This is a genomic window from Oerskovia sp. Root918 (assembly GCF_001428945.1).
Taxonomy (GTDB): domain Bacteria; phylum Actinomycetota; class Actinomycetes; order Actinomycetales; family Cellulomonadaceae; genus Oerskovia; species Oerskovia enterophila.
This window is the reverse complement of record NZ_LMJG01000014.1, coordinates 112,885-226,712: the sequence shown is the minus strand read 5'-3', so window position 1 is coordinate 226,712 and position 113,828 is coordinate 112,885. Positions and strand designations below refer to the sequence as shown.

105 protein-coding genes and 1 riboswitch (2 of these 106 only partly in view) are annotated in these 113,828 nt (G+C 73.3%); of the genes, 61 read left to right on the top strand and 44 right to left on the bottom strand.

Annotated elements, in window-relative coordinates; translation table 11 throughout:
• The 20 genes from carA to hisG all read left to right on the top strand — a co-directional run.
• Positions 1-583: the 3' portion of a glutamine-hydrolyzing carbamoyl-phosphate synthase small subunit gene (gene carA / locus ASE27_RS14815; RefSeq protein WP_056651997.1), read on the top strand. It extends 677 nt beyond the left edge of the window; the window shows 583 of its 1,260 coding nt (coding positions 678-1,260); its start codon lies beyond the left edge, outside the window; the stop codon is at positions 581-583.
• 3 nt (positions 584-586) lie between these two features.
• The gene (gene carB, locus ASE27_RS14810; protein WP_056651994.1) at positions 587-3,934 is read left to right on the top strand and encodes a carbamoyl-phosphate synthase large subunit; all 3,348 of its coding nucleotides are present in this window, start codon (positions 587-589) and stop codon (positions 3,932-3,934) included.
• Positions 3,931-4,818 (top strand): orotidine-5'-phosphate decarboxylase, encoded by an 888-nt coding sequence (pyrF, locus tag ASE27_RS14805; protein ID WP_056651991.1) that lies wholly within the window; start codon positions 3,931-3,933, stop codon positions 4,816-4,818. The genes carB and pyrF overlap by 4 nt, the downstream gene beginning before the upstream one ends.
• Before the next feature lie 105 nt (positions 4,819-4,923).
• Complete coding sequence (locus tag ASE27_RS14800) at positions 4,924-5,802, top strand: tyrosine-protein phosphatase (RefSeq protein WP_056651989.1); 879 nt, start codon at positions 4,924-4,926, stop codon at positions 5,800-5,802.
• Between the two features lie 127 nt (positions 5,803-5,929).
• Entirely contained in the window at positions 5,930-6,241 is a 312-nt protein-coding gene (gene mihF, locus ASE27_RS14795; RefSeq protein ID WP_056651986.1) for an integration host factor, actinobacterial type, read from the top strand.
• A 1-nt stretch (position 6,242) separates the two neighbouring features.
• A complete protein-coding gene (gmk, locus tag ASE27_RS14790) occupies positions 6,243-6,857 on the top strand; it encodes a guanylate kinase (protein ID WP_139107725.1) in 615 nt (204 codons plus the stop codon).
• A 228-nt stretch (positions 6,858-7,085) separates the two neighbouring features.
• Positions 7,086-7,358 carry a DNA-directed RNA polymerase subunit omega gene (gene rpoZ / locus ASE27_RS14785; RefSeq protein WP_056651983.1) on the top strand — a complete coding sequence of 91 codons (273 nt, stop codon included), beginning with the start codon at positions 7,086-7,088 and terminating at the stop codon, positions 7,356-7,358.
• A 67-nt stretch (positions 7,359-7,425) separates the two neighbouring features.
• Positions 7,426-8,661, top strand: coding sequence for a bifunctional phosphopantothenoylcysteine decarboxylase/phosphopantothenate--cysteine ligase CoaBC (gene coaBC / locus ASE27_RS14780; RefSeq protein ID WP_056651980.1), 1,236 nt, complete (start codon positions 7,426-7,428; stop codon positions 8,659-8,661).
• Positions 8,662-8,726: 65 nt separating this feature from the next.
• Positions 8,727-9,935: a methionine adenosyltransferase gene (metK, locus tag ASE27_RS14775; protein ID WP_056651977.1), complete on the top strand. Its 1,209-nt coding sequence runs from the start codon at positions 8,727-8,729 to the stop codon at positions 9,933-9,935.
• A 51-nt stretch (positions 9,936-9,986) separates the two neighbouring features.
• Positions 9,987-12,335: a primosomal protein N' gene (locus ASE27_RS14770; RefSeq protein WP_056651972.1), complete on the top strand. Its 2,349-nt coding sequence runs from the start codon at positions 9,987-9,989 to the stop codon at positions 12,333-12,335.
• A complete protein-coding gene (locus ASE27_RS14765; protein WP_082608959.1) occupies positions 12,332-13,003 on the top strand; it encodes an HAD family phosphatase in 672 nt (223 codons plus the stop codon). Before ASE27_RS14770 ends, ASE27_RS14765 begins: the two co-directional genes overlap by 4 nt.
• A 110-nt stretch (positions 13,004-13,113) precedes the next feature.
• Positions 13,114-14,067, top strand: a complete 954-nt coding sequence (gene fmt, locus ASE27_RS14760) for a methionyl-tRNA formyltransferase (protein WP_056651970.1) — start codon at positions 13,114-13,116, stop codon at positions 14,065-14,067.
• Entirely contained in the window at positions 14,064-15,704 is a 1,641-nt protein-coding gene (locus ASE27_RS14755; RefSeq protein WP_056651967.1) for an RsmB/NOP family class I SAM-dependent RNA methyltransferase, read from the top strand. The genes fmt and ASE27_RS14755 overlap by 4 nt, the downstream gene beginning before the upstream one ends.
• A 97-nt stretch (positions 15,705-15,801) precedes the next feature.
• Positions 15,802-16,464 carry a ribulose-phosphate 3-epimerase gene (rpe, locus tag ASE27_RS14750; protein ID WP_056651964.1) on the top strand — a complete coding sequence of 221 codons (663 nt, stop codon included), beginning with the start codon at positions 15,802-15,804 and terminating at the stop codon, positions 16,462-16,464.
• 152 nt (positions 16,465-16,616) lie between these two features.
• Positions 16,617-16,742: riboswitch (FMN riboswitch) on the top strand.
• Positions 16,743-16,854: 112 nt separating this feature from the next.
• A complete protein-coding gene (ribD, locus tag ASE27_RS14745) occupies positions 16,855-18,132 on the top strand; it encodes a bifunctional diaminohydroxyphosphoribosylaminopyrimidine deaminase/5-amino-6-(5-phosphoribosylamino)uracil reductase RibD (RefSeq protein WP_056651960.1) in 1,278 nt (425 codons plus the stop codon).
• Positions 18,132-18,827 (top strand): riboflavin synthase, encoded by a 696-nt coding sequence (locus ASE27_RS14740; protein WP_056651957.1) that lies wholly within the window; start codon positions 18,132-18,134, stop codon positions 18,825-18,827. Before ribD ends, ASE27_RS14740 begins: the two co-directional genes overlap by 1 nt.
• Positions 18,824-20,254, top strand: a complete 1,431-nt coding sequence (gene ribB, locus ASE27_RS14735; RefSeq protein WP_082608958.1) for a 3,4-dihydroxy-2-butanone-4-phosphate synthase — start codon at positions 18,824-18,826, stop codon at positions 20,252-20,254. Before ASE27_RS14740 ends, ribB begins: the two co-directional genes overlap by 4 nt.
• Entirely contained in the window at positions 20,251-20,718 is a 468-nt protein-coding gene (gene ribH, locus ASE27_RS14730; RefSeq protein ID WP_056651954.1) for a 6,7-dimethyl-8-ribityllumazine synthase, read from the top strand. Before ribB ends, ribH begins: the two co-directional genes overlap by 4 nt.
• A gap of 111 nt (positions 20,719-20,829) precedes the next feature.
• Positions 20,830-21,093, top strand: coding sequence for a phosphoribosyl-ATP diphosphatase (locus ASE27_RS14725; RefSeq protein WP_056651951.1), 264 nt, complete (start codon positions 20,830-20,832; stop codon positions 21,091-21,093).
• Between the two features lie 193 nt (positions 21,094-21,286).
• Entirely contained in the window at positions 21,287-22,141 is an 855-nt protein-coding gene (gene hisG / locus ASE27_RS14720; RefSeq protein ID WP_056651948.1) for an ATP phosphoribosyltransferase, read from the top strand.
• Between the two features lie 186 nt (positions 22,142-22,327).
• Here hisG and ASE27_RS14715 read toward each other — a convergent pair whose 3' ends face one another.
• The gene (locus ASE27_RS14715) at positions 22,328-22,861 is read right to left on the bottom strand and encodes a GNAT family N-acetyltransferase (RefSeq protein WP_056651944.1); all 534 of its coding nucleotides are present in this window, start codon (positions 22,859-22,861) and stop codon (positions 22,328-22,330) included.
• 112 nt (positions 22,862-22,973) lie between these two features.
• On the opposite strand from ASE27_RS14715, the gene ASE27_RS14710 reads away from it, so the two are divergent.
• Positions 22,974-23,453 (top strand): PH domain-containing protein, encoded by a 480-nt coding sequence (locus ASE27_RS14710; RefSeq protein WP_056652307.1) that lies wholly within the window; start codon positions 22,974-22,976, stop codon positions 23,451-23,453.
• 148 nt (positions 23,454-23,601) lie between these two features.
• Here the strand turns inward: ASE27_RS14710 and ASE27_RS14705 are convergent, their stop codons facing one another.
• On the bottom strand, positions 23,602-25,512 hold the full coding sequence (locus ASE27_RS14705; RefSeq protein WP_056651941.1) for a DEAD/DEAH box helicase: 1,911 nt from the start codon (positions 25,510-25,512) through the stop codon (positions 23,602-23,604).
• Positions 25,513-25,984: 472 nt separating this feature from the next.
• Between ASE27_RS14705 and ASE27_RS14700 the strand changes: the two genes are divergently transcribed.
• From ASE27_RS14700 to ASE27_RS20310, 11 genes are all read left to right on the top strand, one after another.
• Positions 25,985-26,590, top strand: coding sequence for a CDP-alcohol phosphatidyltransferase family protein (locus ASE27_RS14700; protein ID WP_056651938.1), 606 nt, complete (start codon positions 25,985-25,987; stop codon positions 26,588-26,590).
• Positions 26,587-27,519 (top strand): DUF881 domain-containing protein, encoded by a 933-nt coding sequence (locus ASE27_RS14695; protein ID WP_082608956.1) that lies wholly within the window; start codon positions 26,587-26,589, stop codon positions 27,517-27,519. The genes ASE27_RS14700 and ASE27_RS14695 overlap by 4 nt, the downstream gene beginning before the upstream one ends.
• Positions 27,516-27,848, top strand: a complete 333-nt coding sequence (locus tag ASE27_RS14690) for a small basic family protein (RefSeq protein ID WP_056651935.1) — start codon at positions 27,516-27,518, stop codon at positions 27,846-27,848. The genes ASE27_RS14695 and ASE27_RS14690 overlap by 4 nt, the downstream gene beginning before the upstream one ends.
• Positions 27,849-27,856: 8 nt before the next feature.
• Positions 27,857-29,233 carry a DUF881 domain-containing protein gene (locus ASE27_RS14685; RefSeq protein ID WP_056651932.1) on the top strand — a complete coding sequence of 459 codons (1,377 nt, stop codon included), beginning with the start codon at positions 27,857-27,859 and terminating at the stop codon, positions 29,231-29,233.
• A gap of 183 nt (positions 29,234-29,416) precedes the next feature.
• Positions 29,417-29,908: an FHA domain-containing protein gene (locus tag ASE27_RS14680; RefSeq protein ID WP_056651929.1), complete on the top strand. Its 492-nt coding sequence runs from the start codon at positions 29,417-29,419 to the stop codon at positions 29,906-29,908.
• A 137-nt stretch (positions 29,909-30,045) separates the two neighbouring features.
• Positions 30,046-30,714, top strand: a complete 669-nt coding sequence (locus tag ASE27_RS14675) for a MerR family transcriptional regulator (protein WP_082608955.1) — start codon at positions 30,046-30,048, stop codon at positions 30,712-30,714.
• A gap of 114 nt (positions 30,715-30,828) precedes the next feature.
• Positions 30,829-31,359 (top strand): bifunctional nuclease family protein, encoded by a 531-nt coding sequence (locus tag ASE27_RS14670; RefSeq protein WP_369819020.1) that lies wholly within the window; start codon positions 30,829-30,831, stop codon positions 31,357-31,359.
• A 207-nt stretch (positions 31,360-31,566) separates the two neighbouring features.
• On the top strand, positions 31,567-32,160 hold the full coding sequence (locus tag ASE27_RS14665; RefSeq protein ID WP_056651927.1) for a MerR family transcriptional regulator: 594 nt from the start codon (positions 31,567-31,569) through the stop codon (positions 32,158-32,160).
• 244 nt (positions 32,161-32,404) lie between these two features.
• Positions 32,405-35,803 carry a pyruvate carboxylase gene (locus ASE27_RS14660; RefSeq protein WP_056652298.1) on the top strand — a complete coding sequence of 1,133 codons (3,399 nt, stop codon included), beginning with the start codon at positions 32,405-32,407 and terminating at the stop codon, positions 35,801-35,803.
• 206 nt (positions 35,804-36,009) lie between these two features.
• Positions 36,010-36,690 (top strand): MBL fold metallo-hydrolase, encoded by a 681-nt coding sequence (locus ASE27_RS14655; RefSeq protein ID WP_056651924.1) that lies wholly within the window; start codon positions 36,010-36,012, stop codon positions 36,688-36,690.
• Positions 36,687-36,839 carry a hypothetical protein gene (locus tag ASE27_RS20310; RefSeq protein WP_157257649.1) on the top strand — a complete coding sequence of 51 codons (153 nt, stop codon included), beginning with the start codon at positions 36,687-36,689 and terminating at the stop codon, positions 36,837-36,839. Before ASE27_RS14655 ends, ASE27_RS20310 begins: the two co-directional genes overlap by 4 nt.
• A 304-nt stretch (positions 36,840-37,143) precedes the next feature.
• On the opposite strand, the gene ASE27_RS14650 is transcribed toward ASE27_RS20310, so the two are convergent.
• From ASE27_RS14650 to ASE27_RS14630, 5 genes are all read right to left on the bottom strand, one after another.
• Entirely contained in the window at positions 37,144-38,352 is a 1,209-nt protein-coding gene (locus tag ASE27_RS14650) for a phosphatidylserine/phosphatidylglycerophosphate/cardiolipin synthase family protein (protein WP_056652296.1), read from the bottom strand.
• A gap of 127 nt (positions 38,353-38,479) precedes the next feature.
• Positions 38,480-39,628: a tyrosine-type recombinase/integrase gene (locus ASE27_RS14645; RefSeq protein ID WP_082608954.1), complete on the bottom strand. Its 1,149-nt coding sequence runs from the start codon at positions 39,626-39,628 to the stop codon at positions 38,480-38,482.
• 200 nt (positions 39,629-39,828) lie between these two features.
• Positions 39,829-40,167 carry a hypothetical protein gene (locus ASE27_RS14640; protein WP_056651921.1) on the bottom strand — a complete coding sequence of 113 codons (339 nt, stop codon included), beginning with the start codon at positions 40,165-40,167 and terminating at the stop codon, positions 39,829-39,831.
• A gap of 278 nt (positions 40,168-40,445) precedes the next feature.
• On the bottom strand, positions 40,446-40,772 hold the full coding sequence (locus ASE27_RS14635) for a hypothetical protein (RefSeq protein WP_157257648.1): 327 nt from the start codon (positions 40,770-40,772) through the stop codon (positions 40,446-40,448).
• Positions 40,773-40,931: 159 nt separating this feature from the next.
• The gene (locus tag ASE27_RS14630; RefSeq protein WP_369800602.1) at positions 40,932-41,381 is read right to left on the bottom strand and encodes an iron chaperone; all 450 of its coding nucleotides are present in this window, start codon (positions 41,379-41,381) and stop codon (positions 40,932-40,934) included.
• Positions 41,382-41,861: 480 nt separating this feature from the next.
• Between ASE27_RS14630 and ASE27_RS14625 the strand changes: the two genes are divergently transcribed.
• Positions 41,862-42,815, top strand: coding sequence for a patatin-like phospholipase family protein (locus ASE27_RS14625; protein ID WP_056651915.1), 954 nt, complete (start codon positions 41,862-41,864; stop codon positions 42,813-42,815).
• A 92-nt stretch (positions 42,816-42,907) separates the two neighbouring features.
• Here the strand turns inward: ASE27_RS14625 and ASE27_RS14620 are convergent, their stop codons facing one another.
• Both ASE27_RS14620 and ASE27_RS14615 read right to left on the bottom strand, forming a co-directional pair.
• Entirely contained in the window at positions 42,908-43,174 is a 267-nt protein-coding gene (locus ASE27_RS14620; RefSeq protein WP_056651912.1) for a DUF1905 domain-containing protein, read from the bottom strand.
• A gap of 438 nt (positions 43,175-43,612) precedes the next feature.
• Positions 43,613-44,698 (bottom strand): tyrosine-type recombinase/integrase, encoded by a 1,086-nt coding sequence (locus ASE27_RS14615; RefSeq protein WP_056651909.1) that lies wholly within the window; start codon positions 44,696-44,698, stop codon positions 43,613-43,615.
• A 469-nt stretch (positions 44,699-45,167) separates the two neighbouring features.
• On the opposite strand from ASE27_RS14615, the gene ASE27_RS14610 reads away from it, so the two are divergent.
• On the top strand, positions 45,168-45,512 hold the full coding sequence (locus ASE27_RS14610; protein ID WP_030151331.1) for an RNA polymerase-binding protein RbpA: 345 nt from the start codon (positions 45,168-45,170) through the stop codon (positions 45,510-45,512).
• A 307-nt stretch (positions 45,513-45,819) separates the two neighbouring features.
• On the opposite strand, the gene lnt is transcribed toward ASE27_RS14610, so the two are convergent.
• From lnt to ASE27_RS14565, 9 genes are all read right to left on the bottom strand, one after another.
• The gene (gene lnt / locus ASE27_RS14605; protein ID WP_056651906.1) at positions 45,820-47,418 is read right to left on the bottom strand and encodes an apolipoprotein N-acyltransferase; all 1,599 of its coding nucleotides are present in this window, start codon (positions 47,416-47,418) and stop codon (positions 45,820-45,822) included.
• A 295-nt stretch (positions 47,419-47,713) separates the two neighbouring features.
• A complete protein-coding gene (locus tag ASE27_RS14600) occupies positions 47,714-49,378 on the bottom strand; it encodes an amidohydrolase (protein ID WP_056651902.1) in 1,665 nt (554 codons plus the stop codon).
• Between the two features lie 74 nt (positions 49,379-49,452).
• Complete coding sequence (locus ASE27_RS14595; protein WP_056651900.1) at positions 49,453-52,482, bottom strand: RNA helicase; 3,030 nt, start codon at positions 52,480-52,482, stop codon at positions 49,453-49,455.
• Positions 52,483-52,589: 107 nt separating this feature from the next.
• Positions 52,590-53,744 (bottom strand): diacylglycerol kinase family protein, encoded by a 1,155-nt coding sequence (locus tag ASE27_RS14590; protein ID WP_056651896.1) that lies wholly within the window; start codon positions 53,742-53,744, stop codon positions 52,590-52,592.
• Positions 53,737-54,483: a twin-arginine translocase subunit TatC gene (gene tatC / locus ASE27_RS14585; RefSeq protein WP_056652289.1), complete on the bottom strand. Its 747-nt coding sequence runs from the start codon at positions 54,481-54,483 to the stop codon at positions 53,737-53,739. The genes ASE27_RS14590 and tatC overlap by 8 nt, the downstream gene beginning before the upstream one ends.
• Positions 54,484-54,519: 36 nt before the next feature.
• Positions 54,520-54,717, bottom strand: coding sequence for a Sec-independent protein translocase subunit TatA (tatA, locus tag ASE27_RS14580; RefSeq protein WP_036571710.1), 198 nt, complete (start codon positions 54,715-54,717; stop codon positions 54,520-54,522).
• A 46-nt stretch (positions 54,718-54,763) separates the two neighbouring features.
• Positions 54,764-55,090 (bottom strand): hypothetical protein, encoded by a 327-nt coding sequence (locus ASE27_RS14575; protein WP_056651892.1) that lies wholly within the window; start codon positions 55,088-55,090, stop codon positions 54,764-54,766.
• A gap of 10 nt (positions 55,091-55,100) precedes the next feature.
• Positions 55,101-56,120: a YafY family protein gene (locus tag ASE27_RS14570; protein WP_056651890.1), complete on the bottom strand. Its 1,020-nt coding sequence runs from the start codon at positions 56,118-56,120 to the stop codon at positions 55,101-55,103.
• Complete coding sequence (locus tag ASE27_RS14565; RefSeq protein ID WP_082608953.1) at positions 56,113-57,243, bottom strand: YafY family protein; 1,131 nt, start codon at positions 57,241-57,243, stop codon at positions 56,113-56,115. The genes ASE27_RS14570 and ASE27_RS14565 overlap by 8 nt, the downstream gene beginning before the upstream one ends.
• Positions 57,244-57,278: 35 nt before the next feature.
• Between ASE27_RS14565 and ASE27_RS14560 the strand changes: the two genes are divergently transcribed.
• The 8 genes from ASE27_RS14560 to ASE27_RS14525 all read left to right on the top strand — a co-directional run bounded on the left by ASE27_RS14560 (position 57,279) and on the right by ASE27_RS14525 (position 64,064).
• Positions 57,279-58,451, top strand: coding sequence for a DUF3866 family protein (locus tag ASE27_RS14560; protein WP_056651886.1), 1,173 nt, complete (start codon positions 57,279-57,281; stop codon positions 58,449-58,451).
• Positions 58,448-59,230 carry a DUF4129 domain-containing protein gene (locus ASE27_RS14555; RefSeq protein WP_056651883.1) on the top strand — a complete coding sequence of 261 codons (783 nt, stop codon included), beginning with the start codon at positions 58,448-58,450 and terminating at the stop codon, positions 59,228-59,230. Before ASE27_RS14560 ends, ASE27_RS14555 begins: the two co-directional genes overlap by 4 nt.
• A complete protein-coding gene (locus ASE27_RS14550) occupies positions 59,227-59,829 on the top strand; it encodes a hypothetical protein (protein WP_056651880.1) in 603 nt (200 codons plus the stop codon). Before ASE27_RS14555 ends, ASE27_RS14550 begins: the two co-directional genes overlap by 4 nt.
• Positions 59,826-60,815 carry a MoxR family ATPase gene (locus ASE27_RS14545; protein WP_056651877.1) on the top strand — a complete coding sequence of 330 codons (990 nt, stop codon included), beginning with the start codon at positions 59,826-59,828 and terminating at the stop codon, positions 60,813-60,815. Before ASE27_RS14550 ends, ASE27_RS14545 begins: the two co-directional genes overlap by 4 nt.
• Entirely contained in the window at positions 60,812-62,176 is a 1,365-nt protein-coding gene (locus ASE27_RS14540; protein ID WP_056651874.1) for a DUF58 domain-containing protein, read from the top strand. The genes ASE27_RS14545 and ASE27_RS14540 overlap by 4 nt, the downstream gene beginning before the upstream one ends.
• Positions 62,173-62,736 (top strand): hypothetical protein, encoded by a 564-nt coding sequence (locus tag ASE27_RS14535; RefSeq protein WP_157257647.1) that lies wholly within the window; start codon positions 62,173-62,175, stop codon positions 62,734-62,736. Before ASE27_RS14540 ends, ASE27_RS14535 begins: the two co-directional genes overlap by 4 nt.
• Before the next feature lie 88 nt (positions 62,737-62,824).
• Positions 62,825-63,403 (top strand): Dps family protein, encoded by a 579-nt coding sequence (locus ASE27_RS14530; RefSeq protein ID WP_056651868.1) that lies wholly within the window; start codon positions 62,825-62,827, stop codon positions 63,401-63,403.
• 205 nt (positions 63,404-63,608) lie between these two features.
• Positions 63,609-64,064 carry a VOC family protein gene (locus ASE27_RS14525; protein ID WP_056651866.1) on the top strand — a complete coding sequence of 152 codons (456 nt, stop codon included), beginning with the start codon at positions 63,609-63,611 and terminating at the stop codon, positions 64,062-64,064.
• A gap of 35 nt (positions 64,065-64,099) precedes the next feature.
• Here the strand turns inward: ASE27_RS14525 and ASE27_RS14520 are convergent, their stop codons facing one another.
• Together ASE27_RS14520 and ASE27_RS14515 are read right to left on the bottom strand one after the other, a co-directional pair.
• Entirely contained in the window at positions 64,100-64,795 is a 696-nt protein-coding gene (locus tag ASE27_RS14520; RefSeq protein WP_157257646.1) for a tyrosine-type recombinase/integrase, read from the bottom strand.
• A 74-nt stretch (positions 64,796-64,869) separates the two neighbouring features.
• The gene (locus ASE27_RS14515) at positions 64,870-66,084 is read right to left on the bottom strand and encodes a Fic family protein (protein ID WP_056651862.1); all 1,215 of its coding nucleotides are present in this window, start codon (positions 66,082-66,084) and stop codon (positions 64,870-64,872) included.
• A gap of 94 nt (positions 66,085-66,178) precedes the next feature.
• Here ASE27_RS14515 and ASE27_RS14510 point away from each other — a divergent pair, with 94 nt between their 5' ends.
• On the top strand, positions 66,179-66,862 hold the full coding sequence (locus ASE27_RS14510; RefSeq protein WP_056651859.1) for a YigZ family protein: 684 nt from the start codon (positions 66,179-66,181) through the stop codon (positions 66,860-66,862).
• 196 nt (positions 66,863-67,058) lie between these two features.
• On the opposite strand, the gene ASE27_RS14505 is transcribed toward ASE27_RS14510, so the two are convergent.
• Positions 67,059-67,835, bottom strand: a complete 777-nt coding sequence (locus ASE27_RS14505) for a MerR family transcriptional regulator (protein ID WP_056652284.1) — start codon at positions 67,833-67,835, stop codon at positions 67,059-67,061.
• 176 nt (positions 67,836-68,011) lie between these two features.
• Here ASE27_RS14505 and ASE27_RS14500 point away from each other — a divergent pair, with 176 nt between their 5' ends.
• A complete protein-coding gene (locus tag ASE27_RS14500) occupies positions 68,012-69,346 on the top strand; it encodes a serine hydrolase (protein ID WP_200955955.1) in 1,335 nt (444 codons plus the stop codon).
• A 169-nt stretch (positions 69,347-69,515) separates the two neighbouring features.
• Here the strand turns inward: ASE27_RS14500 and ASE27_RS14495 are convergent, their stop codons facing one another.
• A complete protein-coding gene (locus ASE27_RS14495) occupies positions 69,516-70,946 on the bottom strand; it encodes a UTP--glucose-1-phosphate uridylyltransferase (RefSeq protein ID WP_056651853.1) in 1,431 nt (476 codons plus the stop codon).
• Between the two features lie 84 nt (positions 70,947-71,030).
• Positions 71,031-71,651 (bottom strand): L-threonylcarbamoyladenylate synthase, encoded by a 621-nt coding sequence (locus tag ASE27_RS14490; RefSeq protein ID WP_056651850.1) that lies wholly within the window; start codon positions 71,649-71,651, stop codon positions 71,031-71,033.
• A gap of 64 nt (positions 71,652-71,715) precedes the next feature.
• On the opposite strand from ASE27_RS14490, the gene ASE27_RS14485 reads away from it, so the two are divergent.
• A complete protein-coding gene (locus ASE27_RS14485; RefSeq protein WP_056651846.1) occupies positions 71,716-72,462 on the top strand; it encodes an endonuclease/exonuclease/phosphatase family protein in 747 nt (248 codons plus the stop codon).
• 174 nt (positions 72,463-72,636) lie between these two features.
• On the opposite strand, the gene ASE27_RS14480 is transcribed toward ASE27_RS14485, so the two are convergent.
• Complete coding sequence (locus tag ASE27_RS14480) at positions 72,637-74,451, bottom strand: FAD-dependent oxidoreductase (protein ID WP_056652282.1); 1,815 nt, start codon at positions 74,449-74,451, stop codon at positions 72,637-72,639.
• A gap of 172 nt (positions 74,452-74,623) precedes the next feature.
• Here ASE27_RS14480 and ASE27_RS14475 point away from each other — a divergent pair, with 172 nt between their 5' ends.
• The 3 genes from ASE27_RS14475 (at position 74,624) to ASE27_RS14465 (ending at position 76,925) form a co-directional block, all read left to right on the top strand.
• A complete protein-coding gene (locus ASE27_RS14475) occupies positions 74,624-75,487 on the top strand; it encodes an SDR family oxidoreductase (protein ID WP_056651844.1) in 864 nt (287 codons plus the stop codon).
• Positions 75,488-75,593: 106 nt separating this feature from the next.
• Positions 75,594-76,016, top strand: coding sequence for a cyclic nucleotide-binding/CBS domain-containing protein (locus tag ASE27_RS14470; RefSeq protein WP_056651841.1), 423 nt, complete (start codon positions 75,594-75,596; stop codon positions 76,014-76,016).
• A 141-nt stretch (positions 76,017-76,157) separates the two neighbouring features.
• The gene (locus ASE27_RS14465; protein ID WP_082608952.1) at positions 76,158-76,925 is read left to right on the top strand and encodes a GAF and ANTAR domain-containing protein; all 768 of its coding nucleotides are present in this window, start codon (positions 76,158-76,160) and stop codon (positions 76,923-76,925) included.
• 73 nt (positions 76,926-76,998) lie between these two features.
• Here the strand turns inward: ASE27_RS14465 and ASE27_RS14460 are convergent, their stop codons facing one another.
• The 3 genes from ASE27_RS14460 to ASE27_RS14450 all read right to left on the bottom strand — a co-directional run bounded on the left by ASE27_RS14460 (position 76,999) and on the right by ASE27_RS14450 (position 79,518).
• On the bottom strand, positions 76,999-77,727 hold the full coding sequence (locus ASE27_RS14460) for a PAS and ANTAR domain-containing protein (protein ID WP_056651838.1): 729 nt from the start codon (positions 77,725-77,727) through the stop codon (positions 76,999-77,001).
• 145 nt (positions 77,728-77,872) lie between these two features.
• Positions 77,873-78,229 carry a helix-turn-helix transcriptional regulator gene (locus ASE27_RS14455; RefSeq protein ID WP_139107896.1) on the bottom strand — a complete coding sequence of 119 codons (357 nt, stop codon included), beginning with the start codon at positions 78,227-78,229 and terminating at the stop codon, positions 77,873-77,875.
• A gap of 5 nt (positions 78,230-78,234) precedes the next feature.
• A complete protein-coding gene (locus tag ASE27_RS14450) occupies positions 78,235-79,518 on the bottom strand; it encodes an MFS transporter (RefSeq protein ID WP_056651834.1) in 1,284 nt (427 codons plus the stop codon).
• Between the two features lie 85 nt (positions 79,519-79,603).
• Here ASE27_RS14450 and ASE27_RS14445 point away from each other — a divergent pair, with 85 nt between their 5' ends.
• The gene (locus tag ASE27_RS14445; protein WP_056651831.1) at positions 79,604-79,804 is read left to right on the top strand and encodes a hypothetical protein; all 201 of its coding nucleotides are present in this window, start codon (positions 79,604-79,606) and stop codon (positions 79,802-79,804) included.
• 3 nt (positions 79,805-79,807) lie between these two features.
• On the opposite strand, the gene ASE27_RS14440 is transcribed toward ASE27_RS14445, so the two are convergent.
• The 3 genes from ASE27_RS14440 to ASE27_RS14430 form a co-directional block, all read right to left on the bottom strand.
• Complete coding sequence (locus tag ASE27_RS14440) at positions 79,808-80,269, bottom strand: HNH endonuclease (protein WP_056651827.1); 462 nt, start codon at positions 80,267-80,269, stop codon at positions 79,808-79,810.
• A gap of 500 nt (positions 80,270-80,769) precedes the next feature.
• Positions 80,770-81,258 (bottom strand): Fur family transcriptional regulator, encoded by a 489-nt coding sequence (locus ASE27_RS14435; protein WP_200955954.1) that lies wholly within the window; start codon positions 81,256-81,258, stop codon positions 80,770-80,772.
• Positions 81,255-81,923 (bottom strand): GAP family protein, encoded by a 669-nt coding sequence (locus ASE27_RS14430; RefSeq protein ID WP_056651824.1) that lies wholly within the window; start codon positions 81,921-81,923, stop codon positions 81,255-81,257. The genes ASE27_RS14435 and ASE27_RS14430 overlap by 4 nt, the downstream gene beginning before the upstream one ends.
• On the opposite strand from ASE27_RS14430, the gene ASE27_RS21080 reads away from it, so the two are divergent.
• The gene (locus ASE27_RS21080) at positions 81,910-82,035 is read left to right on the top strand and encodes a hypothetical protein (protein WP_255354309.1); all 126 of its coding nucleotides are present in this window, start codon (positions 81,910-81,912) and stop codon (positions 82,033-82,035) included. The two genes, ASE27_RS14430 and ASE27_RS21080, sit on opposite strands and share 14 nt — an antisense overlap.
• Before the next feature lie 120 nt (positions 82,036-82,155).
• Here the strand turns inward: ASE27_RS21080 and ASE27_RS14425 are convergent, their stop codons facing one another.
• The 6 genes from ASE27_RS14425 to ASE27_RS14400 all read right to left on the bottom strand — a co-directional run bounded on the left by ASE27_RS14425 (position 82,156) and on the right by ASE27_RS14400 (position 90,820).
• Entirely contained in the window at positions 82,156-83,946 is a 1,791-nt protein-coding gene (locus ASE27_RS14425; RefSeq protein ID WP_056651821.1) for a SulP family inorganic anion transporter, read from the bottom strand.
• Positions 83,947-84,091: 145 nt separating this feature from the next.
• Positions 84,092-85,420, bottom strand: a complete 1,329-nt coding sequence (gene mgtE, locus ASE27_RS14420) for a magnesium transporter (RefSeq protein ID WP_056651818.1) — start codon at positions 85,418-85,420, stop codon at positions 84,092-84,094.
• Between the two features lie 167 nt (positions 85,421-85,587).
• Positions 85,588-86,148 (bottom strand): dihydrofolate reductase family protein, encoded by a 561-nt coding sequence (locus ASE27_RS14415; RefSeq protein ID WP_056651816.1) that lies wholly within the window; start codon positions 86,146-86,148, stop codon positions 85,588-85,590.
• A gap of 23 nt (positions 86,149-86,171) precedes the next feature.
• Positions 86,172-86,399 (bottom strand): hypothetical protein, encoded by a 228-nt coding sequence (locus ASE27_RS14410; RefSeq protein WP_056651814.1) that lies wholly within the window; start codon positions 86,397-86,399, stop codon positions 86,172-86,174.
• Positions 86,400-86,516: 117 nt separating this feature from the next.
• On the bottom strand, positions 86,517-89,081 hold the full coding sequence (gene hrpB / locus ASE27_RS14405; RefSeq protein ID WP_200955953.1) for an ATP-dependent helicase HrpB: 2,565 nt from the start codon (positions 89,079-89,081) through the stop codon (positions 86,517-86,519).
• Between the two features lie 68 nt (positions 89,082-89,149).
• The gene (locus ASE27_RS14400; RefSeq protein WP_056651811.1) at positions 89,150-90,820 is read right to left on the bottom strand and encodes an ammonium transporter; all 1,671 of its coding nucleotides are present in this window, start codon (positions 90,818-90,820) and stop codon (positions 89,150-89,152) included.
• 307 nt (positions 90,821-91,127) lie between these two features.
• Between ASE27_RS14400 and ASE27_RS14395 the strand changes: the two genes are divergently transcribed.
• On the top strand, positions 91,128-91,487 hold the full coding sequence (locus tag ASE27_RS14395) for a hypothetical protein (protein ID WP_056651809.1): 360 nt from the start codon (positions 91,128-91,130) through the stop codon (positions 91,485-91,487).
• A gap of 96 nt (positions 91,488-91,583) precedes the next feature.
• Positions 91,584-92,567, top strand: coding sequence for a membrane protein insertase YidC (yidC, locus tag ASE27_RS14390; RefSeq protein ID WP_056651808.1), 984 nt, complete (start codon positions 91,584-91,586; stop codon positions 92,565-92,567).
• A 45-nt stretch (positions 92,568-92,612) separates the two neighbouring features.
• Here the strand turns inward: yidC and ASE27_RS14385 are convergent, their stop codons facing one another.
• The 3 genes from ASE27_RS14385 to ASE27_RS14375 all read right to left on the bottom strand — a co-directional run bounded on the left by ASE27_RS14385 (position 92,613) and on the right by ASE27_RS14375 (position 95,272).
• Positions 92,613-93,212, bottom strand: coding sequence for a dihydrofolate reductase family protein (locus tag ASE27_RS14385; RefSeq protein ID WP_056651806.1), 600 nt, complete (start codon positions 93,210-93,212; stop codon positions 92,613-92,615).
• A gap of 112 nt (positions 93,213-93,324) precedes the next feature.
• On the bottom strand, positions 93,325-94,533 hold the full coding sequence (locus ASE27_RS14380; RefSeq protein ID WP_056651804.1) for a beta-ketoacyl synthase: 1,209 nt from the start codon (positions 94,531-94,533) through the stop codon (positions 93,325-93,327).
• Between the two features lie 178 nt (positions 94,534-94,711).
• On the bottom strand, positions 94,712-95,272 hold the full coding sequence (locus ASE27_RS14375; protein WP_056651801.1) for a GNAT family N-acetyltransferase: 561 nt from the start codon (positions 95,270-95,272) through the stop codon (positions 94,712-94,714).
• A gap of 74 nt (positions 95,273-95,346) precedes the next feature.
• Between ASE27_RS14375 and ASE27_RS14370 the strand changes: the two genes are divergently transcribed.
• The 4 genes from ASE27_RS14370 to ASE27_RS14355 all read left to right on the top strand — a co-directional run bounded on the left by ASE27_RS14370 (position 95,347) and on the right by ASE27_RS14355 (position 100,860).
• The gene (locus tag ASE27_RS14370; RefSeq protein ID WP_056651798.1) at positions 95,347-96,210 is read left to right on the top strand and encodes a tryptophan 2,3-dioxygenase; all 864 of its coding nucleotides are present in this window, start codon (positions 95,347-95,349) and stop codon (positions 96,208-96,210) included.
• The gene (locus tag ASE27_RS14365; RefSeq protein WP_056651797.1) at positions 96,207-97,307 is read left to right on the top strand and encodes an amidohydrolase family protein; all 1,101 of its coding nucleotides are present in this window, start codon (positions 96,207-96,209) and stop codon (positions 97,305-97,307) included. Before ASE27_RS14370 ends, ASE27_RS14365 begins: the two co-directional genes overlap by 4 nt.
• Positions 97,304-98,569 carry a kynureninase gene (gene kynU, locus ASE27_RS14360; RefSeq protein WP_056651794.1) on the top strand — a complete coding sequence of 422 codons (1,266 nt, stop codon included), beginning with the start codon at positions 97,304-97,306 and terminating at the stop codon, positions 98,567-98,569. Before ASE27_RS14365 ends, kynU begins: the two co-directional genes overlap by 4 nt.
• A gap of 119 nt (positions 98,570-98,688) precedes the next feature.
• The gene (locus ASE27_RS14355) at positions 98,689-100,860 is read left to right on the top strand and encodes an MMPL family transporter (protein ID WP_056651792.1); all 2,172 of its coding nucleotides are present in this window, start codon (positions 98,689-98,691) and stop codon (positions 100,858-100,860) included.
• 167 nt (positions 100,861-101,027) lie between these two features.
• Here the strand turns inward: ASE27_RS14355 and ASE27_RS14350 are convergent, their stop codons facing one another.
• A complete protein-coding gene (locus ASE27_RS14350; protein WP_056651789.1) occupies positions 101,028-105,227 on the bottom strand; it encodes a beta-L-arabinofuranosidase domain-containing protein in 4,200 nt (1,399 codons plus the stop codon).
• 381 nt (positions 105,228-105,608) lie between these two features.
• Here ASE27_RS14350 and ASE27_RS14345 point away from each other — a divergent pair, with 381 nt between their 5' ends.
• Genes ASE27_RS14345 through ASE27_RS14335 form a run of 3 tightly spaced genes read left to right on the top strand, consistent with a single transcriptional unit; the run spans position 105,609 to position 108,828 of the window.
• Positions 105,609-106,691 carry an acyl-CoA dehydrogenase gene (locus ASE27_RS14345; protein WP_157257644.1) on the top strand — a complete coding sequence of 361 codons (1,083 nt, stop codon included), beginning with the start codon at positions 105,609-105,611 and terminating at the stop codon, positions 106,689-106,691.
• Positions 106,685-108,112 (top strand): bifunctional PIG-L family deacetylase/class I SAM-dependent methyltransferase, encoded by a 1,428-nt coding sequence (locus tag ASE27_RS14340; RefSeq protein WP_056651786.1) that lies wholly within the window; start codon positions 106,685-106,687, stop codon positions 108,110-108,112. Before ASE27_RS14345 ends, ASE27_RS14340 begins: the two co-directional genes overlap by 7 nt.
• Positions 108,109-108,828 carry a glycosyltransferase family 2 protein gene (locus ASE27_RS14335; protein WP_056651783.1) on the top strand — a complete coding sequence of 240 codons (720 nt, stop codon included), beginning with the start codon at positions 108,109-108,111 and terminating at the stop codon, positions 108,826-108,828. The genes ASE27_RS14340 and ASE27_RS14335 overlap by 4 nt, the downstream gene beginning before the upstream one ends.
• Positions 108,829-108,950: 122 nt before the next feature.
• Here ASE27_RS14335 and ASE27_RS14330 read toward each other — a convergent pair whose 3' ends face one another.
• The 4 genes from ASE27_RS14330 to ASE27_RS14315 form a co-directional block, all read right to left on the bottom strand.
• On the bottom strand, positions 108,951-109,529 hold the full coding sequence (locus tag ASE27_RS14330) for a Dps family protein (protein WP_056651778.1): 579 nt from the start codon (positions 109,527-109,529) through the stop codon (positions 108,951-108,953).
• A 122-nt stretch (positions 109,530-109,651) separates the two neighbouring features.
• The gene (locus ASE27_RS14325; protein WP_056651775.1) at positions 109,652-110,611 is read right to left on the bottom strand and encodes a manganese catalase family protein; all 960 of its coding nucleotides are present in this window, start codon (positions 110,609-110,611) and stop codon (positions 109,652-109,654) included.
• A 249-nt stretch (positions 110,612-110,860) separates the two neighbouring features.
• Entirely contained in the window at positions 110,861-111,496 is a 636-nt protein-coding gene (locus ASE27_RS14320) for a hypothetical protein (protein ID WP_056651772.1), read from the bottom strand.
• Positions 111,493-111,900, bottom strand: a complete 408-nt coding sequence (locus ASE27_RS14315; protein ID WP_056651770.1) for a hypothetical protein — start codon at positions 111,898-111,900, stop codon at positions 111,493-111,495. Before ASE27_RS14315 ends, ASE27_RS14320 begins: the two co-directional genes overlap by 4 nt.
• 57 nt (positions 111,901-111,957) lie before the next feature.
• Between ASE27_RS14315 and ASE27_RS14310 the strand changes: the two genes are divergently transcribed.
• Complete coding sequence (locus ASE27_RS14310) at positions 111,958-113,226, top strand: PEP/pyruvate-binding domain-containing protein (RefSeq protein ID WP_056651767.1); 1,269 nt, start codon at positions 111,958-111,960, stop codon at positions 113,224-113,226.
• Between the two features lie 11 nt (positions 113,227-113,237).
• Positions 113,238-113,828, top strand: partial view of a histidine phosphatase family protein gene (locus ASE27_RS14305; protein WP_056651761.1) — the 5' portion only. Its footprint extends 21 nt past the window's final position; only the first 591 of its 612 coding nucleotides appear in the window; its start codon is at positions 113,238-113,240; its stop codon lies off the right edge, out of view.

Sequence of the window (113,828 nt, the reverse complement as noted above, 5' to 3'; positions counted from 1 at the left end):
GCACGTCGTGCCGAGCACGACCACGATCGACCAGATCGTCGCGCTCGCGCCCGACGGCGTGTTCTTCTCCAACGGCCCGGGCGACCCGGGCGCGGCGACGACCGAGGTCGAGCTGCTGCGCGCGGTCCTCGACCGCGGCATCCCGTACTTCGGCATCTGCTTCGGCAACCAGATCCTGGGCCGCGCGCTCGGGTACGGCACCTACAAGCTCGGCTACGGCCACCGCGGCATCAACCAGCCGGTGCTCGACCGCACCACGGGCAAGGTCGAGGTCACCGCGCACAACCACGGCTTCGCCGTCGACGCCCCGCGCGACGGGGAGTCGGTCGCCCCGCACGACGGCGGGCGCTACGGCCGCGTCGTCGTCTCGCACATCGGTCTCAACGACCAGGTCGTCGAGGGGCTCGCGTGCCTCGACCGCCCGGCCTTCTCGGTGCAGTACCACCCCGAGGCCGCAGCGGGCCCGCACGACGCCGCCTACCTCTTCGACCGCTTCCTCGACCTGATGCGCGACTCCGCAGGGGCCTCCGGCTCCGCGACGAACGCCGCCCCGGTCACCCCGTCCTCCGAAAGTGAGATCTGAGCCGTGCCTCGCAGAACTGACATCTCCAGCGTCCTGGTGATCGGCTCCGGGCCGATCGTCATCGGCCAGGCGTGCGAGTTCGACTACTCGGGCACGCAGGCCTGCCGCGTCCTGAAGGAGGAGGGCCTGCGGGTCATCCTCGTCAACTCGAACCCCGCCACGATCATGACGGACCCCGAGTTCGCCGACGCGACCTACGTCGAGCCCATCACGACCGAGGTCCTGACGACCATCATCGCCAAGGAGCGCCCCGACGCGCTGCTCGCGACCCTCGGCGGCCAGACGGCCCTCAACGCCGCGATCGCGCTCGACGAGGCCGGGGTCCTCGCGCAGTACGACGTCGAGCTCATCGGGGCGAACATCGCCGCGATCGAGAAGGGCGAGGACCGCCAGCAGTTCAAGGAGGTCGTCGAGAAGTGCGGCGGCGAGAGCGCCCGCTCGGAGATCATCCACACGATCGACGAGGCCATCGCGGCCGCCGACTCGCTCGGCTACCCCATGGTCGTGCGCCCCTCCTTCACCATGGGCGGTCTCGGCTCGGGCATCGCCTACGACGAGCAGGACCTGCGCCGCATCGTGGGCCAGGGCCTGCACTACTCGCCCACGACCGAGGTGCTCCTCGAGGAGTCGATCCTCGGCTGGAAGGAGTACGAGCTCGAGCTCATGCGCGACACCGCGGACAACGTGGTCGTCGTGTGCTCGATCGAGAACGTGGACCCGGTCGGCGTGCACACGGGCGACTCGGTCACGGTCGCCCCGGCGCTCACGCTCACGGACCGCGAGTTCCAGAAGCTGCGCGACATCGGCATCGCGGTCATCCGCGAGGTCGGCGTCGACACGGGCGGCTGCAACATCCAGTACGCGGTGCACCCCGACACGGGCCGCATCATCGTCATCGAGATGAACCCGCGCGTCTCGCGCTCGTCGGCGCTGGCGTCCAAGGCCACGGGGTTCCCGATCGCGAAGATCGCCGCGAAGCTCGCGGTGGGCTACACGCTCGACGAGATCCCCAACGACATCACGCAGGTCACGCCCGCGTCGTTCGAGCCCACGCTCGACTACGTCGTGGTCAAGGTCCCGCGCTTCGCGTTCGAGAAGTTCCCGGCCGCGGACCCGACGCTCTCGACGACCATGAAGTCGGTCGGCGAGGCCATGGCCATGGGCCGCAACTTCACCGAGGCGCTCGGCAAGGCCATGCGGTCGATCGACAAGGCCGGCTCGGTCTTCCACTGGGACGGCGAGCCCGTCTCGGGCGAGGCGCTCGACGAGCTCCTGGCGGAGATCGCCCGCCCGACCGAGGGCCGCCTGGTCGCGACCCAGCAGGCGCTGCGCGCCGGCGCGAGCCTCGAGCAGGTCTTCGAGGCCACCAAGATCGACCCGTGGTTCCTGGACCAGATCCAGCTCATCAACGAGGTCGCCGAGTCGGTCGCCTCGGCCGACGCGCTCACGCGCGACGTGCTGCTCGAGGCCAAGCGCCACGGTCTGTCGGACCCGCAGATCGCGAAGCTGCGCGGCATGGGTGCGGCGGGGGAGTCCACGGTCCGAGAGGTCCGCTACGCGCTCGACGTGCGCCCGGTCTACAAGACGGTCGACACGTGCGCGGCCGAGTTCGCCGCCAAGACGCCGTACCACTACTCGTCGTACGACCTCGAGTCCGAGGTCGCACCGCGCGAGCGTCCCGCGGTCCTGATCCTGGGCTCGGGCCCCAACCGCATCGGTCAGGGCATCGAGTTCGACTACTCGTGCGTGCACGCGACCCTCGCGCTCAAGGACGAGTACGAGACCGTCATGGTCAACTGCAACCCGGAGACCGTCTCGACGGACTACGACACCTCGGACCGCCTCTACTTCGAGCCGCTCACGTTCGAGGACGTCCTCGAGGTCTACCAGGCCGAGCTCGCCGCGGGACCCGTCGCGGGCATCATCGTGCAGCTCGGCGGCCAGACCCCGCTGAGCCTCGCGCAGCGACTGGCCGACGCGGGCCTGCCCATCCTCGGCACCTCGCCCGAGGCCATCGACGCGGCCGAGGACCGTGGCGTGTTCGGTCGCGTCCTGGCCGAGGCGGGCCTGCCCGCCCCGGCGTTCGGCACGGCGACGTCCCTGGCCGAGGCCCAGGAGATCGCCGAGGGCATCGGCTACCCGGTGCTCGTGCGTCCCTCCTACGTGCTCGGTGGGCGCGGCATGGAGATCGTCTACTCGGCCGAGCAGCTCACGGGCTACGTCGAGCGTGCGCTGCACGCCGCCGCGACCGACGACCGCACCACGACGGGCTCGCTGCCCGCGCCGCTGCTCATCGACCGCTTCCTCGACGACGCGATGGAGATCGACGTCGACGCGCTCTACGACGGCACCGAGATGTACCTCGGCGGCGTCATGGAGCACATCGAGGAGGCCGGCATCCACTCGGGCGACTCGGCCTGCGTGCTGCCCCCCGTCTCGCTGAGCGAGGCCGAGATCGAGCGCATCCGCCGCTCGACCGAGGCCATCGCCAAGGGCGTGGGCGTGCGCGGCCTGCTCAACGTGCAGTACGCGCTGGTCTCGGACGTCCTGTACGTCCTGGAGGCCAACCCGCGCGCCTCGCGCACGGTCCCGTTCGTCTCCAAGGCCACGGGAGTCTCCCTGGCCAAGGCCGCTGCCCGTGTCATGGTGGGCGAGTCGATCGCCGACCTGCGCGCGAGCGGCATCCTGCCCGCCGAGGGCGACGGCGGGACGCTCGACCTCGACGCCCCCATCGCGGTCAAGGAGGCCGTGCTGCCGTTCAAGCGGTTCCGCACGACCGACGGCATCGTGGTCGACACGGTCCTGGGCCCGGAGATGCGCTCGACGGGTGAGGTCATGGGCTTCGACCGCGACTTCCCGCGCGCGTTCGCCAAGTCCCAGGCGGCGGCGTTCGGCGGCCTGCCGACCAAGGGCTCGGTCTTCGTGTCGGTCGCGGACCGCGACAAGCGTTCGATCGTCTTCCCGATCAAGCGCCTCACCGAGCTGGGCTTCGAGATCCTCGCGACCCAGGGCACCGCGGGCGTCCTGCGCCGCAACGGCATCCCTGCCACGATCGTGCGCAAGTTCTCCTCGGGCCGCGGCGCGGACGGTGAGCCGACGATCGTCGACCTCATCACCGAGGGCAAGGTCGACATGGTCATCAACACACCCTCGGGCCAGGGCGCGCGCGCCGACGGCTACGAGATCCGCGCAGCCACGACCGCCGCGGACAAGCCGATCGTCACGACGACCCAGCAGCTCGCTGCCGCCGTCCAGGGCATCGAGGCGGTGCTCGCGGGTCCGTTCGACGTGTGGAGCCTGCAGGAGCACATGACGGCCACGGCCGCGCGTCACGCCGCGGCGGACGCGTGAGCGCCGCCGTGACCCCGGCCCGTCGCCCCTTCGGGGAGCGGCTCGCCGCGGCCATGGACTCCCTCGGGCCGCTGTGCGTGGGCATCGACCCGCACCCGGGCCTGCTCGCGGCGTGGGGCTTGCCCGACGACGCCACGGGGGTCCGTGAGTTCGGCCTGCGGGTCGTGGAGGCCGTGGGTGGGCACGTCGCTGCGCTCAAGCCGCAGTCGGCGCTGTTCGAGCGCCACGGCTCGCGCGGGGTCGCGGCGCTCGAGGAGGTCCTGGCCGCTGCGGCGGCCGCGGGGCCGTCCGGGACGCTGACGATCGTCGACGCCAAGCGCGGCGACATCGGGTCGACCATGGCGGGGTACGCGGACGCCTACCTGCGCGACGGCTCGCCGCTCGCGGGTGACGCGCTGACGGTCTCGCCGTACCTGGGCTTCGGGTCGCTGACCCCGGCCGTGGAGGCCGCGCTCGAGACGGGGCGCGGGCTGTTCGTGCTGTGCCTGACGTCCAACCCGGAGGGCGCTTCGGTCCAGCACGCCCGCACGGGCGCCGGGGCCGACGTCCGCTCGGTCGCCGCGCGCATCGCGGCGGAGGCCGCGGCCCTCAACGAGGGTGTGGACCCGCTCGGGTCGATCGGGCTGGTCGTGGGCGCGACCATCGGTGACGCGGCGCGCAACACCGGGGTGGACCTGCCGGCCGTCAACGGGCCGCTGCTGGCTCCCGGGGTCGGTGCGCAGGGCGCTGGCGCGGCCGAGCTCGCCGCGGTGTTCGGCGACGCTCGTCGCCAGGTGCTCGCGTCGACCTCGCGCGGTGTGCTCGCGGCCGGGCCCGACGCGGCCTCGCTCCTCGAGGCGGCACGGACGGCCTCGCGCGAGGCGGCTGACGCGCTGCGCGGCTGAGAACCAGCAGCACGCTCGCAGACGTCCGAGGGGGCGCCCACCGATTCCGGTGGGCGCCCCCTCGGACGTGGGGCGGCTCTTGACGCGACCTGACAGACTCGCCCCATGACCTCCTCCCTCGCTGCTCACGCCCGGACGAACGACCCCGGAGCCCTCGACATCCCCGGGACCTGGAACGCACGCGACGTGGGTGGTCGCGCCGTGCCGGTCGGCGCCACCGAGCCGTTGCGTACCGGCGTCCTGCTGCGCACCGCCGGCCTGTCCAGGCTGACGCCCGAGGGCGTGGCCGCGCTCGAGGCGCTCGGCGTGACCGTCGACCTCGACCTGCGTGGCGAGGACGAGGTCGAGCGCGACGGGCAGGACGTCGTCCCGGCGACCACGCGGGTGGTGCCCCGGCGGATGGACCCGGGCGCCGGCGTCGGGCACGCGCTGCGCGCCTCGAGCGACGGGGCAGACGGCGTCGACGCCGAGGACTCCGAGGAACGGTCGGCCGACACCGCCGCGATGATCGGTCAGCTGATCGGTTCGAAGGACCCGCAGGCGCTGGCCCGTGCCATGATGCACGGCGTCTATGCGACGTTCGTCACGGACCCGGGGATCCGCAGGACGGTCGGAGCGGCGCTGCAGGACGTCGCAGACGCCGACGGCGCGGTCGTCGTGCACTGCTCGGCGGGCAAGGACCGCACGGGGTGGATCGTCGCCCTGGTCCAGCACGTCTGTGGCGTGAGCGACGAGGACCGGCTCGCCGAGTACCTCGCGAGCGCCGCCGCGGTCGAGGGCATGGCCGCCGTGATCCCCCCGATCCCCGGGCTCGACAAGGAGGCGCTGACGCCGCTGCTGGGCGTCGAGCCCGAGTACCTGCAGGGAGCGTGGACGCTCGCCGAGCAGGAGTTCGGGAGCATCGACGGATACCTCGACGCGTGCGGCGTCGAGCCTGCGACCAGGGAGAAGATCGTCAGGAAGTTCGCTGCTCAGGGCGTGTGAACGTTGCCTGACCTGCCAGGTGTGACTAGTTTCGAAGGTGTCGAGGTCGCCACCGGGGCTCGTGATCCGGTCGGCGGCCCCGGTGCACGTGTGGGCCCATCCGTCTGAGGACAAGTAGGTGACTTGCGTGGCACTACCATCCCTGACCCCCGAGCAGCGCGCGGCCAATCTCGAGAAGGCGGCCGAGGCGCGTCGAGCTCGCGCCGAGGTCAAGAACCGGCTGAAGTACTCCCAGGGCTCTCTCGCCGAGGTGATCGAGCAGGGCCGCACCGACGACGTGATCGGCAAGCTGCGCGTCGTCGCGCTGCTGGAGTCGCTCCCCGGCGTAGGTAAGGTGAAGGCCCGGGCGATCATGGAAGAGATCGGGATCGCCGAGACGCGTCGCGTCCGCGGGCTGGGACCCCACCAGTCCGCGGCGCTCATCGAGAGGTTTGGCTGACATTTCCGCTTCACCTGCTGCGCCGGTTGCCTCGTCACCCGCCGCACCACAGCATCCTGCCCGCCTGACCGTCCTGGCGGGCCCGACCGCCGTCGGGAAGGGGACCGTGTCCGCGGACATCCGCGCCCGCTACCCGCAGGTGTGGCTGTCCGTGTCCGCGACGACCCGTGAGGCACGCCCCGGCGAGGTGGACGGTGTCCACTACCACTTCATCTCGACCGAGGAGTTCGACCGCATGGTCGCCCAGGGCGAGATGCTCGAGTGGGCCGTGGTGCACGGACGCAACCGGTACGGCACCCCGCGTCGACCGGTCGAGGAGAAGCTCGCGGCGGGCGTGCCCGCGCTGCTGGAGATCGACCTCCAGGGGGCGCGTCAGGTCCGCGCCTCGATGCCGGAGGCGCGGTTCGTGTTCCTCGCCCCGCCCAGCTGGGAGGAGCTCGAGCGGCGCCTCGTGGGGCGCGGCACGGAGGGACCTGAGGAGCGTGAGCGCCGCCTGGCGACCGCACGCGTCGAGCTGGCCGCCGAGCCGGAGTTCGACGTCGTGATCGTCAACGACGAGGTGCACCGCGCGACCGACGCGCTCGTCGAGGCCATGGGGCTGACGCCCGTCGCCTGAGAGGGTGCCGCAGAACCGTGCACGGGGAGGGCCGTCGAGCAGGACGGACCGGTCCTCCCGAGGATTTGTGCCTGCCCAGTAGACTGGTCGTCAGGCGCGTGCGTGCTGAGCGCGCGCAACCTCGTGATCCACCAGGCTGTACCCGATCCGCACGTCGTACCTGAACCATCCATCCTGCACCGGCTCTGACAGGCCGTCGCAGGTCCCCCTGACTCACGGAGTGAGACTGTGTCCGGAACCATCGCCGCCCCCGAGGGCATCACCGACCCGCCCATCGACAAGCTGCTGGAGCGCGCCGACTCCAAGTACGCGCTCGTGATCTACGCCGCCAAGCGCGCGCGCCAGATCAACGCGTACTACTCGCAGCTCAACGAGGGCCTGCTGGAGAACGTGGGCCCGCTCGTCGAGACCCGCAACCAGGAGAAGCCGCTGTCGATCGCGATGCGCGAGATCAACCAGGGCCTGCTCACCATCGAGACCGTGGACGTCCCGGCTCCCTGATCGTCGACCGCCTCCGGGCGGGCGGACGTTCCGTGCGAGGCGTGGGCGCGAGGGAGGGCTCGTACCGATGAGGATCCTGCTGGGTGTCAGCGGGGGAGTGGCGGCCTACAAGGCCGTCCTCCTGCTGCGTCTCCTGCGTGAGCAGGGGCACCGGGTGCGAGTCGTCCCCACCGCCTCCGCGCTGCGCTTCGTGGGCGCGCCCACGTTCGAGGCGCTCTCGGGCGAGAAGGTCAGCACCGAGGTGTTCGACGACGTCCCGCAGGTCGCGCACGTCGCGCTCGGCCAGGGCGCGGACCTGGTGATCGTCGCCCCCGCCACGGCGGACCTCCTCGCGCGCGCTGCCGCCGGCCGCGCGGACGACCTGCTGACCTCGACCCTCCTGACGGTGCACTGCCCCGTGGTCATGGCCCCGGCCATGCACACCGAGATGTGGCAGCACCCGGCGACCGTGGCCAACGTCGCGACGCTGCGCTCGCGCGGCGTCCACGTGATCGAGCCGGCCAGCGGCCGGCTCACGGGCAAGGACACGGGCCCCGGGCGCCTGCCCGAGCCCGAGGACATCGCTCGCCTCGCGCTCGAGGTCGCCGGCCGGGCAGGAGCCCGCGGGGCTCCCCAGGACCTGGCCGGCCTGCACGTGGTCGTCTCGGCCGGAGGCACGCGCGAGCCCATCGACCCGGTGCGCTTCATCGGGAACCTGTCGAGCGGACGCCAGGGCGTCGCGCTCGCCCGCGCGGCCCAGGACCGGGGCGCACGCGTGACCCTCGTCGGGGCGAACCTCACCGAGCCCCTCGACGGGATCGAGGACGTCGTGCGCGTCGGGTCGACCGCCGAGCTGCGGGACGCGGTCCGCGCGGCCGCGCCGAGCGCCGACGTGGTGGTCATGACGGCCGCGGTCGCGGACTTCCGCCCCGCACGCACCCCGGGCGCCAAGATCAAGAAGGTGCCGGGCCAGGGGCCCGCGCCCATCGAGCTCGTCGAGAACCCGGACATCCTGGCCGAGCTGGCGCGCGAGCGCCTGCGACCCGGGCAGGTCGTGGTCGGGTTCGCGGCCGAGACGGGCGACGAGACCGGGGACGTCCTGCACCACGGCCGCGCCAAGGCGCGCCGCAAGGGCGCCGACCTGCTGGTGATCAACCCGGTCGGCGGCGGCCGAGGGTTCGGCACGGACAGCAACGAGGTCACGATCGTCGACGCGCAGGGCGAGACCGTCGCCCAGGCCGCCGGGTCCAAGCGCGAGGTCGCGGACGCGGTGTGGGACGCGGTCCTCAAGCTCTCGCCGCCGCTCGCAGCGACCACGGACTGAGATCTCCTTCACGTCTCAGTGGTCGGATGCCGCGTATCACCTAGCGGGACAGTACGCTGGATCCCATGAGTTCTGACGACCTGCGCCTGTTCACGTCCGAGTCCGTGACGGAAGGCCACCCGGACAAGGTCTGTGATCAGATCTCCGACGCGATCCTCGATGCGCTCCTCGAGCAGGACCCCACCTCGCGTGTCGCGGTCGAGACCATGGTGACCACGGGTCTGGTCCACGTCGCGGGCGAGGTGACGACCAACGCGTACGTCGAGATCCCGCAGATCATCCGCGACGTCGTCCGGGGGATCGGCTACACGTCGTCAGCGATCGGCTTCGACGGCGACTCGTGCGGCGTCTCGGTCTCGATCGGCCAGCAGTCCCCGGACATCGCCCAGGGCGTCGACAAGAGCCTGGAAGAGCGAGATGACTCCTCGGGCCCGAGCATCTCGCGTGACCCGCTCGACGCCCAGGGCGCCGGCGACCAGGGCCTGATGTTCGGTTACGCGAGCGACGAGACCCCCACGCTCCTGCCGTTGCCGATCTTCCTCGCGCACCGCCTGGCCGAGCGTCTCGCCCGGGTCCGCAAGGACGGGTCGCTGCCGGGCCTGCGCCCCGACGGCAAGACGCAGGTGACCATCGGCTACGACGGCGACCGCGCGGTCCGCCTCGACACCGTGGTGCTCTCGACCCAGCACGACGAGGACGTCCTGCAGGAGACGCTGCGCGCACAGGTCGCCGAGCTCGTCGTGGCCCCGGTCCTCGAAGGGCTCGACCTGGACGTCGCAGACTTCCGCCTGCTCGTGAACCCGACGGGCAAGTTCGTGATCGGCGGCCCCCAGGGTGATGCCGGGCTCACGGGCCGCAAGATCATCGTCGACACCTACGGCGGCATGGCCCGGCACGGCGGCGGCGCGTTCTCGGGCAAGGACCCGTCGAAGGTCGACCGTTCGGCCGCCTACGCCACGCGCTGGGTCGCCAAGAACGTCGTCGCGGCCGGGCTCGCGCGCCGTTGTGAGGTCCAGGTCGCGTACGCGATCGGCAAGGCCCACCCCGTGGGCCTGTACGTCGAGACGTTCGGCACCGAGACGGTCCCGGTCGAGCGCATCCGTGCCGCGATCGACCAGGTCTTCGACCTGCGCCCGGCCGCGATCATCGCGGACCTGGACCTGCTGCGCCCCATCTACTCCCAGACCGCGGCCTACGGGCACTTCGGTCGCGAGCTGCCCGACTTCACGTGGGAGCGCACGGACCGCGTCGCCGCGCTCCAGGCCGCGGTCTGACCCGCGTCGCGCGGTTCGCCCGGTGTGGGTGGCGCGTGCTGAGATAGGGCGATGACCAGCCAGGACACCGCTAGCGAGGACGCGGGCGAGCAGCTCACGCTGCTCCCCGCTCCCGAGGCGGCTCCGCGGGCTGCGCGGTCCCCGGGCAAAGGGGCACGCCCGGTGGGGGCGCTCGAGCTCTCGAGCGACCTGCCCGTCGCACGCGTGGTCCTCGACCTGTCGCCTCACCACCTGGACCGCACGTTCGACTACCTGGTCCCGGCCGCGATGGCCGCGGGCGTCCAGCCCGGGGTCCGCGTCAAGGCGCGGTTCGGGCCGCAGGAGGTGGACGGGTTCGTCCTGGCCCGGGCCGAGCACAGCGACCACGACGGCCGTCTCGTGCCGCTCAAGCGCCTCGTCTCTCCCGAGCAGGTGCTCACCCCGCAGGTCGCGCAGCTGTGCCGCACGGTCGCGGACCACTACGCGGGCACCCTCTCCGACGTCCTGCGCCTCGCGATCCCACCGCGTCACGCGCGGGCGGAAGCGGCGCCGTCGAGCAACGAGCCGGTCGTCCCGGACGCCCCGGCTGACCCGAGCGCCGGCGCCCCGGGCCCTGCGAGCGCCCCGGAGCCCGCAGCGCCCGGCGCCCGTGCGGGTGCACGTAACCTCGCGGCGCCCGTGGAGGCAGTGGACGCGCCTGCGGGCCCGGCGCGCCCCTCCGAGTGGGCCCCCTACCGCGGCGGCGCCGCGTTCCTGAACCACCTGGTCGGCGGGTCGGGCCCGCGCGCGGTCTGGACGGCCCTGCCGGGCCGCGTGGCCGACGGCGTGCCCGTCCAGGGCGCCCGGGCCGCGGGCGGGCGCGGGGCAGGCGACGAGGACCCGGCGCAGGCCGTCCAGCACTGGGCACTGGCCCTGGCCGAGGCCGTGCGCGCGACCGTGACGGGCGGGCGCGGGGCGCTCGTCGTGCTGCCGGACGCGCGGGACGTCGACCAGATGGCGCGCGCGCTCGAGCTCGCCGGCTACACGGCCCGCACGGCGCGCCAGGACGGGCAGTTCGTGCGGCTCACCGCGGACGAGGGCCCCTCGCCGCGCTACCGCAGCTTCCTCGCGGCGCTGCGGGGCGAGGTACCGATCGTGATCGGCACGCGGGCCGCGGCGTTCGCGCCCGTCCAGGACCTGGGCCTCGTGGCGTGCTGGAACGACGGCGAGGAGACCCTCGCCGAGCCCCGCTCGCCCTACCCGCACGCGCGTGAGGTCCTCGCGCTGCGCAGCGAGCTGGAGGGGGCCGCGTTCCTGCTCGGCTCGGTCAGCCGCACGGTGCAGGCCCAGGCGCTGCTCGAGTCGGGCTGGGCCCGGGAGGTCGCGGCGCCGCGCGAGGTGCTGCGCGCGCGGGCCCCGCGGGTGCGGGCGCTGACGTCGGTCGAGCTCGCGTCGGAGGGGGCTGGGGCCGCCGCGCGCCTGCCGAGCGCGGCGTGGCGTGCCGTGCGGGACGCGCTGGGCGCCGGGCCGGTGCTGGTCCAGGTCCCGCGCGCCGGGTACATGCCCGTGGTGGCGTGCGCCCGCTGCCGCACGGCCGCGCACTGCGGCACGTGCCACGGGCCGCTCATGCTGCCCGGGCCCGGGGCCCCGCCGCAGTGCGCGTGGTGCGGGGCCCTGGCCGGGGCGTGGTCGTGCGACGAGTGCCACTGGACGGGCCTGCGCTCGGTGCGCGTCGGGTCGGGTCGCACGGCCGAGGAGCTCGGCCGCGCCTTCCCGGGCGTGGCGGTGCGCGTCTCGGGGGCGAGCGCCCCGGGCGGGGTGATCGCCGCCGTCGGGCCGCGCCCCGCCGTGGTCGTGGCGACCCCGGGTGCCGAGCCCGTGGCCGAGGGCGGCTACGCGGCCGCGCTGCTGCTCGACGCGGCGCTGAGCACCGCGCACGTGGGGCTCGCGGTCGCCCAGGACGCCCTGCACCGCTGGCTCGCGGCCGCGGGCCTGGTGCGCTCGGCGCGCGAGGGCGGCCAGGTGCTGCTCGTGGGCGACGCGGCCCCGGGGCCCACCAACGCCCTGGTGCGCTGGGACCCGGCGGGGTTCGCGGACCGCGAGCTGGCCGAGCGCCGCGAGCTCGACCTGCCGCCCGCGGTGCGGGTCGCCGCGGTCACGGGGGACCGGCAGGCCGTGGACGCGGTCGTCGCCCGGGTGGGCCTGGCGGACGCCTCGACGACGCTCGGGCCCGTGGAGGTCGCCGAGGCCGCGGGACGCCCCGCGCGCGGCGGCCCGGCGCGCGACCCGTCGCTGCAGCCGCCCGTGCGCACGATCGTGCGTGTGCCGCTGCGCGAGGGGCGCCGGCTCGCGCGCGAGCTCTCGGCCTCCCTCGCGGTGCGCTCGGCGAAGCGAGAGGGTGGGACCGTCCGCGTCCAGCTCGACCCCAAGGAGATGTTGTGAACCCCGCCACGCCCCCGACCCCGAGCACCGACCCCGGGGGGAGCGCACCCGCCCCCGTGATCGACACCGTGCTCTTCGACTTCGGCAACGTCCTGGTGACGTGGGACCCGTACGCGGCCTACGAGGGACGCATGGCCCGCGCCGACGTCGAGGCCTTCTTCGAGGCCGTCGACTTCCCCACGTTCAACGCGCGTCAGGACGCGGGCCGGTCCTGGGCCGACGCGCGCCGCGAGCTCGCCGAGCACCACCCCGAGCACGTGAGCACGCTCGACGTGTACACCGAGAACTTCGCGGCGAGCCTCGTGGGGCCCGTGCCCGGCACCGAGGAGGTCGTGCGCGAGCTGCGCGCGCTCGGCGTCCGGCTGTACGGGCTCACGAACTGGTCCGCGGAGATGTTCCACGAGGCCGAGCCCGCCGCCCCGGCGGTCGGGCTCATGGAGGACGTCCTGGTCTCGGGGCGCGTGGGGCTCGTCAAGCCGGACCCGCGCATCTTCGAGGTCGCGGCCGAGCGCTTCGCCCTGGACCCCGCGCGCACGCTCTTCGTCGACGACTCCGTGGCGAACGTCACGGCCGCCCGGGCGCTGGGCTTCCGGACGCTGCGCTTCGAGCACGTCGAGGGGCTGCGCGCGAGGCTGCGAGAGCTCGGCGTCCAGGTCGCCGCGGCCTGATCCGCGCCCTGACCCGGCCCGGGCGCCGACGCCGCACCGGGCCCCGCGCACCGCCCGGTCCGGGCCAGCGCCGTCCCTGCCCGCAGGGGTGCACCGCCTAGACTCGCCCCATGCGTGTGCTCTTCGCCGGAACCCCGGAAGCGGCCGTCCCGGCCCTCGATGCCCTGATCGACTCCCGGCACGAGGTGGTCGCCGTCCTCACCCGCGCCGACGCGCCCTCGGGCCGCGGCCGCAAGCTGACCCCGAGCCCCGTGCGGGTCCGGGCCGAGGAGGCCGGGATCCCGGTCCTCACCGACTGGCCCCGCGGCGCGGAGTTCGTCGCCCGGCTCGAGGCCCTCGAGATCGACTGCGCACCCGTCGTGGCGTACGGGCAGATCCTGCGCCGCGAGGTGCTCGACGTGCCCCGCTACGGCTGGGTCAACCTGCACTTCTCGGTGCTGCCCGCCTGGCGCGGCGCAGCCCCCGTGCAGCGCGCGATCATCGCGGGCGACGAGGTCACCGGCGCCACGACCTTCCTCCTCGAGGAGGGCCTGGACACCGGCCCCGTGCTGGGCACCGCGACCGAGACCATCCGCCCCCGCGACACCGCGGGCGACCTCCTGGGACGCCTGGCGACCTCGGGGGCCGGCCTGCTCGTGGCCACGCTCGACGCGATCGAGGACGGCGTGGCCTCCCCGGTCGCCCAGCCCGCCGAGGGCGTCAGCACCGCCGCCAAGCTCCTCCCGGAGGACGCGCACGTGCACTGGGCCCACCCGGCGCTCGCGATCGACCGTCAGGTGCGCGGCTGTACGCCCGCACCCGGCGCCTGGACCACGCTGCCCGACGGCGCCCGCCTGGGCCTGGGACCCGTCGCGCCGCGCCCCGACGTGCAGGACCTGGCCCCCGGCGAGCTGCGCGCCGGCAAGCGCGAGGTCCTCGTGGGCACCGGCACGCACGCGGTCGCGCTCGGCGAGGTCGCCCCCGTGGGCAAGAAGCACATGGCCGCGACCGACTGGGCCCGCGGCGCCCGCCTGGGCGACCACGTCGTCCTGGGGACCCCCGACGACACGAAGGACCACGCATGAGCGGCGAGGCACGCACCCCCGGAAGCCCCCAGCGCGGCGGGGGCACCGGACCCGACCGGCCCGGCGGCGACCGCCGCGACGCCCAGGGCCGCGAGCGCGGCGCGGCCCGCGCCCGGGGCGCGGGCCAGCGGTCGGAGTCGGCGCCCTCCCAGCGGGCCAAGGTGACCGACCCCGCGCGCAACGTCGCGTTCGACGTCCTGCAGGAGGTCGCGTCCTCCGACGCCTACGCGAACCTCGTCCTGCCGCCCCTGCTGCGCGTGCGCGGCATCCGCGGGCGCGACGCGGCCTTCGCGACCGAGCTCGCCTACGGCACCCTGCGCCTGCGCGGGCGCTACGACGCGATCGTCTCCCGGTGCGTGGACCGCCCGCTCGACCAGGTCGACCCGAACGTGCTCGACCTGCTGCGCCTGGGCGCCCACCAGCTCCTGGGCATGCGCGTGGCCCAGCACGCGGCCGTCTCGGAGACCGTGGGCCTGGCCCGCGCCCGCGCCGGGGCGGGCAGCGCCCAGTTCGTCAACGCGGTCCTGCGCAAGATCTCGCGCTCGACCCTCGAGGAGTGGCTCGAGGTCATCTCCGCCGACGCGCCCGACGACGTCACGCGCCTCGCGATCACCCAGTCCCACCCCGTGTGGATCGCCCGCGCCATGCGCGAGGCACTGGTCGGCACGGGACGCTCGGCCGACGACCTGGCCGAGCTCCTCGAGGCCGACAACACCGCACCCCGGGTGACCCTCGTCGCGCGCCCCGGACTGGTCAGCCGCGAGCGCCTCGCGGGCGAGGTCACGCACGACGTGCGCGGGGACGCCACCACGGCCCCCGGGCGCTGGGCGCCCACGGCCCTGGTCCTGTCCGGCTCGGACCCGGCCGCGATCCCCGCGGTCCGCCACGGGGCCGCGGGCGTCCAGGACGAGGGCAGCCAGCTCGTGACCCTCGCGTTCGCCGCGGTGCCCACGCTGCCCAGCGTGCCCGAGCACACCACTGCAGGCGCCGGCACCGGTGGGACGGCGGGCGACCTGCCCGACGGCGCAGCCAACCCCGACGAGCGCTGGCTCGACCTGTGCGCGGGCCCCGGCGGCAAGGCCGCGCTCCTGGCGTCCCTCGCGGGCGAGCAGGGCGCACGCATCGTCGCGAACGAGGTCGCCCCGCACCGGGCCCGCCTGGTCGAGCAGGCGCTCGCGGCCGTGCCGGCGGACGCGGTCGAGCGCGTGCAGGTGGGCGACGGCCGCCGGGTGGGGGTCGAGGAGCCCGGCGCGTACGACCGCGTCCTGGTCGACGCGCCCTGCACCGGTCTGGGGGCGCTGCGCCGGCGCCCCGAGTCGCGCTGGCGCCGCACCCCCGGCGACATCGCGACCCTCACGACGCTGCAGCGCGAGCTCCTCGGCTCGGCCCTGGACGCCGTGCGCCCCGGCGGCGTCGTCGGGTACGTCACGTGCTCCCCGCACCTCGCGGAGACCCAGCTCGTGGTCAAGGACGTCCTGGCCGGGCGCGACGACGTCGAGGTCCTCGACGCGGCCGCGGCCGTGCGGCAGGTCGCGGGGGACGACATCCCCCTCGCGGACCGCACCGACGTGCAGCTGTGGCCGCACGTGCACGGGACCGACGCGATGCACCTGACGCTGCTGCGCCGTCGGGCCTGAGCGCTGCCGTCCGCGGCCGGGCCGGGTGGTGAAGGCCACCCGGCCCGGCCCTTCCGCGTTCCCGCACGCGGAGCGGGTGCACTCTAGGCTGGTGCCCATGTCCGCACTCATCGCCCCCAGCATCCTGTCCGCCGACTTCGCGAACCTCGAGCGCGACCTGGGCGCGATCGCGACCGCCGACTACGCGCACGTCGACGTGATGGACAACCACTTCGTGCCCAACCTGACCCTGGGCCTGCCGATCTTCGAGCGCCTGGCCCAGGTGTCCCCGGTGCCGATCGACGCGCACCTGATGATCGCCGACCCGGACCGCTGGGCTCCCGGCTACGCCGAGGCCGGCGCCGCGTCCGTCACCTTCCACGCCGAGGCCGCCACGGCCCCCGTGCGCCTGGCGCGCGAGCTGCGCCGCCTGGGCTCGCGCGCGGGCCTCGCGCTGCGCCCCGCGACGTCGGTCGAGCCGTTCCTGGACCTGCTGCCCGAGTTCGACATGCTCCTGGTCATGACGGTCGAGCCGGGCTTCGGCGGCCAGTCCTTCATCGACGGCACGCTGCCCAAGATCCGCCGTATCCGCGACGCCGTGTCCGAGGCCGGCCTCGACGTGTGGATCCAGGTCGACGGCGGCGTCTCGCGCGCCACGATCGAGCGCGCAGCCGAGGCCGGGGCCAACGTGTTCGTCGCGGGCTCGGCGGTCTACGGGGCGGAGAACATCCCCGAGGAGATCGCGGCCCTGCGGGCGCTCGCGGAGGGCCACGCGCACTGACGTCGTTCACATCGGTCCAGCCCGCGGGACGGGCAGGTCCGCGTGCCCGCCGTCGAACGCCGGTGTGGCATGCTGGGTGGAGACGAGAAGCCGGGCCCGGCGCGCACCTTCGGTGGGCGGGGTCCGGGCTCGACAGCATGAGCAGTACGCACACACGTGCTCCGGGGTCGGTGTAATTCCGAGCCGGCGGTGACAGTCCGCGACCCACGCCTCGGCGTGGTTGACCTGGTGGAACTCCAGGACCGACGGTGAAAGTCCGGATGGGAGGAAGTACGTGGCGGCGCGGGGCGGAGCCCTGTGCCGTGGTGTCGTGACGTCCGTGGACCCTCGGGTCCCGTGGCGTCCGCCACCCCTCACCCCGGAGCGTCGTGCTCACCGGGAGGAGGACGTATGGGCGCCAGGCCCACCCTGACGATCGACGCCGCGATGGTGCGCGCGCTCGAGCTGGCCGCGCGCGGTCCGGCGCACGGCCCCAACCCGCGCGTGGGCTGTGTCCTGCTGGGGGCCGTGCCCCGCCCGTTGGACTCCCTGCCCGACGGCGCCGCTCCCGGACCCGTGGACGACGCACCCCGGGCGGTGCTCGCCGAGGGCTTCCACCGGGGCGCGGGCACCGCGCACGCCGAGGCCGCTGCCCTGGCCGACGCCCGCGCGCGCGGCGTGGACGTGCGCGGCGCGACGGCCGTGGTGACGCTCGAGCCCTGCAACCACACCGGACGCACCGGGCCCTGCGCCCAGGCGCTGCTGGACGCGGGCGTGGCCGAGGTCGTCTACGCCGTGGGCGACCCGAACCCCGTCGCCACCGGGGGCGCCGAGCGCCTGCGCGCGGCCGGGGTGCGCGTCGCCGCGGGGTTGCGCGAGGCCGAGGGCGAACGGCTGCTCGGCCCGTGGCTGGTCGCGGTGCGCCGCGGGAGCCCGTACGTGACCCTCAAGCTCGCCTCGACCCTGGACGGGCGCGTGGCGGCCCCCGACGGCACCTCGCGGTGGATCACCGGTCCGGTCGCGCGCGCGCACGCCCACCGGGTGCGCGCGCAGGTCGACGCGATCCTCGTGGGCACCGGCACGGTCCTGGCCGACGACCCGTCGCTCACGGCGCGCACACCGGTCGCCTCGCCCGCGAGCGCCGCTCACGGTGACGAGCGTGCGGCCGGGCCCGAGCACGAGCTCGCGGAGGATCGGCCGGTGACGGCAGGTGGTGGGGTGGTCGGGCCCGAGCCCGGGCTTGCCGACCATCAGCCGGTGAGGGTCGTCGTCGGGCTCCGTGACCTTCCGGCGCACGTGCGGCTCGCTCCGGGCGGGGCCTGGAGGGCCGACGGCGGCGGGCCCGTGCTGCACCTGCGCACGCGCGACGTGCGGGCCGTGCTGGCCGACCTGGGCGCTCGCGAGGTGCGTCACGTCCTGGTCGAGGGCGGGCCCGGCCTGGCGACCGCGTTCCTCGCGGCCGGGGTGGTCGACGAGATCCACGCCTACCTCGCCCCCGTGCTGCTGGGGGCGGGCCTGGGTGCGGTGGGCGACCTGGGCGTGAGCACGCTCGCGGGCGCTCCCCGCTTCACCACGCACGACGTGCGCCGCCTGGGCGAGGACGTCCTGGTCGTGGCCCGCGCCTCACCCGCTGCCCCCGCACACCATCCGAGCACCGTCCCCAGCACCACCCCCGAACAGGAGAGCTGATGTTCACCGGAATCGTCGAAGAGATCGGTACGGTCCGCGAGATCGCGTTCCCGGGCGGTCAGGAGTCCGACGCGGTCCTGACCGTGCACGGCCCCCTGGCCACCTCGGACGCGCACCTGGGCGACTCGATCGCGGTCAACGGCGTGTGCCTGACAGTGACGGGTGTGGGTCAGGACGGCACGTTCACGGCCGACGTGATGCCCGAGTCGCTGCGCCGCACCGCGCTCGGCGACCTGGCCGCCGGGTCGCCGGTGAACCTCGAGCGGGCCGTGCGGGCCGACACGCGCCTGGGCGGGCACATCGTCCAGGGCCACGTCGACGGCGTCGGCGAGCTCGTGAGCCGCACGCCGGGCGACCGGTGGGAGGATCTGGTCCTGTCCGCGCCCGCGGGCCTGACCCGCTACGTCGCGGAGAAGGGCTCGATCACGGTCAGCGGCGTCTCCCTGACCGTGACGCACGTGGGCGAGACGACGTTCGGCGTCTCGCTGATCCCCACCACGCTCGAGGCCACGATCCTGGGCTCGCTCGTGCCGGGCGACCGGGTCAACCTCGAGGTCGACGTGATCGCGAAGTACGTCGAGCGCCTGCTCGGCGCCCGCGAGCCCCACCGGGACGGCGCCTCGGGCGCGAGGACCCCCTCGACCGCCACCGACCTGCTCGGCACGAGCGCAGCACAGGAACGGGCACCGCGATGAGCACCCTCCCGGGCAGTGAAGAACCCGCCGTCCCCGCCTCGGCCCCGCACGTCGACCCCGTGCGCACCGGCACCATCGAGGAGGCCCTGGACGCGATCCGCGCGGGGCGCCCCGTCCTGGTCGCCGACTCCCCGGACCGTGAGAACGAGGCCGACGTGATCTTCGCGGCCCGCACCGTGACCCCCGAGTGGGTCGCGTGGACGATCCGTCACTCCTCGGGCTACCTGTGCGCGCCCATGCCGGCCGCGCGCGCCGACGCCCTGGACCTGCCGCTCATGGTCCCGCACAGCCAGGACCCGCGGCGCACGGCGTACACGGTCACGGTCGACGCGGCCACGGGCGTGACCACGGGCATCTCCGCGGCCGACCGGGCCCGGACCCTGCACGTCCTGGCCGACCCCGCCTCGGGCTCGGGCGACCTCATCCGCCCGGGGCACGTCCTGCCCCTGCGGGCCGTGCCGGGCGGGGTGCTGCACCGTGCCGGGCACACCGAGGCCGCGGTCGACCTGGTGCGCCTGGCCGGGGCGGGCGAGGTCGGGGGGATCGCCGAGCTCGTCAACGACGACGGCACCATGATGCGGCTCGACGACGCCGCGCACGCCGCCGCGGAGGCGGGCCTGGTCCTCATCACCATCGCGGACCTCATCGCCTGGCGCCGCGAGCACGACCCCGTCGTGCCCGAGCACGAGGCCGCACCGAGGGCCACGCCCCGCGTGCAGGCCACGAGCGTCGCCGACCTGCCCACCGCGCACGGGCACTTCCGCGTCCATGGCTACCGCGACCTGCGCACGGGGGCCGAGCACGTGGCCCTGGTGCCCGTGGCGGTGCCCGCCGGGGGAGGGGGCGCCGTCGACCCGGGTCCGGGTGGCGCGGGCGCGTCACCGCTCGTGCGCGTGCACTCCGAGTGCCTGACCGGGGACGCGTTCGGGTCGCTGCGCTGCGACTGCGGCCCCCAGCTGCAGGCCTCCATGGAGCGCGTGGCCGCCCAGGGCGGGGCCGTGGTGTACCTGCGCGGGCACGAGGGCCGCGGGATCGGCCTGCTCGCCAAGATCGGCGCCTACGAGCTCCAGGACGCGGGCTTCGACACCGTGCAGGCCAACCTCGAGCTCGGCTGGCCCGTGGACCGGCGCGAGTACGGGGCCGCGGCCGCGATCCTCACCGACCTGGGCCTGGACCACGTCACGCTGCTGACGAACAACCCGGCCAAGGTCACGGGCCTGGCCGCGCACGGCATCGACGTCGTGGACGCCCACCGGCTCGAGGTCGGGCACGGCGAGCACAACCACGGGTACCTCATGACCAAGAAGGTCGCGATGGGCCACCTCCTGGACACCCTCGAGATCACGCCCGAGCCGACCACCGTCCCCGGGCCCGTACCGACCGACCCCACCAGCACACCCACCACCACCGAGGAGAGCGACCGATGAGCGGCGCAGGAGCACCCCAGATCACCGTCGACGGCACCGGGCTACGGGTCACCGTGGTCGCCGCCAGCTGGCACACCGAGGTCATGGACGGCCTCCTCGCGGGGGCCCGCCGGGCGCTCGCGGCCGCGCACGTCACGCACGTCAAGGAGATCCGGGTCCCGGGCTCGTTCGAGCTGCCCGTGGCCGCGGCGCGGGCGGCCGAGCACGGCGCGGACGCGGTGATCGCGCTCGGCGTCGTGATCCGCGGGGGGACCCCGCACTTCGAGTACGTGTGCTCGGCCGCGACCACGGGCCTGACGGACGTCTCGGTGCGCACGGGGGTCCCGGTGGGCTTCGGGGTCCTCACGTGCGACGACGAGCAGCAGGCGCTGGACCGTGCGGGGCTGCCCGGATCGCGCGAGGACAAGGGGGCCGAGGCCGTCGAGGCGGCGATCGCGACCGTCGTGGCGCTGCGCGACCTCTGAGGTCTCGTCCGGCGGGTCGTCGGCGGGCCCGTCGGCCGGGCGCGGGACCGATGGGTGACCGGTGGGCGGGACGGTTGGGCCCGCCGGTCACGGGGCGACTACCCTGGTCGGGTGAAGACGTTCGAAGGGCTGTTCGCCGAGCTCACCGAGAAGGCCACCACCCGACCCGCCGGTTCCGGCACGGTTGCGGAGCTGGATGCCGGTGTCCATGCGATCGGGAAGAAGATCGTCGAGGAGGCCGCCGAGGTATGGATGGCGGCCGAGTACGAGGGTGACGACAAGACGGCCGAGGAGGTCTCCCAGCTCCTGTACCACGTGCAGGTGCTGCTGCTGGCTAAGGGCCTGACCCTGCAGGACGTGTACAAGCATCTGTGAGCCCGGCCAGGTCCGGGTCCAGGGGGAGGCGCACGGGGGCTCAGGCACCCGGGTCGCTTCCCTCACGCATGTCCGTCGTCCGCAGTCGTCCACCGTCCGTCCCTGCGTGCCGGCCGTCGCCGGCGCACCGACCGGGTGATCGGTCGTCCTGACCGCCCCGTTCCCCGAACTCCCCAAGAAACGCGAGGATCTCGTGCTCCGCATCGCCGTTCCCAACAAGGGCTCCCTGTCCGAGCCCGCCGTCGACATGCTCCGCGAGGCCGGCTACCGCCAGCGCCGCGACACCCGTGAGCTCGTGCTCGCGGACCCGGACAACGACGTCGAGTTCTTCTTCCTGCGCCCGCGCGACATCGCGGTGTACGTGGGCACCGGCACGGTCGACGCCGGCATCACGGGCCGCGACCTGCTGCTCGACTCGGGGGCCGCGGCCGTCGAGCACATGCAGCTGGGCTTCGCGGGCTCCACGTTCCGCTACGCGGCCCCCGTGGGCACCATCAAATCCCTCGACCAGGTCGAGGGCCTGCGCGTGGCCACCTCCTACGAGGTCCTGGTGGAGAACCACCTGCGCGCCAACGGCGTCACGGCCTCGGTCGTGCACCTGGACGGCGCGGTCGAGTCCGCGGTCCAGCTCGGCATCGCCGACGTCGTCGCGGACGTCGTGTCCACGGGCACGACCCTGCGCGGGGCGGGCCTGGAGGTCTTCGGCGACCCGATCCTGAAGTCCGAGGCCGTCCTGATCCGCCCGGCCTCGGTGAGCGACGACGCGGTCTCCGCGGGCCTGGAGACGCTCACGCGCCGCCTGCTGGGCGTCCTCACGGCCCGTCAGTACGTCCTGATGGACTACGACGTGCCCGCACACCTCGTCGAGGCCGCGGTGGCCCTCACGCCCGGCCTGGAGTCCCCGACGGTCTCCCCGCTGCACGACCGCGACTGGGCGGCCGTGCGCGCCATGGTGCGCCGCGACCAGACGAACAAGCTCATGGACGCCCTCTACGAGGTCGGGGCACGCGCGATCCTCGTGACCTCGATCCACGCCTGCCGCCTCTGAGGCCACGGGCCACCCTGCCCGGCGACCGTTGCCCGGTGCCTCGACGCGTCGTCCTCGCGCGGGGGTCACCGGGCATCGTCGTTCCCGGATACCCCCGCAGCCCCGGCCGGGCCTGGTGAGCGCCCGGGGCGCCCTGCGCACGAGCCGGTGAGAGCGCACGAGCGCGGGGTCCGCCCCCCGCGGCGCTCAGCGCCCCGGGCGCTCGTCGCTCGCCAGCACCTGGTACATGGCGTGGTCCTGCCAGCGGCCCGCGATCTGCAGGTAGCCCGGGGCCAGGCCGTACCGGGTGAACCCGTTGCGTTCGAGCACACGCTGCGAGGCGGTGTTGTGCACGAGGGTCTCGGCCTGCACACGGTGCAGACCCAGCGGCCCGAACGCGTGGTCGACCATCTCTCCCACGGCCGCGGTCGCCAGGCCCCGCCCGTTGTGCGCCTCGTCGACCCAGTAGCCCAGCGCGCACGAGCGCAGGGCCCCCCGCACGATCCCCGAGGCGATGATCCAGCCGACGACCCGCCCGTCCTCGGTCACCACGACCCGGGCCGCGACGTTCCCGGCACGTTCCTGCGCGAGCGCCGCGGCGACGCTCGCGTGCTGGCCCGCGAGCGTGAACCACTCCTCGGGGCGCTCGGGCTCGAACGGGGCGAGGAACTCCCGGTTGGTGCGCAGGAGGTCGGCCAGGGCCGAGGCGTCGTCGGGGTGCAGGGCACGGGTGGTGGGCACGCCCCATGGTCCCTCACCCGGCGGCCGCGTCCCGCGACGAGGTCACGGGGTGGACCGAGGCACCCGCGCGCCGGGCGTCGACCCGGCCTCGAGCACGGGGGAGGATGGAGGCGTGAGCAGCCACGTCGCACCGGCCGCCGGAGACCTGCCCGGCGACCCCTACGCCCCCTTCCGGCCCCGCTGGGGCACCGCGGTCGCCTACACGGCCGCGGTCGTGATCCTGGCCGGGTGCACGTTCGTCGCCCTGGTCGCCACCGGGCCAGGAACCGACTCGGGGTGGAACAAGGCCGCCACCATCGGCGTCGGGGCGTTCTGCGCGCTGATCCTGTGGCGCCTGGGACAGGTCCGGGCCACCGTGACCCCCGAACAGCTCACGGTCCACAACATCCTCTTCACCCGCCGCCTGGAATGGGCCGAGGTCCTCTCCGTGCGCTTCGGCCCCGGCGACCCCTGGGTGCGCCTGGACCTCTCCGACGGCAAGGCGCTCGCGGTCATGGGCATCCAGCGTGCGGACGGGGCGCGGCGCAGCGAGGAGCAGGCCGCCCGCCTCGCGGCCCTCGTCCAGGCCCTGGGCGAGGCGCCCGAGGACTGACGCGGCGCCGTCGGGCGTCCCGCAGCCCGGCCCCCGCTCCCGTGCGCACCGCCCCGGGTCCCGGGAACGCGTGAGGGCCCCCGGAACCTGACGGTTCCGGGGGCCCTCACGTCGTGCTCAGCGGCCCGAGGTCAGGCCGAGCGAGAGATCAGCGCTCACCCGTGCGGTAACGGGGAGCCTTGCGCTCGCCGCCACGCTCGGGACGCTCGTCGTAGCGACCGGCCGGGCCGTGGCCCGAGTAGCCGCCCGAACGGGGAGCGGAGCCACCGGCACGGGGGGCACGGCCACCCTGGGGCGCGCCCTGGTCGACCTGGATGCGCAGCGACTTGCCGGCGACTCGCGCCCGCGAGATGCGGTCGATCGTGGCCGAGTCGAGCGGCGTCGCGATGTCCACCAGCGAGAAGCTCGGGAAGATGTCGATCTTGCCGAGGTCCTTGCCGTTGAGGCCACCCTCGTTCGTCAGGGCCCCCACGATGCCCGACGGCTGGGCGCCGTGCGTGTGCCCGACGGCCAGGCGGTACCGGGTGCCCACGGCGTCGCGGCGGATGCCACGCTCGCCGCCACGGCCACCCTCACGCGGACCGCGGGAGTCACGGTCACCGTAGGGACGCGACTCGCGCTCACGGCGAGCGTTCTTGGCCTCGGCGCGCTGCGCCTCGAAGAGCTCCTGCTCCTCGCGGGCCTTGGGGCCGTCGTCGCCGACCGACAGGGCGACCAGCACGGCCGCCAGGTCGATGGGGTCCACGTCCGACTCGGCGACGTACGCCGCGACCAGGTCGCGGTACATCGACAGGCGACCGGCAGCCTGACGCTCGGCCACCTGACCCAGGATGCGGCGCGCCTTGTGCGCGGACACGTCCGCGGGGGAGGGCACGTCGACCTCCTCGAGCGTCGCGCGGATCGTCTTCTCGATGAACTTCAGACGGTTGCGCTCGCCCGGGGTCACGAAGCTCAGGGCCTCGCCCGTGCGCCCGGCACGGCCCGTACGACCGATGCGGTGCACGTACGCCTCGGGCTCGCCCGGCAGGTCGAAGTTCACGACCAGGCCGATGCGGTCCACGTCCAGGCCGCGCGCCGCGACGTCCGTCGCGACCAGCACGTCCAGGGCGCCCGAGCGCAGGCGCTCGACGATCTTCTCGCGGTCCTTCTGCGCCACGTCACCCGAGATCGTGGCCGCCGAGATGCCGCGCTCGACGAGAGCCGAACCGACCTCCTCGGCCGCACCACGGGTACGGGTGAAGACGATCGCCGCGTCGGCGTCCGAGGTCGCGAGCACCCGCACCAGGGCACCGGTCTTGTGACGGAACGGCACCACCGAGTACGTCTGACGCACCGACGTGACCGTCGAGGACTGACGCGTGACCGCGATCTCGACCGGGTCGTTCAGGTGCTGGGCGGCCACGCGACGGATCGGGGCCGGCATCGTCGCGGAGAACAGGGCGACCTGACGCTCACGCGGAGCCTGGCCGAAGATCTTCTCGACGTCCTCGGCGAAGCCCATGCGCAGCATCTCGTCGGCCTCGTCCAGGACCAGGTAACGGATGTCGTCCAGCACCAGGCTGCGACGCTCGAGGTGGTCCATCACGCGGCCAGGGGTCCCGACGACGATCTGGGCGCCACGCTGCAGCGCACGCTGCTGAGGCTGGTAGGGGGAGCCGCCGTAGACCGCGACGACCTCGATGCCCGGCACGTGCTTGGCGAACGACTCGATCGCCTCGGCGACCTGCATCGCGAGCTCACGCGTCGGAGCCAGGACCAGGCCCTGGACACGACCCAGGTTCGGGTCGATCGCAGCCAGCATCGGCAGACCGAACGCGGCCGTCTTGCCCGTACCGGTCTGGGCGACGCCCGTGATGTCACGCCCCGAGAGCAGTGCAGGGATCGCCCGCTCCTGGATGGCGGAAGGAACGGTGAAGCCCAGGTCCGTCACGGCCTGGAGGATGTTCGTGGGCAGACCGAGGTCCGCGAACGTGGGGCCCGACTGCTCGGCAGGAGCCGGCGTCTGGGCCGCCTCGACCTGGTCCTGGGCGTACGAGGGCGCAGAGGTGTCAAGAGACATAGAGATGTGTTCAACCGTTTCGCTGAGGGTGGGAGTTACGCGTGGTTGCCAAGTCGGCTCTCCACTGGCCGCACTCCCGAACACACACCGGTGACTCGCCCGCGCTAAGAAGCGGCGGGCCACACTCACACGAACACGCGGGAACAGCGACGAACTCCAGATTGTGCTGCCAGTCTACGCGACGCCCGTCCCCAGCAGGGGCCCGAGCCCGGTGACCTCCACCACAAGCCCCCGGAACGCCAACGGACGCAGACGAAACCAGCACACGCACAACGCCCCGTGCCCGCGCCGAGTTCCACATCGCCGTTGTCACACACACCACGTCCCACACAAAACATGCCAAACCCGGAAGAACACCCCGAGCAACACCGTAAATGCCCCACCACACCGCCCCCACGCCCCTAGGATGACCACCCGTAGGATGAAGGCGGACAAGCGATGCGCAAGACGCAGTGAGCAACGGACGGTGGGCGTGGCAGCAGGGCAAGAGGTCAGCTCGCGCATCCTCACCATCCCCAACGCCATCAGCTTCCTCCGGCTCGCCCTCGTCCCCCTCTTCGCCGTCCTCATCGTCCGCGGCGACGACGCCTGGGCGCTCGCGGTCCTGGCCATCTCCGGGGCGTCGGACTGGCTCGACGGCGTCCTCGCACGCCGCCTGAACCAGGTCACCAAGCTCGGGCAGATGCTCGACCCGGCAGCCGACCGGCTCTTCATCTTCGTGACCCTCCTCGGCCTCGCCTGGCGCGACGTCGTGCCGCTGTGGCTCGTGCTCGTCATCGTGGCCAGGGACCTGACGCTGCTGGCTCTGCTGCCGGCGCTCACACGCCGCGGCTACGGCCCGCTGCCCGTGAGCTTCGTCGGCAAGGCTGCGACGTTCGCGCTGCTCTACGCCTTCCCTCTGCTCCTGCTCGCCGAGAGTCCCGGTGCCCTGGGGGCCACGGCCTCGATCATCGGCTGGGCGTTCACCTGGTGGGGAGTCGGTCTCTACTGGCTCGCCGGGTTCCAGTACGTCCGCCAGACCCGGCAGCTCCTCGCTCCCAGCCACCGCCCCGACCCTCAGGACACGGCCGCAGGATGACCCACGCACCTCGCAACGACGCGCCCGCTCCCCGCCGCCCCCCGCGGGTCGACGCCTCGATGACCTTGCTGACCGAGGTCATGGACCGCCCGCTCGACCCCGGCTACGCCGAGGCCGCCGCGCGCCGCGCGACCGGGCAGGAGCAGTCGAAGGGCCCTCGCACCTGGCTCCTGGTCGTGACGCTGGGCGTCCTGCTCGGCTTCGTCACGACGACGGCCACGGTCGACCTCAGGGCTCCCCAGGGGTCCGCGATCGCCGCCCGACAGGTCCTCGAGGACGAGATCACCGACCGCCGGGAGGCCGTCGACGACCTCGCCGCACGCGCCACGGCCCTCAGCGAGGAGACCGAGGCCCTCCAGACCCAGGCGCTCTCCGACATCGACCCCGCCCTCCTGGAGTCGCTCAAGGTCGACGGCGTGACGAACGGTTCGATCGCCGTGACGGGACCGGGGATCGTCGTGACGCTCAAGGACGCACCGGCGGGGCTCGGGGCGTCCGACGAGGACTCGTTCCAGAAGAAGGTCCAGGACATGGACCTCCAGCACGTCGTCAACGGCCTCTGGGCCTCGGGAGCAGAAGCGATCGCGATCAACGGGCAGCGTCTGACCCCGCTCAGCGCCGTGCGCAGCGCGGGCGAGGCGATCCTCGTGGACCTCCAGCCCCTGATCGGCCCGTACCGCGTCGAGGCGATCGGAGATCCCGACACCCTCGAGACCACGTTCGCCCGGTCGGCCGCGCAGGACTACCTGATGACCATCAGCCAGGCCTGGGGCATCCAGCAGAGCCGCGTCGCGCAGAGCAAGCTCTCGCTCCCCGGGAACGGGGTGCAACGCCTGTACTACGCGCACGCCGTAGACTCCACCGCAACCGGGGGCGACGAGCCCGCGGGCACCGACAGTTCACCCGCAGAGCAGGAGAGCACGGAATGATCGCAGTCGTCGGACTGGTCCTGGGCGTCGTGGCGGGGCTCGTGCTCCAGCCCACCGTGCCCGTAGCGCTCCAGCCCTACCTGCCCATCGCGGTGGTCGCCGCGCTCGACGCTCTCTTCGGCGGCCTGCGCGCCATGCTCGACGGTCTGTTCGACGACAAGGTCTTCCTCGTCTCGTTCCTGTCCAACGTCGTCGTCGCGGCGCTCATCGTCTTCCTCGGCGACCAGCTCGGCGTGGGCACGCAGCTCTCGACGGGCGTCGTGGTCGTCCTCGGCATCCGCATCTTCTCCAACGCCGCTGCCATCCGCCGGCACCTGTTCAAGGCGTAGGCCCAGCGATGGCGAAGAACCCGACACCCGACGACGCGGCACTGCCCGAGGAGTCCCCGGTCGAGGAGACGACCCCGCAGGACGGCAGCGTGGCAGAGCCCGCCGAGCCCTTGCCCGCCACGGGCGAGGCCACGGCCGCGGACGCCGCAGACGCGGACGCGGACTCCGCAGACGAGATCGAGCCCGACATCCCCGCGGCCCCGGACGACGTGCCCGCGGCCCCGGACGAGGTGCCCGTGCCCGTCGAGGCGTCCGAGCCGGGCGAGCCTGAGACGCCCGTCGCGGTCGGCGCGTCCGACGTGCCGCAGGACGATGCTCGCGCAGACGCCGCGACCGACGACCCCGGCACGATCGGCCACCTGCCGGACCCCGCTCCGGCGACCCCGGCACCGGAGACGGCCGCCGAGGTCGTCGCGCAGGCCCCCGCAGGGCCGTCTGCCGACTCGGACCGCGGTGCCGACGAGGCGCTGGCGACCACCGGTGCCACCGAGGTGATCTCCGTCGCGCCCAGGACGACCAGTGCGCTCGCCGAGGCCGCAGCGCCGGGCGGGGGAGACGTCGTCGGGCAGGACGGCCCGGTCGAGCCGCAGCCCGCCCCGCGACCACGCCCGACGGCGCACGGTCGCCACGAGGCGGCCGCGTCGCCCTCTGCTGCCGCTCCGGGAGGGTGGTCCAAGCTCGGGCACGCGATGCGTCCCCAGCTCACGCGCTCCAAGCTGCTCGCAGGTCTGCTGTGCGCGCTGCTCGGGTTCGCGCTCGCCGTCCAGGTGAGCCAGACGCAGGAGCAGCAGCTCTCGTCGTTGCGGCAGAGCGACCTGGTGCGCCTCCTCGACGAGGTCACGCAGCGTGCGAACGAGCTCGAGGAGCGGGTCGCGACGCTCCAGTCGACGCGTGACGAGCTCAAGTCGGGGTCGGGGCAGCAGCAGGCGGCCCTCGAGCTGGCGCAGAAGCAGTCCGAGTCCCAGGGGATCCTCTCGGGCCGACTGCCCGCCGAGGGCCCGGGGATCGAGCTGTCGATCGTCGAGCCCGGCCAGCCGCTCACGGCTCCCAAGATGTTCAACATCCTCGAGGAGCTGCGCAACGCGGGAGCCGAGGTCGTCGAGGTCAACGGCGTCCGCCTCGTCACGAGCAGCTACTTCGAGGACAGGGACGGCGGGATCGTCGTCGACGGCCAGAAGATCACCTCGCCCTACCGGTGGACCGTGATCGGCGACCCGTCGACGCTCGAGACGGCCCTCGAGATCCCTGGCGGGGCCATGGCCACGGTCCGGACCGCCGGCGCAGTGCCGACGATCACCCAGGAGGAGCTCGTGACGGTCGACGCGACGCGTGAGCCGCAGGCTCCGCGGTTCGCGACCCCGGTCCCCGCCGAGGACGGCAGCTGACCCTCGTCATGCCTCCTGACGTGCACGGATTCTTCTCTCGGACCCGTCGGTCGGGGTAGGTTGGTCGCGTTGGTGGGCATTCTCCGCCTCACCGCGTTCCCTGTACCCGGGGGACCGGTAGGTGTAGTAACTTCCCCCCAAGGTATTTTGCTCTGAATGCGTAAAAACTCCCGAGGAGGCGAGATGACCACTCCAGGTGAATCTGCGGAGCCGCGCCGGGGAGGCAGCGATACGACCGTCACGTTCGGACGAATCGAGCTTCCGATCGACGACGGCCTGCAGCCGGGCAGCCTCACTGCTGAGGAACAGACCGCCATCTCAGCCCTGCCGCGCCATTCTGCGTTGCTCGTCATGCAGCGGGGACCTGCCGTCGGCTCGCGCTTCCTGCTGGACGCCGACCGCGTCGTCGCAGGCCGCAGCGAGCACGCGGACATCTTCCTCGACGACGTCACGGTCTCGCGCAAGCACGCCGAGTTCGTGCGCGAGGGCGGACAGTTCGTCGTGCGTGACATCGGCTCCCTCAACGGGACCTACGTGAACCGCAACCGGGTGGACGCCGTGGGCCTGGTGACCGGTGACGAGGTCCAGATCGGCAAGTACCGCCTGACCTTCTACGCCAGCCCCGTCCTGGACGAGCCCGCGGGCCCGGTGGAAGGCGCGGCAGAGCACCCGTGAACCAACCGGCACGTTCCCCCTGGGGACACGAAGACCGGTTCGGCGGGGCCGATGCGCACGCCGCGCGGGCCCTGGCGGACCACGAGGTCGAGGACTCCACCGAGAGATGGCCTCACGGGATCTCTCGGCGCGCGACCATGCGCATCTCCGACGTGCTGCGAGCTCTTCGCGCGGAGTTCCCGGGAGTCAGCCATTCCAAGCTGCGCTTCCTCGAGGAGCAGGGACTGATCGATCCCGAGCGCACCCCGTCCGGCTACCGGCAGTACAGCCCGGCCGACGTCGAGCGTCTGCGGTACGTGCTGCTCGAGCAGCGCGACCGCTACCTCCCGCTCAAGGTCATCAAGGAGAACCTGGCCGCCCTCGACGAAGGCGAGGTCGTGGAGAATCCCGCGCCGCGTCTGGCGACGAGCGGGGGCGAGCCCGAGCGCGCGGTGACGCGGCAGAAGTACACCGTCGCGACGCTGGCCTCGACCGCAGAGGTCGACGTCTCGCTCGTCGAGGGGCTCATCTCCGCGGGAGTGCTTCGCCAGGCGCCCGGTGGGCAGCTGGACGCGTGGTCGCTCGAGGTCGTCCAGCTCGCGGCCGCGTTGTCCGAGTACGGGATCGAGCCGCGCCACCTGCGCCTCCTGCGCACGTCGGCCGATCGGCACGTCGGTCTGGTCGAGCAGGTCGTCGCACCGTGGCGCAGCCAGCAGAGCGCCTCGGCCCGCGCCCATGCGAGCACCCTGGCCGGTGAGGTCGGCGAGCTCTTCGCCAAGCTGCACACCGTCTGGGTCCGTCAGGGAGTGGGCGACCTCACGAACTGATCCACCGTTCACCAGCGCCCCCGGTACGTCCACACGTACCGGGGGCGCAGTGCGTCCGGGACGCAGCACGGTCCTGCTCCTGACGGAGCGGGCCGCGCGTCGTACGGTGGAGACGTGAGCGACAAGGTGCCGATGGTCCCCGTGGAGGTCCTCGGCGTGCGCCAGCAGCAGGGAGCAGGGCAGGAGATCGTCGTCCTCCTCCTCGACCCGGCGGCAGAGCTCGTGGTGCCGATCATCATCGGGCCGCGAGAGGCGAGCGCGATCGCGATGGCTCAGGCGCACCTCACGGCCCCGCGGCCCATGACCCACGACCTCCTGAGGAGCGTCCTCGACGCGCTGCGTGTCGAGCTCACGCGCGTCGAGATCGTGGCGCTCGACGACGGGATCTTCTACGCCGAGATGGTCTTGGGGACCGGGGTGCGCGTCGACGCACGGGCGTCGGACGCGATCGCCGTCGCGGTGCGGACGGGGAGCCCCGTCCTGTGCTCGGCAGAGATCGTGGCGCTGGCCGGTGTCGAGCTCGTCGACGGCGAGCAACAGCGGGAGATGGAGCGTTTCCGCGACTTCTTGGATCACGTGACGCCGGAGGACTTCGGCCCTCCCGAGGAAGGGGAAACACCCGAAAGCCCTGAAAGGGACGCATGACTTTCAGGTACCACCTGAGACAATAGCCTCACAAACGTATATTCTGGACATTCAATCATGACGTGAGGTCGGGGGAAGCGGCCCCGGCGCAGGGGAGTCCTCGAGGCCTCGAGGTCACCCGCGACACGCCCCGGCTTCAGGGGGTCAGTCGTTGACGGCCCACGGTCACGGGCCTAGCGTGGAGTCCACATCACCCTTGGAGGCACAGTGAACAGCAGCGGTGGAGCCAGCGCGGAGCCGGGTGCTCCCGTTCCCCATGCGGCACAGGGCCTGCTGTTCGGTGAGGACATCACCGAGCACGACACGAACACCGGGTACCGCGGGCCCACGGCCTGCCGGGTCGCCGGCATCACCTACCGACAGCTCGACTACTGGGCGCGCACCGGACTGGTCGAGCCGACCGTCCGCCCCGCCAGCGGCTCGGGGACGCACCGCCTCTACGGCTTCCGCGACATCCTCGTCCTCAAGATCGTCAAGCGACTCCTGGACACGGGTGTCTCCCTGCAGCAGATCCGCACGGCGGTCGACCACCTGCGCGAGCGCGGCGTCGAGGACCTCGCGCAGATCACGCTCATGAGCGACGGGGCGAGCGTCTACGAGTGCACGTCCCCGGACGAGGTCGTCGACCTCGTCCAAGGCGGGCAGGGCGTCTTCGGCATCGCTGTCGGCCGGGTCTGGCGCGAGGTCGAGGGCACGCTCAGCGAGATGCCCACCGAGTCGCTCGCGGACACCGACGACGCGCCCAGCGGTCCCACGCAGGACGAGCTGGCGCTGCGCCGTCGGGCACGGACCGCGGGCTGAACCCCGCTCCCGCACACCTTCCGCCGAGCCCCGCCCTGCCTCCGCAGGGCGGGGCTCGGCGCGTGTCGCAGGCCACATTCGCGGCCGCTCGCGGGGTTCTGTTGCCCGAACCGTGAAGAACCCGTGCGAAGATCGCCTGTGGGCGTCCCGGCTCGTGCCGGAGCGACGCCCGTGACGAGCGGGTGCGTGGACCTCTTCTCGCGACGGTCCCGGACCCGACCCACGATGACGGATGGGGTACTTGGTGTTCTCGAAAGTTCTGGTCGCCAACCGCGCGGAGATCGCGGTCCGGGCGTTTCGCGCAGCGTACGAGCTCGGCTCCCGGACGGTGGCCGTCTTCCCCTACGAGGACCGGAACTCCGAGCACCGGCTGAAGGCCGACGAGGCGTACCGGATCGGGGAGGAGGGCCACCCCGTCCGGGCGTACCTCGACATCGAGGAGATCGTGCGCGTCGCCAAGGACGCGGGCGCCGACGCGATCTACCCGGGCTACGGGTTCCTCTCGGAGAACCCCGACCTGGCACGCGCCTGCAAGGACGCGGGCATCGCGTTCGTGGGACCGCCCGCCGAGGTCCTCGAGCTCGCGGGCAACAAGGTCCGCGCGCTCAAGGCTGCCCGTGAGGCCGGGATCCCGGTCCTGGCGTCGAGCGAGCCCTCGTCGGACATCGACGAGCTCATCGCGGCCGCCGACGAGATCGGCTTCCCCATCTTCGCCAAGGCCGTCGCGGGTGGCGGCGGGCGCGGCATGCGCCGCGTCGACCGCCGCGAGGACCTGCCCGAGGCGCTGGCCGCCGCGATGCGTGAGGCGGACGGCGCGTTCGGTGACCCGACCATGTTCCTCGAGCAGGCAGTCCTGCGCCCGCGTCACATCGAGGTGCAGATCCTGGCCGACGGCCAGGGCAACGTCGTGCACCTCTACGAGCGTGACTGCTCGGTCCAGCGGCGCCACCAGAAGGTCATCGAGATCGCGCCCGCACCCAACCTGGACCCTGCGGTCCGCGAGGCGCTCTGCGCCGACGCCGTGAAGTTCGCGCGGTCGATCGGGTACCAGAACGCCGGGACGGTCGAGTTCCTGCTCGACACCGTGGGGGAGCGTGCGGGGCAGCACGTCTTCATCGAGATGAACCCCCGCATCCAGGTCGAGCACACCGTGACCGAGGAGGTCACGGACATCGACCTGGTCTCCTCGCAGATGCGCATCGCCGCGGGGGAGTCGCTCGAGGACCTCGGCATCCGCCAGGAGGACGTCCACGTCAACGGCGCGGCCCTCCAGTCGCGCATCACGACCGAGGACCCCGCGAACGGGTTCCGTCCCGACACGGGCCGGATCGTGGCCTACCGCTCGCCGGGCGGCGCCGGCGTACGGCTCGACGGCGCGACGGCGACCGCGGGGTCGGAGATCTCGGGCCACTTCGACTCGATGCTGGTCAAGCTCACGTGCCGCGGGCGGGACTACCCGACGGCCGTCCGGCGCGCACGACGCGCCCTCGCGGAGTTCCGCATCCGCGGCATCCGCACCAACATCCCGTTCCTGCAGGCCGTCCTGTCGGACGCCGAGTTCATCGCGGGCAACCTGTCGACGTCGTTCATCGACGAGCGCCCCGAGCTGCTCGCGGCGCGCGAGAGCGCGGACCGCGGGACCAAGCTCCTGAGCTACCTGGGTGACGTGACCGTCAACCGTCCGCACGGGACGGGCCCCGGCGGGATCGACCCCGCCGCCAAGCTCCCCGAGATCGACCTGTCGATCGCTCCCGTGCCGGGAAGCCGTCAGCAGCTCCTGGAGCTGGGCCCCGAGGGCTTCGCCCGTGCGCTGCGCGCCGAGACCGCGGTCAAGGTCACCGACACGACGTTCCGTGACGCGCACCAGTCGCTGCTCGCGACGCGCGTCCGCACGCACGACCTGGTCACGGTCGCCCCCTTCGTGGCCCGCATGACGCCGCAGCTCCTGTCGGTCGAGGCGTGGGGCGGGGCGACGTACGACGTCGCGCTGCGCTTCCTCGGCGAGGACCCGTGGGCCCGGCTCGCGGCGCTGCGCGAGGCCATGCCCAACGTCGCGCTGCAGATGCTCCTGCGTGGCCGCAACACGGTGGGCTACACGCCGTACCCCACCGAGGTGACCGAGGCGTTCGTCCGCGAGGCCGCGGCCACGGGCGTCGACATCTTCCGCATCTTCGACGCGCTCAACGACGTCGAGCAGATGCGGCCCGCTATCGACGCGGTGCGGGCGACGGGGACCGCGGTCGCCGAGGTCGCCCTGTGCTACACGGGCAACCTGCTCGACCCGGCCGAGTCCCTGTACACGCTGGACTACTACCTCGAGCTCGCCGACCGCATCGTCGACGCCGGGGCGCACGTCCTGGCGATCAAGGACATGGCCGGCCTGCTGCGTCCTGCGGCCGCGGCCCGGCTCGTGACGGCCCTGCGCGAGCGCTTCGACCTGCCCGTGCACCTGCACACGCACGACACCTCGGGCGGGCAGATGGCGACCCTCATGGCCGCGGTCGCCGCGGGGGTCGACGCGGTCGACGTCGCGAGCGCAGCGATGGCCGGCACCACGAGCCAGCCCTCGATGTCCGCCCTGGTCGCAGGGCTCGAGCACACCGATCGCGACACGGGCCTCTCGCTGCGCGCGGTGTGCGACCTCGAGCCGTACTGGGAGGCCGTGCGCCGCCTCTACGCGCCGTTCGAGTCGGGGCTGTCGAGCCCGACCGGGCGCGTGTACGAGCACGAGATCCCGGGCGGGCAGCTCTCGAACCTGCGCCAGCAGGCCATCGCGCTCGGCCTGGGGGACCGGTTCGAGCAGATCGAGGCGACCTACGCCGCGGCCGACCGCATCCTCGGCCGGCTCGTCAAGGTGACGCCGTCCTCGAAGGTCGTGGGTGACCTGGCGCTGCAGCTCGTGGCGCGCGGCGCCGACCCGGTCGACTTCGCCGAGAACCCGCAGGACTTCGACATCCCGGACTCGGTCATCGCGTTCCTGGGCGGCGAGCTGGGCGACCCGCCCGGTGGGTGGCCCGAGCCGTTCCGCTCCAAGGCCCTCGCGGGCCGGGTCGTGCGCAACGCCGTCACGCCTCTGACCGTCGAGGACCAGGCGGACCTCGACGGCGACTCGGACGCGCGCCGCAACCGGCTCAACCACCTGCTCTTCGCCGGCCCGACCAAGGAGTACGAGGCGTCGCGTGCCGCGTTCGGTGACGTGTCGGTGCTGGGCACGCAGGCGTACCTGTACGGCCTGACGCCCGGCGAGGAGGTCGAGGTCTCTCTCGGCCGTGGCGTCAAGCTCCTGGTGGGGCTCGAGGCCGTCGGTGAGCCCGACGAGCGCGGGCGCCGGACGGTCATGTTCACCCTCAACGGCCAGCTGCGTCCGCTCCAGGTGCGCGACCGGTCGATCGAGGTCGACTCGTCGCTCGCCGAGAAGGCCGACCCCGGAGCGCCGGGGCAGATCGCGGCGCCGTTCGCGGGGGCGGTGACTCCCGTGGTCCACGAGGGCGAGGTGGTCGAGGCAGGCCAGACCGTCGCGACGGTCGAGGCCATGAAGATGGAGGCCGCGATCACGACGCCCGTCGGGGGCACGGTGCAGCGCGTCGCGATCGGCGCGGTCCAGCAGCTCGAGGGCGGGGACCTGGTCCTGGTCGTCGGCTGACACCCGTGATCCACTGCCCGCGGGCCGGGTCGGCAGCGACAGGCTGCTGACCCGGCCCGCGTCGTCGTCGGGGAGAGGCGCATGCCCGACGACGGAGCGCACGCGGGTGCGGGGGGGCGGCCGGACACGTCGGAGCCACCTCGCGACGACCGCGGCCGCTCACGGCACACTGGAAGCAGGAAGACACCCCGGCCCAAGGAAGGCTCATGCACCTCACGTTCCACGGACACTCCTGCGTCGCACTCGATCACGACGGGACCACACTCACGGTCGACCCCGGGACCTTCGCCGACACGTCATCCGCGCTGGCGGATCCCGGGACGCTCCTCGTGACGCACGCGCACCCGGACCACCTCGACGTCGCGGCGGTCCGCAAAGCGCTCGACGAGCGTCCGGGGCTGGCGATGATCGGCCCGCAGGCGGCGTTCGACCTGCTGGGCGAGGCTCCCGACGGCGAGACGTACCGCGTCGTCGAGCCGGGCGACGTGCTCGAGCTGGGGCCGTTCGCCGTGCTGGTCGGAGGCGGTCAGCACGCGGTGATCCATCCCGACATCCCCCGGGTCGCGAACGTCACCTACCTGTTCTCGGCGGACGGCGCGAGCGTCTATCACCCGGGCGACTCGCTCAGCCCGCCCCTGACGGACCGACGTCTGGACGTGCTGCTCGCTCCGGTGGCGGCGCCGTGGATGAAGGTCGCGGAGGGCATCGACTTCGTCCGCGCCCTGGACCCGTGGGCCGTGGTGCCGATCCACGACGCGATCCTCTCGACCGCGGGCCTCGGCCTCGTCCATCGCTTGTTCGGGGTGGGCCGCACCGGCGGGACCTACGACTACCGTCCGCTCGAGGTGGGCCAGCGCCTCGACATCACCCCGAGGAGCCGACCATGACCGAGCAGCAGTCGCACCGTGATCCTGAGGCGGTCGCGCAGGAGCTCCTGCGCGAGCACCCGGAGTTCGACGAGGTGCCCGTCATCGAGATCGACGAGACCGTCCCGCCGCGCCCGGAGGAGGAGATCGCGGACGCGGTGAGGGAGTAGGCGTTTCGCTGATCGGTAGTCTGGCGCGATGGAAGCACCCGAAGCCGACCCAAGGGGAGTCTCTCGGTCAGAGAGGCGCTCACGTCGCCGAGCCCTGAAGCGATCGTGCGAGGCGTGCGACCACCCGTGGAGCGAGCACCCAGAGGTGGTCGACGACCCGGTCGCCGCGTGCGGTGAGTGTGAGTTCGAGCTGGAGCACGGCTTCAGCGACCGAGCTGCCTGTCGACTACGCGTCCCGACGGTCCTGCTGGACCTACCCTGACCCCTTGGTCGCTCGCTGGTGCCGATGCCCGGCACCCCGACGCTACAGCAGCGGGCGCAGCGGGGTCAGCGCGACCTCTCCGAGCTTGGCGGCGATCGACCTGCTCGACCACTCCGTCAGCGTGAGCTCCCGGCAGTTGCTGAGGTCGACCTCGAAGACCTTCTCCATCTGGCTGGCGATGCCGGCGTCGACGATCTCGAGGTTGACCTCGTAGTTGCCGGTCAGGCTGAGGCGGTCGATGTTCGCGGTGCCGATCGTGGTCCAGCGCCCGTCGATCGTCGCGGTCTTGGCGTGGACCATGGCGTCCTTGTAGAGCCAGATCGTGACGCCGCCCCGCAGGAGCGTGGTGTAGAGGCCGCGGGAGAGCCAGTCGGCGACGACGTGGTTGGAACGCTCGGGCACGAGGACCCGGACGTCCACCCCTCGTTGTGCTGCCATGAGGAGGGCGTCGAGGATCTCGCGGTCGGGGATGAAGTAGGCCTGCGTGATGTAGATGTGGTCCGAGGCCCGGTCGATCGCGTCGAGGTAGATGCCGCGGATCGGGAAGACGAGGTGCGCAGGCGCGTTGCGTGCCGCGCGGAGCTCAGGGAGCCACAGGCGTGAACCGGGGTCCTCGAGGGGAGGCTGGTCCGACTTCCGGTTCGAGTTCCAGAAGTCCACGAAGGCGTTGCGCAGCTCCCAGGCGGACGGCCCTTCGAGCCGGATGTGGGTGTCGCGCCACTGGGTCGCGTACATCGAACCGATGTTGTACCCGCCCACGAACCCGATCTCGTCGTCGACCACGAGGATCTTGCGGTGGTCACGCCCGGACTTGCGGACGTTGAGCACCAGGACGCCGGGGCGGAAGACGGGGTACCGGATGACGTGGATGGGGGAGGGGAACGTCAGGAACTCGCGGTGCACCACGAGGTTCGCGAAGCCGTCGTAGATCACGAAGACCTCGACGCCGCGTCCGCTGGCCTCGATCAGGGCGTCCTTGAACTCCTGCCCGAGCTCGTCCCCCTTCCAGATGTACGTCTCGAGCATGATGCGACGCCGGGCCCCGCGGATGGCGGCGAGCATCTCGCGGTAGAGGTCGTCGCCGTACGTGAAGATCGTGGTCTCCGTCTCGCCGATCCTCCCCTCGGCCGGGGCCGAGCGGGGGAAGCGGCTGGGGTCCGTGACGCGCCGCTTGCGGATGGCGTCGGCGATCACGAGACCCGTGGCCACGGTCATGGGGACGGCGACCGCGAGAACCGCTGCGCGGGCCATCACCGTTCGGGCGAGCTGGACGGGAGACGTCTTCGAGGGGCGCACCTGCTCACCGTAGCCGCAGGACGCCGAGAGCACCCGGAGAAAACTGGTGACGTTGGTCGGACCGACCGCGACCGCTGCGATATCAGGGACGCGCCGTGTCGATTTCACCCGTTCTGTCATGCTCCGGCAGGGGCTCGCTCCCCATCTCCGCGGGAAGGCCGGCCGAGAGCGGGTGGGACCGGATCGCCGCGGCGAGCTCGCCCTCGATCCGGTCGAGGTAGACGCCCGTGGTCGCGATCGAGGCGTGACCCAGCAGCTCGGCGATGACCTTGACGTCCCATCCCTGGGCGACGAGGAGAGTCGCGGTCGTGTGCCGCAGGGCGTGGGGCGTCGCGGCGCGCCGGTACTCGTCGGGCATGCGGGCGATGCACCGGTTGAGCAGCGCGCGGATCGCCTGGGCGTCGATGCGGCGACCGCGCCAGGTGAGCAGGAGGGCGCGGGACGCGTCGGGGTCGCCGGGTCGCCGGGCGAGCAGCTGGGGACGCAGGCCGGCGAGGTACTCCTCGAGGGCTCGCGACAACGGTTCTGACAGGCTGACGGTGCGGACGGTGCCTCCCTTGCCCTTGATGCGCCAGCGGGTCTGGTCGGGCTCGCGCACGAAGTCGTCGACGTCCGCGCGTGCAACCTCAGAGACACGCGGACCGAGGATGAGCAGGAGCGCGATGATGAGGCGGTCGCGCAGCGCGAGGTCGTGGTCGGCGCGCGGCGGAGGAGATGCGGCCGCCGGGCCCTGAACCGCCGAGGGAGCCGTCCCGCGGGGCTTGGTGCTCGCGGTGACCAGGAGCGCCTGGGCTGCCGTCGCCGAGAGCGCCGTCCGCGCGACGCGCAGGCCGCCGCGGAGCCTGGCCGGGGGAGAGGCCCACTGCATGGGGTCGGCCTGGACCCACCCGTCGCGCGCGGCGTGCGTGAAGAAGCGGGAGATCGACTGCCGGAAGCGGTTCACGGTCGCGGCCGACCGCCCGGGCCCGTCGGGCTTGGTCCGGGGGTCTGCGTACCGGCCGTCAGGGGTGATCTGGTAGCGCAGGAGGAAGTCGTCGATGTCGTCGCCCGTGATGTCGTCGAGGATCGTCTCGGGCCCGGCGAGGGAGGCGAGCTCACGCAGGTCGCGCTCGTAGTTGCGTTGGGTCGTGGGGGAGAGGACCCCTCTGACCGTCTCGGCGGACACCGACGAGAGGTACGTGGCGACGGCCTCGGCGACGGTGACGCGACGTAGGCGGGGAGGTGCGACCACCGTGCGGCTCCTGGGAACGGGATGACATCGGACATCCGGAGCATAGGGGGCGCCACTGACACCCTCGAGGGGACCGGTGCTCACGTTCGACCCTCAGATCATGGTGTTGTGACAAACACAATGGTTTGTCTCGTATGTCCCAATTGAAGAAGGCTACCGCAGGTGGTGTCGTCGCGAAAGAGGCACGGGCGGTCTCGTCCTCAGATGCCCGACGGCGCAGCGACGGCCGCGTCGTCGTCTCGCCTGGGTCGGGCACCCAGCAGGACGCCCGCGCCTGAGGGGGACCGGTGGCGTGCGGGGCTGAGCCACAACCGATAGATCCACCAGGGGGCGGCGAGGATCGCGACGATCGCGCTGAGCGCGGCCGTCAGGGCTGCCACGGCGAGCGTCGCCACCAGGAGCATCGCCACGAGCAACGTGCGCACGCACTGGACCGCGACCCGTCGGCCGATCGGCGCCAGCGGGGTTCTGGACGAGGTCGACAGCTCGGTGATGCTCGGCCCATCGTGTTGCGTCGCCACGAACGGTCCTGAGCTCATCGTCGACTCCAGAGGCTGCTGGCGCCGCTGCTCGACGCCCTTGCGAAGGAGAGAGTCAGTGGTGCGCGCTCCTGATGCACCCGACGCGGCCGGCGGGCTCGATCGGCCGAACCGGACGCGCGTTCTGGGGCGCACAGGGGCCCTCGATGCCCGCCCGTGCGCCCGAGAGGGGTGGTCTCGTTCGACCATAATGACATAATGTACATTATCGGCGTTGCGTGATGGCGGTCGAGAGGGGATAGAAGGGGCGCCGTTCCAACGATCTGCGGACCGGACCGTTAGTCACCGATCACGTGTAGTTCCGTGGTCGCGTCGACGGCGCACCGCTCGGCCAGGCCGACGGCCTCGTCGACGATGCGTGCAGCGGCCCCGGATGCCGCGCCGTCGACGGATCGCAGCTCGGCGACGAGCTGATCCACCTCCGACGACGTCAGCACGAGATCTCTGTACGGGTCGATCTTCGCCAGCAACGGCCGCCCGCTCGCTGCGGCAAGCCGGACGAGCTCGCCCTCGGTGTCGCAGGTGGCCGCCAAGGTCCTCAGTGTGCGACGACGAGAGCTCGTGCCTCGCTGCGAGACGGCGACCAGCAGGATGTCGAGGGGCATGGTGAGCATCCTGCCAGACGGCTCCTGGCGCCGCGGCCAGGAGATCCCCGCCCCGCCACTCCCCCGGGTTTCATGCCGTGAAACAGCATCCTCGCAGGTCAGAGGCCATTTATGGGCCTCTGACCTGCGAGGTGACGACGTGGCTTCTCCTGGCCTCGGTCAGCCGGCCGCCCGCTTCACGAGCTCGACGATCGTCGCCTCGTTCTCCTTCGTCAGCTCCGTGAGGGCGTACGCGACGGGCCACAGCGTGCCGTCGTCGAGCTGGGCCACGTCGTTGAAGCCGAAGGTCGGGTAGCGTGCGCCGAACTTCTCCGCAGGCTGGAAGAAGCACAGGATCTTGCCGTCCTTGGCCCACCCGGGCATCCCGTACCAGGTCTTCGGTGCGAGCGAGGGCGCGTGCTCCGCGACGAGCTCGTGGAGCCGAGAAGCCATGGAGCGATCCGGTTCGGACAGCTCCGCGATCTTCTCGAGCTGGGCCTTCTCCGCCTCGGCCCGGTTCGCGGACGCCTTGAGCTCCTTGGCGCGCTCCTTCATCGCCGCACGTTCCTCGGCCGAGAACCCCTCGTAGGCCTTGCTGCTCTTGGCGGTCTTCGCGGTGCCGGTCATCATGGTTCCCCTTCTCGGTGGGCCTGTCGTCAGGAACGACGTTACTGAGGGCGTGCGCGAGACGCTTCTCCAGAACTGCTCGATCCCGACAGCCGGCGAGCCTGATCAACTCTCAGGGAATGGCACCGGATCGTCGGACTCGTCCGACGATCCTCAATTCGAGGATCTCTCGGAGAATTCCATCGGATGCGGTACGAAAACCCCCGACAATGTCGACTGCTGTTCCCACCGGGAATTATCGGTACCCCCGTCGGACCATGCCGGGTGTCTCGGCTCCCTGTGTCGCACAGCAGTCCGCGACACATTGCCGTGGTCAATCGCGTATTCGACGTGCTAGCGTCACGGTGATCGTGATCCGTCGGAAGGAGGTGAGACCCGTGAACGCAGTATCCGTACCGGGCGCTCCCCCGCAGTCCACGATCGCGCGACTGAGCTAGTCGCCATCGGGAGCGCTCGCCAGGCGCTTCGCGAAAGGCGACTCCCATGAACATCTCCCCTGATTCCTCCCCAGCACCCGACTCCTCGAACAGTGATCAGAGCGTGCCGCCGTTCCCTGTCGGCGAACGGGCACTCGTCCTCGGGGGCGGCGGGTCCACAGGTAACGCCTGGCTGATCGGCGTCGTCGCCGGTTTGTTCGATGCCGGGCTCGACGTGACCGCAGCGGACCTCACTGTCGGGACGTCGGCCGGCTCGACCGCCGCCGCCCAGCTGGCCGGCGCGTCCCCGACCGAGCTGCTCGCCGCGATCCTTGCGGCTGCTCCCCCGCGTCCGAACGGCGCCCCCGGTGGAGACCGAGGACGTGCCGCGAACGGCGCGGTCGTGGACCACCTGGAGCGGATGAACGCTCTCATCGCCTCCGCCGGCGACGCTGCTGACCTGCGAAGAAAGGTGGGCACCGCAGCCCTCGACCGGGAAGCCGCGTCGGACGGCTCCTGGCGCGCTCAGTGGCGCGCCACCGTCGCTTCTCGGTTCCCGAGTCAGCACTGGCCGCAACGAAAGGTGCTCCTCACGGCCGTCGACGCCGAGTCCGGTGAGCCGGTCGTGTTCGACCACCTCAGCGAGGTCGACCTGGTGGACGCCGTGGCCGCGAGCTGTTCGAGCGGTCTGCCCTACAGGATCGGCGACCGTCGCTACATCGACGGCGGCTACCGGCGCAACGAGAACGCCGACCTTGCCGCCGGGTGCAAGCGGGTGCTGGTGCTCTCACCGTTCGGCGGCCGGTCGTTCACGCCGCCGGCTTGGGGTCTGCAGCTCGCCGCGCAGGTGGACGAGCTCCGAGCGCTGGGCAGCGAGGTAGAGACGATCTTCCCGGACAGCGCTTCCGAGCACCTGTTCGGCGCGAACGCGATGGACCTGTCTCTGCGCCCCCTGGCCGCTCGAGCCGGACATGCCCAAGGAATGGCCCTGGCCGACGCGCTGATCGCCTTCTGGCGCTGAATCCCCGGAGGGCTCCTTCCCCTTTCCCGTCGGCCGCGCGGCACGCAACCGCGACGCGCGGCCGACGGGAAAAGGGAGAAACACTCTGAGGCTCACGTCAATCGTTCGGTCAGGTGAACGGTGACGGTATCTCCGATGTCTTTCCCGAGCTTCTTGCGCAGCTTGGCGCTGATCGAGAGCATGTGGCCGCCGGACCCGGTCGGCATCAGCCCGGCCGTCACGTCATGGCCGTCCACCGTCGCGACCACTCGCACGGCCTTGCCGGTTCCCAAGAGCTCGACCGAGTCGGGGACCTCGACGCACGACCACACGTCGCCGCGCACGGTCACTCCGATCGGAGCAGAGAACGAGACGTCCATCGGACCTGGAGAGCTACTCACCGGGTGACTCCTTCGTCGATCGTCAGCACCGCTCCTCCAGCAGCGCCCTGATGCTCGACACTATCGAGCGGCAAGGACGGGCCGCTCGGCACGCGCCGCAGGTCGGCGCGGACTGCACCGCCTGCACGCCGGCCGCCCCGACCCGCGTGCTGCTGCATCGAAGAACCACCGAGATATCTTGATGTCGACAGACTTCGTCAGGAAGCCCTGAGAGCGTCGGCGCCAGATCTGCCGCCGGTGCGATCTGGACAGTTCGCCGTTCGATGAGTGATGCCCGTTTTGCCCTCGGATGCGCCTACCCCGTGAGTTCTATACCCACGGGGCGCAGGGCTCTCGCCCCGGCAGAATCGTTGACATTCCGCCCTTTCTGCGGGCCAATCGCAGGGCGTCGCGCGCCCCGTGGGCACACCACGGGCACTAGCCAGGCGAGACTGCGCGCAGTCTCGCGGACTCCAGGGCGACCGCGACGCCGTCGAGATCGTTGTCGAAGAGGTCCGCATAGACGTCCAGCGTCATGCTCGCGGAGGCGTGTCCCAGCATGCGCTGGACCGCCTTGACGTTCGCCCCGGCCGACACGGCGAGGCTCGCCGCAGTGTGTCTCAGGTCGTGCGGGGTCAGGTGGTCGTCGATGCCCGCGTCGCGAGCCGCGCGCCAGAACCATCCGGTGCCGGACTTCGAGCGCTTGAGGTAGTCGCCGCGGTCGCCGTGGAAGACGACGTCGTCGCGCCCCTTGCCCTCGCACGCCGCGGCGAGGCGCATGGACAGGAACGCCGGGAACGGGACCGAGCGTCGCTCGTGCGTCTTGGGGGTGCCGATCACGATGTCCGAGCCGACCTCGACCGCGTTCTGGTTGACGCGCAGCCGGTGCCGGAGCATGTCGAGGTCCCTGACGCGCAGGCCCGCGGCCTCGCCCCAGCGCAGCCCGCAGTACGCGAAGACGAGGACCAGGGTCTCGTGCCGTCCGGCGGCCGCGGCCAGCGCCGCGACCTGCTGGTGGTCGAGGTAGGTGTGCTCGCGCCGGACCTTGCGCGGCAGGTTCACGCCGCGGGCGGGGTTCGTCAGGATCCTGCGGTCGTCGACCGCGTCGTCGAGCAAGGACGCCAGGGCGCCGTGGGCGCGCGCGACCGTCGTGGGGCTGTAGGCAGCGCTCAGCTCGGAGACCCACGCCTGGACAGCGGTGCGCCGGATCTCGGCGACCGGGACGCTCCCCCACCGGGGCGTGACGTGCAGGCGCCACGAGCTCTCGATCGCTCGGGCGGTCGACGGCTTGAGGTGCGTCTGGCGCTGGAGCCACGCTCCCCCGAGCTCGAGGACCGTCGACCGGGCCGCCGCGGGGTCGATGAACTCGCCGCGCAGCATCGAGACCTCGAGCGAGGACGCGAAGGCCTCGGCGCTCCGCTTGGTCTTGAAGCCCCGCTTCTTGGTCTGCTTGCGTTCGGGGGTGCGGTAGCGAACCATGTACCGCCGTCCGGCGGTCGTCTCGTAGGCCTCAACGGTCGCCATGATCGACCGCCCGCCGCTCGCCGTCTCCCTGGTGCCTCACACGACGAACCGTACCGCGATCGTGGCATTGACGACTATCCGGACAGGCCAGCCGTGATCCCCGGGTGGCGCGCCTGCATCACCTCGGCGCACCGGTCAGGGCCTGGCGTCGAGGAGGATTCCTCGCCCATCTCTCAGCCGGGGCAAGGTGTCGCGCACCTGGGAGCCGCCCTGGCGTGGCCTCGCCGGAGCAACGTCACACCCCGATTCGGCGCTTGAAGTTGCGCCCGCCCTCGAAAACCGGAAACCTGGTCGGTGGTCTCGCGGGAGTGCGTGTCCCACCCGATGCGCACGGTCTGCTGGGCAGCCTCGACGGGTGGGTTCGGCGCGCCTCCTGCTTCACCGGACCTTCACGTCCGACCGGAACACTCGCAGCCGGCCGGACGTTGACCCCCATAGACAACCCTGCCGCTACCCCTTGGAGGACACCATGGCCGACCGGTCCCTACGTGGAATGAGCATCGGCGCGAAGAGCATGGAGTCCGACGCGGGCGTCGACTTCGCCCCCCGCTTCCAGGCTCACTACGACTGCCCCAACGGGCACACGATCATCCTGCCGTTCTCGACCGAGGCCGAGGTGCCGGCGGTCTGGGAGTGTCGTTGTGGCGAGGAGGCCCTCCTGCGTGACGCAGAGCGCCCCGAGCCCAAGGCCGGCAAGCCTGCCCGCACCCACTGGGACATGCTGCTGGAGCGTCGCACCATCAAGGAGCTCGAAGAGCTGCTCGACGAGCGCCTCGGCCTCCTGCGTGCCGGCAAGCTGCGTCGCAGCGCCTGATCGACTGCCTCGAAGGGCCCGGAACTCCTCGGAGTTCCGGGCCCTTCGTCGTTCCATCGTCCGGCGTGCGCCGTGTTGTCAGAGGTGGCCCGGGCCCGAGCCCGGGCCACCTCTGACAACTGAGCGTTTCTGACGCTGTGTTCGTCACGGTCACCTTCGCGTGCGCTCCTGGCGCTCCACCGCACCTCGTGCACGCGCTGCCGGCCCGACGACGTCACCGCCCCGGGCGAGCGTCCCGCCCCGGGCGCGTGCCGCCGTCGGGCACGAGCTTCCTCCCGCGGAGCAGCCCGACCGACCCGACGCGCACCTACCGGCGCGCGGTCTTCTTCGCCGCCGGTCGCTTGGTGCCGCCCTTGACGCTCGCTGCCGGCGCGCGCCGGACGTGGGCCGCGACTCCGGCGACCACGAGCAGGACCGTCAGTCCCCCGGCGATCCACCCGGGCCAGTAGCCCGCGCGCACGGCCGGGGTCAGCGAGTCACGCAGGGGAAGCGTGGCGATCAGCTGGTCGGGCGTGAAGAGCTCGGTGCTCTGCAGCAGGGCCCCGTTGGGGGCGATGATGCCGCTGACGCCGACCGTCGAGATCTGCACGGTCGCGCGACCGGTCTCGATCGCTCGCAGGCGCGACATGGCCAGCTGCTGGGTCGACTCGGCGCTGTACCCGAACGACGCGTTGTTGGTCGGGACGACGAGGAGCTCGGCACCGGCGTTCACGGCGTCGCGGATCAGCTCCTCGTACGCCACCTCGAAGCAGATGACGTTGCCGAGCCGCACGGTACGCCCGAGCCGCTCCGAGGGCAGGTCGATCACGGCGACCTCGTCGCCCGCGATCATGTCGGTGCTCACCCGGTCGACCTGGTCGGAGAAGATCCGCACGAAGCTGCGCATCGGGATGTACTCGCCGAACGGGGCGGGGTGCTGCTTGGCGTACCGGTCGACGACCCCCTCGCCGGGAACCCAAAGCAGCGACACGTTGTACCGCCCGCCGGTCTCGGGGAACTCCTGGGCGCCCACGAGGATCGGTGCGCCGACGGCGCTCGCGGCCTCGTCGATGTCGGCGGCGACGTCGGGCGTGGTCTGGGGGTCCAGGTCGGAGCCGTTCTCGGGCCACAGGACCACGTCCAGCTCGCCGGGCTCGACCTCGTCGAGCAGCGCGAGGGTCCCGTCGACGTGGTTCTGCAGCACCACTCCACGGTTGGCGAAGGACCCGAGCCCTGGTTCGTCGACGTTGCCCTGGACGGCGCCGATCGCGAGCGTCCCGGTCTCGGCGCGCACGTCGAGCGGGACGACGAGCCCGACCCCCAGCAGCACGGCCGCGGTCGCGAGCGAGCACAGGGCGGGGAAGACCTTGAGGCGGCGCGACTCGAGCAGGAACACGGCCAGCAGGACACCGATCGCGGCCGTGAGCAGCGAGACGAGCAGTCCCCCTCCGAGCCAGGCCGTGCGCCCCAGCAGGGAGTCGACCTGGGAGAACGCGAGCCGGCCCCAGGGGAACCCGCCGAAGGGGAACTCCGAGCGCCACTGCTCGACCGCGACCCACAGGACCGAGAACGTCACGACCTGCCAGGCCAGGTTGCGGCCGACGAACCCGATGCGTCGCACCCACGTCCACATCGCGCCCAGCAGCGCCAGGAACACCGACTCCAGGACGCTCAGGGCGAGCCACGGGACGGTGTCGGTCGCGATCTGCGCCCACTGGATGTGCGGGAGGAAGAAGGCCAGGCCCCAGACGAACCCGACCAGGGCGTTCCACCAGGCGCCGTCGCGGCGCAGGGCCAGGAAGAAGGCGGCGACGCCCACGAAGGCGAGGGGCCACCACCCGCGGTCCGGGAAGGCGGCGTTGGTCAGGAGGCCGCCACCGGCGGCGAGAAGGATCAGCAGCCAGCGGCTCGGCTCACGGGTCGACACCCGTGCAGACTACGCCACGCACCTGCAGGTCAGGCGGTGGATGTGGGCCGACCCGCGCGTCCTTCGGACCACGTCGCACCGCCACCGGTGAGGCCGTGTTGTCTACTGAACGCGCGGGTCGAGCCGATGCGCATCAGGGCGCACGGGGAGAACGGTGAGATGGTGGCTCGCTCCCCCGCGGCGCTGAAGGCCGGAACACGTCAACGAACTTACCGGTCCTCACGGTGGTGTCAATCCGAGCGGGCGCCTGCGGGACGGCGGACCGCCCCGCAGGCCCGCGAGGGCGTCGGAGGGCTCAGTCGAACGTGTCGAACAGCACGACGCCGTCGCGCACGGTCTGCAGGCACGTCGGGTCGGGGGCGCCGTCGGTCAGGTCCGGCAGCAGGGGGGTGCCGGAGCGCGCGTCGGTGCTCCACGAGGAGACCGTGGTGCCCGTGCCCTGGACCGCGAGGTGCTCGGCACGCCACACCGCGAGGTGGGCCGGGGACCCTACGCGCAGCTGACCCGCACCCGTGTGGTCCAGGCCGGCGATGCGCCAGCCGCCGCGGGTGTGCGCCCGGAACGCCGCCCGGGCGGAGATGCGCTGGTCGGGGTCCGCGTGGGACATGGCGGCACGGACGGCCGACCACGGGTCCAGGGGCGTCACCGGCGAGTCGGACCCGAACGCGAGAGGCACCCCGGCCCCCGCGAGGTCGGCGAACGGGGACAGGCCCGCGACGCGCGTGGGACCCAGCCGTGAGGAGTACATGCCGTCCGGGCCGCCCCACGCGGAGTCGAACACCGGCTGGATGCTCAACGACACCCCGAACAGCAGGAGCGTGGACAGCGCGTTGGTGTCGACGAACAGGGCGTGCTCGACACGGTGCGCGGCCCGGCGGTGCGCCGCGGCCCCGTCCGCGTCGGCCGCCGCACGCAGCCCCACCAGGAACGCGTCCATGGCCCGGTCGCCGATGACGTGGAACCCGCCCTGGGTGCCGGCCGCGGCGACCGCGGACAGGTGCGCCGCGATCTGCTCGGCGCTCAGGTACTGGTTGCCGCGCCCGTCGGGACCGGCCTCCCCCGGTGCCCCCGTCAGGTCGGAGTACCGGTGCCGCAGGGCAGCGGTGCGCGAGCCGAGCGACCCGTCGACGTTCAGGTCGCCCGCGATGCCCGCGAGCCCGGGCAGGTCCGCGAGCAGCGCACGGGCGTCGTCGGGCGTGGTGCACAGTTCGCCGCGGTAGGCGACCAGGTGCGGCAGGGCGCCCGCCGGGTCGGCGGTGAGCGCCATGAGCTCGCGCAGCCCCTCACGCGTGTCGATCGAGGGGGCGCTGTTCTCGTGCAGGGACACGATGCCCCGGCGCGCGGCCGCGTCCAGGGCCGTGCGGTACAGGGCCGTGCGACGCTCGGGGCTCAGGTCGCGCGCGGCGTCCCGGGCGCTGTGGTGCGCGTCCTCGGTGACCCACCCGGTCTCGGTCCACCCGCGCTGCCCCTCGAGCCCGGCCGCGCGGGCGAGGGACGTCGAGACGACCGCGGAGTGCACGTCGACCCGGGCCGCGTACACGAGCGCTCCCCCGCAGGCCGCGTCGAGCTCCTCGCGCGTGGGCGCCCGGTGCTCGGGCCACTCCTGCTCGTCCCACCCGAACGCGAGGAGCACCTCGTCGGCCTGGGCCGCCGGGCGCGCGGCGACCGCGGCGTGCAGGGCCTCGAGCGCGCCCGCCAGGGACGTGACACCGGCGCTCGCGGACAGGTCCACCCCGGCCAGGGCCAGGCCCGTCTCCAGGACGTGGACGTGGGAGTCGACGAACCCGGGCGCCACGAGGGCCCCGTCGAGGTCGATGACCCGGTCGGCGCGGGCGGCGAGCCCGGCGGCCGTGTCGTTCGCGCCGATCCAGGTGATCACCCCGCCGTCGACGAGCATCGCCTCGGCGAAGGGGTCGGTCGAGGAATGAATGACACCGTTGCGGTACAGGGTGGAGGCCACGAAACCACACGATAGGCCACCCGGCGCCCCTCGCGCCTCGTCGAGGGGCGCTCGCGGCCCGCGTGACGCCAAGGTCACACGCTCGAGTAGGCCACGACCCCTCGCCGGACGGCCTCGATCGCCCGGATCGCGGTCTTGCGCATCGCGGGCGTGGGGGCAGCGGTCGCGAGCTGGTCGAGCACGTCGATGATCTGCTTGCACCAGCGCACGAAGTCGCCCGCGGCGAGCTCGGACCCGCGCAGGACGGCGTCGAGGCTGCGGCCGTTGGCCCACCGGTGGACCGCCGCGACGAGCCCCAGGTCGAGCGTGCCGCTCGCGTCGATGTGGTGCGCCTCCTCGAGGTCGTCGACCTCGGACCACACCACGACCGTGCCGTCGAGGGCGCGGGCGAGCTTGCCGTCGGGCCCGCCGGGGACGTAGGGCTCTCCCGGTTCCTCGCGGCGGGCGGAGAACACCAGGGTCGAGACGACCGCGGCGAGCCCGGCGGGGTCCAGCTCGTCCCAGACGCCGCGGCGCAGGCACTCGGCCAGGAGGAGGTCGTTCTCGGCGTAGAGCCGGCGCAGCCAGTTGCCCGCGTCGGTGACCTTGACCTCGGGGGCGGGCCGGCGCCCGGTCCCGGGGCGGGTCGCGACGGCCTGGTCCTGGCCGACGGCCCCGGTGTCCACCGTGCCGCCGGGGGCATCGCGGTCGAGGGGGCCCCCGCCCGCCGGGTGCGTGTCGACCTCGAGGTACCCGAGCCGGGTCAGGATGTCGCAGATGCGGTCGAAGACCCGGGCGATCGACCCGGTGCGCCCCTCGACGCGGCGGACCAGGGCGTCGTGCTCCTTCTTGAGCTTGGCCCACCGTTCGGCCCAGCGGGCGTGGTCCTCCCGCTCGGGGCAGTCGTGGCACGGGTGTGCGCGCAGGGCGGCCCGCAGGCGCGTGAGCTCCTTGTCGTCGGCCGCGGCGGACCGTACCCGCGGACCGCCGCCGCGCGCCGGGGCACCGGGGACGTCGACGAACGCGCCGAGCGCGTTGCGCAGCGACGACGCGAGGTCGCGGCGGGCCGCGGGCACGCGCGGGTTGAACGTCTTGGGGATGCGGACCTTGCCGACCGTGCGGATGCCCGAGGGGGCGTCGGCGACCGTGAGCTTCTTGACCTGCTTGTCCTCGGTCAGGACCGTGGGGCGCGGGCCGTCGAACCCGCCGTCCTTGCCGGGGTCGAGGACCACGACGTAGCCGGCGCGGCGCCCCGAGGGCAGCTCGACGACGTCCCCGACGCGCAGGTTCTCGAAGTCCGCGACCACCTGGGCGCGGCGGGCCCGCTGCGCGGACTTCGACAGGTCCGCCTCGCGGGTCGCGATCGCGCGCCGGAGCCGGGCGTACTCGGAGAAGTCCCCGCGGTCGCACGTCATGGCTTGGGCGTAGCCCTCGAGGGCCTCGGCGTGGGCCTGGGCCTGCTTGGCCAGGCCCACCACGCCGCGGTCGGCCTGGAACTGGGCGAACGACGTCTCCAGGACGTCGCGGGCGCGCTCGCGCCCGACCTGCGCCACGAGGTTGACGGCCATGTTGTAGGTGGGCCGGAACGAGGACTTGAGCGGGTACAGGCGCTTGGACGCCAGGCCAGCGAGGGCCACGGGGTCCAGCCCTGGATGGTCGACGACGACGGCGTGCCCCTCGACGTCGATGCCCCGGCGCCCGGCACGCCCCGTGAGCTGGGTGTACTCCCCGGGGGTCATGTCGACGTGGGAGGTGCCGTCCCACTTGACGAGCTTCTCGAGCACGACCGAGCGGGCGGGCATGTTGATGCCCAGGGCCAGGGTCTCGGTCGCGAACACGACCTTGACCAGGCCGCGGCTGAACAGGTCCTCGACGATCTCCTTGAAGATGGGCAGCATCCCGGCGTGGTGGGCCGCGATGCCGCGCGCGAGCGACTCGCTCCAGGTCCAGTACCCCAGGACGTCGAGGTCCTCGGCGGGCAGTGTCGCGCTGCGCTCCTCGACCACGGCACGGATCTGCGCCTCCTGGGCGGGTGTGGTCAGGCGCAGGCCCGCGGCCAGGCACTGGGTCACCGCGGCCTCGCACCCGGCCCGCGAGAAGATGAAGAAGATCGCGGGCAGCAGCCCGTCGGCGTCCAGGGCGTCGACGACCGCGAACCGTGGCGGCGACCGGCGTGTCGACCCCTCCCGGTTCCCGTAGCCGCCCGACCCGCCAGGCCGCCCGACCCGGCCACGGTATCCGCGGTCGCCGCGTCCCCCGCCACGCCCCGGGTACCCGCCGTCGCGCGCCCCGCTGCGGAACGCCGCGAGCAGGTCCGGGTTGATGGGCGGGTTGACCCCGGGGTCCGTCGGGTCCACGTGCCCTGCGTACAGGTCGATCAGCTCGGCCCCCGTGCCCGGGCGCAGCGCCTCTCCCGGGGTGCGCGACCGGTCGCGCGAGCCCACCAGGACGTGCTGCCACAACGGGACCGGTCGGCGCTCGCTGACGATCACGGCGGTGTCGCCGCGGACCATCTCGAGCCAGTCGCCGAACTCCTCGGCGTTGGACACGGTCGCGGAGAGCGACACGAGCTGGACGTCGTCGGAGAGGTGGATGATGACCTCTTCCCAGACGGGTCCGCGGAACCGGTCGGCGAGGTAGTGGACCTCGTCCATGACGACGAACGCGAGCCCGTCGAGGGCGCGCGAGCCCGCGTAGAGCATGTTGCGCAGGACCTCGGTCGTCATGACGACGATCGGGGCGTCTCCGTTGATCGACGTGTCGCCTGTCAGGAGCCCGACCTGGTCGGCGCCGTGGCGGCGCGCGAGGTCGGCGTACTTCTGGTTGGACAGGGCCTTGATGGGCGTGGTGTAGAAGGCCTTGCGTCCCCCCGCCAGGGCCAGGTGCACCGCGAACTCCCCCACGACGGTCTTGCCCGCACCCGTGGGTGCTGCCACGAGCACGCCGCGCCCCTCCTCGAGGGCCTGGCAGGCCCGGACCTGGAAGTCGTCGAACGGGAAGCCGACGACCTCACGGAAGGCGGCGAGCTGGGTGCGGGCGGCTGCCTGGAGCGCGCGCGATGCCGCGTAGCGTTCCGCGGGGCTCTGGGTCTCGTCGGTCCCGGCGGTGCGGGGTGCTGCGGTCATGCCTCCACCCTACGGTCCGCCGGTGACGGGGCCGCGCCAGGCGCCGCCGACGACGCTCGAGCGACGGCGGCGTCCCCGAGCCCGGAGGCCCCGGCCTGGCGCCTCGGTCAGCCCTGCGTGATGGTGTGGTCGCGGGGGTCGAGGACCAGGAGCGCGCCGGGGACGACCGTGACGCGCACGGGCAGGCGAGAGATCCGTTCCCCGTCCGCGAACGCGGGCGGGGGCGGGCCGCCGGCGTCGGTGGCCTCCAGGACGACCGAGCGTGCCTGGTAGAGGTCGACGGCCGGGTGGTGCACGTGCTTGCCGCGGTACATGCCCGGGAAGACGCGGGCCACGCCGAGGCGCGTCAGGGGGCCGGCGGTCACGAGGTCGAGCAGGCCGTCGTCGATCGAGGCGTCCGGGGCGACCCGGACGCCCCCGCCGAAGCGCGGCCCGTTGGCCACGGCGACCACGGTCCCGGGCGACTCCCACACGAAGGGGTGCGTGGCGTCGTCGGGCGTCCGGGGTGCACGCTCCCCCGGGGCCGCCGTGCCCGACGGCGAGGGGCGCACGGTCGAGGCGGCCGTGCTCCCGGCGGCGCCGCCGGCGCCCGCGGTGTCCGAGGCGCCCGGCGCGCCGACGAGCTGTGCCGTGATGCGGTACCCGTAGGGGCGGAAGCGGGCGAGCTCGCTCGCGACGGCGCGCACGTACTTGGCGCTGCCGCGCGGCCAGGTCAGGGCGTTGGCGCGCGCGTTGACCGCGGCGTCGAGGCCCGCGGACAGGACCCCGCAGAACCAGCGCTCGCGCCCGGGCCGGGGGTCCAGGTGGGCGTCGAGAGGCTCGGCACGGGCCGCGTCCACCCGGCGCGTCCCGCCCGTGCCGGCCGCGCGGGCTCCCAGGGCGTCGAGGAGCAGGGTGACCGCCGCGTCGACGGCGTGCACGGGCAGCTCGAGGGCCGAGGCGAAGTCGTTGCCCGTCCCGGCCGCGACGATCCCGAGCGGGACCCCGGTCCCGGCGACCGCGTTGACGCCGAGGTGGACCATGCCGTCCCCGCCAACGACGACGAGCGCGTCGAGCGGGCCGCCCGTGCCGCGGCCCGCGACCGCGTCGCGGGCGTTCTCGAGTGCGAGGGGTGCGTTGGGGGCGCTGAGGTCCAGGACGTCGTGCCCGGCCTGGCGCAGGAGCTCGATCGTGCGGGCGCCGTCGCCCCGGCCGCGCCCACGGTCGGCCGTCGGGTTGACGACGACTCCGAGGCGGGCCGGGCGCGGTGGTGCCTCAGGCACCGGCGAGTGCTGCGGCGTTGCGCTTGTCCGTGCTGCGGTCGCGCAGGAACGCGATCCCGACGGCACCGAAGTACAGCAGGCAGATCGGCAGGGCCACGAGGATCATCGTGAGCGCGTCCGGGGTGGGGGTCATGACGGCCGCGAACACGAACGCGATGAGCACCGCCCAGCGCCATCCGGCGAACAGGGCCGTGGCCCGCACGAGCCCCGCGAAGTTCAGGGCGACCAGGACCACGGGCAGCACGAACGCGAGCCCGAAGGCCAGGACGAGTCGCATCACGAAGCTCAGGTAGCCCTGGGCGTCGGTGAGGTTGGTCGCGCCCTCGGGGACGAAGCCCGCCAGGATGTCGACCGCGTGCGGCAGGACCCACCACGCGAGGAACGCCCCGCCGAGGAACAGGGGCACCGATGCCCCCAGGAAGCCCATGGCGTAGCGGCGTTCCTTCGACGTGAGCCCCGGGGTGATGAACGCCCACAGCTGGTACAGCCACCACGGGCAGGACACGATGACCCCGAGGAACAGGGAGACCTTGATCTTCATGTCGAGCGCGGTCGCCATGCCCGAGAAGTTCAGGTTGATGACCTTGCCCTGCTCCGCGGCAGCCTTCTCGAGCGGGGCCTGCAACGCGTCCAGGAGCGGCTGGTACAGGAACCACCCCAGGATCGCGCCCGCGACCAGTCCGCACGAGACCAGGAAGAGTCGCTTGCGGATCTCGAGCAGGTGCTCGCGCAGCGGCATGCGTCCTTCGGACGTCTTGGTCGAGCTGGACACGGGTCAGGCCTTGGGGGCGTCGTCATCCTTGACGGCAGGCTCCGCGGGCTTGTCGTCGTCGCGCAGGTCCTTGACCTCGCTCTTGAAGATCTTGAGCGACTGGCCGACGCTGCGGGCCAGGTCGGGAAGTCGCTTCGCCCCGAACAGGAGCAGGACGACGACGACAAGAACGATGATGTGCCAGGGCTTCAGCATGCCCATGAGATGGCTCCCTTGGAGTCGGACGCGAGTCTTGTTGTCGCAGATCCTACGCGTTGAATCGGCGCCAGCGGTCCCACGTCACTTTGTTGCGGGTCCTGCGCTGGGACCGGCGCTCGGCCCGCTCGGCGCGCAGCTCCTCCACGCGCTCGTGCAGCAGCACCGGGTCGTCGAACAGGGTGGGCGCGGTGCTGGGCTGCGCGGCCGCCACCGCCGCGGTCAGCTCGTCGGTGCGCCGGGCGAAGCGGTCCATGACCTGCGACGACTCCGACATCTGCCGCAGGAGCGCCTTGGCCTTGCGCCACAGGTCGCGCCCCAGGAAGAACGCGCCGACGAGCGTGCCGACGACCAGGACCGACCAGATGGTGAACCACATACCGACCAGCCTAGTTCGCGGACGGCACGCTCGGGGCCGGGTCGGGCCCCTCGTCGACCGCACCGCCGCCGACCGCGGACTCCCCGTACGCGGCCAGGGCGGCGCTCGCGGCCTGCGCGACGTCGTCGGCAACGGCCTGGGGCGTGACGGCCAGGACGTGGCGGGCGTGCTCGAGCAGCAGCCGGCGCAGCCACACGGGGTTCGTCACCCGCAACGACACCTCGAACGCGCCGCCGGGCAGGTTGCGGACCTTCTCCACCGGGACCTGCTCGGCGACCCAGCGTGCGGGGCTCGCGAACGTGATCGTGGCCAGGGGCGCGTCGCCCGTGGGCGTGAAGTCGACCTCGGTCGGCAGGTCGTGCTCGGCGGCGGGCACGTCGAGCTCGGTCGCGGCCAGGAGCCGGTCGAGGCGGAACGTGCGCTGACCCTGCGCGCGGTAGCACCACGCGAGGAGGTACGACCAGGCGTCCTGGGTGTGCAGGGCCACGGGGTCGATCTCCCGCTCGGAGACCACGTCGGCGCTCGTCACGTACCGCACGCGCAACCGGTGCCGGTTCGCCAGGGCCGAGGACACGGCCGCCACGACCGCGGGGTCGCCGTCGGTGGGCAGGCGCACGTCCAGCGCCGCCGCGGCCTCGCCCGTCGCGCCGGTCAGCTTGTCCAGGACCGAGGCGACGACGTCGGAGCGCGCCCGGTCCGAGCGGACCGCGCCCGTCTCCCCCATCGCGCGCAGCGCCGCGATGAGCGCGACCGCCTCACGCGTGCCCAGGCGCAGGGGCCGCGTCATGCCGCGCGCCTCGGTCAGGCGCACCACGCCGCGCTCGAGCGAGTCGGCGTCGAAGTCGATCAGGTCGTCGGGCCAGTACCCGGGGGTGCCGGACACCCACAGGGCGTCGACGTCCTCCACGATCTGACGGGTCGTGACCCCGAACCGGGACGCGAGCTCCTCGACGGGCACACCGCCCGCCCCGTCCAGATAGCTGACGATGCCCAGCAGGCGCACCAGCCGGTCGTCCGCGCGCTCAGCCACGCTGCTCCTCGGTCGTCGTCGTGCTCGTCCCGTCCCGGTCGGTGGACCGGTCGGTCGGGGAAGGGGTCGGCTCGCCCGCCGCGGCTCCGGCACCCAGGTGCACAGCGGCACCCAGGTGCACAGCGGACCCCAGGCGCGCGGCGGCGCGCAACCGGCGCACGACGGCGTCGCGCAGCTCGGGCGGGCTCAGCACCACGACCGCGTCACCGTACCCCGCGATCTCGTCCGCGAACGTGTGCGCGTTCGTGTAGGCCACGTGCACGACGTCGCGCCCGTCCTGCCGTGGCCCCGCACCCTCGCCCGTGCCGTCCCCGTCGCTGCGCCCCCGTGCGCGCAGCGCCTCGGCCCGCTCCGGCCCGATCGCCAGGCGCGCCTCGTGCTCGCTGCCCGCCCTCGCGCCCAGCAGCGCGTCGACGTCCACCCCCTCGGGGATGGTGAACGCCCCACCACGCCCCAGCAGGCGCACCCTGCCCTCGATCCGGCTCAACCGGTACGCCCGCGGCGCACGGCGCTCGCGGTCGAAGCCCAGCAGGTACCAGCCGCCCCGGCGGGCCGCGATGCGCCACGGCTCGACCGTGCGCGTGAGCACCTCGCCCGTGGACGCCGCCCGGTACGTGAACGACACCGCACGCAGCGCCTCGATCGCGTCGAGCAGCGGGCCGTACGCGTCGCCCACGGCCCGCACCCGAGGGGCCAGGCCCGCGACCGCGTCGTTCGCGATCTCCCCCGCCCCCGCCGCCCGCAGCTTCGTCAGCGCCCGGGAGATGTCGGTCCGCAGCGTCTTGTCCTGCCAGAACTGGGCCGCCAGCGACAGGACACCGAACTCGGCCGGGGTCAGGTCCACCGCAGGCAGCGCGTACGCGTCCTGGTCGATCCGGTACCCCACGTCGTCGCTGTGGCCCCCGGCGTCGACCGTCACGATGGGGATCCCCAGGTCTCGCAAGGAGTCCTTGTCGCGCTCGAACATGCGCTCGAACGCCTCGGGCGAGGGCGCGTCGGCATACCCCGCCACGCTCGTGCGGATCTGCTGCTTCGTCATCGACACGCTCGTGTTCACGAGGGCGATCACGAGGTTCAACAGCCTCGTCGCAGGGTTGACTGGTTGGCTCGTCTGATCAGGCATCGGCACCCACGCTAACGAACGGTAGCCTCACCCGTGTGATGACGTGGCGATCTGCAAGGGTGATGTCGCGCGGCCGAGGCTGGCAGGGCGCGCAGGAACTGACCGTCGAGCTCGACGAACCGCTGCCCGCGACCGCGGGACCGGGCGACCAGGAACGCCCCCGGACCGTGCGCGCGCTCGCCTACCCGCAGCTCGTGGGCGACCCCCAGGTCGGCGACCGCGTGCTCCTCAACGTCAGCGCCCTCGCCCGAGGGCTCGGCACCGGCGGGTACGCGCTCGTCGTCGCCCTGCCCGACGCGCTCCCCGCCGACCCGCCCGCAGGCCCCGGCCACCTCGTCAAGGCCCGCTACACCCCCCTGCAGGCCCTCGTCCTGGGCGTCGACGAGCAGGAGTCCCCCCACCACGACACCCTGCGCGACGCCGACGACCTCGCCGGCATGCCCGTCGTCGTGGCCGACCTGCACTCCGCGCTGCCCGCGATCGTCGCCGGAGCACGCCTCGCCGCAACCCAGGACGGACGCCCCGCCCCCCGCATCGCCTACGTCATGACCGACGGCGGCGCCCTGCCCGCCGCGTTCTCCCGCACCGTCTCCGGACTCCGCGACGCCGGCTGGATCCACACCTGCCTCACCGTCGGACAGGCCTACGGAGGCGACCACGAAGCCGTCACCGTCCACACCGGCCTGCTCGCCGCCCGCCACGTCACCGGAGCCGACCTCACCATCGTCGCCCAAGGACCCGGCAACCTCGGCACCGGCACCCGCTGGGGCTTCTCCGGCGTCGCCGCCGGCGAAGCCCTCAACGCCGCCGCCACCCTCGGCGCCCTGCCCGTCGCCTCCCTGCGCGTCTCCGGCGCCGACCCCCGCGACCGCCACCTCGGCATCTCCCACCACTCCCTGACCGCCTACGGACGCGTGGCGCTCGCGGCCGCCGACGTCGTCGTGCCCCGACCCGCCGCGGAGATCGAAGCCCTCCCCGGGTGGGGACCCGCGCTCACCGCACGCATCACCGAGCAGGCCGCCCGGCTCGCCGCCCCCCACGGGCCGCACCGACTCACCCACGCCGACGTCGACACCGCGCTCCTCGACGCGCTCCGCGCCGCCCCCGTCGGCCTCTCCACCATGGGTCGAGGACTCGACGACGACCCCGCAGCCTTCCTCACCGCCGCAGCAGCCGGCCTCCACGCCGAGAGGAACCGACCCGCATGAGCAACCGGACACGACTGGGGGGTGTCGTCGTCCTGATCGCTCTCGTCCTGGTCGGCGCCGCCGCCGGGTCCCGCTGGAGCTACGAACGCCCGGCGTGGTTCCTGCCCCCCGACGACTCCGACGCCCCACCCCCCGAAGCCCCCGCCCCGGTCGACGGCCCCACCTACGTCGAGACCCTCCCGCCGGGCCTCGACGACCGAGCCGCCGGGATGACCATCGGCGACTACACGACCTACCTCGGACTCGCCGTCGCCGCCGTCCTGATCGTCCTCGCGATCCTCTACCTGCGCCGCCGCAGCCGCGAACCCGCCGAACCCGGCGAGGTCCACCGCGACCACGTCGCCGCCGAGGACGCCGTGACAGCCGACCTCCCCCCCGAGGTCCAGCTCCCCGCCCTCCGACGCGGCGTCACCCACGCACGCCACCTCCTCGACACCGCCCGCACCCCGCGCGACGCCGTCACCGCCGCCTGGATCGCCCTCGAGGACGCGACCGCCGACACCGGACACCGCAGGCACCCCGCCCAGACCCCCACCGAGTTCACCACCACCGTCCTCGACGCCACCCCCGCCGACCCCGACGCCGTCACGACCCTCCTCCGCCTCTACCAGCGGGCCCGCTTCACGGACCGCCCCCTCACCGACCACGACGTCGAGACCGCACGCGACTGCCTCGAACGGCTCACCATCGCCTTCGCGCCACCCCCGGAACCCGCCGACGCCGACCCAGCGCAGCGCAGCACGGCACCGCACGGCACCGGACAGGCCACGACCCCATGAGCCGACGACCCACCACCACCCGACGCCTCCTCCTCGAAGCAGCACTCGTCCTCACCGCCGGCACAGCCCTCGCCGTCGTCGGGCTCGACATCCCCCACGCCCTGGTCCTCACCGCCGGCGCCCTCGTCCTCCTCGCCCTCCACCGACGCGCACGACCCGGCACCGACCCCGAGCACCACGCCCTGCCCGACCGCAACCGCCACGGCGCCCGACGCGACCTCTCCGAGCTCACCTGGGCCATGCACGGCAACGACGGACGAGTCAGCGAACGCGCACACAAACGCGTCCTGGCGCTCGCGGCCACGGCTCTGGCCGACCGGGGGATCGACCTGCGCAGCACGGACCCGGCACAGCAGCGCGCGGCCGCGGACCTGCTCGGCCCCAAGGTCCACCAGCAGATGACGACCGACCCACGCCCGCCGACCATGCCCGTCCTGCGGGCCTGGGTCACTGCGGTCGAAGGCGTGAGCGGCATCTCCGCGGGCCCCGGACGCGCGTCGGCCGAGCAGCGCCGCACGGCGGGTGGCCGAACGACCGACGGCTCGGACCACAGCACCAGCACCACCTCCATCACCACCACCGAGAGGCGAACCCGATGACGGACTCCCCTGCCCCCGCGCTCAGCGTCCCCGAGGTGGCCGCGCTCGGCCGCCGCATCCTCGACGAGGTCGGCACGGCCGTCGTCGGGATGCGGGACCCGCTCGAGCTCGCGCTCGCCACGATCCTCGCGGGCGGCCACGTGCTGTTCGAGGACGTGCCCGGGCTCGGCAAGACCCTCGCGGCCCGCAGCCTCGCCACGGCGCTCGGGCTCGACTTCGCCCGTCTCCAGTGCACGCCCGACCTCCTGCCCGCGGACATCACGGGGTCCTCGGTCTACGACCCGGCCACGACCGACTTCGTGTTCCGTCCCGGGCCGGTCTTCACGGGCCTCTTCCTGGCCGACGAGATCAACCGCACCGCGCCCAAGACGCAGTCCGCGCTGCTCGAGGCCATGGCCGAGCGCCAGGTGTCGATCGAGGGCAGCACCTACCCGCTGCAGCGTCCGTTCCACGTCCTCGCGACGTCCAACCCCGTCGAGTACGAGGGCACCTACCCGCTGCCCGAGGCGCAGCTCGACCGCTTCATGGTGCGGCTCGCGGTCGGGTACCCGGACCGCGACGAGGAGCGCGAGGTCCTGCGCCGCAGGCTCGACCGCCGGCAGGAGCAGGCCGAGGTCCGCCAGGTGGTCGACGCCGCCACGGTCCTCGCGATGCAGGCCGGGGTCGAGGCGACGGACGTCGACCCGGACGTGGTCACGTACTGCGTCGACCTCGTGGCCGCGACGCGCGCCGACACCCAGCTCGAGGTCGGCGCCTCGCCGCGCGGGTCGCAGACCCTCGTCCTGCTCGCGCGCGCCGTCGCGGCGCTCGACGGCCGCGACTACGTGCTCCCCGAGGACGTCAAGCGCGTGGCGGTCCCCGTGCTCGCGCACCGGCTCACGCTGACCCCCACGGCCTGGGCGTCGAACGCCCAGCCGCAGACCATCGTCCGGGCCATCCTCGACCGTGTCCCGGGCCCCGCGACGGTCGCCAGCGCAGCGCGATGACGGCACCCGCAGGGGGCGGAGAGCCGACGGGCTGGCTGCAGACGACGAGTCTCGCGGCCGGGGTCGTGCTCGGTCTCGCCCTGCTGATCACCGGTCTCGTCGCTGGCCGCGCCGACATCGCGGTCCTCGGGGCGCCCGCGCTGCTCAGCGCGGCATGGGCCTGGACCGCTCGCCCGCGAGGCGGGGCGGTCAGGGCGACGTTCGTCCCGGCGGAGGCGGGCGGGACCGGTCCGGGAGAGCTGCGCGCGCGGCTGCGCCTCGACGTGCCCGACGGCGCCGCTCCCGTCCGCCTGCGGGTCACCAGCCCGGGGAACGACGACGCAGACGTCACGGTCCTCGTGGACGGGACCAGGACGCTCGACCTCACGACGCACTCGGCCCGCACCGGCCCGCACCGGACGTTCCGCGTCGACCACGTCGCGGCAGGCGTCGAGGGCGGCTTCGAGTCGCGGCCCGACGACGTGCAGGCCCCCGGGATCCTCGTGCTGCCGACGGCCCAGCCGCTCGGTCGGCTCCCGTTGCCGCACCAGCTCGTCGGGCTCACCGGACCGCACACGACCCGGCGGCTCGGCGACGGCACCGAGCTGCGGGACGTCCACCCCTTCGCGCCGGGCGACCGGCTCCGGCGCATCGACTGGCGCGCGACGGCCCGGCGGTCCCCGGGCCTCGAGACCCTCTACGTGCGGCGTACCCAGGCGACCGCGGAGGCGACGGTCGTGCTCGTGCTCGACTCGCGCGACGAGGTCGGGCCGGACGTCACGACCTGGCGCGGGAACGGTCCGCTGCCCATGGACCGTGCGACGTCCCTCGACGTCGCACGCAACGCCGCGGCCTCGGTCGCGCAGGCCGCGCTCGACGGCGGAGACCGGGTCGGCTTCGAGGACCTCGGGTGGGTCCGACGCCCCCTGCCTCCCGCGGCCGGCAAGCGTCAGCTCCGCCGGATCGTCCACGCGCTCGCGCTCGCCCACCCCGTCGGAGACCCGGGCCGCCGCATGCGTCCCCCGCAGATCCCGGCGGGGGCGCTCGTGTACATGTTCTCGACGTTCCTCGACGACGAGAGCGCCTCGATCGCCCAGACCTGGCGCGGCACCGGTCATCCGGTGGTGGCGGTCGACATCCTGCCCACGGTCGAGGTCCCGCGGGGTGACCCCGGCGTCGCTCTCGCCTGGCGCATCACGCACATCGAGCGTGAGCAGCGCCTCGAGAGCTTGCGCCGCGAAGGGATCCTCGTGGTCAGATGGCTGCCACCGATCGGGGGCGACGACCCAGGAATGCCTGGCCGCTCGGCCCGATCGGCGCGGACCGCGCTCGAGCTCGCAGCCCGGCAGCAACGACACGCCACGCAAGGGACGTCCCGATGAGCGCACTCCGTACGGTTCGCCCGGCTCCTGCAGACGCCATGCCCTCGACGGAGGTGGACACCGGACCGACCGTCCCGGGGCCCGCGTTCCGTGCCGCGCTGTTCGGCGCCACGATCGTGTTCGGCACGCTGACCGCGCACAGCCTGCTCCCGTCGATGGCCGGCAGCGTGGCGATCGGTCTTGCGCTCGCGGCGGTGGTCACCCGGTTCCCCCGGCCCCCTGTCCCCCACGCGATCGTCCTCGCGGGAGGTGCCGCGCTCCTCGGCGCCTCGGCGGCGTTCGACCCGGTGGTGTTCGCCCTCCTCCCGCTGGTGCACCTGATGCTCCGGGCGTCCTGGTGGGTGGCTCGGGTCCCCTGGGCGGGCGCCGTCGAACGGACCGTGCTCGTGCTCGACCTGCGTCGCGCCGCCGCGATCCAGACGGCCTGCCAGGGGCTCGCGCTCGTCGCGCTCGCCGCCTCGGGCATCGAGGGTGAGGGGTTCCTGACCGTCGTGGCAGCGCTGGCGCTGTGTGCTCTCGCCGTCCTCGTGGTCCCGAGGACCTGGTGGCGTCGAGGGTGATCGCTGGACCTGCGAGCACACGGGTACCGGGCCAGGATGGGACGAGGCGCACGTCGCCCACCCTGCACCCCGACTCGAGGAGGACCACATGGCTGCCCACAAGGACCTGCCGGACTACACCGTCCCGTCGCTCACGCTCCAGGAGGGGAAGGACGTCGCGGCAATCCTGCAGGAGCGCCTGCACTCGCTGAACGACCTCGCCCTCACGCTCAAGCACATCCACTGGAACGTGGTGGGTCCGCACTTCATCGCGGTCCACGAGATGATCGACCCGCAGGTGGATGCCGTCCGTGCCATGGTCGACGCGACGGCCGAGCGCATCGCGACCTTGGGGGTACCGCCGCGTGGCACGCCGGGCGCGATCGTCGCCGAGCGCACCTGGGAGGACTACCACCTGGGTCGAGCCTCGACGATCGCCCACCTGGGCGCCCTCGACGAGGTCTACCAGGGAGTGATCGCCTCGCACCGCAAGGCTGCGGCCGACACCGAGACGGTCGACACCGTGAGCAACGACCTCCTCGTGGGGCACCTGCACGAGCTCGAGCTGTTCCACTGGTTCGTCCGCGCGCACCTGGAGTCCTCGGGCGGCGAGCTCTCGACCTCGGGGGCGTCGACCGAACGTGGTGCAGCCCGCAAGGCCGAGTCCGCAGCCAAGAACGAGGCCTGACTCCCCCGACCGCGTACCGGTCGGCTCGACAGACGAAGTGCCCCTGGTCCTCGGCCGGGGGCACTTCGTCTGCCGGCGCCCGCCCCTGCCTGTCCGGGCTTGGTGGTGAGTCGGAGATCTTGGGTGGGTCGATGCGTTCTCTACGCTTGGCACACTATTTTGCTTCGAACAAGCGATGGGGCAGAGTGCGGCATAGCGTGGTCGCATGACCGATCGACCCGATGCCCCGCCCGTGCGCCAGCTCCGCCTCGTCGTCGAGGCCGAGGACTACGACGTCGCTCTCGCTTTCTACCGCGACCTGCTCGGACTCCCCCAGGAGGCCGCCTTCACGGGCGAAGGGGACGCGCGCGTAGCGATCCTCGACGCGGGGCACGCCACCCTGGAGATCGCCAACCCCGCGCAGAAGCGCATGATCGACGACGTCGAGGTGGGACGGCAGGTCGCTCCCCCGCTGCGCGTCGCGTTCGAGGTGTCCGACGCCGCCGCCGTCACGACGGCCCTCGTCGACGGCGGAGCACACCTCGTCGCTCCGCCCGTCCGTACGCCCTGGAACTCGCTCAACGCGCGGCTCGAGGCGCCCGCCGGCCTGCAGATCACGGTCTTCCAGGAGCTCGGCGCCGAGGCGCCCCGCTCCCCCGCGGACGACGACCGCACGACCTGAGCCCCGCCGTCGGGCCCCTGGAGCCTGGCGAAGGCCTACGCCCCCGCTGCTCCCAGGGGCTCGCCCAGGACCTCCGAGTCCGCGTGCCAGGCCCGACGGACCTGCTCGAAGCGCGTCGGGAGCGGCGGGCGCACACCGCCGTACCGCGCGTTGGTCCGCTGCACGAACCTGCGCCACGACAGCACCAGGCCCTGCTTGGTGATGGGCAGCCCGCTGGCGACCGTGACGCCGTTGTCGTGCGTGTGGTGCACGGTCAGGAGCAGCGCTCGCGGGATCGACCCCTCGAGCTCGGAGCAGAGGTCCTCCCGGACGTCCATCCAGCGGCGCAGGACCAGGACGACACCCGGTTCGAGGCGGTGCTCGCGCACCGTGCGGTGCTTGCCGTGCTGCACCACGACGCGCCCCTCCCCCGCCTGCGCGCCCGTCGGACCGAGGTCGAGCGAGTCGACCGTGCAGCGCAGCAGGTCCGAGTACCGGGCGCCCGTGGCACGCGTCAGCCCGACGATGACGGCCAGACGCACCATCTCCGGCTTGGTCGAGGCGTACATCGCGGCGACCGAGAGCTCGCGCCACACCCACTCCGCCTCGTCGCGCGTCACGGGCGGCCGCGGGTAGCGCGGGGCGAGCGCCTGCGCGGCCTCACCGCCCGACGGGCCGGGGTCGGGCGCATGCTCCTGCCCGACCGGGTCCGTCGGGGCGTCGTGGGGTGAGTCGGCGGCGTCGGTGACCATGAAACCACCCTATCCGCTTGGCACACTATTTTCCGCCCTGACGCTCAGCGTGTCACGGGCCGCCGCCCGTCGGGTCACACCTCGCGCAGCCGCCGCGTGAGGTCGTCGATCTCGCCCAGCACCTCCGTGGCCGCCCAGACCCCGTGCCGCTGCGACGTCGAGATCCGCGAGAGGACGCCCGCCTCCGTGAGGCGCCCCAGCGCCTCGTAGGCCGCCGCTCCGGACGTCCCTGCGACCTGCCGCGCGAGATCCCCGTCCAGCACGGGGTGGTCCAGGAGCGCGTCGAGGATCGACGCCGCGGCCGAGCCCGCCCGCGGGCGCACCTCGGCCCGCCACAGCCCCGGCAGCTCCGCGAGGTTGTCGGCGGAGACGCGCGCCTCCTGCGCAGCCCTCGACGCGCTCACGGCGAGGTAGCGCACGAACTGCGCGGCCCGCCCCTCCCGGTAGGCGTTGACCCGCGCGAAGTACTCCCCCGTGTCGGCGAGCATGGCCGAGGCGACCGGGACCACGAGCGTCGGCGCAAGCCCCCGTCGACGCCACACCGCGCCGATCAGGGCGCGTCCGATGCGGCCGTTGCCGTCCGTGAACGGGTGGACCGACTCGAACTGGGCGTGCGCGATCGCGGCCTGGGCCACGGCAGGGAGGTCGTCGCGCCCCAGGAATGCGACCAGGTCGTCCATGTACGCGGGCACGAGCTCGGGTGGCGGCGGGACGTGCACGGCTCCACGGGGCGAGTAGTCGGACCCGCCGATCCAGTTCTGCACGGTGCGGAGAGCCCCCGCCGCAGGTCCGTCCAGGGGGTCGTCCTTGAGCAGCGTCCGGTGGGCCGCGAGGACGTCGTCGAGCCCGATCGCCCCCGAGCCGCCGGCGGCGTCGACCAGCCGCGACACGGCCCGGGCCGCCGCGACCGTGACCTGCGCGTCCTTGCTCGCGCGCACACCGATCGTGGCCTTGGCCAGGTCGGCGAGGCTCGCGTCGTGCCGCTCGATCCGCGACGAGGCCACAGCCTCGGTGCGCAGCAGGAACGTGGCGAAGGACGACAGGACCGGACCGTGGACCGCGTCGAGCCGCGTGATGTCCACGGCTGCGCGCTCGATGTGCGCGGCGTCCTCGGCGGTCGGCACGTAGGCGACCTCGGCGATCAGGGGCGGCAGCGAGACCGTGACCTCGCGCAGCATCCGGTCCTCGCGCGGACCTCGGGTCATCGAACGCCAGGGACGCGCCTCGCTCGTGTGGCGCGGCCAGTCCGGCTCGTCCGTCGTGCTGCTCGCTGTGGCCGCGTCCGTCATCGACAACCTTTCCGTGGACATCCTTGAATCAAGGTTATGCCCTCTAACCTTGACGCGCCCAGCGGGAAGTCCAGGTTGGCTACGCTGGTCGACGATGACCTCCCCAGCCCGCTCCCCCGGCTCCGCCGGCGGCGACCCATCGCTCCCCTCGACCGTCGCCCGCCCCGTCGAGCACGAGCTCGTGGTCAAGAAGTCCCGGTTCATCACGCTCCTGCACCCCGTCACGACGGTCGCGGCCGCCGAGGCCGTCATCGCGCGCGTCCGCAAGGAGCACTGGGACGCCCGGCACCACTGCACGGCGCTCGTCGTGGGGACGCACGCCGACCAGCAGCGCTCGAGCGACGACGGCGAGCCCTCGGGCACGGCAGGCATCCCCATGCTCGAGGTCCTGCGGCACCGCCGCGTGACCGACGTCGTCGCGGTCGTCACGCGCTACTTCGGCGGCGTCCTGCTCGGAGCCGGAGGCCTCGTCCGCGCCTACTCGAACGCCGTGAGCGAGACGCTCGACCTCGCCCCGATCCTGCGTCGCGAGGTCATGGTCGAGGTCACCGTCGAGGTCCCGCACGCGGAGGCCGGCAGGATCGGCAACGTCCTGCACGAGTGGTGCGCTACCCACGGCGCGGTGCTCGAGGGCGCCGACTACGCCGCCCGCGCCGTCTTCCGCCTGCTCGTCCCGCCCGCGCAGCTCGTGCCGCTCGAGGCCGACCTCGCGTCGGCGTCCAGCGGGACGCTGTCGCCTGCCGTGGGAGACCGCCGGGTCGTCGACGTCCCGGCCTGAGACCACGACGAGGGCGAGGGGCTCTCTCCCGGCCGCGTGGCGCCGTCGGGCACGAGGAACCCGCCCGACGGCGCCAAGCGCCTCTCAGGGAGCCTCAGCGCCCTCGTGGGCCCGGTCCCCCGGGAACCCGACGTCCGCACCCGCCGCCCGGCACGAGGCGGCGCCTCGCAGCAGTGCCCGGTCTGCCGGGCGACCGTCACTGACGCGGAACAGTGATGCCGGCCGCGCGCAGCTTCGCCTCGACCAGCGTGTTCAACCGGGCGATGGAGGGTGCCTGGTCTTCCCGGTGGTGGTTGACCACCGCGTAGCGGGAGGCGGCGTCGGACTGGTCCTGAAACCCGGTCGGCATCGCCAACAGCGCCCGCTGGGTCAGCAGCTTGTCGGCCAGCGTGGACGCCAGCTCCTCGATCCGCAGGTCGTCCGGATCCCACGACCTCGCATCCCAACAGCGCTTGGTCAGCTCGACGAACTCGGGGTCGCCCAGGGAGTGTTCGAGCCGGTCCAGGAAGCCGTCGAAGATCTCCGGGACCACTACCCGGGCCAGCACCAGGGCCTCCCGTTGACCGGCGATGTAGCCGGGACCGAAGCCGAGCTCGGCGAGCCGCTCCAGGACCGCGCAGGCCCGGTCGGGCAGCAGGGCGCGGTCACCGTGGTCGAGACGGTGCAGCCTGTCGCGTCGGGCGACGAGGTCTTCGATCCGTTCGGTGAGTCGGTGGTGGACGTCGTCCAGGGTGGCGGCGAACGTCGCGGGATCGGCGTCGAGCAGGGCACCGATCTCGACCAATGGCACGCCTGCCGCGGCCAGGGTCCGAACCTGGACCAGCCGGTACAGGTCGTCCGACCGGTAGCGGCGGTAGCCGGAGCCGTCGCGTTCCGGCTCGGCGACCAGGCCGAGCCGGTGATAGTGCCGCACGGTCTTGATCGTGACATCGACGAACGCCGCCGCCTGACCGATCGTGAGCCCGTCTGTCATCGGCTCAGTGCACCTCCGGATCGCGGCGGCGGCGGCCTTGCGCACCGTGCCGGTTCGACGGCCCGGAAGCCCGGACGATCACCGTCGAGGATAGCGCGCACCCGTTCCATGCCCCCGCTGGCACGAGGGACAGGGCCCTCGCGATGGGCGCCTCCCCCTTGATCGACACAGGGGGGTTGACCTTGACCTTGGGTCATGGCTGCAGGCTCTGCGCATGGCCGTTCGAAGGGCCAGGCAGCCACCAGGGCCGCCGTGAGAACCACACCGTCAAGGGGAGATCCATCATGGGAACGAGCAACAGCGGCTTCTCCGACGCAGGGCTGCGTCGGCTGCGCGAGGTGCTGGCACAGCACGTCGAGTCCACGAAGATTCCCGGCCTTGTCGCCCTCGTCAGCCGCGGCGGCCAGACGCACGTCGAAGCGATCGGGACGATGCGTCATGACGGTGGCGCGCCGATGCGCCGGGACACGATCTTCCGGATGGCGTCCACGTCCAAGCCGGTCACGATGGCGGCGGCGATGATCCTGCTCGACGAGTGCCGGCTGCGGCTGGACGACCCCGTGGACCAGTGGCTGCCCGAGCTCGCCGACCGGCAGGTGCTGACGCGGCCCGACGGGCCCCTGGACGACACCGTGCCGGCGCACCGGCCGATCACCGTACGGGACCTTCTGACGTCCACGTTCGGGCTCGGGGTGGACTTCGAGTCGATGGCTTCCCCGATCAGGGCCGCGACCTTCGAGCGTCTCGACTACAGCGTGGCATCCGGTCCGGCCCCGGAGCCGGACGAGTGGATGCGTCGCCTCGGCGAGCTGCCGCTGCAGTACCAGCCCGGAGTGCGGTGGCAGTACGACCTCAGCAACGAGGTGGTCGGCGTGCTCGTCTCCCGGGTCACGGGACAGTCGTTGGAGACGTTCCTGCGGACACGCATCCTCGATCCGCTGGGGATGAAGGACACCGCCTTCCACGTGCCTGCCGACAAGATCGACCGACTGCCGCCGCTGCTCGGGCCCGACCCGCAGACCGGCGAGTTCCTCGTGTGGGACGAGGCGGCAGGAGGAAGGTCCAGCGCGCCTCCCGCGTTCCAGGGCGCCGGCGGCGGGCTGGTCTCGACCGCCGACGACTACCACGCGTACTTCCAGATGCTGCTCGACCACGGGATGCACGGAAGTGAACAGATCTTGTCCCGGGCCGCCGTCGAGCTGATGACCACCAACCGTCTCTCGCCCGAGCAGCTTGCCGCCAGGGAGACGATGTTCAGCAACGTCGCCCACCTGTCGTCCGGCCAAGGGGCGAACGGCGGCTGGGGCTTCGGGATGGCGGTGCGCACCTATCGCGGCGACTACGCGCCCATCGGCCAGTTCGGCTGGTTCGGCGGCACCGGCACCACCGCCTACGCAGACAGGACCAACCAGCTCACCGGAGTCCTGCTCACCCAGGTCGGACTGTCCACCCCGGATTCGCCGCGTGCCATGAGCGACTTCTGGACCACGCTCTACCAGGCCATCGACTGACGACGAGCTCGAACGGTACCTTGCGGCACCTCCGCACGCGGCTCGGTCTCGGTCGAGAGCGGTCTCGCCATCTGTTCACGGTGCCATGAACCGTGCAGATGTCATGGCGCCGTGACTTCTGCAGAAGTCACGGCGCCATGACGTTCGCCCGCGAGCACGGTGCAGTGATTCAGGAGCCCGCGACGATCCCTGCAGGGCCCACGTGCGCACCGTCCGGGACGCTCGACGGTGCGCCAGCGTCCTCCAGGACCGCGTCACCCTCGGCCACGACGTCCCGGCCGAACGTCCAGTCGCCCCGCACCGCGAGCCCGGTCGCTCCCCGCAGCGACGGCACACCCTGCGCGAACCGCGTGTCGAAGTCGCCCACGAGCTTGTAGTACGCGCTGTCGAGGTCGATCAGCGGCGCCTCGACCCGGGCCCGGAGCGTGAAGTCCTCGGCGAGCTCGTAGACGTCCGAGCGGAGCAGGAGCAGGTCGCTCGTCGCCTTGACGGGCAGGAAGCGGCTGCGGTTGACCTCGATCACGGTCGAGCCCTCGAAGACCTCGATCGCGGCGCCCATGGCCGACTCCATCTGGATCACGGGCGTCGACGACGGGTCGGTCGGGTCGACGGTCTTGGGGTTGACGATGAGCGGCAGCTCGAGGACTCCCCCGGTCCGCTCGAGCTCGGTCGCCAGCGCCCGCAGGTCGAGCCACAGGTTGTTGGTGTTGAAGAACTTGTGACGCTCGATGTCCCCCGCGGCCGCCAGGTCCTCCTCGGGGGTCTGCGCGGTCTCACGCAGCACGAGCCGGCCGTCCGAGCGCCGCACGACGAGATGGCCGCCCTTGCGGTCCGCGGGCGTCCTCCGAGCCACCTCGGCCGCGAACGGAGCGCCCGACGCCGCGAACCAGCCGGCCATCGCCGCGTCCGGAGCAGCCCCGAGGTTGTCCGAGTTGGACACGCTCGCGTACAGGTAGCCGGCGTCCAGCAGGGCCTGGAGCGCCCCCGACGCCACGAGGGCCGTGTACAGGTCGCCGTGCCCCGGCGGGCACCACTCGAGGTCCGGGTCCGCAGGCCACTCGACGGGCTCGAGGTCGTCTGCGCGCAGCTTGGGCTCACGGTTCTGCAGGAAGTCCAGGGGTAGCCCGTCGACCGCGAGGTCGGGGTAGGCCGCGAGCGCCGCGAGGGTGTCGTCACGGGTGCGGAAGCTGTTCATGAAGAGCAGGGGGAGCTGGGCGCCGGTGGTGGCGCGGGCGGCGCGGACCTGGCGGGCGATGATGTCGAGGAAGGTCAGGGGGGTGGCGTCGGAGCCGTCGGTGCTGCCCGTGTCGCGCACGGTGAGGAGCGACTTGGCGCGGTCCATGCCCATGGAGGTGCCGAGGCCTCCGTTGAGCTTGATGAGGACGGTGCGGGAGAGCGCGTCGGCGGCGTCCTGGGGGGTGACGTCGAGGTCGTCGCGGTGGGTGACGTCGGTGAGGGGTTCGATGTCGGCCTCGGGGACGGTGCCGGTGGCGCCGTCCTGGAGGAGTGCGTAGAAGCGGCTGAAGACGTCGATCGCGGTGGGGTGGACGCCGGCGTCGGTCATCTTGTGCTGGGAATGGGTGAGGCCCTGGCTGCTCATGGTGTCGATGCTAGGGCTGGTGGGCGGGATCGCGCTGGGTGGTTCGTGGTGTGCCGGTCACACGCGGCGCGCGGGGGGCCGGTGCTACTCGAAGCGGGAGGGGTCTCCTGCGCCGACGCGCACGACCTCGGCCGTGCCGGAGGAGAAGTCGACGACGGTGGTGGGTTCGGTGCCGCAGTCGCCGGAGTCGACGACGGCGTCGACCTGGTGGTCGAGGGCTTCCTTGATCTCCCACCCCTGGGTCATGGGTTCGTCCTCGCCGGGGAGCAGGAGGGTGCTGGACAGCAGGGGTTCGCCGAGGGCGCGCAGGATGGCCTGGGTCACGGCGTGGTCGGGGATGCGGACGCCGACGGTCTTCTTCTTGGGGTGCGCGAGGCGCCGGGGCACCTCGGAGGTCGCGGGCAGGATGAAGGTGTAGCTGCCGGGCGTGGAGGCCTTGATGGCGCGGAAGGCGGCGTTGTCGATCTTGACGAGCTGTCCGAGCTGTGCGAAGTCGGCGCACACGAGCGTGAAGTGGTGCTTGTCGCCGAGGTGGCGGATGTCGCGGATGCGTTGGGTGGCGCTGTGGGAGTCGAGCCGCGCGCCGAGGGCGTAGCAGGAGTCGGTGGGGTAGGCGATGAGGGCGTCGTCGCGCAGGAGCGTGACGATCTGGTCGATCGCGCGGGGCTGGGGGTCGACGGGGTGCACGTCGAAGTACTTCGCCATGGACCGAGCCTAGGTCAGCGCGGCTCGGCGTGCCGCGCGCCGGGGTGGGAGGACAATCGGTGGGATGCGACTGGCGACCTTCAACATCCTGCACGGGCGGTCCACGGTCGACGACCTGGTGGACGTCGACCGGTTCGCGCGTGCGGTGGCGGACCTGGGTGCGGACGTGCTGGCGTTGCAGGAGGTGGATCGCAACCAGCGGCGCTCGGGGCACGTGGATCTCGCCCGGGTGGCGGCCGAGGCCATGGGTGCGGTCGACCACCGGTTCGCGGCGACGATCGATCGGCGGGGCGCTGGGGGGCGTGCGCAGTACGGCGTGGCGCTGCTCTCACGCTTCCCGGTCCACGAGTGGCGGGTCCTGCCCCTTCCTCGTCGCCCGTGGTGGCGCCCGCTCCCGCGGGGGAACGACGTGCGTCGTCCGCGGTGGCGCCTGGACGAGCCGCGCACGGCTCTCGCCGCCGTCGTCCTGGCTCCGCAGGGCCCGTTGACCGTGGTCGCGACGCACCTGAGCTTCCTGGACGGCTGGGGCGAGCACCAGCTCGACCACCTGGCGGCGGGTCTTGCGGACGCCCCGCGCCCCTTGGTGGTCCTGGGGGACATGAACCTGCGGTCGGAGATCCCGGCGGCGGTCACGGGCTGGAGCCCGTTGGTGGTGGCCCGGTCGTACCCGGTCGCGCACCCGACGTTGCAGATCGATCACGTCCTGGCCGACGGGTCGGTGCGCCCGACGTCGCCGGGACGGTCGGTCGACACGGGGCTCTCGGACCATCGGGCGCTCGTGGTGGACGTGGAGATCGAGCCTCTCGGCTGAGTCGCGGCCGCTGGCCCACCGGCACTGTTCGAACAGGAGTTCGACGTCGTCGTCCCGCATCGCACCCACGGATAGAACACTTGTTCGACCACCGCTTCGAAAGTGTCCCGATTCCTTCGAACAGGTGTTCTATCTCTTCGCCCGCCCGTGGGGCAGGGGCACTTCTCCCCCGGTTCAGGCCGACGTGCCGTGCGTGATGCGCACGACGGGCAGGCGCAGCGCACCGGGCGCCCCGGCAGGCACGGCGGGGCGCAGCGGCTCGACCGGGGCCACGCGCCGGTAGGCGCTGCCGAGCGGGGGACGCGGGTCCTCCTCACCGCGTCGGGGCCACATCGCGACGGCCCGCTCGGCCTGGGCCGTGATCGTCAGCGACGGGTTGACGCCCAGGTTCGCGCTCACCGCGGCCCCGTCCAGGACGTGCAGCCCCGGGTGCCCGAACACGCGCTGGTACGCGTCGAGCACCCCGGACTCGGGTGAGGCGCCGATCGCGCAACCGCCCAGGAAGTGGGCTGTGAGGGGCATCCCGAACGGTTCGCCGATGCTCCCGCCGGGCGCTCCGCCCATGACCCGGGCCAGGCGCCTGGCCGCCTCGTGCGCGGCGGGGATCCACCCGGGGTTCGGGGCGCCGTGCCCCTGGCGCGAGGTCATCCGGCGCCGCCCCGTCCACGTGCGCCGCGTGTACGTCGTCAGCGAGTTGTCGTGGCTCTGCATGACCAGGGCGATCACGGTGCGCTCGGACCAGCCGCGCAGGTCGAGCATGGCGGGCAGCCGGCGGCGCTGGGCCCACAGCTCGCGCACCCACTCCCCCGGCGAGGGCGCGATCCCGGGGCGGGCTCCGTCGTCGGGCGCGGTCCCCTCGCCCTGAGTGCGCGGGCCGCGAGCGCCGCGGGGCGTGACGAGGACGGTCTGCAGGAGGGCCATGGCGTTCGAGCCGCGGCCGTAGCGCACGGGTTCGACGTGCGTGTGGGCGTCGGGGTGGAACGAGGAGGTGATCGCGACGCCGCGCGTGTAGTCGGGCGCGGTTCCCCCCGGGGGGCGCCGGTCGGCCGTGGCGCCCAGCAGGGCCTCGGAGTTGGTGCGGGTGAGCATGCCGAGGCGCTCGGAGAGGTGCGGCAGGGTGCCCGCGTCGCGCTGGGCGTGCAGGAGCTGCTGGGTCCCGTGCGCGCCGGCCGCGAGGACGACGTGCTGGGCGGTCCAGCGGGTGCGCCGGGCGAACGGTCGGTCGGTGCGCCGCGAGGTGACCTCGTAGCCCCCGTCCGGGAGCGGGGCGATGCGTGTCACGGTCGTCAGGGGGTGGATCCGCGCCCCGGCGGCCTCGGCGAGGTGCAGGTAGTTCTTGACGAGCGTGTTCTTGGCGCCGTGGCGGCACCCGGTCATGCACTGGCCGCACTCGAGGCACCCGCGCCGTGCGGGTCCCGCGCCGCCGAAGAACGGGTCGGGCACGGGCACCCCGGGGGCGCCGAACAGCACGCCCACGGGGGCGGGCGTGAACGTGCCCTCCACGCCCATCTCGCGCGCGACCTGGTGCACGGCCTCGTCGGCGGGCGTGCGGCCCGCGTAGGTGACGACGCCGAGCATGCGCCGGGCCTGGTCGTAGTAGGGCGCGAGCTCGGCCTTCCAGTCGGTCAGGTGGCCCCACGAGGGGTCGGTGTAGAACGCGTCGAGCGGCTCGTAGAGGGTGTTGGCGTAGACGAGGGACCCGCCACCGACCCCGGCGCCGGCCAGGACGAGCACGTCCCGCAGTCGGTGCACCCGCTGGATGCCGAGGCAGCCGAGGCGCGGCGCCCACAGGAAGTCGCGCAGGTGCCAGGAGGTCGCGGCGAAGTCCTCGTCGGCGAAGCGGCGACCGGCCTCGAGGACCGCGACCCGGTACCCCTTCTCGGTCAGCCGCAGGGCCGCGACGGACCCGCCGAAGCCCGAGCCGACGACCAGCACGTCGACGTCACGGGTCGCGGTGCGGTCCTGGTCCGCAGAGACGTCGTCGGTCATGGTCGTGGTCACCTCGTCGCACGTGCGGGCGCCCCGTCGCGCCCGGCAGGTGCTCATCCTGCCACCAGCCACGGGGCGGGGCGCACGCACCTCCTGCGAGTCCGCGAGCGCCGACCTAGCGTGGGGAGGGACCGGTTCGACGCGTCCCTCGACACCCCGACGGAGGAACACCATGCCCGACGACGCCCCCGCCTTCCCCGCCCAGCAGCAGGAGCCCCCGGGGCTCACCGCACCGATGGACCCGGCTCCCGACCACGGGGAGACCTCCTACCGCGGTTCGGGCCGTCTCGCGGGCCTGCGCGCCCTGATCACGGGCGGTGACTCGGGCATCGGCCGGGCCGTCGCGATCGCCTTCGCGCGGGAGGGCGCCGACGTCGCGATCGGCTACCTGCCCGAGGAGCAGCAGGACGCCGAGGAGACCGCGCGCTGGGTGCGTCAGGCGGGCCGCGAGGTCGTCCTGCTGCCCGGGGACCTGCGCGAGGAGCAGGTGGCGCGCGACACGGTCGCCGACGCGGTCGCCCGCCTGGGCGGTCTGGACGTGCTCGTCAACAACGCGGGCTTCCAGATGGCGCGCAGGTCGTCGATCGCGGACGTCACCACGGACGACCTCGACCGCGTGCTCAAGACCAACCTCTACGCGCTGTTCTGGGTCACGCAGGCCGCGCTCGAGCACCTGGGCGAGGGGGGCTCGATCGTCAACGTCTCCTCGATCCAGGCCTACCAGCCGTCCACGTCGTTGCTCGACTACGCCTCGACCAAGGCCGCGATCAACAACTTCACGGTCAACCTCGCCGCGGAGGTCGGCGCGCGGGGGATCCGCGTCAACGCCGTGGCCCCCGGACCGATCTGGACGCCGTTGCAGCCCGCGACCCAGCCGCCCGAGAAGATCGAGGCGTTCGGTGCGGACACCCCGCTCGGTCGTGCGGGGCAGCCCGCCGAGGTCGCCCCGGCCTTCGTGTTCCTGGCCTCGCCCACCGACGCGGGCTACGTCTCGGGGACCGTGCTGGGGGTCACGGGCGGCAAGCCCGTCTTCTGAGGTCGCCCCGCCGCCCCGCCCGGCCGGGGCGGCGGTCTCGGGCTAGCCTGGACGCGGGTCGAGAAGTGGCCCGCACGCACCGCAAAGGGTCCCTCGGAGGCCGACGATGCCCACGACCATCGCCCAGCTCATGTCCACGACGTTCTGCACGGTCGAGCAGAGCGCGACGGTCGCGAGCGTCGCGCGCGCGATGATCGACGAGGACGCCGGCGACGCGGTCGTGCTCGACGACGGGGACGTCGTGGGCATCCTCACCGACCGCAGCATCGTGCGCGCCCTGGCGGCCGACGCCTCGCCCGACCATCCCGTGGGCGGGCTGTGCACCGAGGACCTCGTGGTCCTCAGCCCCCAGGACCCCGCCCGGGAGGCCGTGCGGATCATGGAGCGCCACGCCCTGCTGCGCCTGCCCGTGATGGTCGGGGCCGAGCTCGTGGGGATCGTGCGGCTCTCCGACCTCGTGACCGCGATCGAGCGCGGGCTCGTCACCGTGACCGAGACCCAGGGCGCCGGGAGCCTGGAGGGCGCCTGAGCCGAGCCCGCGTGGGGTGCCCCGGGGCGGCCCAGGCCCGGACTTTCGCGTGCGGGCGCGTAGCGTAGTCCCCGAGAGGTGGAGGACCGGCGCGCTGTGCACCGGACACCGGACACCCCCGAGCACGAACGGGTACGCAGGATGACGCAGGAGCTGCAGCAGACCACCACCACCGCCCCCTCGACGGTCGAGTACGGCACCGGGGTGAGCCCGGCCTCGGCCGTCGAGTCCTCCGTCGCGGCGGCTGCCCGCGCCCTGGCCGAGGAGCCGAGCCTCCAGGAGACTCTCGACCGGATCGTCGAGCTCGCGGTCGCCATGGTCGACGGCTGCGACGCGGCCGGGATCTCGCTCGTGACCCGCAAGGGGCAGATCGAGACCCCGGCGGCGTCCCACGCGCTCGCCCGACGCGGCGACGAGCTCCAGTACGCCCTCAACGAGGGGCCGTGCCTGGACGCGATCCGCGAGACCGACCTGGTGCGCACCGACGACCTGGCCACCGAGCCCCGCTGGCAGCGCTGGGCCGACCAGGTCCAGGACGAGCTGGGCGTGCGCTCGATGCTGTGCGTCCAGCTCTTCACGAGCGAGACCTCGCACGGCGCCCTCAACCTCTACTCGCGGTCCGTGGCCGCGTTCCCCGCCACGACGCTCTCGATGGTCTCGACGTTCGCCGCGGTCGCCGCGGCGGCCCTGACCGCGGCCCGCACCGAGGAGCAGCTCACGAGCGCGGTGCAGACGCGCACCGTGATCGGGCAGGCCCAGGGGATCCTCATGGAGCGCTACCAGCTCTCCGCGCAGCGCGCGTTCGGGGTCCTGAGCCGTGTCTCGCAGGACTCCAACGTCAAGCTCTACGACCTCGCGCGCCAGGTCGTCGAGACCCGGGTCCTGCCCCAGCGCCCCAGCGCCGACTAGGGGCCCGGGCGCCGCGGGACCTTCGGTCCACCACCGCACCACCGCGCCACGCAGCGGCGCGGCGCGGGCCGGCTCAGCCCGCGGCCGCGCCCTTGCGCCGGAAGAGCTGCGCCCCGCCCACGCGGCTCACGCTGCCGGGCTCGAGCGCCGCGAGGCACGCGTCGGCGCGGTCCTTCGCGTCCTCGCCCAGCCCGCCCGCGACGGACAGCGCGTCGAGCAGCTCGCGGGCCACGTCGGGCAGGCGACGGCTGCTCTCGCTCGCGTGCACCACGAGCAGGTCCAGGGCCCCGTCGGAGTCCAGCCCGTGCGTGGCCATGAGCACGCCCTTGGCCTGGTCGACGACGGCGCGGTCCGCGAGCCCCACCGCGACCTGGCGGGTCACCTCCCGGCGCAGCGCGTCCTCGTGGGCCGCGGTGCTGTCCACGACCAGGCCCACGACCTCCACGACGGCCCCCGACGCGTCCCGGCGCCCCTGACCCGTGACGGTGACCGTCCTGGTCCGGCCCCGGGCGTCGACGATCCGGTGGCTGCAGCTGAAAGGACGCCCCGTGGTCCGCAGCATCGCGATCTCGCGCAGGACCGCGTCACGGTCGTCGGGGTGCTTGTGCGAGGCCAGCAGCGCGGCCGTGGGCGCGACCGATCCCGGTGCCAGCCCGTGCAGCAGGTACATCTCGTCGGACCACCACCACTCGCCCGTGCGCAGGTCCACGCGGTACTGCGCGGTGGGGTGCGCGCGCCCGATGCTCAGCGCCTCGGCCAGAGGGTCGCGCCGGCGACGGCGGGGGGTTCGTTCGGTCGTCATGAGGTCTCGCTCTCAGCACAAAGTGTCGAGGGGCCGCTTCCTGACTCCTAGGTGCCCCACCTTAGGCCCCGGCGAGCAGGAGAGCCAGCATGCCCTCGCGTCCCGGCGGCCCCACGGTGACCTCCTGATGCCGCGGGCGCCCGCCTCACTCCTCGAGCGCGTGGTGCGGCGGCAGCGGGTAGAGCGTGTGCTCGGTGTGGTGCAGGACGTTCGTCACGAGCGCCCCCACGTGCTCGGTGGCCTGCGCGTAGTAGACGCTCGTGCCCTCCCGCCGCGAGGTCACCAGGTGGCCCGCACGGAGCTTGGCCAGGTGCTGGGAGACCGCGGGCACGGGCCGGTCGAGGGCCTCGGCGATGGCCGTGACCGACATCTCGGTGCCGGACAGCATCTGCAGCACGGCCAGGCGCGTGCGGTCGGCGAGCAGGCGCAACACCTCGACCGCCCGGTCGAGGTCGGCCTCGGGAGGGGCGGCGGGTCGGACGTCGCGCTGCGTGGTGGCCATCCCCCTCATGCTCCCACCTGGGCGTGCGCCCGCACGGCAGGCGGCGCGTCCGCGCTGGGCGCGTCGCTCCCGGCGCCGGGGACCGGCCACAGCGCCCGCGCGGCCAGGGTCGCCGTGGCCGCGACCAGGGCGAGCACGCCCGCGGCCCAGGACAGGCTGAGCGCCCCCAGCAGCCCCGCGAGCGGGTAGGTCAGCAACCAGCACGCGTGGGACAGCGAGAACTGCGCGGCGAACGCAGCGTGCAGGTCGTCGGGGCCGACCGACCGGCGCACCACGCGCCCCACGGGCGTCTCGACCGCGGACCATCCTGCGCCGATCACCGCCCACGCGAGGACCACCCCGACCAGCGCGCCGCGCTGCGGGAGGGCGAGGACCAGGGGCACGACGGCGCAGCCCACCGTCACGAGGACGGCTCCCCCGAGCATCACGCGTCGCTCGGGCAGCGTGCGCAGCAGCCGGGGCAGGGTGAGCGCCGCGACCACCGACCCGCCGCCGCACACCGCCAGGAGGACCGCGACGCCGTCGGGCCCGAGCCCCAGTCCCACCCGCGCGACCACCACACTCTGGACCAGCACGAACGAGACCCCCGCCGCGACCGCGAGGTCGAGCGCGAGCACGGGGCGCAGGGCCGGCGTGCGCACGAACAGCACCGCTCCCCGGCGCAGGCGCCACCCGAACGAGCCGTCCGGCCTCGAGGGGGCAGCCCCGGCCTCGGGCGCCCGCCGCGGGAGCACGACCGAGACGACGAGCAGCGCCGAGGCCGCGAACCCCACCGCGGTCCCCCAGAAGAGCTGGGACGGGGTCAGGACCAGCAGGAGGACGGCCGCGAGCGCCGGGGACGCGACGGCCTCGAGGTCGTACGCCAGGCGCGAGAGCGACAGGGCCGAGGTGTAGTCGCGTTCGGCGGGCAGGACGTCGGGCAGGACGGACTGGAACGTGGGGGTGAACGTGGCCGAGGCGCACTGCAGCACCACGACCAGGACCAGCACCTGCCAGACCTCGCCCACGAACGGCAGCGCGAGCGCGACGCCCAGGCGCACGAGGTCCGCCCCGACGAGCACCGCGCGGCGCGGGGCCCGGGCGAGGAGCGCCGCGGCGAGCGGGGCCAGGACCACGTAGGCGACCATCTTGACCGTGAGGACGGTCCCGAGCACCGCGCCCGCGCGCGGACCCGCGAGGTCGTAGGCGAGCAGCCCGAGGGCGACGGTCGCGATCCCCGTGCCGGCGAGGGCGACGACCTGCGCGGTGAACAGGCGCCGGTAGACCGGGTGGGACAGGGCGGAGAGCATGCCCCCATCATCCTGCCTGCTTGCGCAGTGATGCAACTATGCAACCAATCGGCCCGGGGCGGCTCGGTCGTGGGATCCTGGAGCCGTGTCCGACCTGACGTCCCGTCGCATCCCGCCCGGCCCCATCCTGCAGGCGTTGCGCACGCACCGCTTCCTGCCCGACTGGGCGCTCGACGTGCCCCGGCTCGCGCTCGAGCACGCCCTGGACCTCGCCGAGGGAGACCCCCGGCGCCTCGTCCTGGAGGAGGACGGCACGATCCGCGTGGAGAACGCCCCGCAGCCCTGAGGGCTAGACCCTGCCGTGCGGGTAGACGTCCGCGAGCACGGGCTCGAAGGGGCGCGAACGCAGCGTCATGCCCGCCTCGAGGGGCGTCCGCCCGGCCTTGGCGCTGTTGCACGCCTCGCACGCCGCCACCGCGTTCAACCAGGTCGTGGGGCCGCCCTGGCACCGGGGCACCACGTGGTCCATGGTCGTGGCCGGGGCCCCGCAGTAGCCGCAGCGGTGCCGGTCCCGGCGCAGGAGCGCCGCGCGCGAGTAGGGCACGCGTCCCGTGCGCTCGTAGACCCAGCGGGTGTGGACGTAGCGGACCAGCTCGACCGAGACGGGGCGCTGGTAGGGGCCGAAGGTCTCGCCCTCGACGGCCTCGCGCACCGCGGCGACCCGCCGGTGCAGCATGCGGATCGCGTGCCCCAGCGAGACACGGCCCAGGACCTGCCCGCCCCCCAGGTTGTAGATGAGGACCTCGCTCATCGACCGACTCCCGTCTGCGTCCCGTGGCGTCGAGGTCCTCGACGCCACGAGCGCTCGCGCTGCGTGCGGAGAGGGCGGGAATCGAACCCGCCCCACGGGACGCTGGTGCGTCCCGTCGCCGTCCTTGGCACATGCCTCTCCAGGGGTAGCCGCCCGACTGCAGACCGGGCGACTTGGGAACTCCACGCACACCACGGTTCCCCGTCGTGACCAGGTTCATGTGCCTGGCTCGCCGCGCTACCACTCCGGCGCGGTCTCGTGTGCGTCAGCTCGTGCGGGCCGCCGGGGCGGCACCTCATGAGAACGGGTCAGGAGCGGTGACGTCCGGGCTGCCCCGTACGACGCCGGCCTCCTGACCGGACGATCACCACAGTAGCCTCCGCCCCCGGGGCCACGGCAAGGGCTTTTCGGGGAGGGATCGCGCAGGAGCTCCGCGGACGCCGTGCCGAGGGCCGCCGGGACCCGCTCCTGACGCCGGCGTGCCCTCCCCCACGCCCGGCCTAGGCCCGGCAGGTCCCGCAGACCCCGGACAGCGCCACGTGCGCGGGGGCGAGCGTGAAGTCGGCCGCCGTCGCGAGCCACGTCGTGACCGGGTCGAGCAGGTCTCCGGGCAGGTCGATGATGCGTCCGCACGAGCTGCAGATCGCGTGCAGGTGCTCCCGGGACGGCTCGCCCGGGGCCAGGTGGTAGGCCGTGGCCCCTCCCCCGATGTGCACGTGCGTCACGACGCCAAGGATCGTGAGCCGGTCCACGGTCCGGTAGATCGTCGCGCGATGGATGCCCGGGTGCCGGTCCTGGACCCGGGCCGAGAGCTCGTCGGCGCTCGGGTGCCCCTCGCCCGTGGCCAGGACCTCGAGGACCGCCCGTCGCGCCTCGGTCACGCGGTGCCCGCCTGCCCGCAGCCGGTCCAGCGCGGCCTCGACGGGGTCGGTCTCCGGACCCGGACCGGCAGCGGCCAGGTGCTGGTGCTCGTGCCCCTGCCCGCTCACAGCGCCGTGATCCCGTCACCGACCATCTTGGCGCCCAGCACCAGGAGCAGCACGGCCATGATGACCGCGTTGTTCTGGATCATCCAGGTCTTGAGCTCCTCGAGCATGGTCGCGGCGCGCGCGCCCATCGCGAGGTAGATCACCACCGGGGCCGCGACCCCGATGCTCGCCACGACCACGAAGACCGCGAGGGCCCCGAGCTGCTCACCGGTCTCGGACGTCGCCGCCGCGATGGCCGCGGCCCCCGAGACCACGAGGAGGAGGTTCTTGGGGTTGACCGCGCCGAGCAGGACCGCGAGCCCGAACGCCTTGACGGGCGTGAAGGCGTCGATCGCGCTCATCCACTTCGGCGTCTCCGGGGTCGCGCCCGCGCGCGGACGCCCGCCCCACTGCTTGATCGCGAGCAGCAGGAGCAGGACACCCAGGACGATCTTGACGACGCTGGCCCACGCGGGCGGCCCGGACTCCGAGGGCGTCGCGGCCCCGGCCACGAGCAGCACGATCGACCCCAGCACCGCGATCCCGACGATCCACCCCAGCAGGAACGAGAACCCGTTCGCCGTGGCCTTCCTGCTGACGAGCATCAGCACGACCGCCACGATCGGCATGGGGCTGATGAGAACACCCACCGCGATGGGCAGGGACTGACCGATGGCTGCGCCCACGGCACTTCCTCTCGTCGTGCGGCGGGCGCCGGGACGCCGCGCCGCGTTCGTGGTCCTGCTCTCGACCCGGGCGCACGCGCCCGGTCCGGACCGGTTCGGCCGTGTCGGGTAGCGCCCCGCCGCACCGGTCACCCCGACCGTAGTGCCGCGCCCCTCGCGCCGCGCGGGAAGGATCCCCCGCCCCCCGGCAGGTGCGCGGCGCCGTCGGGCCTCAAGAGGGCGCCGTCGGGCCTCAGGAGGCGGGCGCTCCCGCGGGCGCGTCGCCCGCCGAGCCGCGCCCTGCCCCCGGGCCGTCGGCGAGAGCCGCGGCCACCGCGGTGTCGACGTCGGGGTAGGTGGGCGGCAGCTCGTCCGGCCCGACGGCGCCGCGCAGCACGTCGCGCACCTGGCCCACGTCCCGCGCCAGCACCAGGCGGGCGCCGACGCGGTCCAGGTCGCGGCGCAGGGTCCCGAGCATGTCGGCGGCCTCGACGTCGACGAACGGCACCGTCTCGGCGTCCAGGACCACGACCCGGGGCGAGGCGTCGGCGGCCAGGCGACGCACGGCCGCGCGCACCGTGTCGGCGTTGGCGAAGAACAGGCCCGACTCGACGCGCACCACGAGCACCCCCTCGACGCCCGTGCCCCCGTCCTTGCCCGTGGCGACCCGGCGTGCGCGGTCGACCCACACCCCGTGCGGGCTGCGCACGAGCACGGCCACGTGCGGGCGCGAGGCCCGCCCGAGCAGCAGGAACAGCGAGAGCACGATCCCGAGCACGAGGCCCGGCAGCGTGTCGAGCACCAGCACGCCGACCATGGCCGCGAGCGCCGCCCAGAAGTCGTGGCGGGCCGCCCCGCCGTACAGGTCCTTGCTGCGCGGGGTCGCGAGGTCGAACAGGCGGCGCAGAGCCTTGACGTCGACGAGCTCGATCACCGCCGCGATGACGACGGCCGCGAGCGTGGCCTCGGGCAGGGACTCGAACACGGGCGTGAGGAACAGCAGGGTCAGGACGGTCAGCGCCGCCGCGACCAGGCCCGAGACCTCGCTCCGGGCCCCCGCGCCGCCGTTCACCGCGGTCTTGGACAGGCTGCCGTTGACGACCATGCCGGACGCGAGGCCCGAGCCGAGGTTCGCGGCGCCCATGCCGAGCAGCTCGCGGTTGGCGTCGATGTCGTAGCCCTCGCGCGAGGCGTAGGTCTTGGCGGCGCCCAGCGCCTCGGCGAAGCCCACGAGCATGACGCCCGCAGCCGGGCCGATCAGGTCGGTGTAGGTGTTCCAGTCGATGCCCGTGGGCAGGCCGAGCGCGGGCAGGCCCGCCTGGATGGGGCCCACGATGTCGACGCCGTCGTCGTCGAGCCCGAGCAGCAGGACGAGCGCTATCCCGATCCCGACCACGACGAGCGAGCCCGGCACCTTGGGCAGCCACCGCTTGACGGCCAGCACCGCGGCGAGCGACCCCACGCCGAGGACCACGGTCAGCGGGTGCGCGGTGCCGAGCTCGGTGAGGATCGCCCAGAGCTTCTCGAAGAAGTTGCCCTCGCCCTTGTCGACGCCCAGCAGCGCGGGCACCTGCCCGATGACGATCGTCAGGGCCAGGCCCACGATGAAGCCCTTGAGCACGGGCTCGGAGATGAACGAGGCCAGGAAGCCGAGGCGGGCGATGCCCGCCACCAGGCACAGCACACCGGTCACGAGCGCGACCGCGGTCGTCAGCGCGACGAACGTCGCGTCGTCGCCCGGGCGGAACGCCGCGACCACGCTCGCGGACAGCGCCGCGGTCGCGGACATGGGCCCCACGATCAGGTGGCGCGAGCTGCCGAACGCCGCGTAGAGGATCAGCGAGGGCACGGCCGCGTAGAGCCCGACCACGGGCGAGACCCCCGCGATCGTCGCGTACGCGAGCGACTCGGGCACGAGCACGGCCCACACCGTCAGCCCCGCGACCACGTCGCCGCGCAGCCAGGCCCCGCGGTACCCCTGGAGGGACGCGAACAGGAGGCGGGGTCGGGTGCTCGTTGTGCGTGGACTGGTGCTGTGCGGCATGCGCCCGCCTCTCTCCCGGAGGCGCCGCGCGCGCCTCACGGGTGAACGTATCCGCGCGGGCCGCGCTCGGCATCAGGAAGGAACGGGGGCCCGACGGCGCCGCTCGCCTCGCGCTGGGGCCACGCCGCGCGTGCGGCCGTCCGGGCTAGATGCCCAGGACCACCTTGGCGACCGAGAAGTAGATGATCAGGCCCAGGGTGTCGACGAACGTCGAGATGAAGGGCGCCGCGACGATCGCGGGGTCGATGCCCACGCGGCGCGCCAGGATCGGGATGCTCGACCCGACCGTCGTGGCGAGCACGCACACCCCCACGACCGTGATGGCGAGGACCTGCGCGATCGAGACGCCCGCGACCCAGGCCGCGGGGCCGAACCCGACCGCGGCGAGCACCGTGCCGAGCAGCAGGCCCGTGAGCATCTCGCGGCCCACGACGCGCAGCAGGTCCCCGCGCCGGATGTCCCCCACGGCCAGGGCGCGGACCACGGTCGTGGCGGCCTGGGAGCCCGCGTTGCCGCCCGTGCCGATGAGCAGCGGGATGAACAGGGCCAGGGCCACGACCGTGTCGAGCTCGGCCTCGAAGTAGCTCTGGACGCCGACCGTCAGGCTCGCCGCGACGATCAGCAGCAGGAGCCAGACCACGCGCGAGCGCACGAGCCCGAGGACCGAGACCGACAGGTACGGGCGGCGCAGGGGCTCGGAGCCGCCCACGCGCGCCGAGTCCTCGTCGTCCTCTGCCTCGAGGATGCGCATCGCGTCGTCGACCGTGAGGACCCCGAGGAGGCGGTCCTCGTGGTCGACCACGGGCACCGCGACGTACCCGCCGTCGCGCACGACGTTCGCTGCGTGCTCCTGGTCGTCGGTGGCCTCGACCGTCACGGCCGGGGACATGACGTCCTCGACCGGGGTGCCGGGGTCGCTCACGAGCAGCCGGCGCAGCGAGACCACGCCCTCGACCACGCGCCCGGGGCCCAGGACGGGCACGGTGTAGATGGTCTCGACGTCGTCCCCCGCCCGGCGCAGCGCGTCGAGCGCACCCTCGACCGTCGTGCCGCGGCGCACCGAGGCGACCCGGGGCGACATGCGCCGACCCGCGCTGTCCTCGGGGTACCCGAGCAGCGCGGTCGTCAGCGCCCGCTCGTCGGGCCCGAGCCCTTCCAGGAGCCGGGCAGCGACACCGGCGGGCAGCTCGTCGAGCAGCGAGGCCCGGTCGTCGGGGTCGAGCGCCGCGAAGATCTCCGCGGTCGAGTCGGCCCGCAGCGCCTCGACGAGCTCGGCCTGGATCGCCGGGTCGAGGTCCTCGAACACCTCGACCGCCCGGCCCTTGGGCAGCAGCCGGAACGCGACCGCGCGCCGCTCGTCGCCCAGCCGCCCCAGCTCGTCGACGACCTCCTGGGTGTCCATGCTCGCGATGCGGTGCTGGAGGTCCTCCAGGTCGTGGGGTCGCTCGGTCCGGGCCTCGGGGTGTGCACGCATGGCACCACCCTCTCAGGGGACCGGCCGGGGCGGCCCGTCGAGGAGAGCGCCGACCGTCGCTCTCGATCCCTTTCGCCGCGCGCGGGCCTGCCCGAGAGCGCCGGGCCGCGGGGCTCGCGGCGAGGAGGCCACGGGTCGACGGGTGCGCCGCGGTGAGCGGACCTGGTTCAGCGGCGCACGCGGTAGTGCACGTGCACGACCCCGCTCGCGAAGCGCCGCTCGTCGACGAGCTCGAGGTCGGTGCGCACCCCGAGCGGGAAGTTCGCGAGCCCACCGCCCAGCAGGACCGGGCGTACCAGGAGCCGGACCTCGTCGACGAGCCCGGCCGCGAGCGCCGCGCCGGCGAGGGTCGGGCCCCCGAGGCCGACCTCGGTGTCGGCGCCCTGCACGAGGTCGCGGACCGCCTGGGGGTCGAAGGTCCGCTCGAGGCGCGTGCGGGGGGCCGAGACCTCGGCGAGCGTGGTCGAGTAGACGACCTTGTCCGTCTCGCGCCACTGGGCCGCGAAGTCGCGCGTCCCGGGCGACGGGTCGTCGAGCATGGCCGGGTCGTCCCAGACGGCCATGACCTCGTAGAGGCGTCGCCCGAACAGGTAGGTCCCGACGGGTCGCTCGAGGTCGTTGATGAACGCGAGCACCTCCTCGTCGGGGAAGCTGAAGGCGAACGAGCCCGACGCGTCGGCCACGAAGCCGTCGAGCGAGGTGTTGCTCGTGTAGGTCAGCAGTCCCACGGTTCCTCCTCGGTGGGGGCCGCCTAGGCTCGGCCCGGGGGCGCGTCGCGGGGCGGCGCGTGGTGGCGGGGGGTGTGCCGGGTCCGCACGTAGCGGGTGCCGCCGACCACCGCGAAGAGCACCGCGAGCAGGAGCAGCAGGAACGGCAGGACCGGGGCGCCGGTCGTGACGAGGAGCACGGCCAGGACGAACGAGCCGAGCGCGAGCCAGAGCACGTTCCCGACGGGTCTGGGTTCGCTCGGGCCGGACATGGTCCCCTCCTTGCTCTCGCGCCCTCTCAGCGTACTCCGGGGCCGCCGGGCGGGCATCGGGCCGCCCGCAGGAACGGGCCGCCGCCGCGGGTCCTCACGTCCTGGACGGGCACCGGCTCACGCGCCCGGGACCTCGGGCCAGTCGTGCTTGGGGTAGCGCCTCCGCAGCTCGGCGCGGACCTGGGCGTACCCGGTGCGCCAGAACGACTCGAGGTCCGCGGTGATCGCCGCGGGGCGCCGGGCCGGGGACAGCAGGTGCAGCAGCACGGGCACCCGGCCGTCGGCGATGCGCGGTGTGGCGCGCCAGCCGAACGCGTCCTGGACCTTGACCGCGAGCACGGGCTGGTCGCCCGCGTAGTCCAGGCGCGCGCTCCTGCCGCCGGGCAGGTCCACGCGCACCGGGGCGAGCTCGTCGAGCCGGCCCGCCGCGGGCCAGGGCAGCAGCCTGCGCAACGCGCTGGTCAGGTCGAGGCGCTGGAGGTCGGCGGCCGTGCGGACCCGCGCGAGGTCGGGCCCGAGCCACGAGTCGAGGCTCGCGAGGAGCGCGTCGTCGGACACGTCGGGCCAGGGGGCTCCCAGGGCGCGGTGCAGGAAGTCGAGGCGGCGGCGCAGCTCGTGCGCGGACTCGCGCCACGGCAGGACGTCCAGTCCCTCGCGCTCGAGCCCGGTCCGCAGCGCCGCGACGACCTGGTCGGCAGGCGGGTCGGCGATCCTCTGCGAGGCGATCTCGATCGCGCCCAGCCGCGTGGTGCGCCGGGCCTGGATCCTCCCGCCCGTCCAGGTCACGTGCTCGTCCTCGCGCAGCGCCGCCGACGCTGCCTCGTAGGCGAGGTCCTCGTCGATCGGTGCGGCCGAGCGGATCGTCGCGTCGCGCCGGCCCGCGCCGCGGTCGGCGTCGGCGACCGCGAGCCAGTCGTAGCCCGCGAGCGGGGAGCCAGGCGGGAGCGCGGCGCCGGTGCCCGACGCCATGAGGTACGTGGACCCGTTCGGGCGTCGGCGCGCGACCCTGTCGGGGTGCGCGAGCGCGACCACGAGCCCGACGGCGAGGTCGAGGCTCAGGTCCGCACGCCCCCGACCCGCCCCGCGCGCGCCCCCTCCGGGCACCAGACCCTGGAGCCGCTCGGCCTGGGACCGCCAGGACCCGCTCGCGGGACCACCGCGGCGCGCGTCCCGCAGGGCCGCGACGAGGTCCGCCCCGGGCGCGCGCACGTCGTCGGACAGGAGGGCGACCACCTCGGCGGCGAGCCGCGGCCCGACGACGTCGCTCGCGTCCAGCAGGGCGCGCGCGAGCCGCGGGTCGGCCGGGACGCGCGCGATCTCGCGCCCCCGGATCGTGACGGCTCCGTCGTGGTCGACCGCGCCGAGCGACTCGAGGGTCGCGCGCGCGACCGCCATCGCGGCCGCGGGAGGTGGGTCCAGGAGCGCGAGGTCGGAGCCGTCGGGGCTGCCCCAGCACGCGAGCTCGAGCGCGAACGCGACCAGGTCCGCGGTGAGGATCTCTGGGACGGGGTGCGCCACGAGCTGGGCGTGCTCGCCCGGCGACCAGCACCGGTAGACCGCGCCCGGCCCCTCGCGCCCGGCGCGCCCCGCGCGCTGCTCGGCCGCCGCCCGGCTCACGCGCACTGTCACCAGGCCGGCGAGCCCGCGACGGTGGTCGGTGCGCGGCTCGCGCGAGAGCCCCGCGTCGACGACCACGCGCACACCGGGCACCGTGAGCGAGGACTCCGCGACGGCCGTGGAGACCACGACCCGACGACGTGGCCCGGGGGTCAGCGCCAGGTCCTGCTCGCGCGCGGGCAACCGCCCGTGGAGCGGCCGCACGTCGGCCGGGACGCCCGCGAGCCGGCGCGCGACGCCGTCGACCTCCCCGGCTCCCGGGACGAAGACCAGCACGTCGCCCGGCTGCTCGACCAGCGCACGACGTGCGGTCGCCGCGACGTGGTCGAGGAAGGCTCGCGGGACTCCCCGCTCGTCGAGCCGCGGCCCGGGCGCCGGGGCCCACACCTCCTGGACCGGGAAGAGGCTGCCGTCGGCGACCACGACCGGGGCCGGCGACCCGTCGCCCAGCAGGCTCGCGGTGCGCTCGGCCTCGATCGTCGCGGACATCGCGACGAGGGCCAGGTCGGGGCGCAGGGTTGCCCGGACGTCGACGAGCAGCGCGAGCGTCAGGTCCGCGTCGAGGTGACGCTCGTGGACCTCGTCGAGGACCACGACGTCGACCCCGACCAGCTCCGGGTCGCGCTGCAGGCGACGCAGGAGCACGCCCGTCGTGACCACCTCGATGCGGGTCTCGGGACCCGTGCGCGACTCGCCGCGCACCGAGAAGCCGACCGTGCGGCCCACGGGCTCGCCCAGCAGGTGCGCGAGGCGACGCGCCGCGGCGCGGGCCGCGATCCGTCGCGGCTGGGTCACGACCACGCGGGCCGTCCCGGCACGCGGGGCGAGGCCGGCGCCCCCGGTGGCGCCGTGGGCCGCGGTGCCCCCGGCGGCGTCGTGGGACGCCGTGCCCACACCCATGCCCGCGAGCGCCGGCGGGACCAGGGTCGTCTTTCCCGTGCCGGGCGGGGCCTGGAGCACCGCGACGCCGCGCGTGCGCACCGCGTCGAGGAGCTCGGCCAGGTGGTGGCGGACCGGGAGGTCGGGCGGGGAGGCGAGCAGGCGTGCGATCGGGTCCGGGTCCACGGGGACATTGTCCCCTGCCGGGACGTCGTCCCGCCGGTCCTGCTCGCGGCGTCCCGCGACCTCGTAGGTCAGGCTCGCGGGGCCTCGACCAGCGTGTGGAGCAGGGGCGTGCGCAGGCCCACGGTCTGGCGAGACAGGAGCTCGACGACCGCCGGGGACGCGGCCTGGGCCACGCAGAGCTCGACGCGCAGGCGGCGCGCGAAGCGCGGGCGCTGCGAGGACTCGCGGAACCGCAGCGACGGCGGGTCGGCGACGACCTCGTCGACCTCGGTGACCTGGATCGCCCACGCTCCCTCGGCCTCGAGCGCGGTCGTGAGGGTGTCGAGGTCCGCCGAGTCGAAGGTCGCGGTGAGGACGACCGCGCCGGGAGCCCCCGTCGGTGCGGCGGTGCCGGGCTCCCCGGGGGCCGGGGGCTCGGACGCGGCGAGCGTCCCGGAGCCGCCCGGCCCACCTGCGGAGCCCGCTGCCGACAGCCCCGAGACCTGGCCCAGCGTGTAGGCGTTCGCGCCCTGCTCGACCTCGTCCATCCCGAACTCGTGCCCCGGGGCCACCTTGAGACCGACGGTCTTCTGGACCGCGAGCGCGATGAGGAGCGTCACGACGAACGAGAACGCGATCACGACGACCAGGGCGATCACCTGGGCGACCAGGAGGTCGGCGCCCCCGCCGAAGAACAGCCCGTCGACCCCCGCGGCGTTGATCGCGTGCGACCCGAACAGCCCCAGCAGCAGCGAACCGAGGATGCCGCCCACGAAGTGCACGGCGATGACGTCCAGGGCGTCGTCGAACCGGAAGACCGTCTTGAGGCCGAGCGCGAACGTGCACACGACCCCCGCGGCGAGGCCGATGACCAGCGCGGAGAGCGTGCTGACGTAGCCCGCGCACGGCGTGATCGTCGCGAGCCCGGCGACGCCGCCCGTGACCGCGCCGATCACGGTCCCCTTGCCCGTGCGCAGACGCTCCATGACCAGCCAGGCGGCCATGGCCGCGGCCCCTGCCACGTGCGTGTTGAGCAGCGCCTGGGCCGCGACGCCGTTGCCCTGGAGCGAGCCGCCGCCGTTGAAGCCGAACCAGCCGAACCACAGGATCCCGGCACCCGCGACGGCGAGCGGGATCGAGTGCGGGATCGAGCCGGCCCTCGGCCAGCCCTGCCGGCGCCCCACGACCACGAGGACCGCGAGCGCCGCGGCCCCGGCTGCGGCGTGCACCACGATCCCGCCGGCCCAGTCCTGGGCGCCGATCCCGACGAGCCAGCCGTCGGGGTTGAACAGCCAGTGCGCGACGAACGGGTAGACGAGCACCGACCACAGCGCGAGCGTGACGACCCAGCCGACGGTCTTGAGCCGCCCGACGGTCGCGCCGGTCAGGAGCGCCGGGGTGATGATCGCGAACATCATCTGGAATGCCACGAACGCGAGCGTCGGGATGGCCACGTCGCCGTCGACGGCGTGCAGCGCGGGCGTCGGGGCCGTGTCGAGCCCCGTGAGGCCGAACAGCCCGAGGTCGCCCATGAACCCGTTCCCGATGTCGTCGCTGAACGCGATGCTGTAGCCCACCAGGATCCACGTCAGCGTGATCACGGCGATGGGCACCAGGTTCTGCTGCATGATGGCGAGCACGTTGCCGCGCCGGACCAGTCCCGCGTAGAACAGCGCGAGCCCCGGCATCATGAACAGGACGAGGGCCGCCGAGACGAGCACCCAGACGGTGTCGCCGCTGTCGATCACCAGCTCGGACATGAGACCTCCCGGAGAACGGCTCGGGGCGCCTCCTGGCACCCCGAGGCTGCGGGCGCGTCCTTCCGCACGGCGACGCGCGAGACTGCTCTGGAGCCGACCGGCTCCCGTGGGTGCGACGAGCGCGCCACGGACGTCTCCGGTCTGTGCGAGCATCGCACGGGATTGGCCAGTGCGACATCGGAGCACGCGAGCCCCGGGCCCGGACGGTGCGCGCCCTGCCCCGGCGCCCTCGCGTCCCCGTGGGGCGCTAGTCTGGGCGGACGCGCGGGACGGCACCCGCCAGGTCACGAGGGTCGGAGGTGGAGACGTGCGGACGGCCCAGGCGCTGCGTGAGCGCTACGACCACCTGACCGCCGCGTCCGCGGCCCGGACCCTCGCGACGGTGCCGCTCGTGCTCGTGCTGGCGCTCGTCGTCGGGCACTCGCTGGGCACCACGTCGCTCGGCGCCGTGCTCTCCCTGCTCGGTGCGGCGACCCTCGCCGCGACCGCGGGCGCCCTGGGCGTCGCGCTCGCGTGCGTCGCCGTGGCGGTCCTGCTGCTCCTCACGGTCCCCGTCGCGGCCGAGCCGCTGCCGCTGCCGGCACCGGTGCGCCAGCACAGCCCCACCACGCCCGGACGGCCACGGCCGCGGGCACCGGGAGCCCTCGCGCTCCCGCGCACCGCCTGACCCCCCAGCCTTCCTGAGCCGTCCACCGGCCCGGGTGCTGCGGACGCGGCGCGGGAGCTCCACGCTCCCCTCCCCTCCGTCCCGCAGGAGTCCGCCGTGCCCGTCCTCGACACCCTCACCCATGCCCTCTCCACCCTCGTCCACCCGCTCCAGCTCGTGGTCGCCTGGATCCTCGTCCACCTCCACAGCGCCCTGACCGCCCTGGGCCTCGACCCCGCCGGGGGCGCCGGCTGGAGCCTCGCGATCGTCGGCCTCGTCGTGGTCGTCAAGCTCCTGCTCGTCCCGCTCGTGGTGACCCAGGTCCGAGGCATGCGCGCCATGCGGCTGGCCTCCCCCGAGATCCGCCGCATCCAGGAGAAGTACCGCGGCAGGACCGACGCGGCGAGCCGCGACGCGGCCCGACGCGAGCAGCAGGAGCTCATGGCCCGTACCGGGGCGAACCCGCTCGCGGGCTGCCTGCCCCTCCTGGTCCAGGCGCCGGTCCTGTTCGCGCTGTACTCGGTGCTCTCCGGGATCGGGCGTCAGACGCCCGTCGGCGCTCTCACGGGCGACCTGGTCCGCCAGGCCGACGCCGCCACGCTCCTCGGCGCCCCGCTGTCCGGCACGTTGACCGGTGCGCTGGGCGGTTCCGGCGGCCTGGCCGGGGTCCTGGTGCCCGCCGTCCTGATCGTCCTCATGTACGCCGCGCAGGTCCTGACCCAGCGGTTCAGCGCACGCAACAACCCGCCCGCCGACCCCACGAACCCGCTCGCGCGGCAGCAGGGGACGCTCGCGTTCGTGCTGCCGGCGGTCTCGGCCGTGGTGGCCGTGGGCTTCCCCGTCGGCGTCGTCCTGTACTGGGCCACGTCGTCGCTGTGGGGGCTCGGGCAGCAGCTCGTGATCGGACGCCTCGTGACGTCGGGCGGGCAGGAAGGGTCGCGGTCGCGCCGCGCCCCTGCGCCGGGCAGCCCCGCACCGGGGACCTCGGCGGCAGAGCGCACCGAGCCGAACGGGCCCGCAGGCCCCGCTGCGGCACCGCGCGCCGGAGGTCAGCGGCCGCAGCCGCGTCGGGGCACGACGCGGAAGGGACGCCGGGCGTGAGGCCTGCCGCCCGGAACACCTGCTCGGTGCCGGGCGAGCCGCTGCTCAGTCGGAGGCACCCCGCACGTAGGTGAGGATGACGACCCCGCGAGGCGAGACGACGCTCTCGGTCAGCGTGAAGCGGGCCCGGCGGGCGCGCTCGTCGAACATGCGCTTCCCGGACCCCAGGACGATCGGGAAGACCAGCAGGCGGTACTCGTCGACGAGGTCGTGCTCGGCCAGGGCGCGGACCAGGGTCGCCGCTCCGAGGACGACGAGATCGCCGTCCTCGGAGCGGCCCGTGAGGTCCGTGACGACGCGGGGCAGGTCGGCGCCGACCAGGTGAGAGTTTCGCCAGGTGAGGTCGGCGGGCGAGAGCGCCGACGAGACGACGTGCTTCGGCATGCGGTTCATGGCAGCGATCGCCGGCTCGGAGTCGTCCGCCTGCGCCCAGGCGTCCCGGAGGATCTCGTAGGACCGGCGCCCCAGCAGCATGCCCGCGGCGCCGACCGTCGCCGCCTGCATGAACGCATCGACCGTGTCGTCACTCAGCGGGGGGACCCAGCCGCCGCGGTCGAAGCCGCCGTCGCGGTCCTCGTCGGGCGACAGGGGCGCCTGGACCACCCCGTCGATGCTGATGAAGCTCACGACGACTACCCGACCCATGGCCGACCTCCTGCTGCTGCTGTTGCGCGGATGGTTCCGGCGGTGGGGACCGCGCCCGGTGCGCGAACTCATCGGTCCCCGCGGGCCGGCACAGCTCACCCCGTCTCGCCGCTCAGTCGCGCGAGACCACGACGCTCGCGCTGTGGCCGCCGAACCCGAACGCGTTGACCAGGGCGTGGCGCGCCGTCGTCGGGCGCGCCACGCCGTGGACCACGTCGAGGTCGACCGCGGGGTCCAGCTCGTCGACGTTGAGCGTGGGCGGGACGGCGCCCTCGCGCAGCGCGAGCAGCGCCACGACGACCCCGAGCGATCCCGAGGCGCCCAGGAGGTGCCCCGTCGCCCCCTTGGTCGACGTCACGGGAGGTGGGTCGGTCAGCGCGGCCCGCAGCGCGGCCGCCTCGTTGAGGTCGCCGACGGGCGTCGAGGTGGCGTGGGCGTGGACCAGGCCCAGGTCGCCGGGCGCCAGACCGGCCGAGCGCAGCGCGAGCGAGACGGTGCGCGCCTGGTTGGCGGGGTCGCCGCCCACGATGTCGAATGCGTCGGACGTGAGCGCGGCGCCGGAGACCGCGCCCAGGACCCTCGCGCCGCGGGCGCGGGCGTGCTCCTCGCTCTCCAGGACGACGATCGACGCGCCCTCGCCCATGACGAACCCGTCGCGGGCCGCGTCGAACGGGCGCGACGCCCGCCCCGGCTCGTCGTTGCGCGTCGACATCGCGCGCGCCTGGGCGAACGCGGCGATCGAGAACTCCTGGACCCCCGCCTCGACGCCCCCGCACACGACCACGTCGGCGGTGCCCGCGAGGATCATCTCGCGGCCCATGAGGATCGCCTCGAGCCCCGCCGCGCACGCGCTGACAGGGGCCCGCGCCCCTGCCTGGGCTCCCAGGTCGATCGAGAGCCATGCCGCGGGCCCGTTGGCCATGAGCATGGTCACTGCGTGCGGCGAGACCCGTCGGTGCCCCTGGGTCTGGAGCACGCGGCTCTGCTCGAGCGTCGTGGCGATCCCGCCGTTGGCCGAGCCGACGGCCACCGCCAGGCGCGTGGGGTCGACGTCGGGGCGACCCGCGTCCTCCCAGGCCTCGCGCCCCGCGACGAGCGCGAGCTGCTCGGCGCGGTCGGTGCGTCGTCTGATCCGCACGCTCAGGGTGTCGGCGAACGCGTCGTCCACGCGGGCCGCGATGCGCACGGGCAGATCCCGGGCCCACACGTCGTCGAGGGCACCGATCCCCTGCTCACCGCGGAGCAGTGCGCCCCACGTCCCCGGCGCGGTCGACGACAGCGGTGTCACCGCACCGACCCCGGTCACCACTGCTCGTGTCATGAGGCACTCCCGTCACGGTTCCTACGGCGTCTGCCCGACCCTGGGTGCAGGCTAAGACAGGCGTACCGGATGCGCTTCACGAAAGGGCTCCACGTGAGCACCGTCACGCCGCGCTCGCCCGGTCCCGTCGGAGCCGGTCGCCCGACGAAGGCGACGACGGCGACGCCCCGAGCGCCGCTTAGACGACCGCGAGCGCCATGACGTGCTGAGTCCGGCCGGCCGCGTCGAGGTACGCGCCGCGGTCGACGAACCCGGCACGGGCGTAGGCGCGCAGCCCGGCGGCGTTGTCCGCGTCGACGACCAGGACGACCGACGCAAAAGGTCCCCTGCCGAGCCGCTCGGCCAGGCGGGCCACGAGCGCCGGGAGCGCCGCGGCCACCGAGGACCCGACCCCGACCCCCTGGTGGTGCCGGTCGACGAGGAAGCCGCGGAAGACGACGACGTCCTGCGGGCGGGCGCCGTCGAGCCGGTCGAGCATCTCGTCCGACGCGCCACCCGGGTGCAGGACGCCGACCCCGGCGACCTGGCCGTCGCGCCGGACGACCAGCACGTGCCGGTCGGGGTCGGCCTCGGCGAGCGTGAGGATCTGGTCGGCGGACGCCGAGAACACGTCCTGACCAGGAGCGCCCGTGACGTCGCGCAGAGCGCGCAGCAGCTCTGCGCGCGAGGGCGCGTCGTCCGCGAGGTCGTCGAGGAACGCGACCTCGATGTTCGTCGCCCGCCCGGTTCCGCTCGTCACCCGGCGACCCTACGTCGGCACGACTGCCTGCACGAAACGCTGACGCTGGCGCCGCGGCCCCCTAGTCTCGATCCATGACAACGCCGTCGTCCAGCAACGAGCGACCCCTCGAGCCGAGCATCGTGACCGACCTGCACGACCGCATGACCTACGGCTCGTACCTGCACCTGGACACGCTCCTGGACGCCCAGGTCCCGGTCAGCGCGCCCGTCCACCACGACGAGATGCTCTTCATCGTCCAGCACCAGACGACCGAGCTGTGGCTCAAGCTGGTCCTGCACGAGCTGGCGTCGGCCCGCGAGCTCATCGCGGCCGACGACCTGCAGTCCGCGCTCAAGCGCATCGCCCGGGTCAAGCACGTCCAGCGCACGCTGACCGAGCAGTGGTCGGTCCTCGCGACGCTCACCCCGAGCGAGTACGCGCAGTTCCGGGGCTTCCTGGGCAGCTCGTCGGGGTTCCAGTCCCACCAGTACCGCGCGGTCGAGTTCCTGCTGGGCAACAAGAACGCACGCATGCTGACGGTGTTCGCCTCGGACCCGGCCGCGCACGACCTGCTCGAGCGGCTCCTGCACGAGACGAGCGTCTACGACGAGTTCCTGCGCTACCTCGCGCGCCACGGGCACGACGTGCCCGCCAGGGTCCTCGAGCGGGACGTCACGCAGGCGCACTCCCTGGACGAGGACCTCGTCGAGACCTTCCGCGCGATCTACGAGGACCCCGAGGCCGACTGGCTCGCCTACGAGAGCTGCGAGGAGCTCGTCGACCTCGAGGACAACTTCCAGCTCTGGCGCTTCCGGCACATGAAGACCGTGCTGCGCATCATCGGCACCAAGCGCGGCACGGGAGGGTCGAGCGGCGTGGGCTTCCTCGAGAAGGCCCTCGACCTGACGTTCTTCCCCGAGCTCTTCGCGGTCCGTACCGAGATCGGCCCGCGGTGACGGGCGGCCGCGCGGGGTCCGGCGGAGCCGACAGCACCGCGAGCGCCGTCGGGCTCACCGTCGACGCCCGCTGGGAGCGGGGCGAGGGGTGGTCGGGCCCGACGGCGCTCGTCGCCACCGCGCGCGGCCTGCGGACCGCGAGGGGTGCGGATCCGGCGCCGGACCTTCACCTTGCGGGCACGGTGCTCCCGGGTCTGACCGACGCGCACGTCCACCTGGCCCTGGTCGACCCTGCGGCCCTGCGCCGGGGTGGCCTGGCCGCGGTCGACGACCTGGGCGGGGACCCCCGGGTCCTCGCGAGGCTGACCGGGACACCGGGACTGCCCGCCGTCCGCTACGCCGGAGCCTTCCTCACGGCCCCCGGCGGGTATCCGTCCGACCGGTCCTGGGCCCCGCCCGGCGCGGTCGAGGAGGTCACGGGCCCCGAACGTGCCGTGGCCGCGGTCGACCGCCAGGTCGCGGCGGGAGCGAGCTTCCTCAAGGTCGTGCTGCACCCGGGCGCAGGTCCCGAGCTCGACGACGAGACCCTCGGCGCGATCCTCACCCGGGCCCGCGCGCACGGTCGGCCCGTCGTCGCGCACGTCGAGGGCGAGGGGCAGGCCCGGCGCGCGCACGAGGCCGGGATCGACCGGCTGGCCCACGCGCCGTACAGCGAACGCCTGCCCGACGACCTGGTCGGCGCGATGGCTCGCACGCAGCAGTGGATCAGCACGCTCGACGTCCACGGCTGGGCGAGCCCGACCCGCGAGCAGGACGTCGCGATCGACAACCTGACGCGGTTCGCCGCGGCCGGCGGGACGGTCGTCTACGGCACCGACCAGGGCAACGGCCCGCTCCCGGCGGGGATCGACCCGCGCGAGCTGCTCGCGCTCGGTGCCGCAGGCCTCACGGCCGACGGCCAGCTACGCGCCCTGACGTCGACCCCGACGGGGGCGGCGTTCACCTACGTGCCCGGCGAAGCCCCCGGTCCGGACGCCTCCCCCGAGGACCTCGTCGCCTGGCTCGCACGCGCCACGGTCCTCGTCCCCGACGACCTCACGCACCGGCCCGGCTCCGCCGGGCTCGCCCTCGAGACCCCCCGGAGGACCCACCCGTGACCGACTCCCCCGCCGCCTCCCCGCAGGCACGCACGAGCACTCCCGCGCAGCGCGCCGCCCTGCTCGACGCCTCGGACCCGCTCGCGCACTTCCGGGACGCGTTCGTCGCGTCCGACGACGTCGTGGCCTACCTCGACGGCAACTCGCTCGGGCGCCCGACGCACGCGAGCGCCGACCGACTGGCGCGCTTCGCGACCGAGCAGTGGGGAGCCCGCTTGATCCGCGGCTGGGACGAGTCCTGGTACGAGCTGCCGCTGAGCGTCGGCGACCGGATCGGGGCGACCGTGCTCGGGGCCGCGCCCGGCCAGACGTTCGTGGGCGACTCGACGACCGTGATCCTCTACAAGCTCGTGCGCGCGGCGCTCGAGGCCCGCCCGGACCGCACCGAGATCGTGCTCGACAGCGGGAACTTCCCGACCGACCGCTTCGTCCTCCAGGGCGTCGCGGCCGAGCGGGGCGCGACCCTGCGCTGGATCGCACCGGCCCACGACGGCGGCGTGACCGCCGAGCAGGTCGCGGACGCCGTCGGGCCGCGCACCGCGCTCGTGCTGCTCAGCCACGTCGCCTACCGCTCCGGGCACCTCGCGGACGCCGCGACGATCACGCGCCTCGCCCACGACGCCGGGGCGCTCGTGCTGTGGGACCTGTGCCACTCGGCGGGGGCCGTCCCGGTCGAGCTCGACGCCTGGGACGTCGACCTCGCCGCGGGCTGCACCTACAAGTACCTGAACGGTGGCCCCGGGTCCCCCGCGTTCGGCTACGTCCGCGCGGACCTGCAGGCGACGCTGACCCAGCCGATCCAGGGCTGGATGGGCAGCGCCGCGCCGTTCGAGATGGGCCCCGAGTACGCACCCCACCCGGGGGTGCGGCGGTTCCTGAGCGGGACGCCCGCGGTCGTGGGGATGCTCGCGATGCAGGACATGCTCGACCTGCTCGCCCACGCCGGGACGGAGCGTGTGCGGGCCAAGTCGGTCCGGCTCACCGAGCTCGCGCTCGACCTCGTGGACGAGCTGCTGGTCCCGCTCGGGGTCGCCGTCGCCTCACCCCGCGACGCGGACCGGCGCGGCAGCCACGTCACGATCGACCATGCGGAGTTCGAGCGCGTGGTCCCGCGGCTGTGGCAGCAGGGCGTCGTCCCGGACTTCCGCCGACCCGACGGGCTGCGGCTCGGCCTGTCCCCGCTGTCCACGAGCTTCGAGGAGGTGCGGATCGGCGTCGAGGCGATCCGTGCGGCGCTCCTCGAGGGGCCCGCCGGACCCTGACCCGGGGGGCGCCCGGGGGCCCCGGGGGTCCCCGGGCTCCCCCGGTTGTCGTGCCCATCCGCCGGTGCCACCCTTGAGAGGTCGAGTACCCGGGATCCTCCCGAGGGGAAGGCACGCCCATGTTCGGCAGCATCGCTCGAACGGTGATCGCTCACCCGTGGCGCGTCATCGGCTGGATCGTCCTGGCGGCCGCAGTCATCGTGTTCGCGCCGAGCCTCGACGACTACACCACGGGCAACCAGCAGTCGTTCCTGCCGAGCACCTTCGAGTCGGTCGAGGCCCAGGCCGCGGGCGATGCGAGCTTCCCGGCGCAGTCCGGGGCCACCGGCAGCCTGGTCGTCGTCCGCGACGACGGCGCGGCCCTGACCGCCGCAGACCAGACCACCGTCGCGGGACTCGCGACCACGCTGGGCACCGACGCGATCCCCGGCGTCGTCTCGGTGCAGGAGACCCCGCAGTCCCTCTCGACGGACGGGCTGACCGCGGCACTGTCGGTCGCGTTCGACGGACAGCCGGGCGACGAGGCCGTCGACGACGCCGTCCCGGCGCTGCGGACCGCTTCCGACGAGGCGCTCGCGGGGACCGGGCTCACGAGCGCGCTCACGGGCAACGCCGCGATCCAGGTCGACACGACCTCGGCCTACGCGAGCGCCGAGCGGACGATCACGATCGCGACCGTGCTGCTCATCGTCCTGCTCCTGGGACTCGTCTTCCGCAGCCCCCTGATCGCGGTGATCCCGATCGTCGTGATCGGCGTCGTGCTCTCGGTCGTCACGGGCCTCACGGCCCTGCTGGCCGACCTGCTCGACTTCCAGGTGAGCGACACCCTGCAGCCCATCCTCGTGGTGGTCCTGTTCGGCGTCGGCACCGACTACATCGTGTTCGTCCTGTTCCGCTACCGCGAGCACCTGCGCCGCGGCGAGACGCACCGCGAGGCGCTCGAGGTCTCGGTGGGGGTCGTCGGGCGCGTCGTGGCCTCGTCGGCACTGACCGTGATCGGCGCGTTCGCGGCGCTGCTGTTCGCGCGGCTCGAGTCCTTGAGCACGCTGGCGCCGGGGCTGATCGTGGCCGTGGCCGTCATGCTGCTCACCGCGCTGACGCTGATCCCCGCCCTGTTCGCGCTGCTCGGCCGGTCGCTGTTCTGGCCGCTCGGTCCTGGCCGCGAGCCCGCGCGCAGCCCGTTCGCGGCGGTGGGAAGGTTCACGGCGCGCCGCCCCGTCGTGCCCGCGCTCGGGGTGGGCGCCGTGCTCGTGGTCCTGACGCTGTTCGCCTCGGGCTACCAGGCGACGTACGACACGCTCGACGAGCTCCCCGCGAGCACCGCCTCGCGCCAGGCCTACACGACGCTCGACGCGTCGTTCCCGGCCGGTGCCCTGAGCCCCACGCAGGTCTACGTCGTGGGGTCCGCTCCGCTGGACCCGACCGCACTGACGACCCTCGCCACGAACCTCGCCGCGGTGCCCGGCGTCTCGACCGTCGCCCCGCCCTCCGTCACGACCGACGGCACGGCCGCCCTGGTGACCGTGGTGCTCGCGGACGACCCGTACTCCGGCGCGGCCATGGCGACCGTCGAGGGCCCGTTGCGCGAGGCCGCGCACGGGTCGGTCCCGGGGGCCGAGGTCTACGTGGGCGGCCAGACGTCCGCGTTCGTCGACGTGCGCGACCAGCTCCGCGCCGACACCGGGCGCGTCTTCCCGATCGCCGCGGTCATCATCGTGGTGATCCTCGGCCTGCTCCTGACCGCGCTGCTCGGGGCGGTCAACCTGCTGGTGTGCGTGGCCCTGACCTTCACCGCGACGCTCGGCGCCGTGGTCCTGCTCTACCTGCACGCCCTGGGGTACGGGGGCATCGACTTCTCGATCCCGATCGTGCTGTACCTGTTCGTCGTCGCGATCGGCACCGACTACAACATCCTGATCGCCGCGCGCATGCACGAGGAGTACCGGGCCGGGGCCGGCGCGCGCGAGGCCGCGCGCACCGCGATCACGCACGACGCGCCCACGGCCGCGGCGGCCGGGATCATCCTGGCCTGCACGTTCGCCTCGCTCATGCTCACGGGCATCGCGAACCTGGCCGAGCTCGGGTTCGGGGTCGCGGTGGGGATCGTCGTCGCGGCGTTCCTCATGGCCCCGCTGCTGGTCCCGGCGTTGTCCGCGCTCGAGGGGCGCGCGTTCTGGTGGCCGACGCGCCGGCACGCGGACGTCGGGCACACCGCCTCCGAGCAGGCGCCCGGGCGGGCGCAGGAGCCGACGGCGCAGGACCCGACCGCGGGCATGTCGCCCGCGTCCTGACTCGTCCGGGCACGGGCCGCGAGGCGCGCGGGTACCCCCGGTCCACGGTCCCCGGACGGACGCGGGGTGCCGGGGCACGCCGTCGGGCCGTGGCTTTGGATCGGAACCGACGGCCGCGCGCCGGTGCGGCCGGGACGTCTGCCCGGCCGCACCGACGCGCCCGGCCGTCAGCCGCAGGTGAGCGCGTCGTGCTCGACCTCGACGACGCTCGTCACGGCCGAGCCGTCGAGGACCACGCTCACCGTGACGCTCACGCTGCCCGCGGCCAGGCTCGCGGTCCGCACGGCGAACGTCTGGGACGCGCTCTTGCCCGGCGCGACCCCGGTGAAGGACTTCGCGCCCGACGCCGTCGTGAACTTCACGTCGACCGGCACCGCCTCACCGTTGACGGCCCGCACCGCGAGCTGGGCCCTGCCCGCGACGCAGCGCGGCGTGACGTCGACCGCGACCTCGACCGTCTCGGCCGGCTCGTCGGCCGCGACGATCGTCACCGTGTACGTCATCGACGTGGTGTGGTCCTGCGCGACCGCCGTGATCTCGAGCGTCGTCGGGCCACCGTCGCTCGCGAGGGCGACCCGGCGCCCGATCGTGTCGTCGACCAGGATCCCGTCGACCCTGACCAGTCCGCTCGCCACGTGCGGGTCGGCGTCGAGCGTGACCGCCGTCGTCCCCGGTGCGACGCGCAGCTCGTACTGCGCACGCGCGGGCGAGAACTCCGGCGCGAGGACCCCCGTGTCGAACGAGAGCGCCGAGAGCTCCGGGGCGCTGTCGAACACCGCCGAGCGGTCCGTCCTGACCCCGAACAAACCGCCCACGAGCCCGCCCGTCGACTGGAAGCGCACCGTGACGACGGGGATCTTCTGGCCGTCCTCGTCCAGGACGAGGTTCCCGCTGCTGTCCTTCTTGTAGCGGGTGTCCGGGCCGAGCTCGAGGAACCGGGCCGGGATCTCGGTCGAGTCGACGTAGAAGCCCTGCTCGTCCTTGTTCTCGGCCTTGTCGGTCACGGTGACGGTCTTGAGCCGCACGTCGTCGACGTACACGTCGAAGCTGCGCCCGCGGTCGCCCGAGTAGAACGTCGCCCCCAGGTAGTTCTCGTCCGCGCCCGGGTCGATCACCAGGTCGTAGCTGAACCACCCGCCCGCCTGGGCGTCGCGGTACTGGCGCCCCGCGAAGACCCCGACGCCCGACGCGCTCGAGCGCAGGTTCTTCGCGTTCTCGAAGTTGTTGTTGTCGAAGCTCGTGAGGCTGTCGATCGTCAGGTCCTTCGCGCGTTCCTCCTGCTTGGCCCGCAGGATCCGGTCCTGCGCGGCCTGGCCGTCGGGCTCCTCGAGGTTCATGTAGATCCCGTACCGCTCGTCCCAGCGCGAGGTGTGCGGGGCGTACACCAGGTCGCCCGCGTCCGAGGTGTTCTTCAGGACGAACTGGACGTCGCCGGCCGCCGAGTCCTCGATGCGCACGACGTTCTCCGCGAGGCGCTCCTTCCAGGTGGCCGCGTCCATGCCCGCCGTGGTGATGGTCGTCTGCGCGTCCGGGTCGAACGTCGAGATGCGCACGAGGATCCCCGTGCCCACCGAGCCCCCCTGGTCCCGGGTGCCCAGCCCCGCGCTGAGCACCACGGGCCCGTACTTGAAGGCCACGAAGCTCTCGTTGTCGGCCGTGCTGTGCAGCGTGACGTCGAGCGGCATCGTGTACTCGATCACGTCGCCTGCGCGCACGTCCGTCAGGACCACGTACCCGCGCGAGAGCGTCGGGGTGACCGCGGCGCCGTTGACGGTCACGGCCGGCTCGCCCGCGATCCAGTCGGGCACGCGCAGGCGCAGCGTGGTGCCCTCGGCGACCGCTCCGCCGTCGAGCGCCCCGACCGTGAACCGGACCGTGTCCTCGTTGGGGAGGTTCGCGGTCTGGGTCAGCACCAGGTTCTGCTCCGCGTGCTCGAACGTCGAGCTGAAGAACATGTTGACGTAGACCGACCCCTCGCCCGTGAAGTAGATCGAGTCACCGAGCTTGGAGAAGTTCTCCATGCCCGTGCCCGTGCAGCACCAGAACTCGGTGAAGGGCAGGTTGAACACCTTGTGGTACCCCGGCGCCATGGGGTTGAAGTACGTCGTGGTGCCTGTCTCGGGGTTCTGCGAGGCGAGGATCGTGTTGATGAACGTGTTCTCGTAGTAGTCCGCGTACCGCACGTCCTTGCTCAGCCGGAAGAGCTCGCGCGACAGCTTGAGCATGTTGTACTCGTTGCAGGTCTCGGACGTCTCCGCGTTGGCGCGGGTCCCCTGGTTCGCGGCCCGGTCGAACAACGAGTCCGCCGCGTGGAAGTGCTCCGACTGGCTGTTGGCCCCGGTCACGTAGGTGTGGTGCTCGACCACGATGTCGAAGAAGTTCTCGGCCGCCGCGAGGTACATCGGCAGCTCCTCCTTCTCCTGCGGGGTCAGCAGGTCGTAGTACTCGGGGTTCTGCGTGAACACCGTGTACCGCTTGAGCGCACCGATGAGCTTGGGGATCGTCGTGTTGGCGTGCTTGCCCGCCAGGACGTCCTGGCCCGACGCGAGCTGTCGGAAGAGCGTCACCTCGTCGAACGCCTCGGCGGCGTCCTTGATGCGGACGTCACCCGTGAGGTCGAACAGCTCGTAGAGCGCCTCGTTCATGCCGCCGTACTCGGTGCGCAGCAGCACGTCGGTGCTCGGTAGCTTCGCGACCCGACCGGACACGTAGAGGCCGAACCCGGTCGCGATCTCGCGCGCCTTGTCCCCCGTGGGCCCGTCGACGTACTCCGCGACGTCGAGCAGGCCCGCCAGCACCTTGTGCAGGTTGTACCAGGGCACGATCACGTTCTCGTCCGAGGGCCCGGTGCCCTGGACCTGGTCCAGGACGCTCTCGCGGAACGCCGAGACGTAGCCCGCGCTGCCCGGATGGGCCGCCCCGTAGGCGTCCTGCACCCGCTCGAGGCCGTCGACGGCCGCGACGATCTCGGCCGACAGCGCGTCCTTGGTGGCCCCGTCGGGCGTGCCCGAGTAAGACATCGCGAGGGCCGACATGTAGTGCCCGAACGCGTGGCCGCGGAAGTTCACGGCGTCGCTGCGCTCCCAGCCGCCGTACCCCTGGGGGGTCGTGGGCTCGAGACCGGCGACCTTGTAGAACTCGTAGAGGAACTTCTCCGAGCTCAGGCTCAGGAGGTAGTCCTGCTCCTTGGACGCGGCGTTGCTCAAGAAGTCGTCGGACAGCAGGACCGTGGGCAGGCCGCTGTTCTCGAGAGGGTCCATCGACACCAGTGCGGGGACCACCACGTGGAGCTCGCGGGTCACGGGCGGCCCGTCGAGGTACCGCGCCGTGGCGGTCAGCGTGACCTCGGCGTCGTCCTGGCCCTCGGCGGGCCGGGTCACGGTGCCGTCGGTCGCGACGGCGTCGGGAGCCGACGACTCCCACGTGATGGTCGAGCCGCGCGAGCCCCTTGCCGCGAGGACGAGCGCGACCGTGACCCGCTCGGGCAGCGAGAGCCCGTCGGCGTCGGCCTGCGCGACCGCCTCGCGGTCGATCACCCGTCCGGACTCCTCGTAGAGCCCGACGACGTCGGCGAGCGACGCGACGCCGTCGTACAGGCGGTACTGGTCCAGCCCCGCCCGCAGGTAGGACCCGTTGTAGGACGGACCGTTGAACCCGATCGTCTTGGGCAGCGTGGGCGACGAGCCCAGGACACCTGTCGCGCCGCCCGAGCCGATCGGGCTCGCGACGGTCACCGGGACCTGTTCACCGTTGCGGTAGAACGCCACGTCCTTGGTCGCCGCGTCGTACGTGACCACGAGGTGCGTCCACTCGTCCGCGGGGAGGAACGACGCGCGGTCGGCCGAGGCCACCCGGACCTTGTACGGCTGGCCCGACGCCGGGCCGATCGACAGCGCGAGCGGCGACGTGTCCGACTCCGAGGACAGGTACCAGCCGTCCGAGTTGTACGCGCCCTTGTTCCAGCTCACGACCTGCTCACCGGTCATCTTCCCCGTGGGTCGCAGCCAGAACGACAGCGTCAGGTCCTCGGGCTGCAGGTCGGTCGACGCCCCGAGGTCGAGGAACGTGCTGCCTCCCAGCTCGACGGCCTGCGACCCCTCGGCGACCCCCGGGACCCAGCCCAGGTTCGTCGTCGTCGAGCCCGCGTGCCCCTTGGCCACGACCGGGTGCGCCGCGAGCGAGACGTCGGCGAGGTCCCCCTCGAAACGCAGGTCCAGGACCGGGGCGGGCAGGCCGGCGTCGGCGGCTGCGGCGATGGGCGCCCAGCCCGTGAGGACCAGTGCGGCCCCGAGGAGCGCCGCGACGGCACGTGCTCCCGGGTGCGGTCTCGGTCGGCGCGTGACGACCGCTTCTCTGTGCGTGCTCATCGTGCTCTCTTCCGTTCGAACGACAGTGTTCGGAACCGGCCCGTCGACAGCTGACGGGCCGGACGTTGCGGGGAGCTCGCAGGTCCCGCTGGTGCAGGTCACGAGCTCTGACCGGTCGAGCGTGCGGGCTCGGGCATGCCCGCGATGTGCAGTGCGGGAGCGTTCGAGCCCCGTGCATGAACGTCCGACAACCCGACGGCGCGCCGTGCGCATGGTGGCCTGCCCCGGGTATCTCCCCCGTCCGGTCTGCTGCATGTTAGCGCTCACACACGGCAGGGTGTCAAGGTCGCCCTCTCGGCGACGCAGGACATGTCCCTGCCGCGTGCGAGCCGTCGCGACCCGGCCTACGGTGCGGAGACCTCGAACCCTTCTGGAGTCGCCTTGACCGCACTGCCCACCACGGCGCGGCCCACCGCCGTCGTGCTCGACCCCTCCCGCCCGGACGCCGGGCGGGCTCTCCGACTGACGGCGGCACTCGCCGACGTCCCCGTCCTGCGGGGAGACGTCGGCCCGGCCCTCGCCTGGGCGGCCCGCGTCGGGCGGACCGTCCCCGTCGCCAGCACCGGAGGGGTGCTCGAGCCCTGGGAGCTGCTCGCCTCGACCGCAGCGGTGGACGTCGGGGTGGCCCGCGTGCTCGAGCCGCACCTCGACGCCCTCTCGATCCTTGCCCAGGTCCCCGGTGGCGTCGACCTGGCCTCGATCGGCGCCGACGAGGACAGCACCTGGGGGGTCTTCGCCGCCGAGGGGCCCGGGGTACGCCTCGAGGCGGCGCGGTCGACGGAAGGCTGGCAGCTGACCGGCACCAAGCCGTGGTGCTCGCTCGCCGCCTCCCTCTCCCACGCACTCGTGACCGCATGGGCCGGGGACGGACGTCGGCTGTTCGCCCTCGACCTCCGGGCACCGGAGGTCAGCCCCGACCCAGGACCATGGGTGGCTCGAGGGCTCCCGGAGATCGTCAGTGCGCCCGTGCGTCTGCGGGCGGCCCGCGCGGTGCCTGTCGGCGGCCCGGGGTGGTACCTCGAGCGGCCGGGCTTTGCGTGGGGCGGCATCGGTGTCGCCGCCTGCTGGTGGGGTGGGGCCGTGGGCCTGGCACGCGAGCTCTTCGCGTCGACGCAGCGTCGAGACCCTGATCAGCTCGCGCTCGCCCACCTGGGCGCGGTCGACGTCGCTCTCTCGGGCGCCCGGGCCTCGCTCGCAGAGGTGAGCCGACTCGTCGACGAGGCCACGACCGAGGCCCTCGCGCCGGGGGTGCTCGCCCGTCGAGCGCGAGGTGTCGTGGTCCGGGCCGTGGACGAGACGGTGAAGCACTGCTCCCACGCTCTGGGTCCAGGGCCGATGACCGTCGACGAGGGCTACGCGCGCCGGCTCGCCGACCTCACGCTCTACGTGCGCCAGCACCATGCCGAGCGCGACGACGCCTCGCTCGGACGTGATCTCGTCGCCCGCACGAGCGCACCGTGGTGAGGTTCGACCACCGGGACGCCGGGACCACCGAGGCCGCGTGGCGCGCCAGCGGGTTCCTCGACCGTCTGCCCCCACTCGTGGTGTCCGCGGCCACCCCGCACCTCGTCGTGCTCGCTGCGCACCCCGACGACGAGGCGCTCGGGGCCGCGGGCCTCCTGGTACGGTCCTCGCGCCAAGGAACTCCTGTCACCGTGGTCGTCGCGACGGACGGCGAGGGGTCGCACCCCGGCTCCCCGACCCACTCTCCGGCGGACCTCGCAGCACGGCGTCGCCTCGAGCTTGTCGAGGCGGTCGCCTGCATGGCACCAGACGCCGACGTGCGCTTCCTGGGCCTGCCCGACGGCGGCCTGCGCGAGCATCGGGCCGCGCTGCACCAGGAGCTGAGCAAGGTGCTGGTCTCGGTCGGACCGAGCGACGGACCGCCCACCGTGGCCCCACCGGGCCGGCTGCTGCTGTGCGCGCCGTGGCGCGGGGACGGACACCGCGACCACCGCATCGCGGGCGAGGTAGCGGCCGCGGTCGCTGCGGAACAGGATGCGCAGCTGGTGCAGTACCCGATCTGGTGGTGGCACTGGGCCTCTCCCGATGACGTCAGCGACCAGGTGACGATGAGACGGCTGACGCTCACGCCGGACGAGAGGGCCGCCAAGTCCCGGGCCGTGTCGGCGTACCGGTCCCAGGTGAGTCCCCTCTCGCCCGACCCCCGAGACGCCGCGGTGGTCGGCCCCGAGATGCTCCTGCGCGCCGAGCGTGAGGTGGAGGTCTTCGTCGCGGACGAGCCGCGGGGCGCCGCCCCCGGCCAGGCTGCCGCCAGGACCACGGCGGAGACTCTTCCGGTGGCCTTCTTCGACGACTTCTACCGGGGGCGGAGCGATCCGTGGGGGTTCGAGACCCGGTGGTACGAGAGGAGGAAGCGGGATCTGACGCTCGCCGCGCTGCCTCGGCCTCGCTTCCGGGCCGGGGTGGAGATCGGTTGCTCGACCGGGGTCCTGACGGCCTCCCTGGCCGCCCGGTGCGACCGGATGACGGGTGTCGACCTCGCGCAGGCTCCGCTCGACGCGGCCCGCAGGCGTCTCGGGCAGGCCGTGGAGCTCTTGCGCCTCGAGGTGCCGCGAGAGTGGCCCCCGGGGCGGTTCGACCTCGTGGTCCTCTCCGAGGTCGGCTACTACTTCAGCGCAACCGACCTGGAAACGGTGATCGACCGGGCCCTGGAGTCCATGAGCGACGACGGCGTGCTGGTCGCCTGCCACTGGCGGCACCCGGTCGCCGGGTACCCGCTCGGCGGGGACGAGGTGCACGCCGCCCTGGCCGCCCGACCTGGGCTCGCCCGGCTCGCACGTCACCTCGAGCAGGACTTCGTGCTCGACGTCCTCGTCCGCCCTCCTGTCGTGTCCGTGGCCACCGCGGAGGGGCTCGCATGACCCCGGCGGACCGGGTGACGGGGCTCGCCGTCGTCGTCCCGGTGAACGACGAGGAATTGCTGCTGCCCCGGTGCCTCGCCGCGCTGGGGGTGGCCGTCGGAGCGTTGAGGAGCGCGCGGCCCACGGTCCGGGTCGAGGTCGTGATCGTCCTCGACGACTGCGTGGACGGCTCGGCGAGGATCGCGAGAGCTGCACCGTTCACCGTGATCGAGACGTGCCACCGCAGGGTCGGAGCCGCACGCGCCTCGGGCGTCGCCGCAGCGCTCGAGCGACTGGGCCCGGGTGGGTCAGGCTCCTGGGTCGTCAGCACCGATGCGGACTCTGCTGTCCCCGCACGGTGGTTGACCCACCAGCTCGATCTGGCCGAGGACGGCGCGGACGTGGTGATCGGCACGGTGCGCCCGGACTTCGCGGACCTCTCTGCGGAGCAGCGCGAGGCGTGGGTCGCGACCCACGCCCCGGGCCACGCGAACGGGCACGTGCACGGCGCCAACCTGGGGATCCGCGCGGACGTCTATCTCGCGGCGGGCGGGTTTCCGGGGGTCGCCGAGCACGAGGACGTGGGCCTGGTGGAGCGCGCCCGGCTCGCGGGCGCCCGTGTCGTCGCCTCGGACGCGGGCTGCGTCCTGACGTCGGGCCGCTCGACGGGTCGCACTCCCGGCGGGTACGCGCGGCACCTGCGGGAGGATCTCGTGCCGGCATCTCGGGTCGGTTGAGCCGGCCGCGTACCGGGCCGACGGCGCCTCCCGGACGCGCCGGCCCCGTCACCATCGCACGGGTCCAGGGACGACACGTCCCCCTGCCCGCAGGTGCGAGCAGGGGGACGGCGCGTCGTCGGTCAGGCTTCCTTCTTGGCTGCGGCCTCCGCCTTGCGAGCGGCACCGGTCTCGGTCGTCGCGCCCGAGGTCGAGAGTTCTCCGCCCGCGGACTCGAGGTGCGCGCGGACGAACCAGTGGAACAGCTCGAGGTCGCGCAGGTGACCGACCAGGAGGTCGTTGGTCACGGTGTCGAGGTCCTCGGTGTCGGCGGCGGCCTGGCGGTGGTCGGCGATGACGCCCCGGTAGACCTCGTCGAGGGCACCGAGATGGGCGATCGTCGACGCACGGCCCAGGCTGTAGTCCTCCCAGGTGCGCTCGGCGACGATCGCACCCGGCGTGCCGCGCGGCGGGACGCCCAGCGTGGCGATGCGCTCGGCCGTGCTGTCCACCATCTCGCGGACGGCATCGACCTGCGGGTCGATCATCTCGTGGACCGCGATGAAGTGCGGACCCACCACGTTCCAGTGGATGTGCTTGAGCGTCAGCGCCAGATCGTTGAGCGCGTGGAGACGCCCCTGCAGGATCGCGGCGACCTTCCCCCCGTCCTCCAGGGTCAGCGACGGGACGGTGTACTCGGGCAGCTCCTTGCGGACAGCCATGTAGTCCTCCTCGATGCTCGTTCCTTCAGCTTCCTTCAGCGCAGTGCGCTTCCTCCATCGTGGCCGCGTGGCAGAGGCCTCGCAGCGCGAGCCGTGGTGAGACGCGCCACGTCCCCCGTGCGCTAGGCCTTGCTGGTCGGTGCGAACAGGGGTTCTGCAGCCGTGGCCATCTCGAGGTCGGCCGTCGCCTGGATGAGCGCGAGGAGCTCGGGATCGAGACCGGGAGAGAACTCCTCGTACCGTTCCCGGGCGATGGTCGACGGCACGCCGGGCGGGGCCTGCTCGGTCGCGTCGAGCTCCGTCCCGTCGTTCGAGGGCGACATCCCCTGGAAGATCCGCCCGGCCTCCGAGGCACCCTCGAGGTCGAACGTGTACTGCTTGGACTGAAGCCCCAGGTCGACGAGCTTCTTGACCTCGGGGAACTTCTCAGCGTTCGTCTTGGGTATGGGCAGCAGCTTGCCCCAGTCGACACCCAGCGTCTCGAGGGCACGGGCATAGGCGTTCTCGTGCGCCTGGTCCCTGACGATCAGGTAGGAGATCGTCGACCGGGCGGTCTTGTTGTCGGTCATCTCGTAGATCCGGCACTTCTGCAGACGTCCCGTGGACTCGAGCATCAGGTTGTAGAGCAGGTCCAGGACGAGGTTCCCCGAGTTGTAGACGTAGCTGCCGCTCCACGGGTTGCCGGCTGCGTCGACGGGCAGGGCACCTTGAGCGGCGACCAGGTAGTGATGGATGTTGCCCTCCCCCAGGGCCAGGTCGAGCGGTGTCTTCCCGCCGGCTCCGGGCGTGTCCAGGGGGTCGGTCTTCTTCCCGTTGTAGCGCGGTGAACCGTCGAGGAGTCGAGCGATCGTCGTGCCGATCAGCTCGACGTGGCTGATCTCCTCGGTCCCGATCCCCTGGAGCAGGTCCCGGTACGGCTTGCCCGTCGGGCCGCGGAAGTTGATGCTCTGGAACAGGTACTGCATCATCGTCCGCATCTCGCCGAACTGGCCACCCAGGCCTTCCTGGAGGGCGTTCGCGGCCGCCGGGTCGGGTTCGTCCGCCACGATGTCGTTGATCAGTCGCTGCACGTGCAGATACATCTCGAGCCTCCTCGGTGAAACCGCTGTGGATCCGTCCACCGTGCGCTCCACGTGCACCGCCGGCCTCTGGGGCGCCCGGACAGCCCTGGGGACTGCGAGTCGCCCCACCACCGTCTACGGTCGTCAGAGGACCGTCCTGTCACGGACGCGGCGCGCACAGCGGCCCCCGACCGGCCGCCATACCGCCGCTCGACCGACCGAGCGGGGCGGGGTGGTGACCTGGTCGGACATGCGGGGCGCGCGGCCGTCTCAGCCCCCTAGACCTCGATCGACGCCGAGCGTCGCGACGAGGTCCTCGTGGAGCTCGAACCACACCCGGTGGCACGACTCGACGTCGGTGCGGTCGACCCAGCCGCCGTCACCCGCCTGCACCCGGCGGAGCGCGGCGGCGAACCGCACGTCATAGCCCGAGAACCGGGAGAGCACGTCGCCGAGCCGTCGCACGAGCGGTGCGAGCGCGCGGTCGAGCGCGGCGAGCTCGCCCAGCACCTCGGCGTCCCACGCCGGGTCGGTGTGGTCGTTGGCGGCGAGACGGTCGCCGGGCGTGGGCCGCAGCTGCCAGGCCGTGCACGCCTGCTGCAACCGCGCGTTGAGCGGGAGGAAGTCGCGGTGGACCTCCCTCACGTCCTCGGCGCGCCCCGTGCGCGTGAGCTCGGCCGCGAGCTGCCGCTCGTTCTCGGCGCGCCCCGCGACCGTGAGCGACCACCCCGCGAGGCCCGCGAAGGCCGACCGCTGGACCCAGCCGCGCGCCTCGGCGTCCTCGAGCAGCTCCCCCGTCTCGTCCTGGTCTGTCCCGAACCGGCGGGCGAGCCACGGGACGTCGGCGAACCCGACGACGCGCACGGCGTGCAGGACGAGCAGGTCGACGGGCGAGTCCTGGGTCACGTGCGCTCCTCCTGCTTGGCCGCGAGCCGCTGGTAGTGCTGCTGGCACGCCTGCGGCGAGTTGAATCCCATCGCGTCGGCGATCTGGGCCCAGGTCAGTCCCGCGCTGCGGGCCGTGAACAACAGCGCGTCCTCGAGCCCGGCCACCTCCGCCCGGGCCGCGGGCAGGAGCGCGAGCGCGCTGAGCAGGTCGGTCGGAGCCAGCTCGGACGAGCGCCAGAGCGCGAAGCGCGCGAGGTCCACGGCCGACGGCGGCACGGGGGCAGGCTGCCACGGGCGGTCCGCGAGCGTGTCCGCACCGAGGCCCAGGAGGTGGGTGCGCGCGTCGTGCTCGCGGCGCGCCTGGTCCTGGTCGGCACCCGCCGTCTCGTGCCCTGCACTGGCCAGGTCCTTCTTGCGTGACATGCGACGATCCTGCACAATCAACAGATTGTTGTCAACAATCTGTTGAAGGCGGTACGGATGATCATCCCCCTCGCACAGGCGGAGCGGGAGACGTGCGGAGGCAAGGCAGGCACGCTCGGGATGCTCGCGCGCGCGGGGTTCGCGGTGCCCGACGGGTTCGTCGTCCCCTTCGGCGTGCCGCTCGACGTGCACGGCCTCGTGGAGCCGCGTCCCGCAGCAGAGCCCGGCCGGTCGGACGCCGACGTCCCGCTCCCCACTTCCCTGGTCGACGCGCTGGCACGGGGGCTCCGTGCGCTGGGCGACCCGCCCGTCGCCGTGCGCTCGTCGGCGGCCGGCGAGGACACGGCGCGCGCGTCGGCCGCGGGGCAGCACGAGTCGGTCCTCGCAGTCCAGGGTCCCGACGCCGTCGCGCACGCCGTGCGCACCTGCTGGGCCTCGCTGCACTCGCCGCGGGCGAACGCCTACCGCCGAGGCAGCGCGCAGGACGCTCCGGAGGACGGCGCATCCATGGCAGTCCTGGTCCAGCGCCTCGTGGACGCCGACGCCTCCGGGGTCCTGTTCGCCCCCGCCGCGCCGGGCGGCGTGACCGAGATCGAGGCCTCGTGGGGACTCGGGCCCAGCGTCGTCGAGGGCAGGGTCGCCCCGGACTCCTACCGGGTCCGGGGCGACGGTGCCGTCGAGCTCACCGTCGGCCGCAAGGGGACCCGGCTCGACCGGAGGGGCCCGGGGGTCGTCGCGACCCCGGTGAGCGCGGACGACCGGGACCGCCCCGTGCTCGACGACGCGACCACCCGACGGCTCGCCCACCTGGGGCAGCGCGTCGTCGAGGCGCTCGGCGGTGCCCAGGACGTCGAGTGGGCCCTGGCCGGGGAGACTCTCTGGATCCTGCAGGCCCGGCCCGTCACTGCGGACCTCCCTTCGTGGTCACCGGCGCCCGCTCCGCCGGATCAGGACCCGGGGGCCGGGGTCCTGACCGGCATCCCGGGAAGTCGTGGCGCGGCGACCGGGCCCGCGCGGATCGTCCGCGACGCGTCCGACTTCTCGCGGGTGCGTCCGGGCGACATCCTGGTCTGCCCGTTCACCGACCCCGCGTGGACTCCCCTGCTGCACGTCGCCGCAGGGGTCGTCACCGAGACCGGGGGCGTGCTGTCGCACGCGGCGATCGTGGCCCGCGAGCGCCGCATCCCCGCGGTCCTGGGCGTCCCCGGGGCGACCACGTCGATCCCCGACGGCAGCATCGTCACGGTCGACGGTTCGAGCGGCACGGTCACGACGGGGCGAGCACGTCGACGCCTCCTGCACCTCCCGCGAACACCTGACCCCTGAGAGGACCGTCCGTGGGAGCACGTCGTCTCTACCTCGTCCGGCACGGCGCGGCCGACGCGTTCGGCGAGCTCACCGCCGTCGGTCGCCGGCAGTCGCGGCTGGTGGGCGAGCGCCTCGCCCGGGTGCCCGTGACGGCCGTCTGGCACTCCCCTCTCCCCCGCGCCGCCGCGAGCGCGCGCGAGCTGGCTAGGTATCTGCCGCAGGCGCGCACGAGCGAGGCTGCCGAGCTCGTCGACCACGTCCCCTACGTCCCGCCGCCCGACGAGATGCCCCGGTCCTGGGCCGGGTTCTTCGACGGCTGGGACGAGGCCGAGGCGAGCGCGGGGCGCCGGACCGCCGACGCGCTGGTCGCACGCTTCGCGTCGGCGCCCGACCCGGCGGTCCACGGCAGCGACGACGTCCACGAGGTGCTCGTCACGCACGACTACCCGATCGCGTGGCTCGTGCGGCACGCCCTGGACGCGCCGCCCGCGCGCTGGCTCGGCCTGAGCAGCGCCAACGCCGCGCTCACGCTCGTCGAGTACCGGGCCGGGCTGCCCCCCACCCTCGTGGTGCTCAACGACATGGCCCACCTGCCGAGCGATCTGCGCTGGACGGGGTTC

Coding starts and splice junctions, on each gene's coding strand:
- ASE27_RS14800 (WP_056651989.1), top strand. CDS start 4,924: ATGACCTCCTCCCTCGCTGCTCACGCCCGGACGAACGACCCCGGAGCC.
- coaBC (WP_056651980.1), top strand. CDS start 7,426: ATGAGGATCCTGCTGGGTGTCAGCGGGGGAGTGGCGGCCTACAAGGCC.
- metK (WP_056651977.1), top strand. CDS start 8,727: ATGAGTTCTGACGACCTGCGCCTGTTCACGTCCGAGTCCGTGACGGAA.
- ASE27_RS14770 (WP_056651972.1), top strand. CDS start 9,987: ATGACCAGCCAGGACACCGCTAGCGAGGACGCGGGCGAGCAGCTCACG.
- fmt (WP_056651970.1), top strand. CDS start 13,114: ATGCGTGTGCTCTTCGCCGGAACCCCGGAAGCGGCCGTCCCGGCCCTC.
- ASE27_RS14755 (WP_056651967.1), top strand. CDS start 14,064: ATGAGCGGCGAGGCACGCACCCCCGGAAGCCCCCAGCGCGGCGGGGGC.
- rpe (WP_056651964.1), top strand. CDS start 15,802: ATGTCCGCACTCATCGCCCCCAGCATCCTGTCCGCCGACTTCGCGAAC.
- ribD (WP_056651960.1), top strand. CDS start 16,855: ATGGGCGCCAGGCCCACCCTGACGATCGACGCCGCGATGGTGCGCGCG.
- ASE27_RS14740 (WP_056651957.1), top strand. CDS start 18,132: ATGTTCACCGGAATCGTCGAAGAGATCGGTACGGTCCGCGAGATCGCG.
- ribB (WP_082608958.1), top strand. CDS start 18,824: ATGAGCACCCTCCCGGGCAGTGAAGAACCCGCCGTCCCCGCCTCGGCC.
- ribH (WP_056651954.1), top strand. CDS start 20,251: ATGAGCGGCGCAGGAGCACCCCAGATCACCGTCGACGGCACCGGGCTA.
- ASE27_RS14705 (WP_056651941.1), bottom strand. CDS start 25,512: ATGTCTCTTGACACCTCTGCGCCCTCGTACGCCCAGGACCAGGTCGAG.
- ASE27_RS14695 (WP_082608956.1), top strand. CDS start 26,587: ATGACCCACGCACCTCGCAACGACGCGCCCGCTCCCCGCCGCCCCCCG.
- ASE27_RS14690 (WP_056651935.1), top strand. CDS start 27,516: ATGATCGCAGTCGTCGGACTGGTCCTGGGCGTCGTGGCGGGGCTCGTG.
- ASE27_RS14685 (WP_056651932.1), top strand. CDS start 27,857: ATGGCGAAGAACCCGACACCCGACGACGCGGCACTGCCCGAGGAGTCC.
- ASE27_RS14680 (WP_056651929.1), top strand. CDS start 29,417: ATGACCACTCCAGGTGAATCTGCGGAGCCGCGCCGGGGAGGCAGCGAT.
- ASE27_RS14675 (WP_082608955.1), top strand. CDS start 30,046: ATGCGCATCTCCGACGTGCTGCGAGCTCTTCGCGCGGAGTTCCCGGGA.
- ASE27_RS14655 (WP_056651924.1), top strand. CDS start 36,010: ATGCACCTCACGTTCCACGGACACTCCTGCGTCGCACTCGATCACGAC.
- ASE27_RS20310 (WP_157257649.1), top strand. CDS start 36,687: ATGACCGAGCAGCAGTCGCACCGTGATCCTGAGGCGGTCGCGCAGGAG.
- ASE27_RS14650 (WP_056652296.1), bottom strand. CDS start 38,352: ATGGCCCGCGCAGCGGTTCTCGCGGTCGCCGTCCCCATGACCGTGGCC.
- ASE27_RS14640 (WP_056651921.1), bottom strand. CDS start 40,167: ATGAGCTCAGGACCGTTCGTGGCGACGCAACACGATGGGCCGAGCATC.
- ASE27_RS14635 (WP_157257648.1), bottom strand. CDS start 40,772: ATGCCCCTCGACATCCTGCTGGTCGCCGTCTCGCAGCGAGGCACGAGC.
- ASE27_RS14630 (WP_369800602.1), bottom strand. CDS start 41,381: ATGATGACCGGCACCGCGAAGACCGCCAAGAGCAGCAAGGCCTACGAG.
- ASE27_RS14625 (WP_056651915.1), top strand. CDS start 41,862: ATGAACATCTCCCCTGATTCCTCCCCAGCACCCGACTCCTCGAACAGT.
- ASE27_RS14620 (WP_056651912.1), bottom strand. CDS start 43,174: ATGGACGTCTCGTTCTCTGCTCCGATCGGAGTGACCGTGCGCGGCGAC.
- ASE27_RS14615 (WP_056651909.1), bottom strand. CDS start 44,698: ATGGCGACCGTTGAGGCCTACGAGACGACCGCCGGACGGCGGTACATG.
- ASE27_RS14610 (WP_030151331.1), top strand. CDS start 45,168: ATGGCCGACCGGTCCCTACGTGGAATGAGCATCGGCGCGAAGAGCATG.
- ASE27_RS14595 (WP_056651900.1), bottom strand. CDS start 52,482: ATGACCGCAGCACCCCGCACCGCCGGGACCGACGAGACCCAGAGCCCC.
- tatC (WP_056652289.1), bottom strand. CDS start 54,483: ATGCCGCTGCGCGAGCACCTGCTCGAGATCCGCAAGCGACTCTTCCTG.
- tatA (WP_036571710.1), bottom strand. CDS start 54,717: ATGGGCATGCTGAAGCCCTGGCACATCATCGTTCTTGTCGTCGTCGTC.
- ASE27_RS14575 (WP_056651892.1), bottom strand. CDS start 55,090: ATGTGGTTCACCATCTGGTCGGTCCTGGTCGTCGGCACGCTCGTCGGC.
- ASE27_RS14565 (WP_082608953.1), bottom strand. CDS start 57,243: ATGCCTGATCAGACGAGCCAACCAGTCAACCCTGCGACGAGGCTGTTG.
- ASE27_RS14555 (WP_056651883.1), top strand. CDS start 58,448: ATGAGCAACCGGACACGACTGGGGGGTGTCGTCGTCCTGATCGCTCTC.
- ASE27_RS14550 (WP_056651880.1), top strand. CDS start 59,227: ATGAGCCGACGACCCACCACCACCCGACGCCTCCTCCTCGAAGCAGCA.
- ASE27_RS14545 (WP_056651877.1), top strand. CDS start 59,826: ATGACGGACTCCCCTGCCCCCGCGCTCAGCGTCCCCGAGGTGGCCGCG.
- ASE27_RS14540 (WP_056651874.1), top strand. CDS start 60,812: ATGACGGCACCCGCAGGGGGCGGAGAGCCGACGGGCTGGCTGCAGACG.
- ASE27_RS14535 (WP_157257647.1), top strand. CDS start 62,173: ATGAGCGCACTCCGTACGGTTCGCCCGGCTCCTGCAGACGCCATGCCC.
- ASE27_RS14530 (WP_056651868.1), top strand. CDS start 62,825: ATGGCTGCCCACAAGGACCTGCCGGACTACACCGTCCCGTCGCTCACG.
- ASE27_RS14525 (WP_056651866.1), top strand. CDS start 63,609: ATGACCGATCGACCCGATGCCCCGCCCGTGCGCCAGCTCCGCCTCGTC.
- ASE27_RS14520 (WP_157257646.1), bottom strand. CDS start 64,795: ATGGTCACCGACGCCGCCGACTCACCCCACGACGCCCCGACGGACCCG.
- ASE27_RS14515 (WP_056651862.1), bottom strand. CDS start 66,084: ATGACGGACGCGGCCACAGCGAGCAGCACGACGGACGAGCCGGACTGG.
- ASE27_RS14510 (WP_056651859.1), top strand. CDS start 66,179: ATGACCTCCCCAGCCCGCTCCCCCGGCTCCGCCGGCGGCGACCCATCG.
- ASE27_RS14505 (WP_056652284.1), bottom strand. CDS start 67,835: ATGACAGACGGGCTCACGATCGGTCAGGCGGCGGCGTTCGTCGATGTC.
- ASE27_RS14495 (WP_056651853.1), bottom strand. CDS start 70,946: ATGAGCAGCCAGGGCCTCACCCATTCCCAGCACAAGATGACCGACGCC.
- ASE27_RS14490 (WP_056651850.1), bottom strand. CDS start 71,651: ATGGCGAAGTACTTCGACGTGCACCCCGTCGACCCCCAGCCCCGCGCG.
- ASE27_RS14485 (WP_056651846.1), top strand. CDS start 71,716: ATGCGACTGGCGACCTTCAACATCCTGCACGGGCGGTCCACGGTCGAC.
- ASE27_RS14480 (WP_056652282.1), bottom strand. CDS start 74,451: ATGACCGACGACGTCTCTGCGGACCAGGACCGCACCGCGACCCGTGAC.
- ASE27_RS14475 (WP_056651844.1), top strand. CDS start 74,624: ATGCCCGACGACGCCCCCGCCTTCCCCGCCCAGCAGCAGGAGCCCCCG.
- ASE27_RS14470 (WP_056651841.1), top strand. CDS start 75,594: ATGCCCACGACCATCGCCCAGCTCATGTCCACGACGTTCTGCACGGTC.
- ASE27_RS14465 (WP_082608952.1), top strand. CDS start 76,158: ATGACGCAGGAGCTGCAGCAGACCACCACCACCGCCCCCTCGACGGTC.
- ASE27_RS14460 (WP_056651838.1), bottom strand. CDS start 77,727: ATGACGACCGAACGAACCCCCCGCCGTCGCCGGCGCGACCCTCTGGCC.
- ASE27_RS14455 (WP_139107896.1), bottom strand. CDS start 78,229: ATGGCCACCACGCAGCGCGACGTCCGACCCGCCGCCCCTCCCGAGGCC.
- ASE27_RS14450 (WP_056651834.1), bottom strand. CDS start 79,518: ATGCTCTCCGCCCTGTCCCACCCGGTCTACCGGCGCCTGTTCACCGCG.
- ASE27_RS14440 (WP_056651827.1), bottom strand. CDS start 80,269: ATGAGCGAGGTCCTCATCTACAACCTGGGGGGCGGGCAGGTCCTGGGC.
- ASE27_RS21080 (WP_255354309.1), top strand. CDS start 81,910: ATGGCTGCGCCCACGGCACTTCCTCTCGTCGTGCGGCGGGCGCCGGGA.
- ASE27_RS14425 (WP_056651821.1), bottom strand. CDS start 83,946: ATGCCGCACAGCACCAGTCCACGCACAACGAGCACCCGACCCCGCCTC.
- mgtE (WP_056651818.1), bottom strand. CDS start 85,420: ATGCGTGCACACCCCGAGGCCCGGACCGAGCGACCCCACGACCTGGAG.
- ASE27_RS14410 (WP_056651814.1), bottom strand. CDS start 86,399: ATGTCCGGCCCGAGCGAACCCAGACCCGTCGGGAACGTGCTCTGGCTC.
- ASE27_RS14400 (WP_056651811.1), bottom strand. CDS start 90,820: ATGTCCGAGCTGGTGATCGACAGCGGCGACACCGTCTGGGTGCTCGTC.
- ASE27_RS14385 (WP_056651806.1), bottom strand. CDS start 93,212: ATGGGTCGGGTAGTCGTCGTGAGCTTCATCAGCATCGACGGGGTGGTC.
- ASE27_RS14380 (WP_056651804.1), bottom strand. CDS start 94,533: ATGACACGAGCAGTGGTGACCGGGGTCGGTGCGGTGACACCGCTGTCG.
- ASE27_RS14370 (WP_056651798.1), top strand. CDS start 95,347: ATGACAACGCCGTCGTCCAGCAACGAGCGACCCCTCGAGCCGAGCATC.
- ASE27_RS14355 (WP_056651792.1), top strand. CDS start 98,689: ATGTTCGGCAGCATCGCTCGAACGGTGATCGCTCACCCGTGGCGCGTC.
- ASE27_RS14350 (WP_056651789.1), bottom strand. CDS start 105,227: ATGAGCACGCACAGAGAAGCGGTCGTCACGCGCCGACCGAGACCGCAC.
- ASE27_RS14335 (WP_056651783.1), top strand. CDS start 108,109: ATGACCCCGGCGGACCGGGTGACGGGGCTCGCCGTCGTCGTCCCGGTG.
- ASE27_RS14330 (WP_056651778.1), bottom strand. CDS start 109,529: ATGGCTGTCCGCAAGGAGCTGCCCGAGTACACCGTCCCGTCGCTGACC.
- ASE27_RS14325 (WP_056651775.1), bottom strand. CDS start 110,611: ATGTATCTGCACGTGCAGCGACTGATCAACGACATCGTGGCGGACGAA.
- ASE27_RS14315 (WP_056651770.1), bottom strand. CDS start 111,900: ATGTCACGCAAGAAGGACCTGGCCAGTGCAGGGCACGAGACGGCGGGT.
- ASE27_RS14310 (WP_056651767.1), top strand. CDS start 111,958: ATGATCATCCCCCTCGCACAGGCGGAGCGGGAGACGTGCGGAGGCAAG.